This is a genomic window from Candidatus Flexicrinis affinis, from assembly GCA_016716525.1.
GTDB classification, from domain to species: domain Bacteria; phylum Chloroflexota; class Anaerolineae; order Aggregatilineales; family Phototrophicaceae; genus Flexicrinis; species Flexicrinis affinis.
Window position 1 is genome coordinate 519,043 of sequence record JADJWE010000002.1, and the last position, 115,343, is coordinate 634,385.

The 115,343-nt window shown below is 63.5% G+C and carries 102 protein-coding genes and 2 pseudogenes (2 of these 104 only partly in view); 45 read left to right on the forward strand and 59 right to left on the reverse strand.

Features of this window, described 5'->3' with window-relative positions; translation table 11 throughout:
• A protein-coding gene (locus tag IPM16_11400; GenBank protein ID MBK9123708.1) for an ABC transporter substrate-binding protein crosses the window boundary here: on the reverse strand, nucleotides 1–1,031 show its 5' portion. 58 nt of this gene lie to the left of the window's left edge; only the first 1,031 of its 1,089 coding nucleotides appear in the window; its start codon is at nucleotides 1,029–1,031; its stop codon lies off the left edge, out of view.
• Between the two features lie 215 nt (nucleotides 1,032–1,246).
• Between IPM16_11400 and pepF the strand changes: the two genes are divergently transcribed.
• Entirely contained in the window at nucleotides 1,247–3,058 is a 1,812-nt protein-coding gene (gene pepF / locus IPM16_11405) for an oligoendopeptidase F (GenBank protein ID MBK9123709.1), read from the forward strand.
• An 85-nt stretch (nucleotides 3,059–3,143) separates the two neighbouring features.
• Here the strand turns inward: pepF and IPM16_11410 are convergent, their stop codons facing one another.
• Entirely contained in the window at nucleotides 3,144–4,040 is an 897-nt protein-coding gene (locus IPM16_11410) for an EamA family transporter (GenBank protein MBK9123710.1), read from the reverse strand.
• Nucleotides 4,041–4,380: 340 nt separating this feature from the next.
• On the opposite strand from IPM16_11410, the gene IPM16_11415 reads away from it, so the two are divergent.
• From IPM16_11415 to IPM16_11430, 4 genes are read left to right on the forward strand one after another with little or no spacing between them, the layout of a single operon-like run.
• Entirely contained in the window at nucleotides 4,381–5,406 is a 1,026-nt protein-coding gene (locus IPM16_11415; protein MBK9123711.1) for a zinc ABC transporter substrate-binding protein, read from the forward strand.
• Nucleotides 5,387–6,199, forward strand: a complete 813-nt coding sequence (locus IPM16_11420; GenBank protein MBK9123712.1) for a metal ABC transporter ATP-binding protein — start codon at nucleotides 5,387–5,389, stop codon at nucleotides 6,197–6,199. The genes IPM16_11415 and IPM16_11420 overlap by 20 nt, the downstream gene beginning before the upstream one ends.
• A gap of 51 nt (nucleotides 6,200–6,250) precedes the next feature.
• Nucleotides 6,251–7,531 carry a metal ABC transporter permease gene (locus IPM16_11425; protein MBK9123713.1) on the forward strand — a complete coding sequence of 427 codons (1,281 nt, stop codon included), beginning with the start codon at nucleotides 6,251–6,253 and terminating at the stop codon, nucleotides 7,529–7,531.
• On the forward strand, nucleotides 7,531–9,036 hold the full coding sequence (locus tag IPM16_11430) for a metal ABC transporter permease (protein ID MBK9123714.1): 1,506 nt from the start codon (nucleotides 7,531–7,533) through the stop codon (nucleotides 9,034–9,036). The genes IPM16_11425 and IPM16_11430 overlap by 1 nt, the downstream gene beginning before the upstream one ends.
• A gap of 16 nt (nucleotides 9,037–9,052) precedes the next feature.
• Here the strand turns inward: IPM16_11430 and IPM16_11435 are convergent, their stop codons facing one another.
• A complete protein-coding gene (locus IPM16_11435; protein ID MBK9123715.1) occupies nucleotides 9,053–9,748 on the reverse strand; it encodes an anti-sigma factor in 696 nt (231 codons plus the stop codon).
• 50 nt (nucleotides 9,749–9,798) lie between these two features.
• Nucleotides 9,799–10,332 (reverse strand): sigma-70 family RNA polymerase sigma factor, encoded by a 534-nt coding sequence (locus IPM16_11440; protein ID MBK9123716.1) that lies wholly within the window; start codon nucleotides 10,330–10,332, stop codon nucleotides 9,799–9,801.
• A 99-nt stretch (nucleotides 10,333–10,431) separates the two neighbouring features.
• Between IPM16_11440 and IPM16_11445 the strand changes: the two genes are divergently transcribed.
• Nucleotides 10,432–11,184 carry a hypothetical protein gene (locus tag IPM16_11445; protein MBK9123717.1) on the forward strand — a complete coding sequence of 251 codons (753 nt, stop codon included), beginning with the start codon at nucleotides 10,432–10,434 and terminating at the stop codon, nucleotides 11,182–11,184.
• 75 nt (nucleotides 11,185–11,259) lie between these two features.
• On the opposite strand, the gene IPM16_11450 is transcribed toward IPM16_11445, so the two are convergent.
• Nucleotides 11,260–12,066 (reverse strand): DUF3891 family protein, encoded by an 807-nt coding sequence (locus IPM16_11450; protein MBK9123718.1) that lies wholly within the window; start codon nucleotides 12,064–12,066, stop codon nucleotides 11,260–11,262.
• Nucleotides 12,063–14,492: a winged helix-turn-helix transcriptional regulator gene (locus IPM16_11455; protein MBK9123719.1), complete on the reverse strand. Its 2,430-nt coding sequence runs from the start codon at nucleotides 14,490–14,492 to the stop codon at nucleotides 12,063–12,065. The genes IPM16_11450 and IPM16_11455 overlap by 4 nt, the downstream gene beginning before the upstream one ends.
• Nucleotides 14,493–14,628: 136 nt before the next feature.
• On the opposite strand from IPM16_11455, the gene IPM16_11460 reads away from it, so the two are divergent.
• Complete coding sequence (locus IPM16_11460) at nucleotides 14,629–16,509, forward strand: hypothetical protein (protein MBK9123720.1); 1,881 nt, start codon at nucleotides 14,629–14,631, stop codon at nucleotides 16,507–16,509.
• A 151-nt stretch (nucleotides 16,510–16,660) separates the two neighbouring features.
• Nucleotides 16,661–17,860, forward strand: a complete 1,200-nt coding sequence (locus IPM16_11465; GenBank protein MBK9123721.1) for a hypothetical protein — start codon at nucleotides 16,661–16,663, stop codon at nucleotides 17,858–17,860.
• Between the two features lie 71 nt (nucleotides 17,861–17,931).
• On the opposite strand, the gene IPM16_11470 is transcribed toward IPM16_11465, so the two are convergent.
• Nucleotides 17,932–19,689: a hypothetical protein gene (locus IPM16_11470; GenBank protein ID MBK9123722.1), complete on the reverse strand. Its 1,758-nt coding sequence runs from the start codon at nucleotides 19,687–19,689 to the stop codon at nucleotides 17,932–17,934.
• A gap of 221 nt (nucleotides 19,690–19,910) precedes the next feature.
• On the opposite strand from IPM16_11470, the gene IPM16_11475 reads away from it, so the two are divergent.
• The 6 genes from IPM16_11475 to IPM16_11500 all read left to right on the forward strand — a co-directional run bounded on the left by IPM16_11475 (nucleotide 19,911) and on the right by IPM16_11500 (nucleotide 23,357).
• On the forward strand, nucleotides 19,911–21,071 hold the full coding sequence (locus IPM16_11475) for a xylose isomerase (GenBank protein ID MBK9123723.1): 1,161 nt from the start codon (nucleotides 19,911–19,913) through the stop codon (nucleotides 21,069–21,071).
• A gap of 172 nt (nucleotides 21,072–21,243) precedes the next feature.
• Entirely contained in the window at nucleotides 21,244–21,618 is a 375-nt protein-coding gene (locus IPM16_11480; protein ID MBK9123724.1) for a DUF4260 domain-containing protein, read from the forward strand.
• A 2-nt stretch (nucleotides 21,619–21,620) separates the two neighbouring features.
• The gene (locus tag IPM16_11485) at nucleotides 21,621–22,196 is read left to right on the forward strand and encodes a TetR/AcrR family transcriptional regulator (protein MBK9123725.1); all 576 of its coding nucleotides are present in this window, start codon (nucleotides 21,621–21,623) and stop codon (nucleotides 22,194–22,196) included.
• 91 nt (nucleotides 22,197–22,287) lie between these two features.
• Nucleotides 22,288–22,509 (forward strand): DUF2892 domain-containing protein, encoded by a 222-nt coding sequence (locus tag IPM16_11490; protein MBK9123726.1) that lies wholly within the window; start codon nucleotides 22,288–22,290, stop codon nucleotides 22,507–22,509.
• Nucleotides 22,510–22,513: 4 nt separating this feature from the next.
• Nucleotides 22,514–23,083 (forward strand): RNA polymerase sigma factor, encoded by a 570-nt coding sequence (locus IPM16_11495; protein MBK9123727.1) that lies wholly within the window; start codon nucleotides 22,514–22,516, stop codon nucleotides 23,081–23,083.
• Between the two features lie 16 nt (nucleotides 23,084–23,099).
• A complete protein-coding gene (locus IPM16_11500) occupies nucleotides 23,100–23,357 on the forward strand; it encodes a zf-HC2 domain-containing protein (protein ID MBK9123728.1) in 258 nt (85 codons plus the stop codon).
• On the opposite strand, the pseudogene IPM16_11505 reads toward IPM16_11500, so the two are convergent.
• From IPM16_11505 to IPM16_11515, 3 genes and pseudogenes are all read right to left on the reverse strand, one after another.
• Nucleotides 23,354–23,611: pseudogene (locus IPM16_11505) on the reverse strand (cytochrome P450). The gene IPM16_11500 and the pseudogene IPM16_11505 sit on opposite strands and share 4 nt — an antisense overlap.
• A gap of 6 nt (nucleotides 23,612–23,617) precedes the next feature.
• Complete coding sequence (locus IPM16_11510; GenBank protein MBK9123729.1) at nucleotides 23,618–24,724, reverse strand: cytochrome P450; 1,107 nt, start codon at nucleotides 24,722–24,724, stop codon at nucleotides 23,618–23,620.
• A gap of 83 nt (nucleotides 24,725–24,807) precedes the next feature.
• The gene (locus IPM16_11515; protein ID MBK9123730.1) at nucleotides 24,808–25,641 is read right to left on the reverse strand and encodes an alkaline phosphatase family protein; all 834 of its coding nucleotides are present in this window, start codon (nucleotides 25,639–25,641) and stop codon (nucleotides 24,808–24,810) included.
• Nucleotides 25,642–25,775: 134 nt separating this feature from the next.
• Between IPM16_11515 and IPM16_11520 the strand changes: the two genes are divergently transcribed.
• The 3 genes from IPM16_11520 to IPM16_11530 all read left to right on the forward strand — a co-directional run bounded on the left by IPM16_11520 (nucleotide 25,776) and on the right by IPM16_11530 (nucleotide 28,240).
• Nucleotides 25,776–26,222 (forward strand): rhodanese-like domain-containing protein, encoded by a 447-nt coding sequence (locus tag IPM16_11520; protein ID MBK9123731.1) that lies wholly within the window; start codon nucleotides 25,776–25,778, stop codon nucleotides 26,220–26,222.
• 44 nt (nucleotides 26,223–26,266) lie between these two features.
• Nucleotides 26,267–26,608 (forward strand): rhodanese-like domain-containing protein, encoded by a 342-nt coding sequence (locus IPM16_11525; GenBank protein ID MBK9123732.1) that lies wholly within the window; start codon nucleotides 26,267–26,269, stop codon nucleotides 26,606–26,608.
• A gap of 84 nt (nucleotides 26,609–26,692) precedes the next feature.
• Nucleotides 26,693–28,240, forward strand: a complete 1,548-nt coding sequence (locus tag IPM16_11530; GenBank protein MBK9123733.1) for a hypothetical protein — start codon at nucleotides 26,693–26,695, stop codon at nucleotides 28,238–28,240.
• Here the strand turns inward: IPM16_11530 and IPM16_11535 are convergent.
• The gene (locus IPM16_11535; GenBank protein ID MBK9123734.1) at nucleotides 28,234–29,136 is read right to left on the reverse strand and encodes a DNA-3-methyladenine glycosylase 2 family protein; all 903 of its coding nucleotides are present in this window, start codon (nucleotides 29,134–29,136) and stop codon (nucleotides 28,234–28,236) included. The two genes, IPM16_11530 and IPM16_11535, sit on opposite strands and share 7 nt — an antisense overlap.
• 136 nt (nucleotides 29,137–29,272) lie before the next feature.
• Here IPM16_11535 and IPM16_11540 point away from each other — a divergent pair, with 136 nt between their 5' ends.
• From IPM16_11540 to IPM16_11560, 5 genes are all read left to right on the forward strand, one after another.
• Nucleotides 29,273–29,755, forward strand: a complete 483-nt coding sequence (locus tag IPM16_11540) for a peroxiredoxin (GenBank protein MBK9123735.1) — start codon at nucleotides 29,273–29,275, stop codon at nucleotides 29,753–29,755.
• A gap of 367 nt (nucleotides 29,756–30,122) precedes the next feature.
• The gene (locus IPM16_11545; GenBank protein ID MBK9123736.1) at nucleotides 30,123–31,193 is read left to right on the forward strand and encodes a HAMP domain-containing histidine kinase; all 1,071 of its coding nucleotides are present in this window, start codon (nucleotides 30,123–30,125) and stop codon (nucleotides 31,191–31,193) included.
• Nucleotides 31,190–31,867 carry a response regulator transcription factor gene (locus tag IPM16_11550; GenBank protein MBK9123737.1) on the forward strand — a complete coding sequence of 226 codons (678 nt, stop codon included), beginning with the start codon at nucleotides 31,190–31,192 and terminating at the stop codon, nucleotides 31,865–31,867. The genes IPM16_11545 and IPM16_11550 overlap by 4 nt, the downstream gene beginning before the upstream one ends.
• Nucleotides 31,864–32,799: a hypothetical protein gene (locus tag IPM16_11555; GenBank protein ID MBK9123738.1), complete on the forward strand. Its 936-nt coding sequence runs from the start codon at nucleotides 31,864–31,866 to the stop codon at nucleotides 32,797–32,799. The genes IPM16_11550 and IPM16_11555 overlap by 4 nt, the downstream gene beginning before the upstream one ends.
• Nucleotides 32,800–32,909: 110 nt before the next feature.
• Nucleotides 32,910–33,908, forward strand: coding sequence for an SH3 domain-containing protein (locus IPM16_11560; GenBank protein MBK9123739.1), 999 nt, complete (start codon nucleotides 32,910–32,912; stop codon nucleotides 33,906–33,908).
• A gap of 89 nt (nucleotides 33,909–33,997) precedes the next feature.
• Here the strand turns inward: IPM16_11560 and IPM16_11565 are convergent, their stop codons facing one another.
• Together IPM16_11565 and IPM16_11570 are read right to left on the reverse strand one after the other, a co-directional pair.
• Complete coding sequence (locus IPM16_11565; protein ID MBK9123740.1) at nucleotides 33,998–35,008, reverse strand: hypothetical protein; 1,011 nt, start codon at nucleotides 35,006–35,008, stop codon at nucleotides 33,998–34,000.
• Nucleotides 35,009–35,020: 12 nt separating this feature from the next.
• Nucleotides 35,021–38,890, reverse strand: a complete 3,870-nt coding sequence (locus IPM16_11570) for a hypothetical protein (protein MBK9123741.1) — start codon at nucleotides 38,888–38,890, stop codon at nucleotides 35,021–35,023.
• 170 nt (nucleotides 38,891–39,060) lie between these two features.
• Between IPM16_11570 and IPM16_11575 the strand changes: the two genes are divergently transcribed.
• The 3 genes from IPM16_11575 (at nucleotide 39,061) to IPM16_11585 (ending at nucleotide 44,434) form a co-directional block, all read left to right on the forward strand.
• Nucleotides 39,061–39,888 (forward strand): SH3 domain-containing protein, encoded by an 828-nt coding sequence (locus IPM16_11575; protein MBK9123742.1) that lies wholly within the window; start codon nucleotides 39,061–39,063, stop codon nucleotides 39,886–39,888.
• Nucleotides 39,889–39,930: 42 nt separating this feature from the next.
• Nucleotides 39,931–42,756: a S8 family serine peptidase gene (locus tag IPM16_11580; protein MBK9123743.1), complete on the forward strand. Its 2,826-nt coding sequence runs from the start codon at nucleotides 39,931–39,933 to the stop codon at nucleotides 42,754–42,756.
• Between the two features lie 76 nt (nucleotides 42,757–42,832).
• Nucleotides 42,833–44,434, forward strand: a complete 1,602-nt coding sequence (locus tag IPM16_11585; GenBank protein ID MBK9123744.1) for an aldehyde dehydrogenase family protein — start codon at nucleotides 42,833–42,835, stop codon at nucleotides 44,432–44,434.
• Between the two features lie 73 nt (nucleotides 44,435–44,507).
• On the opposite strand, the gene IPM16_11590 is transcribed toward IPM16_11585, so the two are convergent.
• Together IPM16_11590 and IPM16_11595 are read right to left on the reverse strand one after the other, a co-directional pair.
• Nucleotides 44,508–45,260 (reverse strand): sulfite exporter TauE/SafE family protein, encoded by a 753-nt coding sequence (locus IPM16_11590; protein ID MBK9123745.1) that lies wholly within the window; start codon nucleotides 45,258–45,260, stop codon nucleotides 44,508–44,510.
• Nucleotides 45,261–45,266: 6 nt separating this feature from the next.
• Nucleotides 45,267–46,688: an MBL fold metallo-hydrolase gene (locus tag IPM16_11595; protein ID MBK9123746.1), complete on the reverse strand. Its 1,422-nt coding sequence runs from the start codon at nucleotides 46,686–46,688 to the stop codon at nucleotides 45,267–45,269.
• 140 nt (nucleotides 46,689–46,828) lie between these two features.
• Between IPM16_11595 and IPM16_11600 the strand changes: the two genes are divergently transcribed.
• A complete protein-coding gene (locus IPM16_11600; protein ID MBK9123747.1) occupies nucleotides 46,829–47,740 on the forward strand; it encodes a LysR family transcriptional regulator in 912 nt (303 codons plus the stop codon).
• Nucleotides 47,741–47,849: 109 nt separating this feature from the next.
• Nucleotides 47,850–48,269, forward strand: a complete 420-nt coding sequence (mscL, locus tag IPM16_11605) for a large-conductance mechanosensitive channel protein MscL (GenBank protein MBK9123748.1) — start codon at nucleotides 47,850–47,852, stop codon at nucleotides 48,267–48,269.
• A gap of 42 nt (nucleotides 48,270–48,311) precedes the next feature.
• Here the strand turns inward: mscL and IPM16_11610 are convergent, their stop codons facing one another.
• From IPM16_11610 to IPM16_11715, 22 genes are all read right to left on the reverse strand, one after another.
• Complete coding sequence (locus tag IPM16_11610) at nucleotides 48,312–50,156, reverse strand: PAS domain-containing protein (GenBank protein ID MBK9123749.1); 1,845 nt, start codon at nucleotides 50,154–50,156, stop codon at nucleotides 48,312–48,314.
• 91 nt (nucleotides 50,157–50,247) lie between these two features.
• On the reverse strand, nucleotides 50,248–50,721 hold the full coding sequence (locus IPM16_11615; GenBank protein MBK9123750.1) for a GNAT family N-acetyltransferase: 474 nt from the start codon (nucleotides 50,719–50,721) through the stop codon (nucleotides 50,248–50,250).
• The gene (gene nagA, locus IPM16_11620; GenBank protein ID MBK9123751.1) at nucleotides 50,718–51,872 is read right to left on the reverse strand and encodes an N-acetylglucosamine-6-phosphate deacetylase; all 1,155 of its coding nucleotides are present in this window, start codon (nucleotides 51,870–51,872) and stop codon (nucleotides 50,718–50,720) included. The genes IPM16_11615 and nagA overlap by 4 nt, the downstream gene beginning before the upstream one ends.
• Entirely contained in the window at nucleotides 51,869–52,744 is an 876-nt protein-coding gene (murQ, locus tag IPM16_11625; protein ID MBK9123752.1) for an N-acetylmuramic acid 6-phosphate etherase, read from the reverse strand. The genes nagA and murQ overlap by 4 nt, the downstream gene beginning before the upstream one ends.
• A 51-nt stretch (nucleotides 52,745–52,795) precedes the next feature.
• Complete coding sequence (locus tag IPM16_11630) at nucleotides 52,796–53,692, reverse strand: hypothetical protein (protein MBK9123753.1); 897 nt, start codon at nucleotides 53,690–53,692, stop codon at nucleotides 52,796–52,798.
• 11 nt (nucleotides 53,693–53,703) lie between these two features.
• Nucleotides 53,704–54,939 carry a beta-lactamase family protein gene (locus IPM16_11635; protein MBK9123754.1) on the reverse strand — a complete coding sequence of 412 codons (1,236 nt, stop codon included), beginning with the start codon at nucleotides 54,937–54,939 and terminating at the stop codon, nucleotides 53,704–53,706.
• Nucleotides 54,932–56,098, reverse strand: a complete 1,167-nt coding sequence (locus tag IPM16_11640; GenBank protein ID MBK9123755.1) for a DUF1343 domain-containing protein — start codon at nucleotides 56,096–56,098, stop codon at nucleotides 54,932–54,934. Before IPM16_11640 ends, IPM16_11635 begins: the two co-directional genes overlap by 8 nt.
• A gap of 1 nt (nucleotide 56,099) precedes the next feature.
• Nucleotides 56,100–57,635, reverse strand: a complete 1,536-nt coding sequence (nagZ, locus tag IPM16_11645) for a beta-N-acetylhexosaminidase (GenBank protein ID MBK9123756.1) — start codon at nucleotides 57,633–57,635, stop codon at nucleotides 56,100–56,102.
• A gap of 55 nt (nucleotides 57,636–57,690) precedes the next feature.
• Nucleotides 57,691–57,885, reverse strand: coding sequence for a hypothetical protein (locus tag IPM16_11650; protein ID MBK9123757.1), 195 nt, complete (start codon nucleotides 57,883–57,885; stop codon nucleotides 57,691–57,693).
• Nucleotides 57,875–58,897 (reverse strand): ABC transporter ATP-binding protein, encoded by a 1,023-nt coding sequence (locus IPM16_11655; protein ID MBK9123758.1) that lies wholly within the window; start codon nucleotides 58,895–58,897, stop codon nucleotides 57,875–57,877. Before IPM16_11655 ends, IPM16_11650 begins: the two co-directional genes overlap by 11 nt.
• Nucleotides 58,894–59,916, reverse strand: a complete 1,023-nt coding sequence (locus IPM16_11660; protein MBK9123759.1) for an ABC transporter ATP-binding protein — start codon at nucleotides 59,914–59,916, stop codon at nucleotides 58,894–58,896. The genes IPM16_11655 and IPM16_11660 overlap by 4 nt, the downstream gene beginning before the upstream one ends.
• Before the next feature lie 48 nt (nucleotides 59,917–59,964).
• Entirely contained in the window at nucleotides 59,965–60,900 is a 936-nt protein-coding gene (locus IPM16_11665; GenBank protein MBK9123760.1) for an ABC transporter permease, read from the reverse strand.
• Nucleotides 60,897–61,997: an ABC transporter permease gene (locus tag IPM16_11670; protein ID MBK9123761.1), complete on the reverse strand. Its 1,101-nt coding sequence runs from the start codon at nucleotides 61,995–61,997 to the stop codon at nucleotides 60,897–60,899. Before IPM16_11670 ends, IPM16_11665 begins: the two co-directional genes overlap by 4 nt.
• A 69-nt stretch (nucleotides 61,998–62,066) precedes the next feature.
• A complete protein-coding gene (locus IPM16_11675; GenBank protein ID MBK9123762.1) occupies nucleotides 62,067–63,821 on the reverse strand; it encodes a hypothetical protein in 1,755 nt (584 codons plus the stop codon).
• 130 nt (nucleotides 63,822–63,951) lie between these two features.
• Entirely contained in the window at nucleotides 63,952–65,121 is a 1,170-nt protein-coding gene (locus IPM16_11680; GenBank protein ID MBK9123763.1) for a hypothetical protein, read from the reverse strand.
• Nucleotides 65,122–65,302: 181 nt separating this feature from the next.
• Nucleotides 65,303–66,967, reverse strand: a complete 1,665-nt coding sequence (locus tag IPM16_11685) for a SulP family inorganic anion transporter (protein MBK9123764.1) — start codon at nucleotides 66,965–66,967, stop codon at nucleotides 65,303–65,305.
• A 70-nt stretch (nucleotides 66,968–67,037) separates the two neighbouring features.
• Complete coding sequence (locus tag IPM16_11690; GenBank protein MBK9123765.1) at nucleotides 67,038–68,084, reverse strand: alpha/beta fold hydrolase; 1,047 nt, start codon at nucleotides 68,082–68,084, stop codon at nucleotides 67,038–67,040.
• A gap of 87 nt (nucleotides 68,085–68,171) precedes the next feature.
• A complete protein-coding gene (locus IPM16_11695) occupies nucleotides 68,172–68,918 on the reverse strand; it encodes an ABC transporter ATP-binding protein (protein MBK9123766.1) in 747 nt (248 codons plus the stop codon).
• 14 nt (nucleotides 68,919–68,932) lie between these two features.
• Nucleotides 68,933–69,718, reverse strand: coding sequence for an ABC transporter ATP-binding protein (locus IPM16_11700; protein ID MBK9123767.1), 786 nt, complete (start codon nucleotides 69,716–69,718; stop codon nucleotides 68,933–68,935).
• Nucleotides 69,702–70,835 (reverse strand): branched-chain amino acid ABC transporter permease, encoded by a 1,134-nt coding sequence (locus IPM16_11705; protein ID MBK9123768.1) that lies wholly within the window; start codon nucleotides 70,833–70,835, stop codon nucleotides 69,702–69,704. Before IPM16_11705 ends, IPM16_11700 begins: the two co-directional genes overlap by 17 nt.
• Nucleotides 70,836–70,838: 3 nt before the next feature.
• Nucleotides 70,839–71,771 carry a branched-chain amino acid ABC transporter permease gene (locus tag IPM16_11710; protein MBK9123769.1) on the reverse strand — a complete coding sequence of 311 codons (933 nt, stop codon included), beginning with the start codon at nucleotides 71,769–71,771 and terminating at the stop codon, nucleotides 70,839–70,841.
• An 83-nt stretch (nucleotides 71,772–71,854) separates the two neighbouring features.
• Nucleotides 71,855–73,111, reverse strand: coding sequence for a branched-chain amino acid ABC transporter substrate-binding protein (locus tag IPM16_11715; GenBank protein MBK9123770.1), 1,257 nt, complete (start codon nucleotides 73,109–73,111; stop codon nucleotides 71,855–71,857).
• 126 nt (nucleotides 73,112–73,237) lie between these two features.
• Between IPM16_11715 and IPM16_11720 the strand changes: the two genes are divergently transcribed.
• On the forward strand, nucleotides 73,238–74,113 hold the full coding sequence (locus IPM16_11720; GenBank protein MBK9123771.1) for a DMT family transporter: 876 nt from the start codon (nucleotides 73,238–73,240) through the stop codon (nucleotides 74,111–74,113).
• Here IPM16_11720 and IPM16_11725 read toward each other — a convergent pair.
• From IPM16_11725 to IPM16_11745, 5 genes are all read right to left on the reverse strand, one after another.
• Nucleotides 74,110–75,036, reverse strand: a complete 927-nt coding sequence (locus IPM16_11725) for an ABC transporter permease (protein ID MBK9123772.1) — start codon at nucleotides 75,034–75,036, stop codon at nucleotides 74,110–74,112. The two genes, IPM16_11720 and IPM16_11725, sit on opposite strands and share 4 nt — an antisense overlap.
• A gap of 13 nt (nucleotides 75,037–75,049) precedes the next feature.
• Entirely contained in the window at nucleotides 75,050–76,123 is a 1,074-nt protein-coding gene (locus tag IPM16_11730) for an ABC transporter permease subunit (protein MBK9123773.1), read from the reverse strand.
• 167 nt (nucleotides 76,124–76,290) lie between these two features.
• Nucleotides 76,291–78,027, reverse strand: coding sequence for a hypothetical protein (locus IPM16_11735; protein MBK9123774.1), 1,737 nt, complete (start codon nucleotides 78,025–78,027; stop codon nucleotides 76,291–76,293).
• A 165-nt stretch (nucleotides 78,028–78,192) separates the two neighbouring features.
• Nucleotides 78,193–79,296, reverse strand: coding sequence for an S-adenosylmethionine:tRNA ribosyltransferase-isomerase (locus IPM16_11740; protein MBK9123775.1), 1,104 nt, complete (start codon nucleotides 79,294–79,296; stop codon nucleotides 78,193–78,195).
• Nucleotides 79,297–79,301: 5 nt separating this feature from the next.
• Nucleotides 79,302–80,396, reverse strand: coding sequence for an SDR family NAD(P)-dependent oxidoreductase (locus IPM16_11745; protein MBK9123776.1), 1,095 nt, complete (start codon nucleotides 80,394–80,396; stop codon nucleotides 79,302–79,304).
• 129 nt (nucleotides 80,397–80,525) lie between these two features.
• Between IPM16_11745 and IPM16_11750 the strand changes: the two genes are divergently transcribed.
• Entirely contained in the window at nucleotides 80,526–81,206 is a 681-nt protein-coding gene (locus IPM16_11750) for a hypothetical protein (GenBank protein ID MBK9123777.1), read from the forward strand.
• Nucleotides 81,203–81,436: a hypothetical protein gene (locus IPM16_11755; protein ID MBK9123778.1), complete on the forward strand. Its 234-nt coding sequence runs from the start codon at nucleotides 81,203–81,205 to the stop codon at nucleotides 81,434–81,436. The genes IPM16_11750 and IPM16_11755 overlap by 4 nt, the downstream gene beginning before the upstream one ends.
• Before the next feature lie 3 nt (nucleotides 81,437–81,439).
• Here IPM16_11755 and IPM16_11760 read toward each other — a convergent pair whose 3' ends face one another.
• The 7 genes from IPM16_11760 to IPM16_11790 form a co-directional block, all read right to left on the reverse strand.
• A complete protein-coding gene (locus tag IPM16_11760; GenBank protein MBK9123779.1) occupies nucleotides 81,440–82,549 on the reverse strand; it encodes a glycosyl hydrolase in 1,110 nt (369 codons plus the stop codon).
• A gap of 2 nt (nucleotides 82,550–82,551) precedes the next feature.
• Nucleotides 82,552–82,827 (reverse strand): MoaD/ThiS family protein, encoded by a 276-nt coding sequence (locus IPM16_11765; protein MBK9123780.1) that lies wholly within the window; start codon nucleotides 82,825–82,827, stop codon nucleotides 82,552–82,554.
• 69 nt (nucleotides 82,828–82,896) lie between these two features.
• Entirely contained in the window at nucleotides 82,897–84,678 is a 1,782-nt protein-coding gene (locus IPM16_11770; GenBank protein ID MBK9123781.1) for a response regulator, read from the reverse strand.
• Nucleotides 84,679–84,706: 28 nt separating this feature from the next.
• A complete protein-coding gene (locus tag IPM16_11775; GenBank protein MBK9123782.1) occupies nucleotides 84,707–85,033 on the reverse strand; it encodes a lactate utilization protein in 327 nt (108 codons plus the stop codon).
• 94 nt (nucleotides 85,034–85,127) lie between these two features.
• Nucleotides 85,128–85,346, reverse strand: coding sequence for a hypothetical protein (locus tag IPM16_11780; protein MBK9123783.1), 219 nt, complete (start codon nucleotides 85,344–85,346; stop codon nucleotides 85,128–85,130).
• 158 nt (nucleotides 85,347–85,504) lie between these two features.
• A complete protein-coding gene (locus IPM16_11785; GenBank protein MBK9123784.1) occupies nucleotides 85,505–86,899 on the reverse strand; it encodes an iron-sulfur cluster-binding protein in 1,395 nt (464 codons plus the stop codon).
• Complete coding sequence (locus IPM16_11790; protein ID MBK9123785.1) at nucleotides 86,896–87,663, reverse strand: (Fe-S)-binding protein; 768 nt, start codon at nucleotides 87,661–87,663, stop codon at nucleotides 86,896–86,898. The genes IPM16_11785 and IPM16_11790 overlap by 4 nt, the downstream gene beginning before the upstream one ends.
• 242 nt (nucleotides 87,664–87,905) lie before the next feature.
• On the opposite strand from IPM16_11790, the gene IPM16_11795 reads away from it, so the two are divergent.
• From IPM16_11795 to IPM16_11805, 3 genes are read left to right on the forward strand one after another with little or no spacing between them, the layout of a single operon-like run.
• Entirely contained in the window at nucleotides 87,906–89,648 is a 1,743-nt protein-coding gene (locus IPM16_11795) for a GAF domain-containing protein (GenBank protein MBK9123786.1), read from the forward strand.
• A gap of 54 nt (nucleotides 89,649–89,702) precedes the next feature.
• Nucleotides 89,703–90,710, forward strand: a complete 1,008-nt coding sequence (locus IPM16_11800; protein ID MBK9123787.1) for a 2-hydroxyacid dehydrogenase — start codon at nucleotides 89,703–89,705, stop codon at nucleotides 90,708–90,710.
• A gap of 18 nt (nucleotides 90,711–90,728) precedes the next feature.
• Nucleotides 90,729–91,649: a TIGR03560 family F420-dependent LLM class oxidoreductase gene (locus IPM16_11805; protein ID MBK9123788.1), complete on the forward strand. Its 921-nt coding sequence runs from the start codon at nucleotides 90,729–90,731 to the stop codon at nucleotides 91,647–91,649.
• A 57-nt stretch (nucleotides 91,650–91,706) separates the two neighbouring features.
• On the opposite strand, the gene IPM16_11810 is transcribed toward IPM16_11805, so the two are convergent.
• The 3 genes from IPM16_11810 to IPM16_11820 form a co-directional block, all read right to left on the reverse strand.
• The gene (locus tag IPM16_11810; GenBank protein ID MBK9123789.1) at nucleotides 91,707–91,958 is read right to left on the reverse strand and encodes a GlsB/YeaQ/YmgE family stress response membrane protein; all 252 of its coding nucleotides are present in this window, start codon (nucleotides 91,956–91,958) and stop codon (nucleotides 91,707–91,709) included.
• A 184-nt stretch (nucleotides 91,959–92,142) separates the two neighbouring features.
• Entirely contained in the window at nucleotides 92,143–93,675 is a 1,533-nt protein-coding gene (locus IPM16_11815) for a hypothetical protein (GenBank protein MBK9123790.1), read from the reverse strand.
• A gap of 210 nt (nucleotides 93,676–93,885) precedes the next feature.
• Entirely contained in the window at nucleotides 93,886–94,395 is a 510-nt protein-coding gene (locus IPM16_11820) for a hypothetical protein (GenBank protein MBK9123791.1), read from the reverse strand.
• 175 nt (nucleotides 94,396–94,570) lie between these two features.
• Between IPM16_11820 and IPM16_11825 the strand changes: the two genes are divergently transcribed.
• The 4 genes from IPM16_11825 to IPM16_11840 all read left to right on the forward strand — a co-directional run bounded on the left by IPM16_11825 (nucleotide 94,571) and on the right by IPM16_11840 (nucleotide 99,772).
• Complete coding sequence (locus IPM16_11825; GenBank protein ID MBK9123792.1) at nucleotides 94,571–95,650, forward strand: phosphotransferase; 1,080 nt, start codon at nucleotides 94,571–94,573, stop codon at nucleotides 95,648–95,650.
• 61 nt (nucleotides 95,651–95,711) lie between these two features.
• The gene (locus IPM16_11830) at nucleotides 95,712–97,577 is read left to right on the forward strand and encodes a cellulase family glycosylhydrolase (protein ID MBK9123793.1); all 1,866 of its coding nucleotides are present in this window, start codon (nucleotides 95,712–95,714) and stop codon (nucleotides 97,575–97,577) included.
• Between the two features lie 2 nt (nucleotides 97,578–97,579).
• Nucleotides 97,580–98,848: a YcaQ family DNA glycosylase gene (locus IPM16_11835; GenBank protein MBK9123794.1), complete on the forward strand. Its 1,269-nt coding sequence runs from the start codon at nucleotides 97,580–97,582 to the stop codon at nucleotides 98,846–98,848.
• A gap of 75 nt (nucleotides 98,849–98,923) precedes the next feature.
• Complete coding sequence (locus tag IPM16_11840) at nucleotides 98,924–99,772, forward strand: hypothetical protein (protein MBK9123795.1); 849 nt, start codon at nucleotides 98,924–98,926, stop codon at nucleotides 99,770–99,772.
• A 572-nt stretch (nucleotides 99,773–100,344) separates the two neighbouring features.
• On the opposite strand, the gene IPM16_11845 is transcribed toward IPM16_11840, so the two are convergent.
• Together IPM16_11845 and IPM16_11850 are read right to left on the reverse strand one after the other, a co-directional pair.
• Nucleotides 100,345–101,604: an RNA polymerase sigma factor gene (locus IPM16_11845; GenBank protein ID MBK9123796.1), complete on the reverse strand. Its 1,260-nt coding sequence runs from the start codon at nucleotides 101,602–101,604 to the stop codon at nucleotides 100,345–100,347.
• 15 nt (nucleotides 101,605–101,619) lie between these two features.
• Nucleotides 101,620–101,961: a YciI family protein gene (locus IPM16_11850; protein MBK9123797.1), complete on the reverse strand. Its 342-nt coding sequence runs from the start codon at nucleotides 101,959–101,961 to the stop codon at nucleotides 101,620–101,622.
• Nucleotides 101,962–102,197: 236 nt separating this feature from the next.
• On the opposite strand from IPM16_11850, the gene IPM16_11855 reads away from it, so the two are divergent.
• Entirely contained in the window at nucleotides 102,198–102,875 is a 678-nt protein-coding gene (locus tag IPM16_11855) for a hypothetical protein (protein ID MBK9123798.1), read from the forward strand.
• 30 nt (nucleotides 102,876–102,905) lie between these two features.
• On the opposite strand, the gene IPM16_11860 is transcribed toward IPM16_11855, so the two are convergent.
• Both IPM16_11860 and IPM16_11865 read right to left on the reverse strand, forming a co-directional pair.
• Nucleotides 102,906–103,265 (reverse strand): hypothetical protein, encoded by a 360-nt coding sequence (locus IPM16_11860; protein MBK9123799.1) that lies wholly within the window; start codon nucleotides 103,263–103,265, stop codon nucleotides 102,906–102,908.
• Entirely contained in the window at nucleotides 103,262–105,442 is a 2,181-nt protein-coding gene (locus tag IPM16_11865; protein MBK9123800.1) for an alpha-galactosidase, read from the reverse strand. Before IPM16_11865 ends, IPM16_11860 begins: the two co-directional genes overlap by 4 nt.
• Before the next feature lie 142 nt (nucleotides 105,443–105,584).
• On the opposite strand from IPM16_11865, the gene IPM16_11870 reads away from it, so the two are divergent.
• From IPM16_11870 to IPM16_11885, 4 genes are all read left to right on the forward strand, one after another.
• Nucleotides 105,585–107,357: a PAS domain-containing protein gene (locus IPM16_11870; GenBank protein MBK9123801.1), complete on the forward strand. Its 1,773-nt coding sequence runs from the start codon at nucleotides 105,585–105,587 to the stop codon at nucleotides 107,355–107,357.
• Nucleotides 107,358–107,468: 111 nt separating this feature from the next.
• A complete protein-coding gene (locus IPM16_11875; GenBank protein ID MBK9123802.1) occupies nucleotides 107,469–109,241 on the forward strand; it encodes a PAS domain-containing protein in 1,773 nt (590 codons plus the stop codon).
• Between the two features lie 58 nt (nucleotides 109,242–109,299).
• Entirely contained in the window at nucleotides 109,300–110,724 is a 1,425-nt protein-coding gene (locus tag IPM16_11880) for a GGDEF domain-containing protein (GenBank protein MBK9123803.1), read from the forward strand.
• Nucleotides 110,666–110,893, forward strand: coding sequence for a diguanylate cyclase (locus IPM16_11885; protein MBK9123804.1), 228 nt, complete (start codon nucleotides 110,666–110,668; stop codon nucleotides 110,891–110,893). Before IPM16_11880 ends, IPM16_11885 begins: the two co-directional genes overlap by 59 nt.
• Nucleotides 110,894–110,935: 42 nt before the next feature.
• Here IPM16_11885 and IPM16_11890 read toward each other — a convergent pair.
• From IPM16_11890 to IPM16_11900, 3 genes and pseudogenes are all read right to left on the reverse strand, one after another.
• Nucleotides 110,936–111,037 (reverse strand): annotated as a pseudogene (locus IPM16_11890) (HAMP domain-containing histidine kinase).
• 104 nt (nucleotides 111,038–111,141) lie between these two features.
• Nucleotides 111,142–111,783 (reverse strand): hypothetical protein, encoded by a 642-nt coding sequence (locus IPM16_11895; GenBank protein ID MBK9123805.1) that lies wholly within the window; start codon nucleotides 111,781–111,783, stop codon nucleotides 111,142–111,144.
• Nucleotides 111,784–112,063: 280 nt separating this feature from the next.
• A complete protein-coding gene (locus IPM16_11900) occupies nucleotides 112,064–113,092 on the reverse strand; it encodes a hypothetical protein (GenBank protein ID MBK9123806.1) in 1,029 nt (342 codons plus the stop codon).
• 217 nt (nucleotides 113,093–113,309) lie between these two features.
• On the opposite strand from IPM16_11900, the gene hemH reads away from it, so the two are divergent.
• The 3 genes from hemH to IPM16_11915 all read left to right on the forward strand — a co-directional run.
• Nucleotides 113,310–114,383, forward strand: coding sequence for a ferrochelatase (hemH, locus tag IPM16_11905; GenBank protein MBK9123807.1), 1,074 nt, complete (start codon nucleotides 113,310–113,312; stop codon nucleotides 114,381–114,383).
• A complete protein-coding gene (locus IPM16_11910) occupies nucleotides 114,380–114,820 on the forward strand; it encodes a YbaN family protein (protein MBK9123808.1) in 441 nt (146 codons plus the stop codon). The genes hemH and IPM16_11910 overlap by 4 nt, the downstream gene beginning before the upstream one ends.
• 108 nt (nucleotides 114,821–114,928) lie before the next feature.
• Nucleotides 114,929–115,343 carry the beginning of a hypothetical protein gene (locus IPM16_11915; protein ID MBK9123809.1) on the forward strand. 1,055 nt of this gene lie beyond the right edge of the window, so the window shows 415 of its 1,470 coding nt (coding positions 1–415); the start codon lies at nucleotides 114,929–114,931; its stop codon lies beyond the right edge, outside the window.

Sequence of the window (115,343 nt, forward strand, 5' to 3'; positions counted from 1 at the left end):
TTCGCGCCTGCCGCTTGGAAGTTGTATTCCACAACGAGGATTTCCTCGAGCTTGACAGCCAGTTCGGACACGGCCGCGTCGGGGTTGGTCGGAAGCTGCAGGCTGTTGACCGTCGGGCCAATTTCCTGCGCGGCGGCCGTCAGCGCCCAATCGAACCACACCTTGGCCGCCTCAAGTTCCGGCGCGCCCTTGAGGATCCCCATGCCGCCGATCTCATAGCCGGTGCCTTCTTCGGGGAAGGTCGTCACCAGAATGCCTTCGAAGCCTTCTTCCTGCAGCTTCACGCAGTCGTGCGAGAAGATGATCGCAACGGCGATTTCGCCCTGACCCGCCAGCGAACCGGGGGCCGAGCCACTGCGTGTGTACTGCAGAATGTTCTGATGCAGTGCGGCGTAGTACTCGAAGGCGTTGTCGACTGCGGCTTCGGTCGGCGCGCCGTCTTCGTCGTAACCGGTGCCCTCTTCTTCGGCCTCAAGCTCGTCTGCCGCGAGGGTCACAATCGTCCAGAACGCGGTGAAGGCCGTGCCGGATGTCGCCGGATGCGCCATCGCCACAAAGCCCTTCAGTTCGGGCGCCAGCAGGTCTTCCCAGCTCGTCGGAGCGTCGATTCCCAGTTCTTCGAGGACATCCACGTTCGAGCAGAAGCCGAGCGCACCAACATATACGCCGACCCAATTGGCGTCGAGGTCCTTGTAGCTGTCGGGAATGGCCTCGGCAGCTTCGGAGTCGTAGTCTTCGAGCAGTCCTTCTTCGTTAGCGGCGATAAACGCGTCCGCCGGGCCGCCCCACCAGACCGAGAATTCCGGATTGTCGGCGCTCGCGCGGATACGTGCCAACGACTCGCCGGACGACAGGCGGACATACGAGGTTTGGATACCGGTGGCTTCCTGGAACGCCTGCGTCTGCGCGACGCACCAGTCTTCCTGCGGCGTGCACAACACGGTCAAGGTCTCTTGCGCGACGACCCCGTTGAGCAGCACGAATGCGAAACATACAAGCAGTGAGATACGCAGTAAAGAACGCACGGACATGGTGAAACTCCTGTGGACAATGTTAAAAGAACGGGCGTTACCGCACGCCGCATATTTGAACAACTCTTAACACTTCTCGCAACTCTTAACGTTTGTTCCGATGGGTGATCATCTGTCATGGCCGCGTCCGCAAGTCTGCCCCTTGCACAAATCGGTGACCCCGCGTTATGCTCACCTCTTGAATTTTTTCAAATGGATACAAGGAATCGCATATCATGTCTGCTCCAGCCACCGGACTTCCCCCACGCAGCGCCCTCGACAAGGCGCATACGTGGAACGACACGAGCGTTTTCGCCGATCGTGCAGCGTGGGACAAAGCCGCTCAAGACGTCGCGGCCGCCCTGCCCGGCGTTCAGGCATTCAAAGGCCGCCTTTCCGAAAGCGCGGCCGTGCTCGCGGATTTCATGGACGCCGCCGATCACATCACCCGCTTGGTCGAGAAGGTCTACGTGTACGGGGCCATGTTCGGCGCGGTCGACACCACCGATCAAGATGCGGCGGCGATGGTCGGCCGGGCGGCAGGCCTGTATGGGCAGGTCGCCGCGGCGACCGCGTTCTCAAGCCCGGAACTGCTCGCCATCGGTCGGGAAACCCTTGAGCGCTGGCTCGCAGACGAACCGCGGCTCGCGATCTACCGCCACTTCGTTGACGACCTGTTCCGCCTGCAGCAGCACGTCCGCTCGGCAGACGTTGAAGAGGTGCTGGGTTTGGTCGCCGCCTCGTTCCGCGGCGCGTCCAGCGCGCATGAGAAGCTGTCCGAAGCCGACATCAAGTTCGCGCCGGGCATCGGCTCAGACGGCGTGGAGCACGAAGTCGCGCAGGGTACCATCGGCACGATCCTCGACAACCCGGATCGCGACCTCAGGCGCAGTGGCTGGAACAGCTTCATGGACGGGTATCTGGCGTTCAAGAACACCTTCGCTGCGACCTACAGCACGGCGCTCAATCAGGACGTTTTCCGGGCACGTGTGCGCGGTTATCCAAGCAGCCTCGAAGCCGCGTTGTTCGCCAACAACATCCCCGTCAGCGTATTCCGCAGCCTGATCGACACGTTCAAGGCCAACCTGCCGACGTGGCACAAGTACTGGGCCGTCAAGCGGCGCGCGATGAAGCTCGAGACCATCCACACCTACGACATCTGGGCGCCGATCGCGTCTACCAGCCCGAAGGTCCCGTATGCGCAGGCCGTGGACTGGATCTGCGACGGCATGTCTCCCCTCGGCGAAGCGTACGTCAGCGCCATGCGCCGGGGATGTCTCGAGGACCGCTGGGTCGACCTCTACCCCAATCAGGGCAAGGCGCAGGGCGCGTTCTCGGACGGGTCGTATGACACGCATCCTTTCATCATGATGAGCTATGACGACAGTCTCGGCGCGATGAGCACGCTGGCGCACGAACTCGGCCACTCGATGCACAGCTACCTGACGCGCAAGAATCAGCCGGCCATTTACGGCGACTATTCGATGTTCGTGGCAGAGGTCGCGTCGAACTTCAATCAGGCGTTGACGCGTGCCCGCCTCATGAAGACCATCGACGATCGCCAGTTCCAGATCGCACTGATTCAAGAGGCGATGGACAACTTCCACCGCTACTTCTTCATCATGCCGACGCTGGCGCGCTTCGAACTAGAGATGCACGAGCGCGTCGAGAAGGGTCAGGGTGTCACCGCACAGGACATGAACGCGCTGATGGCAGACCTGTACGCCGAAGGCTACGGTTCCGAGATGACACTTGACCGCGAGCGCGACGGAATCACGTGGGCCACGTTCGGCCACCTGTACGCCAACTTCTACGTGTTCCAGTACGCAACGGGCATCAGCGCCGCGCACGCGTTGGCCGAGCGCATCCTCGACGGTGTGCCGGGTGCGCCCGAGCGCTACGTCGAATTCTTGAGCATGGGCAGCTCGGTCTATCCGCTCGACGCGCTGAAACATGCCGGCGTCGACATGACCGGGCCGCAGGCCGTCGAGACCACGTTCGGCGTGCTCGCGCGCTACGTCGACCGGCTCGATGAACTGACTCGGTAGCGACGTATCACACACACGCGGCGCGGGGCACGTGGAAATTGCGACCTCGCGCCGTGGTAATTCGGTGAATTCGTGGTTAGGGTTGTCACCCGGGTGCGGCGCTCAGGACGGCCACCCCGAACAGAATCAGGAAGATCCCTGCCCACTGAATGCGGGTCAGGTGTTCGCGCAGCATCAGGCGCGCGATTACGACGGTCACGGCGCTCGCCAGCGAGCCAATCACGCTCACCAGCGCGATATTGGCGGTCATCAAGCCGACGTTGTTGGCGATCTGCGCGACGTTGGCCGTAACGGTCGTGGCGAGCACGGCGCCCCACTCTCCGCGTGCTGGCAGTTGAAGCGAAATGCGCCCTTGCCGCTTCATCGCCAAGCCGATCCACAGCCCGAGCACGCCGAACATAACGAAGCTGCCGATCCATGCCGGCAGCGCGCTGCCCAGCACTGTCACGACGGCAACACCGGTAAGCCAGAAGCTTGCCCCCCACAGCAGCGCCGATCCGCAGGCCAGCGCCGTGCCGATCAGGGTAGCCTTGCTGGCCGGGGTCGTGTCGACGCTACCGCGTTTCACCGCCGTCAGCGCCACGCCGAATAGCGTGATTGCAACGGCGACCCATTGCAGCAGCGTAAGCACCGTACCGTTGAGCACGGACAGCACCACCACCACGACCGCGTAGGTCGAGGATAGCGGCGCGACGATCGACAGCTTGCCGTACTCAGTCGACTTGGCGTACAGCACTTCCGCCAGCGCGCTGAGGAGCGCAGCGGCGACGGCCATTGCGACAGCAAGCGCGAGATCGCCGGATACAGGGGTGGTCGGTAACGATGGAACGAGGATCAAGTAGAGCGTCAGCATAATTACACTGACGAACTCTGTGTACAGGAGGCTGCGGATCGCCCCCATTTGTCGGACCGACGTACGCGCGGTGACATACGACAGGCCCCAACCGATGGCGGATGCCCCGCCGAAAATAACGCTCTCCATGGTGTAACCCGGGCGCCGAACGACAGTCGGTTTAGCGGCGTGGCGTGCCGAGCACGCCCCCAAGGGTTTAGCATCTCCTTACTTGTCTCGACGAAGGCTGGCTGCACGCAGAGCGCGGCAGCGCAGTAATCCGACTATGTGAAGGATCGCACAATGTGTCGTGATTCGGCAAGGGTCGAACCTAGAAGGCCGTGTGAACAGCAGGTGATGAATCGAACGCGAACCAATTCGAGTCCATCGGTGCTTGACAAAATTTTTCGATTAGTCTAAAAATTGAAAGGTGTAACCAATTCGCGCCCGATCTACCGAGGACCGGGCGCCTTGAAAGGCTCTGAACGCAATGACATCCCTTCGACTCATGGCCGCGGCTGCCCTGCTGCTTATCAGCCTGACCGCAGCGGCTCAACCCGATCCCATTCGCGTCGTCGCGACCACGACGCAGGCAAGCGACATCACCCGTATCCTGACCGACGGTCTCGACACCTTCGACATCACCAGCTTGATGGGCGCCGGTGTCGACCCGCACCTCTACAAACCGACCGAGTCCGACATCCGCGCCATGAACGCCGCCCGCATGGTGGTTTACAGCGGTTTGCATCTCGAGGGCCAGTTCGACGCCGTCTTCGAAGCACTGTCCGAGCAGGGCGTGCTTATCTACGCGATGGGAAAGCCCGTCAAGGACGCCGGCTACATCGTGGGTTGGATGGATCCGGCACAGGCCACCGCCGGCACCGACGACCCGCACTTTTGGTTCGACCCGCGCAACTGGGAGATCACGGTGCTCGACCTCGCCGAGGCGCTCGGTGAACTCTCCCCCGAAAGCGCCGATGTCATCTCCGCCAACGCGGAAGCGTATGTCGAGAAGCTGCAGGTGTTGTTCACGTGGGCCGACGAAGCGATGCGCACCGTCCCCAAGGGGCAGCGCTACCTCGTGACATCGCACGACGCCTTCCAGTACTTCGGCGCGGCATTCGGCTGGCAGATGATGTCCGTGCAGGGCATCAGCACGGTCGACGAAGCGGGCGTGGGCGACATTCAGTCCACCGTGCAGTTCATCCTCGACAACGAGATCCCCGTGCTGTTCGTGGAGAGCAGCATCCCGCCCAATACCGTACAGGCCGTCCGCGAGGCCGTGCTGGCTGGCGGCGGATCGGTGCGAATCGGCGTACGCGAGCTGTACTCGGACGCGATGGGCGACCCGACCACCTTTGGCGGCACGTACGTCGGCATGATCGCGTCCAATGTGCTGACCATCGTTCAGTCGTATCAGTGCGCGGGCGTGGACGAAGCCGCCGCGCCCGAATGGCCCGAATCGCTCGACCTTGAACTGCCGGAGGAGCTGACCGATGTTGACTGCAGCGCCTGAGTTACGCACCAACTCACACAAGCCGGCAGCCCTAGCGACAAAAATCGCACTCGAGGTCGACGACCTCACCGTCGCCTACAACAGCAAGCCGGCGATCTGGGATGTCGACCTGCACGTGCCGGAAGGCGTGCTGATGGCAATCGTGGGGCCGAACGGCGCCGGCAAGTCGACGCTCATCAAAGCCGTGCTGGGCCTGATCCCGCGCGCTGCCGGCACCGCGACGTTCTACGGCAAGCCGTACGAGCAAGCGCGCCAGTGGGTCGGCTATGTCCCGCAGCGCGGCAGCGTGGACTGGGACTTTCCGACGTCGGTAATCGACGTGGTGAGCATGGGTCTGTACGGCAAGCTGGGGTGGTTTCGCCGCCCCGGACGCAGCGAACGCGAGCTGGCGCTGCACGCACTTGAACAGGTCGGCATGGCGGACTTCGCCGAGCGTCAGATCAGCCAGCTCAGCGGCGGCCAGCAGCAGCGGACATTCCTCGCCCGCGCGCTGGTTCAGGACGCGCGCATCTACTTCATGGACGAACCGTTCGCGGCGGTCGATGCCGTGACCGAACGCGCCATCGTCAACATCCTGCGTCAACTGCGCGAAAGCGGAAAGACGGTACTGGTCGTCCATCATGACCTGCAGACTGTGCCGGAGTACTTCGACTGGGTGACGTTGCTCAATGTCGAGGTGATCGCCAGCGGGCCAACCGCGGACACGTTCACGCCCGACCTGCTCCAGCGCACCTACGGCGGGCGCGTCAGCTACCTGCATGGCGACGCCGCACCGGTCGCGACGGGGGACTAAGCGATGGTCGCGCTTACCCCGCAAGATCGCCGGATCTGGATATTGATCGGCATGTTCGCGGCGGGCGTCGTGCTGTTCGTCCCGTTCAGCCAGCTCGCCCTCGGCGTCAATTACGATTACACACTGCGCACGGTCGCGTTGGGCGGCGCTCTGCTCGGCGTGGTCAGCGGCGTCTTGGGCAGTTTCGCAGTGCTGCGCCGCGAAAGCCTGATCGGCGACGCGCTGTCGCATGCCGCGCTGCCGGGTGTCGGTATCGCGTTCCTAATCGCCGGGCGTTCGTTGGGCGTGCTGCTCATCGGCGCAGCGATCGCCAGTTGGCTCGGCGTGCGCTTCATCAATGCCCTGACCCGCACAACGCGCATCAAGCAGGACACAGCGATGGGCATCGTGCTGGCGGCGTGGTTTGCGCTGGGCATCGCCCTATTGACGTACATCCAATCGCTGCCGAACGCCAGCCAAGCCGGGCTCGACAAGTTCATCTTCGGGCAGGCGGCGGCCATCGTCGAATCCGACGTGCAGTTGATCGCCGTGGTCGGTGCAATCTCGTTCGTCGTACTGGGGCTGTTTTGGAAGGAGTTCAAGCTCATCACGTTCGACTTCGAGTTCGCCGCGGCCAACGGCTTCCGGGTCGGGTTCCTCGGTGCGCTGTTGTCGACGCTGATCGTCGTCGCGATCGTGCTGGGCTTGCAGCTTGCCGGCGTCATTCTGATGGTCGGCATGCTGATCGCGCCCGGGATCGCCGCGCGCCAATGGACGCATAAGCTCGGCCAGATGGTGCTGCTTTCCGGCGTATTCGGCGCCTTCGCGGGCGGTGTCGGCGCGATCCTGAGCGCGCTCGACGTCGACCTACCGACCGGCCCGATGATTATCGTCGTGGCGTTTGCGGTAGTGCTGCTGTCGCTGGCTGTCGCGCCTGACCGCGGCCTGCTGTGGACGTCTCTGCAACGCCGGTCGGACGCGCGCCGGTTCGCGGCCATCAATACGCTTAACGACATTTACCGCTATGCCGAAGCGCACGGCGGAGTCAACCATACTGTCCCGTCCGATATCGTCATCGGCGTACGCGGCCGATCCGGCATCGCCGGGCTGCGCGCACTGACGCAGGACGGCATGATCGTACGGACTGAAGACGGCTGGCGGCTGACCGACGCCGGCGCCGACACGGCGGGCCGACAAGCAGAAAGTCTGCGCTTGTGGGACGTCTATCGCACATTTGGCGAAGCGCTTGACCTGCCCGCGGTGCCGGAAGACCGCCTGCGCGACATTCGCGACGTGCTGTCACCCGACGATATCGAGGCGCTCGTGTGGGCGTCCGCGGAGGACAAACGCTGATGGAAGGCATCGAACAGATCCTCATCTCAATCCTGCTCAACTTTGTCGGCCGCGAAGAGATGAACGCATTCCTGCGCGACCCGCGCAGCGCCGCGGTCATCGTCGGCGCCCTGATCGCGCTCTCCGGCGCGCTGCTGGGGACGTTTCTGCTGCTGCGCGGCATGGCCCTCACCAGCGACGCCATCAGCCATACCGTGCTGCTGGGTATCGTCGTCGCGTTCCTTGTGATGACCGGCCTGCTCGGGCTTGAGGCCGACCTGTCCTCGCCGTGGCTGATCATCGGCGCGGCCGGGGCCGGCGTAGCGACCGTCGTACTCACCGAGGCGATCTACCGATCCGGACTGGTCAAGCAGGACGCGGCGCTCGGCCTCGCGTTTCCGCTGTTGTTTGCGGTCGCCATCATCCTCGTTTCGCGTTTTGCCGACGACGTGCATCTGGACGCCGACTCGGTCATGGTCGGAGAGATCGGGGTGGCATGGGCCAACACGAACAGTCACTGCCTCGGTCCGTGCGAAACGGTCACGGTCACCGAGGACGACCCGCGCGCCGAGATCACGCGGCAATGCACCAACTGTCGCGAACTGGGAATCAGCCCGCGCGATGCGGCCGCCGAATTCGTGGAAGTGTGCAGCAATTGCGGCACCTACTCCGCCGCCCAAGCGTACCGCGAAGGCTTCACCGAAATCGAGCCGCAGCTCGTGTTCTGGCCCAAGTCGATCACCGTGACCGGCCTCATGGCGCTGCTCACGGTCGGGTTCGTCGCGCTCTTCTATAAGGAACTCAAGCTCTCGACATTCGACGCCGCGTTGGCCCGTTCGCTCGGGTTTCGGCCCGGCCTCATCAGCTACGCCCTGATGGTGCTGGTCAGCCTCGTCGCGGTCGGTGCGTTCGACGCCGTTGGCTCGATCCTCGTGATCGCGTTTTTCATCATCCCGCCAGCCGCTGCGTATCTGCTCTCAGACCGTCTTGGCGTGATGCTGCTGATCAGCCCGCTGATTGGTACGCTGGGCGCGGTGTTCGGCTACGATCTGGCCCGTGGGCACCTGTTCGGCGTGATCGAACTTTCGCCGGTGCTGGCGTGGCTCAACAGCACGTTCGACATGGCGCTGGTCGAGCAGTGGGATACGTCGATCTCGGCGTCGATGGTGCTGATGTTGTTTGGGATTTTCGTGCTGTGCTGGGTACTGTCGCCCAAGTACGGCCTGATCTCGACGTCTCTGCGGCGCGCGGCTCAGCGCAAGCAGTTCGACGATCAGGTTGTGCTCGGTCATGTGTACAACCACAGCGGCACCGAGCGTGCCGCCGAAGAACTGGCGGTGGACCACTTGCACGAGCACTTCCGGTGGACGCCGCGCAAGATGCAGCGGGTATTGTCACGTTTGCAGGCGTCGGCACTGGTCAAGGTGGATGGTCGCGTGGTGACGTTGACGGCGCTCGGCAGCGATGCGATACACACGTTCCGCGCGCAGTATCTGAGCAGCACGCCCGCGCCGATTGCCGGCTGATCGAGGCGCAGCGCCGTCAGCCTTCGCCCTCGGCCCTTGATCGGGACTGCCAGCGTACGACCGGCCCGGACGTCGGCCCGGGGCTGCCGCCCAACGGTTCGCGCGTCACGCCGAGGATGTCGAACGAGTCACCGAGCAGGGTCGCATCGAACGTCAGCGCGCCGCGGCCAGTGTCGTCGACACGAAAGACGCCGAGGCTGGTGAGTGTTTCTCCACGCCGGACCCACGCCTGATACGCCGCATCGGGCGTCAGCTCGGGGAAGTTCTGCGCGATCAGCACGGCCTCACCCTCGCCCGCCGTCCAGATTACGCGGCCGGTCGCGCCAGTCGCTTCGCCTTCGGCAGCGGTCGGCAGATTGACCTCGCGCAGTTCGGGCGCGGGCGGGCGGCTCATCCAAAACACGTTGGTGACGATCAGCAGCAGGACGGCGGCAGCTGCGGCGGCCCAGCCCAGCCCGCCCCGCGAGCGGCGGCGGGACGTGCGCGCAGCCTCCAGCACGGACCCCAACAGGTGCGGCGGCGGGGCGACCTGCGCGACGTGCGCCGCCAAATCACCGTCCAGCCCGCGCAGGCTCGCCCACGAGTCGGCCAAGCCCGGGCAGTCGCTCAAGCCCGCCTCGATCCGCTTGACCTCGTCGTCATCGGCCGCGCCGATGGCGTATGCGGCCAAAAGGTCGCGAAGTTCGTCACATGCTTTGCTGCGTTCGTTCATTCTGCCGTTACATCTCGTGCTTCATACTATCTATCGTTTACTGGCGTCCTTCAGGATTTGTCATTGAGCATCGCGCGCAGTTTATGCAAGCCGAGGCGCAAGCGCGTCTTGACCGTCCCCAGCGGCAGGTTGAGCCGTGCGGCCAGTTCGCTGTGCTTCAACCCGCGGAAGTACGCCAGCCGAATCACGTCGCGCTGCTCGACCGGCAGAGCGTTCAGCAGCGCAAGCAGTTCCCCAGCCTCCACAGTCGCTGCCGACTCGTCACGTTCTGCTTCGATCTCGTCATACAAGGCGACATCGCGTCCATTGGCGCGTATTTCCTTGCGCAACCGGTCGATGGCCGTATAGCGGGCCAGCGTCAGCAGCCAACTGTGAAACTGCCCCTTTGACGGGTCCCACGCCTGCGGGTTGTTCCACACCTTCATGAACGTATCCTGCGTGGCTTCCTGAGCGAGGGCTTCGTCCTGCAACACGCACACCACAAGGCTGTACACGCGGGTGCTGTACTGTGCAAACAGCACCGCGAGGGCAGAGTCGTCCCCGTGGGCCATTCGTTTCAGCAGTTCAGCAACCTCTAATCTCATTTGCGCGCCTGACAAATCCAAACCGCCTTCTACAACGATAGCTTACTGGAAGTGAACCTTCCAACCTGAGTTTCACTCACGAGTACCGAGGAGAGCACTATGTTTCGCCGTTTAGTGATCGTTGGATTCCTTGCCCTACTGCTGGCACTACTGCTCGCGCCGGTGAGCGCACAGGAGATGCTGCCGGCCACGCTCAACGTCTCCGGCGGCCCCGGGGGAGTCGGGTCGTATTTGGTCGCGGATAACGGCATGACCGTCTATTCGTTCAAGCGTGATGGCCTCGGCGCGTCGAACTGCGTCGACAACTGTGCGGCCGCTTGGCCCCCGTACACCGTCGAAAGCGCCGACGGCCTGACCCTCGGCGAGGGCATCCCGGGCGAGATCGGCACCATCACCCGCGCCGACGGCACGCTGCAGGTCACGTATAACGACATGCCGCTGTACTTCTGGCAAAACGACGCCGCACCGGGTGACGTCACCGGCCACAACTTCCGTACGGTGTGGCTGGTTGTCCCGCCTGCGCATGTCTATGCACAGAATACCGCCGATCACGGCATCGTGCTTGTCGGATCGAACGGTTTCACGCTGTACACCCTCGGGCCAGACACTCCCAACACCAGCGTGTGCTATGACCAGTGCGCCGTCGCGTGGCCGCCGGTAGTGGTCGATGACGCCAATGCGCTTGTCACCGCCAGCAACCTGCCCGGCGTGTTCTCGACCTTTGAGCGCACCGACGGCACGATTCAGGTCGCCTACAACGGCTGGCCGCTGTACTACTGGCAGAACGACTCCGTCCGTGGCGATACGACCGGGCACCTCGTGAATGACGTGTGGTTCGTCGCCAAGCCGTGATGTCGGTGGCGGATCGTAAGTAACCAGAGTTCGACAGACCGGGGGTGCGCACAGCACTCCCGGTTTCGTCTCACGCTAGGCGCGCATGACCGTCCACACCTGTTCGACATACGGCGCCTCGGCCAGCGCGGACAGGGGATCTGGCGTGTCAGGCGCGATCATGCGCCCGCGCGCGGTCGTGGTCAGCGGGGAGTCGTGGAACGGGTACGGGTCCAGCGTCACGCATCCCTCGCCTGCCGGAGTCAGCACGATTTCCTTTTCGTCGCCCAAACTACGCGGTACCTTCGGGAAGTTGTAGGGCTTCTGCAGCGTGGGATGTCGCAGGTTCAAGATAATCGCCAGCGCGTCGAAGAACTGGAGACGGCGGTAGTTCGCCATCAGCGCATCGGGCGTGCAGAATGCGGCAACGGCAGGATCGGCCATGCATACGTCGCGCAGGCGCGTTTGGCGCATGTCCTCCGCCGCGAGCATCGACTCGGCGGCCGGTTTCAGCGCAGGCGGGATGATATCGATCGACGCGTTCATCACGCCGTAACGCCCGTTGTAAAGGCCGGTCGTGTGCATCGACGCCAGCAGCCCGCAGTACGGGTGATAGGCTTCGGCTACTTCCGGCGAGATCGCGTGCGGGCGCATCAGCGTCGGCCACGGCGTATCGGCGAGATTGTACGGCAGGTTCGTGCTCGGGTCGATCAGAGGATCGGCGTCGATTTCAATCCATCCGTCGTCATGGTGTGCGGTCACCCACACCATCAGATCGTCAGGCATGAGCGGCCCGAACGCGCCGCCGCCAAACGCTTCGGCGAATTGACCGCTCAGGGCTGCGTGGTCGATATGCCGGATGACGAATCGAGGCATGCCCGCGGGAGCTGTCTGCACGATCATCGCGGATTCCCTAGCTTGAACACTTCGAGCACTGCGGGTTCAAGGTCGATCAAAGAGTCGGGGTCGGCATTCTCCGGCACCTGATAGCGTACCGAATCGACTGCCGAGCGAAGCGCTTGATCGCGCGAACTGCTGATGATGCGTCCGGCGACTTCGCGAAAGAGCGCCGCATCTCCCAACCGGAGCGCGAGGACGAGCGCGACGGCGTTCATCTCGCGCGATGCGTCGAGATTGCTTCGATACCCGAGGTACGTGGCGAAATGATGCGCCATGCGGATCGTCAATGGCAGGCTCTCGACCTGATCGGCGATGGCGTACAACCCGGTTGCCAAAACTTCGAGATCGAACCCGCCGCGTTCGATCCGCGACAGATAGTACACCGCCTGAATCTGCGGGAGCGGATCCTTGACCGACTCTGCGCCGAAGCGGCCGCGGACGAAATAATCCCGGGCGCGCGTGACGTTTCCGAGCAGCAGGTGGCACTCCCCGGTGACGACCATCAGCAGCGGCGCGATCCAACTTGCGCCATGGGGCAGACGATCGAGCAGTGCATCAAGCATCGCGATGGCGTTTTCGAGGTCGTCGGCGACGACCGCCGTCGACGCCGCGAGCGCTTCCAGCACCCACCGCGCATAGGCGGACGCCGGCGGCACGTTCGTCTCGACCAGCCTGCGCGCCTCGGCGATCGTATCCGCCACCTTATCGTGCTGCTCGAGGATGGGATAGACGATGGCAGCCCATGCGACGGCGATACCGGCTTCGACCTGATAAGGCGTGCCGGCGAGCAAGTCCGCGCTTCGCCACGCTATGTCCGGAATCGACGCCAGCGAACGGGTGTGGTAGCGCGCGATTACGCTGTAGGCCAGCAGGCGTCCTTCCGCTGCGGGATGCGCGCTGAAGTCTAGCGTGCTCAACGCACGGTCGAACCACACTTCTGCCTCGTGTGCCCACGGCACGTAGCTGCTCCAGCACCCGACCTGCGAGAGCTGCAGGACAAGGTCGAACCGCTGGTGGTCAACAGCGTACGCCCATGCGCGGTCGATGTGCCCGCGCTCGGACTGCACGTTCGCAAAGCGCCGAATCTCCATCGTATCGAACAGAGCCTTGGCTTCGTGGTCGACCTGCCCTGCAAAGTGTTCGGCGCTGCGCCTCTCGGCCGCCGCGTTCAGCTCCGGATCGCGCTTGCGCTGCTCGGTCGCATACTGCCGAACGAGGTCGTGCATAACGAAGCGGCTGACCCCGCTGCGCCGCAGCAGCGCCTTTTCGAGCAGCACCTTAAGCGACTTGATGGTCGCGCCCGACACCGCCAGCGCGGCCTCGACGCTGAAGCTCTCGACCAACACACTCAAGCTGCAGAGCGCGTTCCGTTCTACTTCGTCCAGCCGCGCCCACGACCAATCGATGACGGCGCGTACACTGCGCGTGCGTTGAAAGGTCGCGGTCGAATCGCTTTGCAGCAGGTCCAGATTGCGCGTGATCTCGCGCCGGATGTCGGCAAACGACAAAAGGCCCGACCACTCCGCCGCGATTTCGATGGCCAGTGGCATCCCCTCGACCGACCGGCAGATCGCCGCGACCTCCGCGAGGTCCGCCGCCGATGGGATCATACCGGGGTTATGGTTCGATGCGATGTGTAGGAACATCTTCACAGCATCGCTGGCCGCACCGTCGTTGGCGGTTTCGCCGGTCGGGAACTGCACGCCGTCGAGCGAGAGCACGGTCTCGCCCGGCACGTGCAGCGCCTCGCGCGAAGTCACCAGCGCTTTGAGGTTGGGAGCGCCGATCAACAGCCGTGCAACGAGCGCGCCGATATTCGGCACCGTCTCGGCGCTGTCAAGCAGCAGCAGTACCGAACGTTTGCGCAGCAGCGCGACGATGTCGGCCTGAAGGTCGGTGGTGCCGCCACGCCGCAGCCCCAGCTCCTCGGCGATGGCGCGCAGGGCGGTGTCGGTGTCGATCGCGGCTGACAGTGGCACGTAGACCACGCCGTCGCCAAACATGTGACGGTTCTGTTCGGCGACTTGCAGCGCGAGGCGAGTCTTGCCGATGCCCCCGATTCCATACAGGGTGATCAAGCGCGTCGTCGGGTCGGCCAAGAGCTGCGCGAGCTGCTCCAGCTCGGTCGCCCGGCCGACGAACGGAGTCAGCGCGTACGGCAGCGCGTATTCGCCGGTCGTGCGGACGTCGGTCTCGATCGCGGCGGGTTCAAGCAGGTTCCAGTCGCGCGCGCGCTGGACGGCCTGTGTGCGGTTCTTTACGTATAACTTGCCGAAGATTTCCTTGAGATACCACTTGACCGTGTTGAGCGAGAGGTACGTCGTCTCTGCGATTTCTTGGTTGGACAAGCCATCGGCAACCAGCCGCAAGATTTCAAGTTCACGCTCACCAATGTCCAGTGTTTCGCGTGGTGCGTCAACTTCGCGCATTTCCACCCTTTGTATCCACCCGATAGTGTGGTGACCCACAATGCCTACCATTCTAAACTAACTTTCATCGGGTTACGCCCAAAGCTTTCGGGCAGCCCTACATCAATCCAATCCAAATCGAAAGGAAAAGTCACCCATGAACCGAGTCACGTCCCTCATCACCCTGATCGTCGCGCTGATGTCTGGCGCTGCGGTACTGGCCGCGCCGCTGCCCAACGCGCCGTGGTATGCCGTCGTGTGGGAGCGCACATCCGATACGCTGCATTGGATCAACGCAGCCGGCGAACAGCTCTCCATCGCACGTCCCAAAGTACAGGTCGAGGTCACCGACGTACGCCGCATTCAGGTTCACATGAGTCCGAACGGCCGCACGCTGGTCGTCACGTCACCCATCCAGCAGGGCGGGTACGGCATCGCGTTCTACGACCTTGAATCGGGCCAGTTCACCAACCTGTTCACCACCACCGCGGACGAAGAACCCAGCCGTGTTGGCGGCGCGCAGTTCACCGAGTCGGGCTCGCATTATGCGACCGCCCTGCGCAGCGCCAACGGAGACTGGCGTATCGTCGTGCTAACTGCCAACGGCAGCGAGAGCGCACAGCTCACCCGCACCAGCCCCAACCTGCCCGACAACTTCATCACCGACCCGACGTGGTGGGCGCGCATCGGCGACTTCAACGTCGACGAGGGCCTCGGTCAGGTGGTCGTGCGCTTGCAGCTCGTGACCGAACCCAGCACGCAGTTCATCACGTTCCCGTCGTTCACGTGGTATCCGTTCATGAACACGCCGATCGCACCTGATGGCCTCGCCTTCAACCCGTACACTGGCTTCGACGTGCTGCCCACCACCGGCGAGGTCGTGTTCCCGTGGTTCGACAAGGGCGGTCAATCCCCGCAGATCGCCACCGACGCGAACCTGATCGCCACGCAGGCCAACGTGCAAAGCGGCGCCATGATGGTGTTCGATGCTGGTAACGGCCGCGTCAACTCGGCCAAGTGGCTGCGCAACGGCGACTGGATCGGTTACCGTCTCGAAGACGGTGTGTTCGCCGAGCACATCGTCGTCAGCGACCGCAACGGCGGCGGCGCCAACCCGCTTGGCCCCAACTTCAACCGCGTCTACACCACGCCCGACGGCTTCGTCGCTAAGGACCCGACCGCGCAGCAGTTGGTCCACGTCACCGACCTGAACTACGAAGCGCGCACCAGCACGCCCGGCAGCATGATCTTTCAGGCGAACGGCCCGTTCGAGGTGATCTACACGACGCCGGCAGGCGCGGTCTTCTCGCTGCCCAGCGTCGACACACCGGTCGTTGCCAATGATCTCGGTGTGCAGGCTCCGCAGGCGGAATGCCCCGGCGCGCCGGCCCCACGGCTGAGTGTCGGAGCAGGTGCCCGCGTCACCTTCACCGACGGCACGCCGCTCAACGTGCGCCAGCAGCCCGGCGGCGCGCTGGTCACCACCCTTCAGGAAGGCACGCTCGTCGCCGTGATCGATGGCCCGCAGTGCTTGAACGGCTACCGCTGGTGGAACCTGCGCATGAACGACGGTGTCACGGGCTGGTCGGCCGAAGGCGACAGCGAAGACTACTACCTCGAGCCGATCATGGTGACCGACCTCACGATCTCCGCTGCGACCCCTGTGCCGCCGCGCGCCATCGAAACGCCGCTGATCGTCAGCGTGATCCCGACTGCAACACCCGCACGAGTCATCACGTCGGTCATCTGCTCCAACAGCCCGGCGGCCCGTGTTAGCGTCGGCAGCAACGCGTGGGTCGCTAACATCAACGGCACGCTGGCGGTCTACCAGAACGTCGACTCCGCCACCCCGTTGGCCAACATCGCACCGGGCACCATCATGTCCGTCATCGGCGGGCCGGCCTGCCGCACCAGCAACAACCAGCGCATGTGGCAGGTGAACGTCACCATCAATGGCCAGCCCGCGACGGGCTGGGTCACCGAGGGCAGCGGCAGCAACTACGCCATCACGCCGAACCCGCCGCGCGCCAACAACTAGGACTCTCGAGCGGGTGTACACCCTCTCCACTCCCGTACCTGCGTCTGCGGCGCGAACACGCCGCAGACGCAGATCAAGCGATGCACTAAGCAGCGAACAGCACAGACCGATATCGATCAAATCAGCATCAATCTCAAGGAGCATAAACCCTATGAAGCACGTAACCCGCACCCTCACCTTAGTCGCCCTGCTGCTCTTGTTCAGCCTCGTGCTGAACGCGCAGGCGATCCCCGGACTGGTCGTGTTCGGCGTCGAGCCGGACGAGATCGACTACATGCCGCAGGTGCCGCAGGGCGAACTGCCGCCGGCCCCGCTGAAGATCGCCGCCAACACGCCGGCCACGCCGCTTACGCCGGAGCTGGACCTTGGCGCTGGTGACACTGCCTGCGACGGCGGCGCGCTGAGCTTCCTCGAAGTGGGCAGCCATGCGATCGTCGCCCCGATGGCGCAAGCGCACGATGTCGCCGAGGAGATCGTCACCGAGCGTTTGACGATGATTGTCGATGCCGTCCGCGTCAACGAATACGCCCAGCCCAGCATGCCCGATGTCTTCGTGATGCCGTGGGACATGCGCTTCGGAAGCATCTCTGACGCGTTCGGGGGACTCGACGAATGGCTCGAGGAACTCGGCGAGGAAGCCGACTTCCCGGCTGACGAACCGCTGCCCAACGGCTTCCTTACTTTCCCTGTGCCGGTCGGCACGATCGTGGAGGTCGTGGGCGGACCGTACTGCTCGGAACGCTTCAACGACGCCACCGAGCTTAAGGACTGGACCGAGACTTACACGTGGTGGCAGGTGTCCGCGACGGTCGACGGCGTGACATATCCGTTCGTGTGGCTTCCTGAGACCGTCTTCGAGCAGGACTCCGAGTCCGACACCAAGTTCCTGACCGTGCTGCTCCGCCCGTATCAGGTCGTCGAGGTCAACCCGTGCATCGGCGTACTGCCGAGCCAGCTTTATGCCAGCCTAGAGGTCGAACCCGGCCCCGGCCCGTTGAACATCCGCGCCGAGCCTAATGGCGAGATCGTCGGACGGCTTGGCATGGGCGACAAGGTCACGCTCGGCGGCCCGCCGGAATGCGCGGGCGGCACGACGTGGTGGCCGACCGACCGCGGCTGGATCGCCGAGCGCGACCCGGAAACGCAGGTTGCCCTGCTGCTCCCGGCCGTGCAGGCTGCGCGCGAGGCTGCCCGCCGCGATCCCCCGCCGCCCACCCAGAGCGCGCAGGAGGCTCCGCCGCAGGTCGCTCCTCCAATCGTGCAGGTGACGGCACAGCCGACCCGCCCGCCGCGCCCGACGCAGACGCCAAGCGATCCCATCGGCGCGCCGAGCCAGCCCCCCAAGCGTTAACGGCGCACAGACCGATCCCGAACCCCGCCCTCATCCGGCGGGGTTCTTGATTAGCACAGGGGACGATAACCCTACCCGGCAGCGAGTGCGTTCGCGGCGCACAGCAGCGACGACAGGTTATGCTGAACGTAGTCAATGCGTACGTCGTAACCGTACAGCTCGCCCGTGAATCCGCCTAACGCCCGTGCCGGATCGGCCAGATACGTCGTGTCATCCGGCATGATCTGCGTCTGAAGCTGGAAGGCGATGCCGGCCATCACCGCATCGCGCACGTCGGCGGCGATCAACGCGTCGTCCTCTTCCAGTATTGGCAGCACGGCACACAGGCCTTCGGTGCGGGTCGCGGTCGGCGTCGAGCGCGGCGGATTATAGTAGCCGCCGATCCACGACTCCGGCACGCGCTCGCGATGCTGCGTCTGCACGATAATCCACGTCAAGCGCCGCACATAGGCGTAATCAACCCTTTCCGGATCAACTTCATGCAAGGCAGCAAGCGCGTAAAGCAGCCAATGGTCGTGCGGTATGTTTTCGTCGCCGATGCCGGCGTTCGACGCAATGATCGCCTCGATCCCGCGGTGAGCGGTATCCAGCCAACGCGGGTCGGGATCAAGCTGGTACAACCGCAGCAGGCCAAATGCCGCCTCACCCGGGTAGTAATCCGACTCGAAGTCGCGGACCTCGCCAGTCCCCGTGTTGACGATGTGAACCCATGTCCCGTCCTCGAACTGGGCGCCAACGATCCACTCCGCCAGCGCGCGCATCGTCGGGATATACTGCCTGTCGCCCGTTACTTCCGTGTACTCCGCCAGCGCAAGCAGCAGCAAGCCCTGCCCACCCAGCTTGACCTCGTCGTCTTCGATCAGGCACGCGACATCGGACCCGTTGACGGGGGCAACGCACGGGCCAACATTTGCGAGCGCGAACTGCAGCGCCTGATCGGCGGCGGCGCGACGACGTGGATCGGGCAACTCGTCTTCCAACTCATACATTGAGAATGTCGTGCCGGCATGGCGCAGCATGTTGTATGACCGTGACACCCGGCCCGTCCCCGCGTCGTACTGGTAGTCGAACCGGCCGTCGCGTCGCACACTCCGCGCGAGATAGTCGCCGGCGAGCAGCGCGGACTCGCGCAGCAGGTCGGGCGAGAGTGACTCCACGGAGAGACGCTTTGCGGTAAGCAGTTCGGCTTCCTCGCCGGAGCGCTGCACCGCCGTAACGGTTTGGAACCGGTACACATCGAGCGGCGTAAACGTGAGCGCATCCGTCAGCGCGCCGGTGTCGAATCCGCGCTCCGACGCGTAGTCGACCCACCGCTCGCGATCCATGATCCCGTTAGAGTCGAACAACTGGCGTGCTTCGATCTCGGCGGGCAGCGCGATTCCAAGCGCGACCGGATCGAACGCCAGCCCCCACACAGCACCACTTCGGCTTGTGCGGAACTCCGGCGCAATCAGTCGCTCGCGCACCAGTCCGTACGCGACATCGACGCGAATCACGGCATGGTTGGGAACCTCCCCGATGGCCTGCGTCCGCGTCGCCATGACCTGCTCGACCTCGTCAGCTGCGACCCACACGACTTTGGACGGCGCATCGGGTGTCGAGACAGTGAGCGCCGCCCAGATGACGGCCGGCCCGAGATCGTGTGCGGGCAGCGGTGAATCGGCATGCCGCACCGCGCCGGCCAGTTCCAGCGCGAGCGCTTCGGCCGCGGGCTGGTCAGGGAGCGAGAATGGTGGCGCCACTTGTGGTTGGGCAAGTGCCGCCGGCCCTACCACGAGACTCAGGCACAAGACAAACAGCATCAGACGTAAAGGGCGTATGTCAGTCAAAGCGTTTCATAACCCCAGTGCGGACAAGATCGAACTACACTAGCACGCGAATCGAATTGACGCCGCATTGCAAACGCTTGCATAGATGTCGCACGGCGATACAATCTCTGAAAGTCTGGGAGCAAGTGCAGCGATGGTTCGCTGTTCTGTTCCCGTAGTTCTGTTTGTTCGCGCTAGGCCGGCTTTGCGCCGAATGATTGCCTCAACAAAGGATATCCGCCATGTATGAACCAAAACCGGAACATAGATTTACGTTTGGGATGTGGACGGTCGGAAGTGTGGGCCGCGATCCGTTCGGCCTGCCCACCCGCGAACCCATCGACTACCGGCAGATTTGCCAGATGCTCGGCGAAGTCGGCGCGTGGGGCATCAACTTTCACGACAACGACCTCGTCCCCATCGACGCGACCGCCGCGGAACGCGCCGCACTTGTCAAAGGCTTCAAGCAGGCGATGGCCGACAACGGGATCGTGTGCCCGATGGCGACTACCAACCTGTTCACCGATCCGGCGTTCAAGGACGGCGCGTTCACCAGCAACGACCCACGAGTACGCGCCTACGCACGTCAGAAGGTGCTGCGGACGATGGACGACGCCGTAGAACTCGGGGCGAAAGTGTTCGTGTTCTGGGGCGGGCGCGAAGGCACCGAGACCGACTCGTCGAAGGGCGCCGTCGACTCGATCAAGCACACCCGCGACGCGCTCAACTTCTTCTGCGAGTACGTGATCGACAACGGATACGACCTCAAACTGGCGCTTGAACCCAAGCCCAACGAGCCGCGCGGCGACATCTACTTTCCGACTGTCGGCAGCATGCTCGCACTGATCGCGACGCTCGACCATCCCGAAATGGTCGGCGTGAACCCCGAGGTCGCCCACGAGCACATGGCCGGGCTGAACTTCATGCACGCGGTCGCGCAGGCGTGGGACGCCGGCAAGCTGTTCCACATCGACCTCAACGACCAGCTTTTCGGCCGTTACGATCAGGATTTCCGGTTCGGCGCGGCGATGATTAAGCAAGCGTTCTACCTCGTCAAGTTCCTCGAAGACGTCGGTTACAGCGGCAGCAAGCATTTCGACGCGCACGCGTATCGCACGGCTGATCATGCAGACGTCAAGGAATTCGCGAAGGGCTGCATGCGCACCTATTTGATCCTCAAGGAGAAGGCCGCGCAGTTCAACGCCGACGCCGAGATTCAGGCGCTGCTGGCCGAAATCCATGCCGACAGCGGCGATCAGGCCAGCGTGTTGGGCAAGTACAGCCGCGAGGCCGCGGCCAAGCTCAAGGCAACCGAATACGACCGCGAGGCGCTCGGAAAGCGCAGCCTGCCCTACGAACGGCTCGATCAGCTCACGGTCGAGGTGCTGCTCGGCGTGAGGTAAGGCGGACGGATTGGCACGCGTTGTGCGCCTGTAGCCCCTATCCTTTCGACACACCCCGCCGGCGCGAGGATCTCGCGCCGGCTTTGATTCCGACCAAGTGCTTGACAACACTTCCCAAAGCTAATATCATTAGCCTTGAACACTAACGCCATTAGCTTTGAGGACCGTACCCATGACCACACTCGCGCTATCTCGCCCGTCTATCAGTCTCTGGCTGCGACTCGAACACGCCGCGCTGCTGGCCCTCGTCGTCGCCGCTTACGCGCGGTTCTCCGGCGATTGGCTCGCCTTTGCGCTGCTTCTCTTCGTGCCAGACATCTCGATGATCGGCTACCTGCGTGGGCCGCAGATTGGCAGCATCGTCTACAATGCCGGCCACCTGCTCGCCGCGGCAGTCGCCGTCGTCGCGCTGGGACTAGCCGCTGAGAGCCTCGCCCTTGTGCAAATCGGATTGATCTGGGTAACCCACATCACGCTCGACCGCACACTCGGTTATGGCCTCAAGTATCCGACGTTTTTCAAAGACACGCACTTGCAGCGGGTGTAGCCATGCCCTACCCGTCGCAAGTGACTGACACGACGATCGTAGACACGGCCTCGGCGCTTATCGAACGCGATGGCGCCGAAGCCCTGTCGCTGGCGCGGGTCGCGACCGAACTGGGCATCAAGGCTCCGTCCCTGTATCGCTATTTCGACAGCAAGTCCGCGCTGCTGCAAGCCGTCAATCTGCGCACCAACCAGGCGCTAATCGCGGCGCTGATCGACGCCGCGGATGCTGCAGCATCACTGACGCACGCCGATCGTATCATGGCGGTCGCCCATGCTTACAGAGGGTTTGCCCATGCGCATCCGCGCGCCTACGCCCTTGCCTACAGCACGACCGACCGGTCGGCACAGCCCGATCCTGCGACGCTGGCGGCACTTGCGCAGCAAGTGCAAGCCATCGTCGCGCCCGTGTCCGGCAGCTCGCACTCGCTTGCCGCACTGCGCGGACTCTGGGCGCTCGTTCACGGCTTCATCGTGCTGGAGCTAACCGGCCAGTTCCAACGCGGCGGCGATCTGGACGCGGCGTACGGCTACGCGGTGGCCGGGTACGTCCGGGGAATTTCCTATGGCGCTGGCTAACCTGAAACATCGGATGTAACCTTTTGACGACCTCCGCATCTAACGTCTTAAGTGCGCCACATGTTAGTGCGCACTTCTCAGGAGGTGAGACATGGCATTCGCGAAGTTCATGGCAAGCGGCACGGGCCGCATTTTGCGCATCGTCGCAGGAATTGCGTTGATCGTCATCGGCCTGTTCGTCGTCAAGGACACGGCCGGAATCATTCTGGCGATCGTCGGCGTCGCGCCTCTGCTTGCCGGACTGCTCGACTTCTGCATTTTCGCGCCATTGTTCGGCCAACCGTTCAGCGGGCCGGCGATTCGTTCCAAGTAGTCACGTGCCGCCATCCGACCACGACTTTCTTGAAAGGCTCCGCCACCGCGACGCTTCTGCGCTGGCGGAGCTCTACGAACGCTACGCCGACCGGCTGTATCGGCTGGGTCGCCGCATCCTTCACGACTCCAACACTGCGGACGACATCGTACAGACCACATTCATGGCGTTGATCGAGAGCATCGACAACTTCGAGGGGCGTGCGTCGATCGGGACGTGGCTGTACCGGGTTGCCTACAACGAGGCACTCGCGCTGCTCCGCGCGCGTCAGCCCGTCCCTTTGTTCGAAGAGACAGACGACATTTCGCCGCCACAAGCCCTCTGCGACTGGTCGGCGCTGCCGGAAGACGCGGCGGATCACGCAGAAGCAGCCGGGCAGATCGACGCGGCGATGGAAGCGCTCCCACCGGTGTTACGGGCCGTGTTTCAGCTTCGCGACGTCGACGACCTCTCGACCCGTGACACCGCCGAGGCGTTGGGCATGACCGAAACGGCCGTTAAGGTCGCGCTGCACCGGGCGCGGCTTCGCCTCCGCGAACACCTGTCCGCGTACTTCATCGAATACCGGGCCTAGCCGGGGAGGTTGGGACATGGACTGCAGCACACTGTTGGCGCATCTGAGCGCCTATATCGACGGCGAACTGGACGACGACCTCAGCGAAGAAGCGCGCGAACATCTGGCGACCTGCCACAACTGCCGAATCACACTCGACAGCACCCAGCGCACAATCCTCCTGTACAAGGATCGCGCCAACGCGCTGCGCATGTCGGCGGACAAGAACCGTCGCCTCTATGACCAGATCGAAGCGGCGTTCAAGAAACGTACCAACCCGGACAAAGCTCCTTAACGGCGGGTCAAACGCATGCGCAGGCCGTTGGCCGGCGCTGTGGTGATCTGGCGCATCGGCACAGGTTCGAACCCCGGCTCTTTAGCGAAGTCCCAGCGGCCGACCATCTGCGCCAGCAGGATGTGCGCTTCCAGCATCGCGAAGTGATTGCCGATGCAAATGCGCGGACCGCCGCCGAACGGCCAATACGCGAACTTGTGCATCTTCGCCTCGTTCTCCGGCGCAAATCGCTCCGGTTCGAAGCGCTCCGGGGCGTCCCATCAGCGCGGGTCGTGATGCACTTGATACGGCGAGGTCAAAATAATGCTCCCGGCCTTGAGCGTGTAACCGCCCAGCTCGACATCGTCGGTGATGTAGCGCGGGATCGTCGATACGGTCGGTTCGTACCGCATCGCCTCTTTGATGACCATCTCGGTGTACGGGAGGTTGGGTAGATCGGCCAACGTCGGCGCTCGCCCGGCCAGCACCCGATCGACTTCGGCGTGCAGCTTCGCCTTGACGTCGGGGTGCTGCTCAAGCAGATAAAGCGTCCATGTCAACGTGTTGGCGGTCGTCTCGTGGCCGGCGAAGTACAGCGTCAGGATGTTGTTGCGAATGAAGTCGTCCGATGCCGGATTTCCGTCCTCGTCGCGGGTCTGCATCAACAGCCACAGCAAGTCCTGCGACCCGTCGTGCCCCTTGCGTTTGCGTTCCGTCACGATTTCATCGACCAATGCGTCAAGCCCGTCGTTGACGTCCTGCGCCTTACGGTCGCGCCGGCGGCCAAACGGACCGGGCGGGTCCATGACGGTATCGGCCATGGCAATCGTCTGTGCCCGCCTGCTCAGGTCTTCGAGGTCGGCCCGGAAGCCGGCATCCATGCCGAACATCAATTTGGAGATGATCCACAGCGTGACCTGCATCATATCTTCGTGCAGGTTGCGCACCTCGCCCTCCGACCACGACGCCAACAAGCGCTCGCCGGCAGCAGCCATGTCGTCGGCATAGCTCTCGATGTGCTTGGCGTGCATCAACGGCTGAATCAACTTGCGCTGCGGACGCCACTCGACGTGGTCGGCGGTCAGGATGCCCATGCCGAGGAACCGACCGAGATTCCGCGGCTTGTCGGAAATCTTCGTCGGCTTATGAAACTCGCTGTAGCGCTTGACGTAGATCTCGTGCAGCAGGTCGGGATGAGATACGAGGTACAAGCGGCGGCCGAGCACCGAAAGCTGGACGATGTCGCCGTACTCGGCCGCGACCTGCGTCAAGTACTGGACCGGCGAGCCGCTGCTGGTGCGCATGTTCAACAGATTGCCGATGATCGGCAGTCCCGGCGCGCGCGGCGGCGCCTTCACAGCCATCGTTGTTACGGCTTGAGTCGTCATGGTTCCTCGTCACTCAAACGCTAATCTCGATTCACATAATACAGGCGTTGTCGCGTGCTCGAAGACGCGGTCGCTCACCGGCGTTACAGGGCCGACAGCGCCGGCGCGGTCATCGTGTCGGGCCTCGCGAGTCCGAGCAAGCTCAGCACGGTCGGCGCGACCGACAACTGCGAGACCGGCTCGTCCATGCGCCCGCGCCCTTTCATCTCGGGTGGCATGAAATACAGCGGCACACGCCGCGCCTGCGTGAGTGGGCCGCCATGCACGCCCCCTACGCCGACTACCGCACTGTCACTGATCCCGTGATCGCCGGTGACCAGCACCGTATAGCCCAGCGCGTGCGCCGCAGGCAGCATGTAACTGATGACACCATCATGGTAGATGACCTGCTTGCGATAGGCTTGGCTGTCCCCGCCTTCGCGCTCGCCGATCACGTCCAGTCCCGACGGATGAATAAGCAGGTAGTCCGGCGCAAACCGCGTCATCAACATCCCGCCCAACGTGAACAACTCAAGGTCTGGGAACTCGTCGCTGCGGTAGAAGCGCCCGTGCTGAATCGGCAGGGAGTCGTCGTCGGTCTCGATGTCGCGCACAATGTCGAACGGTGCGCGGTTGTACAGCTCGGAGAAGAAGTAGTACCCGGCGGCGGCGGTTGTTTTGCCGGCGTCGACGGCAATCTTGAACACGTTGGGCATGATCGACGTGCGCACGACCGAGTTGTTGAGGATGCCGTGCACGCTGGACGGCACGCCGGTGTGCAGCGTCTCGTACATGGGCCGCGACATGCTCGGCAGCTCGCCGATCACCGTCCAGCGGGTGGCTTTCTTAGCCTCGACGAGGTGTTCGAGATAGCCCATGTGCTGGGCTGCCACGTCGTCGCGCAGCGCATCGCAAACGATCAGGATGACTTTAGACATAGAGCCTTTGACCCTTTCACGCCCGACCCATTAGAAAACCCGATGGCACGCGTAAGCACTTCGGCGTCGCTGTCACCGCAAATCACCGGTAGAGTGTACGCATCAGATCGCAACGTTACGAGAAACACGTATCCATGGCCAAGAAATCGAAATCCCGGAAGGCGAACAACCGTCTGCCCCTGCTGTTGATCGGCGCGGTCGGCGCGGCCTTGATCGTCGCCGCTGTCGTGCTGTTCGCAGGCGGTGGCGCACCGGTGGCAGACACGGGCGTGCAGGCGCTCTCGCCGTCCGGCTATCAGGCACAGTTCACCAGCAACACGCCCCACGTCCTGCTGGACGTTCGCACGCCGGCCGAATTCGCCGAGGGTCACATTCCCGGCGCGCTCAACATCCCGGTCGATTCGCTGCAGAGCCGGCTCTCGGAAGTCCCGTCCTACGTGCCAGTCGTGGTCTACTGCCGCAGCGGCAACCGCAGCGCGACCGCGTCGCAAATCCTCGACCGCGCGGGCTACGACTCGGTGTATGACCTCGGTGGAATCATCGCATGGTCTGCACAGGGCCTGCCCGTCACGTTCGACTAGCTCACTTTTCCGAACCCACATCGCAATCAGGAGCACAACCATCCATGCAATTCATCAAGACGCTGTTTCAGACCGACTCCTCCAACATCAGCGCGGTGGAAGCCAACGAACGCATCGCCAACGGCGCGACTGTGGTCGATGTCCGACAGCAGCAGGAGTACGTCGACGGCCACATTAAGGGCGCCAAGCTGATCCCGCTGAACGAGCTGTCGAGCCGGATGAACGAACTGCCGAAGGACCGCGAACTGGTGATCGTGTGCCGGTCAGGCTCTCGCAGCAGCGTTGCCACCCGGCAGCTCAACGGCGCCGGCTATAACGCAGTGAACCTGAGCGGCGGCATGATCGCTTGGAGTGGCGCACGCCTGCCGATCAAGCGGGGGCGCTAGCCCGACAGGACACTCCGCCCTCATCCGGCGGCGCACGTTGTGGTACATTCGCGGCCTGTTCGATCTCGGATAGGCCGCTTTGATTTGTCCCGCAATCGACTCATCCTCGCCCTCCTGACCGTCTTCATCGCCGTCGTGCCGACGATCATGGCGTCGGTGCTGCTTTGGCAGTACAACGACGCCACGCTGTTCGACGTGATCCCTGCCCAAAGCGACGAGATCATGTTCTGGCACCAGTCGGCCACGTTCGCCGAAGCGGGATTCGGCGGGGGTTACTACACGGCCTACGAACTGACGCCGCGAATCGGCGGATTCTACGCATGGGGGCTGGCCGCGCCGGTACTCTACGGGTCGATCGGCGCGGTGTTTGGCTGGCCGTTGTGGGCTATCGCCGTGATCAACCTCGCGGCACTGGCCGCGGCCGTCGTCGCGTACGCGTGGCTGACCCGCTCCACAGTCGAACAGGTAGCATGGCTCGGCGTGTTCCTCGCGCTGTACCACCCGCTCAACAACTACGCGCCGACCGGTTACATCGAAGTCCTGAACATGGCGCTGGCGCTTGGGCTGGCCGGCGGATTCGTGCGGCTGATGCGCGCATGGCGTGAAGGCCAGCCCGTCCCGCGCGGGGCGGCAATCTTCACCGGCGCGGTCTTGCTCTACGCGGCTTTGCTGCGCGCGCCGTGGGCCGTGCTGTTCCTTCCGCTGCTGCTGTTGATCGACCGACCCGCGACACTGCCCCGCACGCTCTGGACGGCCGGCAAATCGGTCGCCTTGGCGCTCGTGCCGGTCGCGCTCTACGCGCTGACCTCTGCCCCTTACCCCGAGACCATCCTGAGCCGGATCGCGCGCAACCCGTCGATCGAGCGCCTGATGCGGATCACCGGACGGAACATCGAGCGCAACACGGCGCTGTTCATGGACGGCGACCACCTCGAACTGCACGTGCGCATCGCTGCCGTCGTGCTGGCGCTGGCGCTCACCATCGTCGTGGCGGTCGTTGGCTGGCGGTTGTTGCGCAAGCGAGGCATTTCCGAACGCTGGCGGCTTCCGACGGCTGAGGCGTCGCTGACGTGGTTCACGCTCGTTACGCTGCTCGCGTTCATCATCGTGGTGTACGACATCCACGGTCTGCGTGGCTATCGCATGTTGGCCGGCGCACTGCTGATGGCGTTCGGCATCACGCTGGCCTTCAAGCGGCGATGGCTGATCGTGCCAGCGGTGGCGCTGCTGGCGGTGGCGTTTCCGTACAGTACGCACTTCTACGACCTGAACACCAACTTCCAGACCGCGCCAGAAAAGCACGCCCGGTACGACGAGTTCAAGCCGCTGCTGGCCGACGTGCTGATCTACGACTCTACGCAGTCCGACCGCTGGTGCAACACGGCGCTGTTCGACCTGTTCTATCTGCTGGGCGAGACGTCGGTCATGGTGGCGGTGCCGCCCGGCTACGGTGCGTCGATCACCGAGGCTGTACCGGAGGGCGACATGCCCATTCCGCCCCGTTCGCGCTACCTCGGCCTGCGAGACACGACCTACGCGCAGTATGCCGACCAGCTCAATGTCGAGCAAGTGCTGCCGCTGCCGGAAGGCATGCTGTACCGCAACCTCGATGCAAACTGCCCGGCTCAATAGCGGTCGATCACGTACCGCGAGAGAATCAGCGCCGCCGCCGAACCGGCATACGCGCCGTACGGACCGAACGCCATCGCGACCGGATCGGACGCATCCGCATGTTCCGGCCAGTACATGCGCACCGCCGCTTGGAGCGCGACATCGTTGGACGGGGCGTGACTGGCCGGACCGAACGCTCGCATGTGGATCATCAGTGCGGTCCACGGCCCGATGCCCTTTATCGCCAGCAGCCACTTCAGCCGCGCCGATTCGTCCATGTCGTGCAGGGCAAGGAGGTCGAGCTTGCCGTCGACGACCTCCTGCGCGAGCCGAATCAGCAGGCCCGAGCGCCGGTCGGTGATCTTGAGCGGCTTGAGGTCCGTCGTCGTCAGCCCGGCTAACGCCTCAGGTTCGGGCGCGCACCAATAGGTTCTGCCGGCGTGTTCGATGGATGCGCCGGCGAGTTCGCAGATGATCCGCTGTGCGCGCTGTGCCCCGACCCACGAGATCTGCTGTTCGATGATCGTATAGACGAGCGCCTCGAACAGCGTGTCCGATCGCGGCAGTGGCAGCCCCCAGATCGGTTCGAGCGGCGCGCGCAGGGCGTCGGACACGCCTTCTGCCCAATGCCAGAACTCGTTCACGCGGGACTCCAGCGCCAATACCCACCGCGCGCGGGCCGCCAGTTCGGACCAGTCGGCGTCCGCCCCGACCACCGCCTGCACACGCAGCCGATCCTCCCCCACTTGACGCACGTCGAGCAGCACCGGCCCGCGCGGCGTCATGAATGCGCGCCGGTATGCGCCATGTATGGCATGATCGACGGTCGGGCTGCGCCAGCGCGATAGCAGCGTAAGCAGACGGTCAAACCGGTACGTCGGTGCGACGGGAGTTTCAAAGCTGTGGCGATTGGGCATGCGGCTCAGTGTACCGCGAACGTCGACAGCCTGAGTATCCGAATTCACGGGGCGTTATTTGTGCACTCAATCACAATTAAGCCGCCTACGATATAGTCTTGACCATAGCACCACACAGTGAGGAGTAACACGGTCCATGAACTTCTTTCAGTCCAGAGAAAAACAGGGGATCGGCGTCGGCGCCGTCGCGCCTGATTTCGAACTCAACGATCAAAACGGAAACCTCGTGCGCCTGAGCACGTTTCGCGGCAGCAAGAACGTCGTTGTGTTCTTCTACCCGCGCGCTAGTTCACCGGGTTGTACCGCCGAAGCGTGCTCGTTCCGCGACCAATTCGAGGACTTCGTGGACGCCGGCGCGGAAGTAATCGGAATCAGCACAGACCCAGTCGATGCTCAGGCGGCTTTTGCGAGCCATAACCGCCTGCCGTTTACCCTGCTTTCTGACACGAACGGCGACGTCACTAAAGCGTTCGGCGTTCCCAATTGGATGGGTATGTTGCCCGGGCGCACGACGTATGTCATCGACCGCGACGGCGTCGTTCAGCACGTCTTCAACAGCCAGATGAAGGTTCACAACCACGTCAAGGAAGCACTCGAGACACTCAAGCGGCTGTCCTAGCGCAAGTCCAGACCGCCTGACCGTCGCGGCCTGCCGACAAACCGATCGTGCACACCCGTATGGCGGTCAGCAGATATGACGTTTGGCATCACATGCCATGACGGACATCACAGCGGTAACCGATGCGAACGTGAGACAATTCGATTAACCCGTACGCACCACGTACCATCGCACTGAAAAGTGCGTGCGGAACCGCAACATTCGTTGGCGCCGTGAGACTAGATCTTGACGGGCTTCCCTTCGCCAACGTATCGCGCGGCCAGCGCCCGACGTCCTTACAACCCAATCCCCGGTGCGGTTGTACGGTGTCGGGCGCTTATGCTCCCCATCCCCGCGCGATACCGCTATACTTTCCGGCATGGAATACGTGCTGAAGCCCCTCAACATTACGCGTCAGGTCACAATTCTTGCGACCGGCGTGGGCGTGCTGGCAGGCGTCTGCGGCCTGATCGCCGATCGCATCGTGCGCGACACCGGCGGCAATCCGGTGTGGATCGCGGTGGTCATCATCGCGGTCGCCGGACTGAGCGCGCTAGGAGTCGGCTTCTTCTTTCGCCGACGCCTCGCCGACCTATGGCAGCTCGTGCTGGCCGCTCGCCGCATGGGCCAAGGCGACCTCACTACGCCGATCACCACGCACGGCACACTGTCCGAGGTGTATTCGCTGGCAAAAGTGCTGGAGCAGAATCGTAACCGCATCTCGACCATGCTCGGCGAATTGGAAGCGGCTAAGGAGTGGAGCGACTCGCAGCGCAGCGTGCAGGCGTACTTCCTTGCCAACATCTCGCACGAGTTTCGTACGCCATTGGCCGGCATGCAGGTGACGGTTGAACTGCTGCGCGAAAACGCGCGCCGGCTTCGCCCCGACGAATTGGACGAACTGCTCGGCGCGCTGCATCTCAGCATCACCAGCATGGGCCAATTGATCGACAACCTGCTCGAAAGCTCGAAGATCGAGGCCGACCAGCTCATGCTGCGCCAGCAGCAGGTCGAGGCCGAGCAGTTGGTATCGGAGGCCGCCCGGTTGGTGCTGCCGTTTTTGTCACGGCGTAGGCAGCAGCTCACGCTCGATATGCCCCTCGAGCCATCGGTGGTCTCGGCGGATCGCGGGCGTTTGGTACAGGTGTTGGTCAATTTGATCGCCAACGCCAGCAAGTACAGCCCACCCGGCAGCACCATCGACATCGGGTTGTCGCGCAGTGGGGACACGGTGCGACTGTCCGTCAGCGACCGCGGTCCGGGCATTCCGGACGACAAACGCGACGGCGTGTTCAAGCGATTCGTGCGGTTGGGCGCCACCGCGTCCGAAGACTACGGTGCCGGCCTCGGCCTGTCGGTCGTCAAGGCCATTGTCGACGCGCATGGCGGCACGGTCGGCGTCGATGCCCGGCCCGGCGGAGGCTCGCAGTTTTGGGTGGAACTATGTACGCAGGCATGAAAGCGCTCGTCGTCGACGACGATCTCGTACTGGCCGACGGCGTCGGCCGTCTGTTGAAGCTTTCCGGTTTCGATGTCTCGCTGGCGCATGACGGCACGGCCGCCCTGTCGGCATTCGCGTCACAGCGCCCGGACATCGTCATCCTTGACGTACAGATTCCCGAGCCGGACGGCTTTGCCGTGTGCCGTGCCATCCGCGAACAGGCCAACACGCCGATCATCATGCTCACTGTGCGCGACACCGATGCGGACATCGTCGCCGGGCTGGGTTTCGGCGCAGACGACTACATGACCAAACCGTTCAGCAGCGCACAGCTTCTGGCCCGTGTTCAGGCCGTACTGCGGCGCGCCGCGCCGGCCGCGTCGAGCCAGCTCGTGCTCAACAACTGCACGCTCGACACCGAGCGCAACACGCTCGCCCTACCCGACCGACCGCCAATTCAGCTCACGCCGCTCGAAGTGCGCATGCTCGAATCATTGATGACCAAGCCCGGTCAGGTCGTCAAGACTCAGGCGTTGATCGACCTCGTCTACGGCCCCGGCGGCGGCGACAAGGCGATGCTCAAGCAGCTCGTCTACCGGCTGCGGCGCAAGGTCGAAGGCGACGATGGTCAAGCGCCGTTGGTGATCGAGGCCGTGCCCGGCGTCGGATACGCCGTGGTCGCCCCCGCATGAGCGCGCCGCTGCTGAACCTCGCCGACGTCGATATCGACCCCGCGTTGGTGCGGCGGCTTCCCAGCCATCTCGCCTATTTCCACGTTGCGCTGCCCATCGCCGAGGACGAGGACACCATCACGGTCGCCTTTGCACAACCCGATAACCATGCCACGCGCGAACTGATCGAAAGTACGTTGGGGCATCCGGTCGTAGCGGTGCGCAGTCGTACCGACGAGATCCTCGGCATGCTCGATCGCGTGTGGCAGGATGTCGACCTGCCGGAGCGCGCCATCTACCTGTGGAGTTCCGACCCGCTGCGCCTTCAGACGCTGTCGTCGTACGTAGCGCGTGTTGTGACCCCAGCCTATCCGGAACTGCCGATGTACGCCGCACCGCTTGGCAGTGCCATCGGCCACACGCCGGACACGCGCGCCGTCCTGATCGTCGCCCATTCCGATACGGCGGACGGGCGGCGTGATCTTGTCGTGCGTGCGCCGGCGGCGGTGTGGCTGGTGCGCGACCTCGCGTCGCGCCCGCGCAAGGTGCTGGCAGTCCTGCGCGGAACGCCGCCCGACCGTCAGCTTCTGACGTGGCTGCCGGCGCTGTCGCAAAACCTGGCGATCGAGACGACCGTGCTGGCCGCCGCGACCCCGACGGCCGACGCTACGGGCAGTCCGCTCATCAGCCGGTTCGCGGCGATGCTCTCACCGGAAACGCCGCTGGGCGCGCACCTCGCCGCAATGCGCCAAGCCTTCGCGCGGGCGCGGATTCGCGGACGCGTGCTTCTACGCGAAGGCACGCTTGCCGAGGCCGTCTACGGGGCCACCCGCGACACCACGTATGACATCGTGATGCTGGCGGCCGAAACACAAGGTGACAAGGCCGCCGAAGTCGTAGAACACGTATGGGAGCGAATCGGGGCGGCGCTGGTCATCAAAGCGCAGGCGTAGATGGGTCGTAGCGTCCGAGACGGGCGCTCACGCGTGTTCAGTACGCACGGCAGCACTAAACTTCGGATATAGTGAGTGTAGAGTAGGTCTCCACAACTCTGTGCGAGGGTATGATGAGCAGACGATGGCTGATCTTGGCCCTATGCGTGCTGGTGTCGACCGCAGTGGCGCAGTCCACCGGACGCGCGTCGGTACGCGTCGACAGTGCGTTCATGCGGGCGCTTCCGAGCGACACGTCCGAGCCTGCCGGCTCGGCGTTCAACGGCGAAGTGTTGACTGTCATAGGCCGCAGCGCCGACGGCACGTGGCTGAACGTCCACAGGCCGACGTCGCCCGAAGTTACGGCATGGATCCGGCGCGACCTCGTGCAGTTCGGCGGTGACGTGACGGCGCTTCCCCTGACCGACGCGGTGACGGGTGTCACTGGCGACGTGCCGATCATGGATACGGGATTCGCGGTGTTGATGACCGGTGAGGCGCAGCTTCGGACTGCCCCTGACCGCGACGCGGCTTCGCTCGGCGTCGTGCCGATCGACGCAGTCCTCCCGGTCGTCAGCCGCACGCCCAACGCATTCTGGATCAAAGTGAACTATCTCGGCACCGAAGGCTGGATCGCCGAATTCACGACGTCCCGGTATGCGCGTTTGTACGAAATCCCGGAGGACGGCGCGCTCGCCGGCGATCCGACGTACGCCGCGCTCGAGATTGTCGACCCGGCGCGCCAGATCGCACAGATCGACCGGCTGCTCGAGTACCTCGTGCCGAACTATACGCTCACGTTGAACGTCGCTGGCTACTGGCGCACGATGCTGGCCGGCGAGACCAAAGAGTGCTTACCACCCGCAAATGTGCCGAGCTATCCCGTCTCACCCTCGGATCTCATCGAACTGCCCGAGCTGCGCCGCCAGACCCGTCTGTTGTCCGACGCGGTCGCCAGCATCAACGGATCGCTGGAGATCATGCGGCAGTGCGGCGTGTATTTGCCGACCGATGCGCGGCGCGGCTATCAGCGCGCGATTGCTGCCAGCGCCACATTCAACTTGTTGATACGGCGCATGCGCGTCCTGCGCAGCCAGCTCACCGGGGAACCGCTCGACGACGAGTTTTAGCCCGTGGTCAAGCGGCCCAATTTGGAATGCTTGCCGTGCCAGCATGGCGTGGGGAGCGCTGCAAGTGCTCAGCACTCCCCACGGGGTGGTTAGCCCCCGAGCAGCGGATCGCGGCGCTCGAACGGCGTGAGCAGCAGTCCCACCGTGTTGAGATACGTCTCGGCCTCGCGCACGTCCGCCAGCGCGGCGGCGACGGCCTCCGGCGTCACTGCAGCACGCGTCTCCAACGGCCCGCAGATAACGCGGAACTTCGCCAGCGCGCGGTTGAGCGCCGCTTCTGCGCCCGCCAACGCCTGCGATACCGGACCGAACAGCGGCTCCAGACTCAGGTCGAGCGAACGGAATCCAGTGCCACGCGAGGCGATGTCCTCAGGGATATTGTTGCAGGTGGTCGCCTGCCCTTGATTCAGGGCCAACCAGCGCGAACCGATGTCGCTGTACACCGAGCGCGCTTGACTGTAGTCGCGCCGAGTCTGATCGAGCAGTCGCCCGAACGGGTACAGGTACGTCCCGTCTGGAACCGCCATGACCCCACCCGGCACGCCGGTCGCCCACGTCCCCGTCCAGTAGAACTCGTTGTTGTACTTGAATTGAATCCAGAAGAATCCGCCGCGCGGGTTGCCGATGCGGCCCGTGACTTCGACGCGCACAGGCGATTCGATCAATCCGACGACCCGTGTCGACGGATCGACCACGTCGCGGTAGATGTACTCGTCCGGCGAGATGATCATGGTCACCGGCGCGGTGCGCGCCGTCGGCACGAACGCATCGCCGTCGATCGGCAGTGTCAGGATGTCGCCAGTCCACACCAGCAGCCAATATGCCACCCAGCCGTAGGTCACGCCGTCGCGGGTGAAGTCGGTGCGCGCGCCGTCTTCCAGCGGCCCGTCATACGCGACCTGTACCCAGTCGCCATCTAGCGAGCGTGCCGTCGCGCGCCACGTCGATCCATACGGCAGCACCGCGAGTCGATCCCAGTTGGTACCGGGGCCGGCCCGCAGTACGGTGTTGTCCTGAACGGTCACATGCACCGGGTCAGCTTGGGCGATCACCGGCAAGGCCAGCGCGACGAGAAGTGCGAACACGAGAATTCTGCGCATCGTCTGGCCTCCTTAGGGCGTGGCGGTCGGCAGCGGTGATGGCGACGGAGTCAGGGTGATGCGCACACCTTCACCGTAACCGCCGGAATCGCGCGCCCACATGAACGGGTCGAGGACGCCGGTCGTCAGGTCGACGACCTCGCCCGTATCGAGCTTGATCACCAGCAGGTGCTGTCCGACGCCCTCGATGTCCTCGTCCGCCGGCAGTGCCATGCGAATCGCCAGATACTCGCCGTCCGGCGACCACCAGTAGCCGCCGCTATAGCCGCGGTCTCCGTCTTCGGGTATGCAGTAGAAGTTGGCGGTCCCGGTCTCGAAGTCCCACGTCGCCACCGGATAATCGCCGTAGTCGGTGTACAGCGCGAGCAGACGCCCATCCGGCGACCAGTCGCCATACGGCGCGATGTCCGTGCCCAGCGAGACATGCCGCCCCGAGGCGATCGACAGCTCGAACCACTCGACATTGTTGTTGCTGAGCGGAATACCGTAGAACAATCGGTCTCCGAGCGGATGCCACGTAATATCCATCAACGACCCCTGCGCCTCTGCGAAAAGGCGCGTTTCGCCCGTTTCGGTGTCGATCAGGTAGTACTTGTAGCCGAGGCTAATTCCGGTGCTGTACGACGTATACGCCACTGCCCACGGCCCGCCCGGTTGGCGCGACACGTACGCGGTCGTCGGGATCTCGTTGATCAGACCGATTCCGTAGAACGGCGCCGGGTCGGGGAACACATTGAGCACGTCGCGCAGGGTGCCGTCGCGGAAGCGGATTTGCCCGCGCGAGTCTTCGTACGGCACGCGCCCGCTCCACTCCAGCGCGACCGGCCCGCTCCAGCGCAGGTCGCGCGGCACCGGCGTCGCCGGGCTGGGCGTCGCAAAGTCCCACAGTGTACGCCGGTCGCTGCCATCGGGCCGCACGACGTAAATTTCGGCCGACGTGCGCGCCAACACCCAGCTGTTGTCCGGCGAAAGCTGGCAGTTCACGCCAACGCCACACGCCGGCACATCCTCGACCTCGTAACGGCGACCATCCTCGACCTCGACGGCCCACAGAATGTCATCCTGAAGCGGCGCCAGAATCCGCCCGGTCGCGTCCCACCCCGCCGGCAGTGAACTCACATCGAACAGCGCGTTGGACGGGCAGTAGTCAACGGACTGGTACTCGTCGTACAGGCGCACATCCGGGCGCGGGATGAGGGTGAGCGACGGTGTCGGGGTCAAGGTTGGGCGTGCTGTACCGATGGTGTCGAACGTCGGCGACGGCGTAGCCTGCGCAAATACGCGGTTGGCGGAAATCAAGTTCGCTTGCGCGGTCGCCGTCACGCCGGCCACGATCTGCGGATACGGCGTCAACAGGCGGTACACAATCAGCTCGCCGGGCAGGTTCGACGCCGCGATAAACCGTTGATCGGCGCTCAAGACGGCCGTGCCGAGCCGCCGGTTCTCGGTGAGCTGGAACAGGTCGTAGATCGGGCCGAGCGGCTGGCTCTCGACAATGGGCCGGTCGTAACTGCCGCTGGAGCGCACACCCTCCGGGTCGATCAGCATGACGTACCGGCGCGGGCCGTACACGCCCAACCCGGAGGGCACGCTAAACTGCACGCCCTCGCACAGCAGGCGCGTGAATTCGGTACGCTGCGTGCTGTTCAACCCGGTGGTTAGTTCGTCCCACAGCGCCACGTAGTCTTCGACCGCTTCCGGATACGCAGCCTCAAGGCATGCCACCGGGTCGGTGAACGGCAGTGGCGTCCGCGTCGGAATCTGCGGCGTGTTCGACGGCGCGAGCGTCAGCACGAGGTCGTCCACCGACGAGGGCAGCGTGTCGCACAGAAGCTGCGTGAATTCGTTCAACTTGTCGACGCGCACCGTCACCAGCAGGCGCTCCCAGCGCCGCCAGATGCGCTCTTCCGCGCCGGCAAACCGGTCGACCACGCACTGAGGCAGCGCGTTCGCGGCATACTCGACGCCATAGATCCGCTGCGGTCCGGTTCCCGGCGGGAAGTCGCCGACGATCACCGCCACGTCATCGTCGACCCAACTGTACGAGCGCCCGCTCATGCTCGGCAGGTCGTCGCCCGCCATCAGCCACCTCTGACCCAGCTCGTAGTCGAACATGGCGACCTGATTGGCTGGATCGTAAGGGCCGTACGGATTGGTCGAATACACCACAAGGAAGCGCGTCCATGACGGGTTCGGCACGACCTGCTCGACCACATGGCCGGGGATGTTCGCGATAACGACGTCGTACTGCACGTCGGCGTCGTAGTCGACGACCTCCATCACGATCCGTCCCTGCCGGTCGACTGCCTCGAACAGGAAGCGTGTGCCGTCCGGCGAGTTCTGCACCAATGTGCCGACCGCGGGGACGACCTCGCGGCGGATCACCTCGCCGGTCGCGACGCTCCACTGCCGCCACTCGTTGCCAGCCAGCGTGACGACCGACTCGTTATCGGGCGCAAAGAAGAACTGGTCGAAACGGCGCGAGTAGCGCAGGTCTTCAGCCAAAATACGGGCCGTCTGCCCCTCAAGCCGCTGAAAGTCGCTGATGCGCGTGGCGCTGTCGAGCGTGTATGCAAGCACGCGGTTCTTCTGCGACCGCCGGTACGACCCGAGCCGCAGCGCCGGCACGAAGCTGAAGGTCCGCTCGCCGCTCCGCAAGTCGAACGCGATCACTTGATCGTTGTCATACGCGCGAATCATCAGCTCGGACTTGTCCGGGCTGAGGACCGCCTGCTGCGCCGAGGCGTTGTTCAGGCGATACCAGCTCGTACCGGCCTCGTGGTCTTCGACCCTGATGAGCAGCAGGTTGTTGTCGCCGGAGGTAATCGGCGCTTGCACGATATCGATCAGCGTGATCGTCAGCGGGCGCGAGGCATAGGCATTGGCGTCCCGGTAACTGGCCCCAAGGAGCTGCGCGTGGAGCGCGTTGACGGTCGTGCTTCGCGCCGGACCGATGGTCTGCGGACCGGCAGGGCTGACCGCGTCGAGGTCAATGGCTGGAGCCGGATTCTCGCTGTCGAATCGGCCACCGGTCGGAAACTGCGCCGAAATCCCCGTCTCGACGTCGACCTGCACGAGCGTGCTGCTGCCCATCTCGTAGAAGTACACCGTATCGTCAAACAGGCTCGTATAGACCCCGAAGCCTGACTGCTCGAAGCGCGCGGTCGGGATCTCCGACTTGACGGTCAAGGTCTTGGCATCCAGCACCTGCAAGCGCGACGGCAGCGCCGCGATGATCGTGTCCTTCGGCGCAAATGTGATGCCGTTGGCGAAGTCGAACAATTGGATCGCCTGCACGCCGCGCGGCAAGGTCGATTCGGACTCGCCGCGGGCGGCTCCAAGATGCCATACCCATGGGTACGTGATGCGCTGATTCTCGGTGACGCGGATGGCCCGCGGCGCGGGATAGCTGCCGAAGAACATCAGCAGTTGATCGTCCGCGGAGAACGACAACGGCGCCAACATCTCGCGCACGCCGCCGAGTTCGCTGATCGACGCCACGAGCGCGCGGCTTTCGGTGTCCCACAGTTCGACCGTCAGGTTGTAGAGCACCGCTAGGTAACGTCCATCGTGGCTGAACTGGATGTCGGCGTATTGGCCGCGCTCATGCAGCACGCTGATCGTCTGGTAGTCGAGCGCATTGACTAGCAGTAAGCGGTTGTAGGCGTCGACGATCGCCATGCGTTCGAAGTTCGGGTCGTAGACGAACTTGCGCGGGACGGCTCGCCCAATCTCCCCGACGATCTGGAACGCAGGTGCCAGGGTCGGGGTCGCGGTCAGGTCGGCTTGGGCGTACGTCGCCGGCTGTATCGACGCCAGTCCTCCGATCATCACCGCCGCCAAGAGCACCACGCTTGCGAAGATCAACACGCCACGTCGCATGAGCTGTTCGTTCCCCTGTCAGTCCCGCCCTATCTCTAAGTGTAATGCGAAAACGAAAACTGCACGCCTCAACGACATTGCGCCGCCGGTCCAACGCTTGCGCGACGGAATCTCAATTGTGCGTATACTGAGGGTATGGAAACGCGCAGCGCAGGTTGCGGAGGTGAGGCGTGAGGCGATTCGGGGCTGTGTTCGGGGTGGTGGTTGCGTTGGTAGCCGGCGTCGTGTCGCTCCTGTATGCCCAACCGCCGGGCGATCCGGACGCTGCCGCCGCAGGCGAGACCATCGTCGGGATCGTCGAGTTCGACGGCGCGACGGTTTACGTCGGCCCGGACTTCGCCTACGACCCGGTCGCGCAGCTTCCGATCAACGCCAGCGTCACGGTCTTGGGCCGGCGTGGCGACTTCATCTATGCGTGGGACGGCGATCAGTGGCTCGAAATCGAGTTTGAAGGCGAGACCGGTTGGGTCTATGCCCGTTTGATCCGCACCAGCATCCCGTTCAACAGCATCCCGCCGACGGGCCGCCGCCTACCCCGCAACCGTGACGGGCGCGTGCCTACAGCGTTTGATCTATCCGACAACATCTGCGATTCCTGGACGGGCGAGTTTACCCGCACCGGCGACTTCATGGCCGGCGACACCGTGATCACCGTGACGTATCCGGAACTGCCCGGTGCCAACGTCTACAGCGTGATTGTTATTTCGCCGTTCGGCGAGCGTACCGCGCACGACAGCACCACCGGAACGGCCGAGATCGAACTCAAGAACCTCAACCGCACGGGCGGCACGTTCACGTGGCGCGTCGCGCCGTACTGGACGAACGAACCGAACCGCCGTAGTTGGCAGCAGTTGTGTCTGCTGCAGACCGGCGGCACGTTCGATGTGCCGGGTCCGGTCTCGACACCGCGCCCGACGCGCGACCCGTACGCCTCTTACTACTACTTCAACTTCCCCGGCCGCGCACCAACCGCCACGCCACCACCGCTGGTACCATAGTCGGGCATTCCGCAATTCTGCAATCTCCATATACTTGCAGATATGCGCCGTGTGCTGCTCGTCCTGACTCTGGGTTTAGTCTCGGTGGTGTCTGCGTCGACACAGCCGCTGCCGCCGCCTGCTACCCCGCTGCCCGATACCAAGCCGCAGTTCGGCCCCGGATCGAGAAGTGCGCCCGGCCCGATCGGCCCCGAAGACGTGATCGTGACGCTGCGCGTGGCGGACGACATCCGGTCGTCCGGCTATCGCAGCAGCGTACGCGCCGCGCAAGACAGCGTGCGCACCGTCCTCAGCCCCGCTACCGCGATCAAGGCGCAGTTTGAGAACATCCCGGCATTGTCGCTGCGCGCGACCAACGCCGACCTCCAAGTGCTTGCGGGTCACCCGTTGGTAGCGTCGATCAACCCGGACACGCGCTTGCGCACCACTGACTACGAGGCGCTTTCGCTGATCGACGGCGAGATGGCGTGGGTATCCAGCGAGGGGTACGGGGTACGTGTCGCCGTCATCGACTCCGGCATCGACATGGCACACCCGTCCGCGTTTCTCGTCGACGACGTCGTCGGCCAGTTCTGCTTCCGCACCGAAGGCGACTGCCCGCCCACCGGCGCGCAGGACGAGACCGGTCACGGCACGCACGTCGCCGGGATCATCACCGGCAAGCGCGGGATCGCCAACCAAGCGGAGATCGTCGCCTACAAGGTCTTTACGACGTCGGACACGACCGACACCAACGTCCTCAATGCGCTCGACCACATTATCGCGAACGGGTCCGCGCTTGGGATCAAAGTCGTCAACATGAGCCTGAGCGGCAGTTTGTACAGCACGGCGGGTGCGTGTGACACCGCCAATCCGGCATACGTGAGCGCATTCGCCCAGCTCAACGCGCAGAAGATCGCGGTCTTCGCGTCGACGGGCAACGACTTCGCATCGTTCGCCGTCGGAGCGCCGGCCTGTGTAACCGGCGCCATTGGCGTCGGCAGCGTGAGTGACATCTATGGCGCGTGGTGCCCGTCCGATGTGCGCGGCCTACCGTCCTGTTTCAGCAATACGACCGCCGTGCAAGGGGATGGCGAGCTGGTCGATCTGCTGGCGCCCGGATGCGCGATCAAGTCGGAATATCTCGGCGGCGGTTATGCGGTCCTATGCGGCACGTCGATGGCCTCGCCGCTGGCGGCGGGCGTTGCTGCGGTGGTGTTGAGCGGCGGGCACGATGCGACGCCGGCCGAGCTTGAAGTCATGCTCGAAGCCTCCGGCATGCCGATGTACGACAACCGCACCGACCAGTTCTACCCCATGGTCAACTTCTGGTACGCGTTCGGCGGGAGCTCTCTTCCTGCGCCAGAGAACTTGCAGATCGACAGCGAGTCGGCGACGCACACAACCCTAAGCTGGACCGCGCCGGACTGGACCGGACGGTTGATGGAACGGTCCGTGGACAACGGCTACTTCGGGCAGATCCTTGGGTCGCTGCGCGACGGCACGTTCACCGATTCAAACATCCCATGTGGAACGCTCCGCTATCGCGTGCGCACTAGGGGCGGGATGTTGACCGGTTCGGCCTCGAACACCGTCACGCGCGCGGCGCCCGCGGTACCCTGCCCGACTCCTCCATCAGCCCTCGACTGGACGTACGCGGGTGGCGATCAGTTCAACCTGACGTGGACGGACACGGCGGCCGACGAGACCGGCTTCGTAGTCGAGCGTTCCTCCGATCAAGGCTTGAGCTTCGTGCAGGCCGTCGTCATCAACGGGTCGGATCAAACCACGGCGCTCGACACGACGCCGGATGGGTGCGGCGACTACGTCTATATCGTGCGATCGCTGCGTGCAGATGCGTACAACTCCGGGTCCGCGCCTTCGGGGGCCGTGTTCGCCGGATGCCCGCCGATGTCCGATCCGCTGGGTACCCCCGTCCCATTGAATGGCTGGTCGGGCAGCGTGACCGAGTCGCGTGTGCGCTACGCTAAGCGCGAGGTCGGTGACTTCGCCCATCCGTGCCGGTTCGGCGGCGCTGGCGCTGGCAACAATACGATGTACTACACGTTCACCGCCCCGGACGACGGTTACTTGACGGTCGATACGCAGGGATCCACGTACGACACGGTACTCAGCGTGCTGACCGGATCGCCGGGGTCGTTCGAGGCAATCGCATGCTCGGAAGACTTCGATCCGATCAACTACGACCTCACCTCGCGAGTCCGATACACGCCAGTGCAGCAGGGCGTGACGTATACGATTTACGTGTCGCACTGGAGCAGCACGGCGGTCGTCCAGCCCAATACGCTGCATCTTGCATACGACTTCCGCACCAGCCTGATCGGCAATGGCTCGTTGGAAGACACGATCGTAGACGGCGTACCTGCAGGGTGGCAGCTGATCCGGCCCGATCCATCGCTGGCCAAAGCCAAGTGCAAAGCCAAGTCGGGATTCGCCGCCGACGGCGACTGCACGGCAATCTTCAAGCCGGCGGGGCTGACGATCACGCTGAAACAAGTCGCCGGTCTGGAGCGTTGGCCGCTCAGTATCGTCAATCCTGCCGCGTCCGACCTTGTGACGCTGACGCTCTCGGTGAAGGGTGATGCCGGGACGTCCAAGGCGGTCGTGAAAGTGAAGTACGCAGACGCGACGCCGAAGACGAAATTCAAGCTGAATCTCACTTCATCTCTGGACTACACTCATCATACCGCCGACACGGCGCTCGCCAGCGGTGACGTCGCGCACGTTCAGGTCGCGCTCAAGGTCAAAGGGCTTGCCGGCAAACTACAGGTCGACGATTTCAGGTTGTGGATCGACGACGCGCCGACACGCTCGCCGTCGCTGCCGCCGCCAAGCGCGCCTGAGGACTTCCGCCGCGGCGGGTCGTAGTCATCGAACCCTCATGGAACGCGCCCGCGCCGCGTCGTATACTCGTTCGATCCGCACTTCAGCTTAGGTTGCCGCCGTGTCCTCGCTTGCTGCCGATCGCCCTTCGTCCGAGTCGACCACCGCGAAAAGTCATCCGTCCGCCATCGATCCCGGCCAACTTGCGCGCCTCGTGCGCACGGTCGCCCCGCGCGCGCAGATGACGGTCACATCGCCGCTGGATGGACAGCTCGTCGGGTCGGTGCCGATGTGTGTGGCCGAAGACGTCGCGCATGCGGTCGAGGTGGCACGCACAGCACAGCGCGCATGGGCGGCGCTTCCCGTCCGCGAGCGCGTCAAGCCGTTTCGGCGTTTCAACAACGTGCTGCTCGACCGGCGGTTCGACATCGCCGACTTGATCCAGCTCGAGAACGGCAAGGTGCGCGCTAACGCCCTCGAAGACGTGTTCGACGCCTGCATCAACACCCGCTTTTACAGCTACCACGGGCCGTCGCTGCTGCGGCCTCAGCGCCAAGCCGGCGCGGTACCGCTGCTCACGGCGTCGACGGTCATCCCCAGACCGTTCGGTGTGGTTGGGCTGATCGAGGCATGGAACTACCCGTTCAACTTGCCCATGCAGGATGCCGTTGCCGCGCTGATCGCGGGTAATGCGGTCGTGATGAAGGTGTCCGAATTGACGCCGTTCTCGGCGCTGTTCGGCCTGCAGCTTCTGCGCGCGTGCGGCCTGCCAGACGACGTGTTTCAGATCGTCACCGGCGACGGGAAGGTTGCTGGCGCGGCGCTGATCGATTACGTCGATACCGTCATGTTCACCGGCAGCACGGCGACCGGCCGCAAGATCGCGGCGCACTGTGCCGAACGGTTGATCCCATGCTCGCTCGAACTCGGCGGCAAGAATCCCGTGATTGTGCTGGAAGACGCCGACCTCGACACGACGCTTGACGTCTTGGTCGACAGTACGCTCGCGTCTGCCGGGCAAATGTGCGTGTCGTTCGAGCGCGTGTTCATCCACGAATCGCGCTATGACGCGGTGCGTGACGGGCTGGCGAAACGATACGAAGCCCTTCCGATGGGGGTCCGGCGCGGCGCATGGGATGACGAATTGAGCGTGCTCACGTCGGCCAATCAGCTTTCGCACGTGCAGCGGCACATCGAAGATGCTGTCGCCAAAGGTGCGCGGGTCGTCACGGGCGGCAAGGCGCGGCCCGATGTTGCGCCGTACGCGTTCGAGCCGACCCTGCTCGAAAACGTCACTCCGGACATGGCGGTCTTTGACGAGGAGACGTTCGGGCCGGTCGTCTCGCTGTACCGCTTCAGTGACGTGGACGATGCCGTTCGTCGCGCCAACGCGAGCCAGTACGGATTGAACGCGGCTGTGTTCGGGCGTGACGTGCGCCGCGCGCGCGACGTTGCCCACCAAATCCAGTGTGGAACGGTGACGGTCAATGAAGGGCATAAGGCCGCGTGGGCGTCGGTGCGTGCTCCGCAAGGCGGCTGGAAGCAGTCCGGCTACGGACGGCGACACGGCGCCGAAGGCATTCTCAAGTTCACCCAGTCGCAGTCGATCAGCGTGCAGCGGTTCATGGTGTACGCGCGGGGCGAGCGCATGTCCGTGCGGATGTTCGATCGCATCTACGCCACGCTAATGCGCGTGCTGCCGTGGCTTCCCGGCTTACGATAAGGAAGAGAAGTTGGAAGTGATGAGTGATGAGGCAGTATGCTCGCCTCACCCCGCTCATCACGTCTCAGCGTGGCTAGGCCATCAGCCGGCCGAGGTTGTCCGCAAGCAGCATCAGCGCCAGAATGATCACAAACAACGCGAAACCCTTGCGCAGCATCCCCGCGCCGATGCGCGCATTGAGCCGCGTGCCGAGGTACGTACCGACGAATCCGGCCAACGCGAACGTGGCGATCAGCGCCCAGTCGAGCGACGCGCCGCTGAGATGTCCCGCTAGCCCCGCCACGCTGTTCATCGCAATCACGATCAATGACGTGCCGACCGCCTGAGACATCGGCAAGCCGACCAGCATCACCAGCGCCGGCACGATCAGGAAGCCACCGCCGACCCCGAGCACGCCGGTCAGCGCGCCGACTGCCGCACCGACAACCACGACTTTGACGGGTTGACTGCGCGGGGCCTCGACGTGTTCGATGTGTGGCCGCGCGATCATCATGATGCCGACTACCAGCATCAGCAGCGCGAACATCAGCATCAACACGACCGACGGAATGCTGGACGCGAGGTTGGCCGTCAAGTACGCCGCCCCCATGCCGGACAGGCCGAACAGCAGCGCTACGGCGATGTTCAGGCTGCCCGATCCGCGGCGCATAGTCGCGCCAAACGCCGAGCTGCTGCCGACGATCACCAGCGAGGCTGTTACCGCGGCCTGCGCGGGCTGACCGAGCACATACACCAACGCGGGCACGGTGAGGATCGACCCGCCGCCACCAAGCAAGCCGAGCAGGAGGCCGATGGTAAGGCCCAGCGCCACTTCAACGATGATCATGAGATGTTACGCCGTCTGCAGTTCTACACCGGATTCGGTCGGCAGCGCTGCCGACCAGACCGTGTCGGAGTCGCCCATGAGTACCGCGTTGTCGAAGCCGTTGGCGCGAAGCCAGCTCACCGCCACCTGGGCCCGGTATCCGCTTGCGCAGTACACGCCGAACGGACGCGACGCCGGAAGCTCTGCCGACCGGCGGTACAGCTCCGCCAGCGGGATGTGCTTGGCCCCGACAACGTGCCTATCCTGCCACTCGCTGCGGTTCCGAATGTCGAGCGCGGTGGCTGACCCCGACGCCATCTCATCGGCCAAATCGCGTGCGGTCATCTGCGGCAGCGTGTCGAGATCGGCGCCGAGATCGTTCGCCCACAACACGCCGACGATCTGATCGACGCCCACACCACGCAACGCGATGACTGCTTCGTCCAGCGCCGCGCCGTCCGGAACGACCAACGCCACCGGCGCGCGGAAGTCGTACAGCGAGCCGATGTATGTCGAGACCTTAGACGAACTCGCGGGCGTGCTGATTGTGCCGGGGATGTGCCCATCGGCGAACGCGTCGCGGTCGCGGACATCGTTCACGAACGCGCCGGCGTCGATCAAGGTGTCGATCTGGGCGCGGGACATTTGTTTGATCGCCGGCAGGTCGGCCAACAGCGCCGGACCTTCGCGGTTCACCTTCTTCATCTGCGCGAAATAGCGCGGCGGCTCGGGCTGCCCGTCGAGCAGCCACGCGACGAACTCATTTTCGTCGTCAATTTGGAACGCCGGGCTGAACAACTTCTCGTAGCCGAGCGTGGTGGACGGGACCGCGCCAAGGGCCTTGCCGCACGCGCTGCCGGCGCCGTGACCCGGCCACAGCTGCAGATAGTCGGGGAGCGACTTGAAGCGCTGCACGGTCTTGAACTGCTGGTGCGCACCACTGTCGGCGCTGCCCACCACGCCCGCTGCGGCTTCGAGCAAGTCGGGCCGGCCGATGTCGCCAACGAATACCGCGTCGCCGGTGAAAATGCCCATCGGCTTATCGGCGCCGGCAGTGTCGGTGATCATGAACGCGATGTGTTCGGGCGTGTGCCCGGGCGTGTGCAGAATCTCGACTTTGACGTTGCCGACCATGAACGTGTCGCCATCCATCACCTGCACGACGCCGGATTCGGTGCCGAACGCGTACTGCCAATCGGGGCCGCCTTCACCGCTGACGTACAACAGCGCGCGGGTGGCGGCCGCAAGTTCACGGCTTCCGCTAACGTAGTCGGCGTGGATGTGCGTCTCTGCGACGTGGCTGATGCGTACGCCTTCACGCTCTGCGGCGTCAATGTACGTCTGAATCTCGCGCGAGGGATCGACGATCAGGGCCTCGCCCGTCTTGGCGCATCCGACCAAGTAAGAGGCTTGCGCGAGGCGCTCGTCATAGAAGTAGCGAAGGATCATGTGTGTTCTCCCGATCCAGCGAGGCCGAAGTGCGACCTTCTGTGTCCATGGCTCAAGACTACCTGATTTATCACCGTGGAGTTGTACCCAGCCCGTGATTGATGGTATAAGTCAGCACTTATAGTAAAGGAGTGGTGCGGATGCTCGATCTCCGCAAACTGCAAATCTTCGTCCATGTCGTGCAGGCTGGCAGTTTCAGCGGCGCGGCCGAACGCCTACTGATGACCCAGTCGGGAGTCAGCCAGCACATTCAGGACCTCGAACGCGGGTTCTCGACGGCATTGTTCGAACGGCGCGCACGCGGCGTGGCGCTCACCGACGCTGGTCAACTGCTGCTTGGATACGCCGAGCAGATCCTCCAAATTGCCCACGAGGCCGAGCTTGCCTTGACCACAGTAACACCCACAACCCACGCAGCGGTTCGCTTGGGCGCGACGCCGGGGGTTGGAATGTACGTGCTGCCGACCTGCCTCACCGAGTTTCAGGGGCGTTATCCACAGGTGCAGATCGACCTGATGACGCGCACCACCCCGCAGATCGCCGAGGCATTACTGGCTGGCGCATGCGACCTCGGCATCGTCGAGGGCGAGCCTGACATCAGCGATGCTGCCGTCCGTGTTCGGCACCTTGCATCGGTGCCGCAGTGGCTGGTCATCGGCCCGCAGCACGTGTGGTGGGATCGCGAGTCGGTTGAACTGTCGGAACTACCGCAGACCGCGCTCATCACACGCCAGCGAGGCAGTCACTCGCGACAGTGGCTCGAACGCGAACTGGCGTCGCTCGGCCTGACTGTTCGTATCACGGCGGAATTTGACAACGTGGAGTCGATCAAGCGAGCTGTCGCAGGGGGCAAAGCGGCAACTATCCTGCCGCGTTACGCTTTCGAGCAGGAAGTCACGTTCGGGCTGCTGCGCGCTGTGCCGATCATCGGAGTCGAGCTGCAGCGTCACCTCAGCGCGATCTGGGCGAGCGCATCGCCGCCGGGCCCGGTGGCCAGCGCCTTTCTTTCGAACGTCACCCGCATGCTTGAGCAAGTGCACTGGTCACGGTAGTGCGGGTCTCTTGCGACATATTGTAAGCAAGCGGCGAGTGGACTATATTCTCAGGCAACCCCGGGTGTCGTGGTACACGCGGGCGCATGGCTCGAATTAGGAGGATAGAATGCTCCAAGAATTTCGCAAGTTCATCATGCGTGGCAATGTTATTGATCTAGCCGTCGGTGTGATCATCGGCGCGGCCTTTGGCGCTGTCGTCACGAGCCTCGTCAATGACGTGATCATGCCGCCGATCGGCTTGATCGTCGGCGGGATCGACTTCTCCGACATCAAGATCGTGCTGCAAGCTGCTCAGGGCGAGTCGCCGGAAGTCGCCATCAATATCGGCGTGTTCCTGAACGCGGTCATCAACTTCTTGATTGTCGCGTTGGCCGTGTTCTTCATGATCCGCGTCGTCAACCGCTTGCAGGAAATGGCCGAGCGCAAGAAGGAAGAAGCGCCGGCTGCACCAGCCGCCCCGACGACCGAAGAACTCATGCTGGTCGAACTGAAGGCCATGCGCGAGGCGATGGAACAGCAGAAATAGGGCATCTCACCATACGCCTGCCTAGCCCCGCAAGGTGGGATGCTAGGCAGGCATTGGCTGTGCCTCCGGCACAATCACAGCCGGCAGCCTGATCTTGAACGTACTGCCGACCCCTAAGTCGCTTTCGAGGTCGATCGAGCCGCCGTGCCGGTCGACAATGGCCTTTGCGAGTGACAAGCCGATTCCGGCGCCGCCGCTTTCGGTGCTTCGCGCGCGGTCGACGCGGAAGAACCGGTCGAACACGCGCTGTTGATCAGCCGGGCTGATCCCGATTCCGGTGTCCGCAATCTCCACGACAACCGACTGTCCGTCGCGGTAGGTTCGGACGGTCACTTTGCCCCCTTCGCGGTTGAACTGCACCGCATTAAGCACGAGCGCATCAACCGCTCGATTCAGCCGTTGGCGATCCCCATTAACATATGGCAGCACATCGGCCAGATCGCAGTCGAGCGTGATCGTCCGGCGCTCGGCATCGTCCGACCGCGTCTTCACGATCGCCGAGACGATGTCGTTGACATCGAGATCCTCGCGTTCGAGCACGTTTGACGTGTCGAGTTCGGCCAGCTCGATCATCGCCGATAGGATCGACCACAACCGCTTGGAAGCGTCGTCCGACGCGACGGCACGGTCGCGCATTTTGCCTGAGAGGTCGATCGCCTCTTCGATCACGGATGTGTAGATCGACGGCAGCTTGGGGTGCAGCCCGGCCAGCGTCGCGACCTGTTTGTCAGCAAGCCGACGCGTGAGATAGGCCGACGATTGCAGCACGCTCATCGGCGTGCGCAGATCGTGCGAGGCGTCGCGAATGAAGCGCTGCAGCACGAGGATCCGCTCGCGTTCTGCGATGAGGTTGAACGCCTCGCGCTGGGCCGTGACATCGTTCACCAGCAGGATTCTTCCGGCGGGAAACCCGTGCATGTCCGCGAGTTGGGTCACTTCAACCTCGAACGTTATCTGACCGAGTCGTTCGGGATAGGTGACATCGAACTTCGCAGCACCAGATTCCAACTGCTCGAGAAACGCCGGCCAATCGCGGACGATTTCCGCAATCGATACCCCGATCATCCGCTCGCCCGACCACAGCGGGCCAAACACACGCCGTGCAGACTGATTGGAGTCGAGCACGCGGCCCGCAAAGTCAATTACGATGACGGCGTCGGCAATCGCGTCGAAGACGTGTTCCCGGGCAATCGGCAGCATGCCGAGCTGCTGGTAGCGATACAGGCCGTACATGAAGATGAGCGTCGCCGGAATAAACATCAGCACGCCGGAACCCAACGGCGCGATCGGGTTGGCAGCAAGCAGGTCCATCAGATTGCCGGTAATCACGATGAGCAACGCGACGACCAGCATTCCAACTTGTGCGCGATGACCGGGCAGCGCACGCCGCACGGATTCGATCAGCAGGACGAGTGCGGCGGTGTACACGCCGTAGAAATACGCTGCCGAAACCGCGACCCACGGCCCGCGTTGGATAACGACCAGCCGTAGGCCGAATGCCGAGTCGATGGCCGTATACTCACGAACCAGCGACGAACCGGTAAAACCCAGCACGAGTGTGACGACGGGAACGATTGCCAGGATGGCAGTCAACCGCCAACGTTCCCAGATCGTCTGCCGATATACCTCGTATCCGAGCGCAAGCGCGGCAAGGGGAAGCGCCACAACACCGGCTTGGCGCAGGTTGTACCACAGCAGCTTGTACGGGTCGGCCGCGAGCAGTTCGAACAGGTACGTCCCGCACCAGACAACCATGCAGCAGATAAGCACGAACAGAGGCGCGCCCCCGGGCAAATTACGGCGGCGCAGTGCCACGCCGACCAGGGCCATGCCGAGAATTGTCGACAGCCCGAGCAGGATCGTGTACGCTGCTCCAACCCACGCCATATGCTTTACTCGTGATATGCAACGATGTGACTAGTGTAAGGCCTATCACGCTCAGGCCGCATAAAGCCGTGGATTCGCGATCGCCTGCCGCCTACGAACGCAGCATTCCCGCGTAGACGCTTGGCGTGCTGTCGGGAATCTCGACCGCGCCACACACCTTTGTGTAGAACTCGGCCGGGCCGATCCCGCCGATGATGCCATACGCGTAGCCGTTGAACCGCATATCGTGAAGCGCCGCCAACAGCAGCGCCGCTCCCGTTTTGCGGCCGCGCGCCGCCTCGCTGACACCGGTCGGGCCGAAGAACCCGCGCGCCACGACATCCCAACACGCAAAGCCGATCAGCGTTTCGCCCTCATGCGCCAGCCACACCGATACTGGAAGCCGGCTGAACGCGACATCCGTCTCGCTCACCCAGTACGGGCTGAAATGCTGCCCGATCCACGCCAATACGTTGTGCTTCTCCGGCGGGATGGCACGCCTGATCGTGATGCCCTGCTCGGCTTGCCCGGCAATCGCCGGTTCGAGCGGCGGCAGTTCGTAGAGCTTTACCAGCATGTCAGTCATGCGCGATAGACCACCTCTCCGGCGACAATCGTCGCCTGCACGACACCGTCATCGTCCAACAGCACCAGGTCGGCGTCCCAGCCCATGCGGATCGCCCCTTTGCGTTTGCCTAATCCGATCGCGCGGGCAGCGGGCACGGCGGCGCTGCGTGCTGCGGCGTAGATCGACTGGCCGGTGGCTCGCGCGAAGTTCACCACCCCGCGATCCAGCGTGAGCGTGCTGCCGGCCAACGTCCCGTCCTCGAGCTGGGCCACCCCCTCACGAACGTAGATTGTCCGCTCGTCCACCGGGTATTCGCCATCCGGCATGCCGGCCGCGCGAATGGCGTCGCTGATCAGCACGACATTCTGCCCCTTGGCCTTCCACAGTGCGCGGATCGCTCCCGGGTGAATGTGAATGTTGTCGGCGATCAGCTCGCAGCGTACGCGCTCGTCGCCCATGACGGCCCCGACCACGCCGGGAGCTCGGTGCTGCAAGGGCGACATCGCGTTGAACGTATGCGTCGCATGGGTCACACCTGCGTCGATGCCGTGCATGGCCTGATCGTACGTGGCGTCGGTATGCCCCATGCTGACCGTGATCCCGCGCGACCTGCATTCGCGGATGAACCACGCGTTCTCCTCGAATTCCGGCGCCACGGTGACCAGCCGAATGACACCCAGCTCCAGCCATGGCATCGCTTCGTCCGGGTCGGCCCGGCGGATCAAGTCGAGGTTCTGCGCGCCACCGCGGGTGGCGTTCAGGTACGGTCCTTCGAGGTGTGCGCCCAACAGCGTACTGCCGCCGGGCATCCGGCCGACACACTGCGCGATCGTCCTGAGTGCGGCGTCGATGCGGACGCGTGTGTCAGTCCATGTGGTCGCCAAGAAGCTGGTCACGCCGTGGCTGGCGTAGAAGCGAGCCATCTCGACCAGCGCGTCCGGGTCGGCGTCCATGGTGTCGCAGCCCATCGCACCGTGCACATGCACGTCGATGTACCCCGGGGCGAGCAGCAGTCCGCCACCGTCCAACGACGCAGCCCCGCCTGCCGGCGGCGCCTCACCCGCCCCGCCGTCGACGATCACGCCGTCCTCGACACGCAGCCAACCCGCGAGCGGCCGATCGTCCGCGCCGTGCAGGTATCGCACGTTCGCAACCAGAAGGTCGTTCATCCGATGATCTCCCTCAGGTGCCCGCTGTGAGCAGCCAGAAGTTCGCGCGCTTCCTGCGCGTCCACGCGGCGCGCAATCATGACAATGGCCGTCTTGGCGTGGCCGTCCGCCCCTTTCAACGCCGCGTCCGCCGTCGCCTCATCTGCGCCGGAAATCTGCATGACGATCCGGCGTGCGCGTGCGGCAAGCTTCGCGTTGGTGATCTGCACGTCGACCATCAAGTTGCCGTACACCTTGCCCAGCCCTACCATCACCGCCGTGCTGAGCATGTTGAGCACCATCTTCTGCGCCGACCCAGCTTTGAGTCGGGTCGAGCCGGTCAGCACCTCGGGGCCGACGGCAACCTCGATCCCGATCTCAGACCGCAGGGTGACCGGGGCCTCCGTATTGCACGACACGCCAACCGTCAGCGCGCCGAGGGCGTTGGCGTATTCGAGCGCGCCGAGCACATACGGCGTGCTGCCGCTGGCCGCAATTCCCACGACGCAATCGAGCGCGTTGGCATTGTGTGCGGCCAAGTCACGCCGGCCGCCGTCGGCGTCGTCTTCGGCGCCTTCTACGGCACGCACAAACGCACGTTCGCCGCCGGCGATGATGCCCACGACAAGCTCAGGCGGTACGCCAAACGTCGGCACACATTCGACCGCGTCAAGCACGCCGAGCCGCCCGCTCGTGCCCGCGCCAATGTAGAACAGCCGCCCGCCACGTCGCATGCGCGCCGTTATGGCCTCGACGGCCGCGGCGATCTGCGGGAGGACTAGCGCCACCGCACGGGCAACGCTCGCATCCTCTTCGTTCATCGCTTGCACAATCTCCAGCGGGGTCATCTGGTCGAGGTTGACCGTGCGCGGATTCTGCTGTTCGGTAAGCATTACCCCTCAATTCCCATTGTCGAACGCGGCGCTCGGATGGGCGCCGTACGCTCATGTCGTCTGCGCGGCCAACATTGCAGCGCCGATTGCCGGCGGATACAGTGGGCGCGGGCGTTCCTTGATATGCAAGCGCCGCATCAAGACCTCGACCAACCGGTTGTCGGTCTCCAGCAAGCCGCCTGCGAACGCAATCGGCCCGTCCTTCAAGTCGAGGCGGGCTTGGATATTGCGCACGAGATTCGCCAGTTCAGAGGCCGCCCGCGCGACGTAGCCCTGCGCGACCGGATCGCCCTCCTCGCTGATCTGGATGAGCAGCGGGGCCAGCGCTGCGATCGCGCGAACCTGTACGCCCTGCCGGTACGTCCACGCGATGACATCTCCGGCCGTCGTCGCGCCGATCGCACTAAGCACACGCGGGGTAATCTCCGATTTGCCGGCGCGCCCGTCCAATTCGCGCAGCGTATGGGAGAGTACCTCGCGCCCCATCCAGTATCCGCTGCCCTCGTCGCCAAGCAAATAGCCGAAGCCGCCTTGCCTGAGCTTGCGCCCGTCGGCCGACACGCCGAAAGCCGCGCTGCCAGTACCGGCGATGACGATGATGCCTTTGCGCTCGCCCACCGCACCGACCAGCGCAACTTCGAAATCCGAGCTGGGCACGATTCGTGCGGCCGGCAGCTCGATCTGAAGCGTGTTACGCACCCAATCGGCGCTGTGGTCGTCCGACGCGCCCGCGATCCCCGCCGCCGCCGCCGTGATGTCTCCCGGCGCGAGGTGGGCGTCGCTAATCGCCTGCCGCACGGCAGCCCTCACACGCGCCGCCGACTCGTCGCGGCCGATGCTGCTCGGGTTGACGCTGTCGCCGGTGGTCTGCGCAAGCACGTTCATTTGTGTGTCCGCCACCACCACGCGGACGTGCGACCCGCCGCCGTCAATGCCAAGTATTGCCATGCCGTCCTCGCTTACGACAGCGCTTCCGCCAGAATCGTGTGCACCGCCCGCCGAAGTTCGTAGGTACCCGGCATGCTGCGGCCGTGATAGACGCTGTTGGTCAGCAGCGCGACGACCAGCTTGCGCCGGGGATCGATCCACAGCGACGTGCCGGTAAAGCCGGTATGACCGAACGTCTCCGGACTCATTAGGTCGCCGCAGTTGGCGCCGACGTGCGGCTTGATAACGAAACCCAGCCCCCGGCGCAGATCGTTCGATACGACCTGTTCGCGGACGGCTTCGGCCGCCAATTCGGGCGCGATGTTGAAGCCGCCGGCCCCTTCGAGCCAAAGCTGCCCAAAGCGCGCGACCGTTTCGGCCGAGGCGAACAGCCCGGCATGCCCTGCCACACCGCCCGCGGCGCACGCGTTCTCGTCATGGACTTCGCCGTGAATGCGACGGCGGCGCCAGATCGAGTCGTATTCAGTCGGCACGATACGATCAAGCCCGATACGCTGATCGACCGGGTTGAACGAGATCGGGTCCGGCAGTGTACTGATCGCGGAGATGACCCGCGCGCGGATGGCATTCTCAAGCGGCTGGCCGCTGATCCGGGCGACTGCTTCGCCCAGCAGCATCAAGCCAATGTCCGTATAGCGCACCTTGTCGCCGGGCAGTCCGGCAAAATCGACGGTGCACAGTGAGGCGAAGATACGCGCCCAGCGCAGCTCGCGCGGCATCGGGTCAAGCTGTCCCGGCGGCGTGGGCGACGGGCCGGCGACAGCGTAGAACTGGCGCCACGGCGGCAGCCCCGACGTGTGCGTGAGCAGATGGCGCATCGTCACCGAAGTCGGCGCGACGAGCTTACCGACGTGCGCCGGGTCCATCGGCACGATCTGCCGGTTGATCGGATCATAGCTGTCAACGATCGAGCGCGGCGAAATGGCGGCGAACTCCGGCACGACCGCGGCCAGCGGCATGTCGAGAGTCGCCTTGCCCGCGCTGACCTGCGCCAGAAATGCCGTCACGGTAAACAGCTTGGTCACCGACGCCAGATCGTACAGGCAATCCTGCCGGATCGGCGTCTTCGTTTCGGGGTCTTGCCAGCCCCATCCACCTTCATACACCAGCTCGCCGCGGTGCATGACCGCCAGCATCGCCGACGGTGTGACACCGTCGCGGATAGCGGTCGTCACGACGCTGTCGAGCTGTTCGACCGCCTGCGCAGGAATGCTGCGCTCTACGTCACTACGTGGAATCTCAGTCATAGATCAAATACGGCTGACGCCGCTCCTCGAATTCGGCGCACACTTTGCGCTCTTCGGCCAGAATGTCAGCCACGCGCGCATCGTTGTCGATCATCGAGCGCGCCCAACGATTGCCCATCAACAGGTCGAACATGTAGCGCCCGTCGTACGGATCAGCCCACCCGAACTCCTCGGGAAAGTACGCTCGAATGGTGACAATCACATTCAACCACGTGCGCAGCGGGTCGTACATGCGGGGTTCGACGATGTGCGCCTGCACGCCTCTGCAGTCGACCCCGGCGTGTTTGCCGGTTGTCGGGCGAAACGACGTCGGGCGGAACAGCACGCCGCGCTGATGCTGCATGTTCAGGCGAAGCGCCAGCTCGATCGGGTCAATTCCCGGCGAACCGACCACCTCGAACGGGAGTGCCGTGCCGCGCCCCTCGCTCAAGGTCGTGCCTTCGACATACACCGACCCCGGATAGTTGTCGACGGTGACGTTCTTCGGGATTGCAGGCGACGGCGGCACCCACGTTAGCCCTGTCTCGCGCCAAGTCATCGACCGGCGCCAGCCGCTAGCGGCCAGCACTTTCACGAGGTTGTCGGCGCCGGGGATGAGCGAGCTGTAGTACATCGCCAGCTCGCCAATGGTCATGCCATGCACAAGCGGCACGACACCATCGTAACGACCGACCATCGACGTGCAGTTCGGTTCGACCAGCAGCCCGCGCACGACGAGGCCGTTCAGGGGGTTCGGCCGATCGAGCACCAGCATTTCGAGACCGACCTCGGCGCACGTCTCGAGCATGAGCGACAGGGTCCACGCATACGTATAGCATCGGACCCCGATATCCTGCAGGTCGACGACAATCAAGTCGAGGCCGTCAAGCATCTCACGCGTTGGCTTGGTGCTCTCGCTGTACAGGCTGTACACCGGCAGGCCGGTGCGGGCATCGACCGAGTTCTCCACCAGTTCGCCCTCGCGCGCGCTGCCGAAGAATCCATGCTCCGGCGTGAACAACGCCCGGACGTCGACCTCTGGCGAGCCTGTCAGCAGCGAGTACGTTGGCACCAACATCTCGCCGACGGCCGACAGGTGTGTCAACAGCCCGATCTTGCGACCGCGAACTTGCTCGAATTCGGCACGGCGCAGCACGTCGACGCCGAAGTAAACCGTCATCTTATCCCCCAAGCGCGACCGGTGCGCTGCCTGTCGGCACAAAGTCCCCGAATAGCGCGCCGACCACGGCGTCCAGCTGCGGCTCCGCCCCGCCGAACGAGCACAGCGCCGCGTCGGCCTCCGGCAAAACGCCCACGTCATACGGGTTGCGCAGCGCGACCAGCACGGAAATGTGCGCGGCGCTGAGCACCGCTGCCGCAAGGCGGATGTGCTCGGGGCTCAAATGGATGCTGCGGGTCGCCAGAATCGTCACGCCGGCACGACGAGCGGCGCTGAGCGCCTCTTCCATGTCTTCATCGAGCAGGCTGGGCGATAGCGCAACGACGGTGGCATCTGGCCGGCGCGCCAACAACCGGGTCGCAAGACCGGTGTGCCCGGTCGCGTCGAACACATCGCTGTCGTGGATCGACGGAAACTCGACCAGCGCAACGCTGACATGTTCCGGAAGCGGCACGACACCCTGCGCGCGCACCAACTGGACACCGGCCTTTGACGCCGAAATCATCGTCTCGACATGGGGCTCGGTGCGGATCGATTCCGGCCGCGGCGGCTCCGTGATGGCATACGCGCCCTTCATCGCTTGAATGCGGCGCAGCGACTCGGTGCGGTTCTCCTCGGAGACTCGCCCGCTGCGGGCCGCCTCGACCAGCCCGCGGTACGCTTCTTCCTGCACCTCGCGCGTGTGGCTGAACAGAATCAAGTCGACACCTGCCGCTGCCGCCAGCGCCGCCGACTCGGCCGGCGAATGGTGCGCGGTGATCGCACCCATCTCGAGGCAGTCGGTCGTCACGACGCCATCGAAACCGAGGGTTTGCCGCAGCAGCGCCGGCACGATACTGGGCGACAGCGTGGCCGGCAGCGCCGGATCGAGTGCGGCGAAGATGGTGTGCGTGGTCATTATCGACGCGACTCCAGCCTCGATTACCGCGCGATACGGCATCAGGTCGGTGTCGATCAAGCCGTCGAGCGGCGTGTCGATCGACGGAAGCGCGACGTGCGTGTCGATGTCGGTGTCGCCCAATCCGGGAAAGTGCTTAGCGCACGCGGCCACACGTGCCGCTTGATAGCCGACGACCTGCGCGGCGGCAATCTCGCCGACGAGGCGCGGATACGCCCCCGGCGACCGCGTCCCAAGCGACGGATTCGCCGCATTGTGCGAGATGTCGAGCACCGGCGCGAAGTTCCAGTTGATCCCAAGCGCGCGCATCTCTTCTGCCAGCACGCCGGCGACGGCTTCGGCATACTGCCCCCCGCCTGCGGCCAGCGCCATCGCGGACGGCGCTTCGGTGAAACGGCCGCGCAAACGTGCGACTTCACCCCCCTCCTGATCGATTCCGATTAGCAGCGGCATGCGTGCCGCCGCGTGCAGCGACCGGGTCAGTGCCGCAAGCTGCTCGGGGGAGTCGACGTTGCGTTGAAACAGGATCACGCCGCCGACGCGCCCCGCGTCAAGCCATTCGAGTAGGTAATCGGGGGCGGTCAGGCCGTGAAACCCGACAACCAACCGCTGCCCCATCTGATGCTCGATAGAGTCCATTTGTTCCCCTCTAGATTCACTACAAGTTTAGCGCATCTCGCGCACAAGGTCGCGGTCAGCGGCTGAAGAACCGATGTACGAGCACCACGCCAACGATCATCAGAACGCCGATAATCCCGCTGCATACACTGAGCACGAACTCCGGGCTTTCTCTCGGCTGGAACAGGGCGAGCACCACGCCGCCCCCGCCGACGAACACGCCGATGCGCAGGAAGCCTTTGAGCGATTCGCTCAGTCCGTCATCCGGCATACGTCGTCAGCGGAAGCCCAAGCTCAAGCGGGGCACACGCCGCCTCCTGATTGAATCCGCGTGCGACCGCCAGTTTCGGCACGTCCGCGTCGCACAGGTCGGGCACGGAGAACGGACAGCGCGGGTGGAATGCGCACCCGCTCGGGATGCTCAACAGGCCGGGTATGTCCTCGCTGCGCAGCGGCAGTTCCTCTTTGGCGCGGGTCACGTCCGGGTCTGCCTCCGGCACGGCGGCGAGCAGCGCACGGGTGTATGGATGGGCAGGGTTGCCAATGACGTCTGGCGTACGGCCGATTTCCACGATCCGCCCGAGATACATCACCGCGATGCGCCCCTGCCACGCAAAGTACTTCGCCAGCGCAAGATCGTGTGTGATGAACACGATCGCGATGTCGAGCTCTTCCTTGAGCCGCAGCAGCATCTTGAGGATACCGATGCGGATCGACACATCGACCATGCTGACCGCTTCGTCGGCCACGATCAGCTTGGGCTGGACGGTCAGCGCACGCGCGATGCTGACGCGCTGACGCTGGCCCCCGCTCAACTGATGCGGATATTTGTTGAGGATATCCTGCGGCGGCGTCAAATCGACCAGTTCCATCAGTTCCAGCAGGCGCGCGGCCAGTTCGGTGCGGTTTTTCACCATCTTGTGCCGCAGCAGCGGAAAGCTGAGGATCTTGGCGATGGTGTGCGACGGATTGAGCGACGCGAACGGATCCTGATGCACGATCTGGAACGTCCGGCGCAGCTTGGCTTTCTCCCCCCGGTTCGAGTAGCTGGCAAGCGGGCGGCCCTGCACGTTGACCTCGCCGTCGGAGTGGCTAAGTAGGCCGGCGATGATCTTGCCCGTGGTGGTCTTGCCACAGCCTGACTCACCCACCAAGCACAGGATTTCGTTAGGATACACGTTCAGGTTGATATCTTGCAGCACCTTGAGCGTGGCGTTGCCTTTGCGGAAGTTGCGGTCAACGTGTCTCAGTTCGACCAACGGCGCGCGTTGAGACGTGCTCATGAGGCAAGTTCCTTTTGACGCACGCGCAGGACTTCGTCGCTGTGATAGCACGCGACGGTGTGGGTCGGGTCGGCGATCACCGACTCCAGCGGCGGCTTGGTGATCATGCATTCGTCTGTTGCGAAGCGGCAGCGCATGTGGAACTTGCACCCCTTCGGCGGATCGATCAGATCGGGCGGGCTGCCAGGGATCGACATCAGTTCCTCGGCCCCCGTACTTAGGCGCGGGGCCGCTTCCAGCAATCCGAGCGTATAGGCATGCCGCGGGCGGTAAAACACTTCCGTGACCGGCCCCTTTTCGATGATCTCGCCGGCGTACATGGTCGCGACGGTATCGGCAATTTCGGCCGCGACGGCCAGATCGTGGGAGATGAAGATCGTGCTGAAGTTCAACTCCTCGCGAAGCTGCTTGAGCACCTTGATAATCGAACGCTGCGTCAGGATGTCGACGGCAGTCGTCGGCTCGTCCATGATGACGACCTGTGGCCTCAGCAGCAGCGCGGTTGCCAGCAGCACGCGCTGGCGCATGCCGCCCGACAGCTCGTGCGGGTACGCGTTGAACACACGCAGCGGGTCGAGGCGCACCTTTTCAAACAGGGACAGCGCGCGCTTCTTGGCTTCGTCGGTGCGCATGCCGTGCGCTCGCGCCGTGTCGTAGATCATCGAGGAGATCTTCAGCACCGGGTTGAGCGAGTTGAGCGCGCCCTGAAACACCATCGAGCATTCGTTCCACAGAAACTGGCGCATCTGCTCTTTGTTGAGGCCCAGCACGTCGATCAAGCGACCATCACGCCGACGGTACGTCACCTTGCCGGTGGTGATCTTGCCGGTCTTGGGCAGCAGCCCGATCAGACCGAGCACGATCGTGGACTTGCCACAGCCCGACTCACCGATCAGGGCAAGCGTTTCGCCTTCGTGCAAGTTAAACGACACATTGCTGACCGCTTGCACGATACCGCGCTGAGTCGTATACGTAATTGAGACGTCCTCTACCGACAGGACGACATTTCCGTCAGTCATGCATCATCCTTCTAGCAACGCCTACTGCGTGTGATGCCTCGCGAGGCATCACACGCCCTGCCGCAAGCGGGGATTGAACACTTCTTCGAGGCTGCGCGTGAACAGCACCAGCGACAACTGGAACAGTGCGATCGCCAGAACTGGCGCCAGCAGCATCCACGCCGCCTCGGGGTTGGACAGACTGCCCTGCTGCTTGCCGATGAAGATCATCATGCCCCAGTCCGGCTCCGTGAGCGGCACAAGGCCGAGAAACATCAGGGCGATGATGAAGTACATCGCGCTTCTGATCGTGAAGATCATGTTGACCACGATGTACGAGATCATGTTGGGCAGCACCTCGCGCGTGGTGATGTGCCACAGGCCGAGGTCCAGCGCGAACGCCGCCTCGACGTAATCGCGCGACTTCAAGCTCATCACCTGCGCGCGCACGGCGCGCATGAGCGTCGGCCAGTTGAGCACAGCCAGCAGCAGCGCCATGCCTAATCGATTTTCGAACGTGACGATCGTCGCCAATACTAACAACAGCGGAAACTGAGGGATCGTTAGGATGAAGTTGCTGGCCGCGGAGATGATCTGGTCAACCACCCCGCCGAGCAGACCCGCCGCTGCTCCCAGTGCAACCGCGACGATGGTCGTAATGATACCGGCTTGAAGCGCCGTCACGATCAGAGGGCCGCCACCGTGTACGATATGGCTGAGTACGTCGCGGCCTTTCACGTCAAGGCCAAGCGGATGTTCCACCGACGGCGGCGCGAACAGCGACCGCGCTCCGGGGCGCAAACGATCCAAGCGTGGATCACCTTCGTACGGGATTACCAGTGGTCCCAGCGTCGTCATGAGGACGAAGAACGTCACCCCGAGGAAGCCAAGGAAGCCAGCTTTATTGCGCAGCAAAGCACGAATCGTGCCGCGCGTGCCTGAGCCTATGCGCTGTAACAGCGTCTTTTCGGCGAGTACCGCCTTGACGTCGGCGCTGGCGCTCATTCGGCCCCCTTGTCTCCGCCTAGACGTACGCGCGGATCGAGCCAGCCGTAAAGCAGATCGGCCAGTATGTTGCTCACCACCACGGATACGGCGATCACAAGAAAAATGCCCTGCATGGTGGTGTAGTCGCGCATGCCAATCGCCAACACAAGGTTTCGGCCAAGCCCGGGGTACAGAAACAGCGTCTCGATGATCGCGCTGCCGCCCACCACAAAACCGATGCTGATCGCCAAGCGGGTCATCAGCGGAAGCATGGCGTTACGGCCGACATACGCGGTGAGAAGTCGGCGCTCCGGCAGACCGCGCGCACGGGCCACGGTGATGTAGTCCTCACCGAACGTACTAATGGTGCTGCTTTTCATCGTCAGCATCCACCCGCCGATGGTCGCCATCACATATGTGAACACGGGCAGGAAGGCGTGTTTGAGCAGGTCGAGGATGTACTCGACGGTGAAACCGGGCGCAATACCCTGCGTGCTGCCGCCATACAACTCGCCCACCGGAATGAGCTTGAGCTGTACGCCGGCGACCATGATGAGCAGCAGCGCGATGATGTAGTCTGGAATGGCGTAGATGACCGACGCGAACACGGTCATCACGTTGTCCAGAATTCCCCCGCGCCAGTACGCCATGGCCAGACCAATAAGGACACCCAGCGAGAACGCAATGAGAAGTGATAGCCCGACGCTGAACAAGGTCCACGGCAGGAATTTGAGGATCTGCTGGGCGACGGGTGTCTCCGTTGAAGTCAACGAACGACCCAGGTCGAACCGGACCAAATCGCCCAGATAGTCCACATACTGCTCGAGTACAGGTTGGTTGGGATCGAAGCTGAAGAGTGTCGCGACTTGCTGCCGCGCCTGATCCTCCGACATTCCATAACGATCCATGTATTCGTCAATTTTGATTTGGGCGGGGTTGCCGGGCATCAGGCGAATCAAAAAGAAGGTAAAGGTCATTACCGCCCAAATGGTGATAAGTCCCTGCACGACCGTTCGAAACGTATAGCTGCGAACCAGTTTTCGCAGGGTGAAACGCGAGCGCGGCTGATCTGAGACTGATGGCACGCGCGCCGCAGGAGTTGTCTGTGCGCTCATTGGATAATTCTGTTCCATTAAAGCGGCTGGGGGAAGCCGCAGCTCCCCCCAGCCCGAACGTTCAGATCGTTACATCTCGGCCGGGCGAACCACACCCTCGAGCAGCAGCTTGAGCATCCACGCGTCGTCAAGCGGCGCGGCATACAGCGGGTCGCCATCTTCCGGAGCACCGGCGAGGATCGACTCGTTGAACGGCTGTGCCGCATCGATGATGTTGAGCGGGATAAACGGCATCAGGTCGTTGAGGATCAGCGCGACGCGGCCGGCGCGCTGCGCCTGCGCGTCACGATCGAAGCCCGACGACACATCGTTGATGAGCGCGTTGAGGTCGATCATCTCGCCGTTGTACTCGAACTCCATCGGGAAGTTCATGCCCTTCTGGCCTTCCGCCAGACCAACGTAGTTGAAGCGCTGGATCGGGCCGAAGAACTGGCGCGACGCAAGCGGGTTGCCACCGGCCCACGACCACACCGACAACTGGAAGTTGCCCTGACGGATGTCTTCAGCGGTCTGCTGCCACGGGATCGCGCGCAGCGTGATGTCGAAGCCGAACTCGTTGAGCTGTTCGACGGCGTTGGTGCTGGCGCCGAGGAAGTCGGCAAACTCGGCCGGGGCCTTGTATTCGACGCTTATGCGGTTGCCATCACCGTCGACCCACTTGCCTTCACTGTCGCGCGTGAAGCCAGCGGATTCCATCAGCCCGGCGGCGATGTCAACGTTGAATTCGTAGCGGTTGAGCTGTTCGATCGATTCGGCGTCAAGCAGCGTCGGCACCATCTTGTCAAGCACACCGGCCATGTATTCAGTGCCGGATGCGCCGAAGCCGTTGGTGAAGAAGGCGTTCTCGGCGCGGTCGATCGCGTAAGCCATCGCCTGCCGGACTTCCTTGATAGTGAACGGATAGGTATCGTGCTGCATCAACAGCGCGGCGCCGTAGCCGAGCGGCACGTTCACAAGGCGGATGCCGGCATCCACGAACGCCTGCTGCGTGGCGGGCGGATACACGTTGGTCGCCCACGCAATGTCACCGTTGAGCACGAGCGGCGTGGTGGATTCGGTTTCGCCCTGCCACAGGCGGATTTCGCCGAACTGCACGGAACCCGAGTAAATGCTGTTGGGCTGCCAGCGCAGCGTCATGTAACTGTCGCCAATGTCCTCGAGACCGTAGGTATACGGTCCGGAAGCCAGCAGCACGTCAGGCCGGAATTCGGCAATCTTGGTGGCGAGGTCGGTCCACTCCTGATCGTCGCTGGTCTTGCCATCGGCGATCAGCGCCGCAGCCTCATCGGCCAGCGCCTGATAGGTTGCGGCCGGCGCAATGCGGGTCTTCATAATGAGACGCTCTGCCGTGTAACCGGCGCCGGTCTCGTTGAAGATGAACTCGACAGTGCGGTCGTCCGCGGCGACGACATCGCTGAGGTAGGTCCAGTCCGCCCAGTTCAGGATGCGGCCGATGGTGTACGTGACAACGGCATCATTCGCGGTCAACGGGGTGCCGTCGCTCCACGTGCCTTCCTTGATGGTCACGACGTACTTGGTGTTGTCCTCGTTGAAGCCCCACGACTCGGCAAGCAGCCCTTCGTAGCTCGCGCTGTCCCACCGATAGAAGCCGAACGGCATTACGACCATTTGACGGTAGAAGTTACCGATGCCGGTGCTGTCATGCGGGCCGCCGGCAGAGAAGAGGTTCAGATGATGCGTCGGCGGCAGAGAGTATGGCCAAGTGCCCGGGAAAATACCGTCCGGGGCGTCCTGCGCCGCGGCCGGCGCAAAGCCGACGACGACGAGCGCAAACAGCGCCACAATCAGGAGAATGCGTTTCATGTCTATTTGCTCCTTAGTCCAACAAAGTCGGCGCGAGGCGCGCCACGGGAATGAGTCTACCCCTGCGCCTCACCCGGCGCAAATGCCGTAGGCTAAGAATCAGGCTCGAATAGATCCATTGCGAAGCGAATCACGCCGTCGGCAGCCAGATGTGCAGCAGGCCGGAGTCGGTGCCGACGGCCAGCGCGAGATGTCCGTCCGCGAGCGTAAGGGCTGCTAAATTGGTGCTGACCGTCCCGTCGACCGGCACGACCCATGCGATTTCGATGTCCTCGGGGCCGTCGCGGCGCAGGCCGGCCAGATTACGCCGTTCCTGATCGGGCAGCACCAATTCGACGCGCCCGTCTCCGTCGAAGTCTCCCGCCACCGCCATATCGAGGTTGTCGGAATACAGCACATGCGATGTGAACCCGCGCAGTTCGGCCACTACCGGAAACCCGTCGCCGTTGAGCCGGTTGAACTGGACCACCCCGCCGATGTGCGGCGTCAGCACCGACGCCAGTTCGATCACGCCGTCTTCGCTAAATGCTCCGGCCGCGAGCTGATGACGCCAGCGCCCGCCGCGACCAACCTGCGGGCCTTCCGCGATCTGTTCGCCGGTGTCACCGGCATAGACGCGGATACGCGCGCCAGCCTCCTCGTCGGCCACCGTGGCAATGAGTTCCTCGGAACCGTTGCCATCCATGTCCGTCCACAGCGGTGTCAGGCCTTCAAACACCAGCCCGTCTTCCAGCGAGATACGGTACACCTCGGTCAACGTCTCGATATTGAATACGACCAGCGCCGTCGCCTCGACGGCATCGCCCAGCACGCCGTGGGCATAACGCGACGTCTGGCCGGCGTAGACGGCGGCACGGTCGCCACGCACGACGATTCGCGCGTCCGGTAGGGCGTCGAGCGACTCTCGCACGACCGTACCGCGCGCGGTGCGAACGACGTCACCGTTGTTGGCGACATATAGCAGCCCCTCGGGCAGTACGACCGGTACCGACCGGACCGACGCATCGGCGGGCAGAGGTAGCAGTGCGAGGTCGCCGTCCGGGTCGATCATGCCGACCGGCGGCTGACCGGGCGCAAGCTGCCCGGCGGGATTGAGCCGGCCGTTGGCGTCGACGGCAAGCACGCGCCCGTCCTCAAGCGCCACCAGCCACGATGCGCGGCTGCGCGAGGGTGTCCCGACGACCCACTTGGGCACGCCGTCAAGTTGAACGCTGAGGTAGACGGCATCCGGCATAGAGCCGACACCGGGGACAAATCGGCTGCCGGTGGGCTGATGATGAGGGATTGCGGCAAGCGGCATAGGTCGTTCCTCATGGGCGGCAGGCGCAATGGACGTTGTAAGAAGCAGCACTAAAGCAATTGTCCATCGCGGCATCACTCACCGGCCCAGTCGTGTCGATGCGAGAGGCCGCCGGCACGGTTGCCGACGACCGACTCAGTGTACAGGACGAATCCAGTTCGGGTCAGTGGAGAATGAGCAGCTACGGCTGAGTGCCAGACAGCTTTGACGCGTAGTCGGTCGCGTTCTCGGTCGACTGGAAGATCACGGGCTGCGCATCGAACACGGCATCCGGGCCCAGCCGCATCAACGCGCCGGTTCGCGTGAGTTCGTCGCGCAGCTTTTTCCCGACACCGGCAAGGATCAGCTTGCCGCCCTGATCGCGCAGCATTGAGTCGTAGCGCAGGATGACGTTGATCCCGGTGCTGCCGAGCGACTCGGTATCGCGCAAGCGCAGAATCACGAGCGGCTTGACACTGCCTTCCGGATCGGGCAGCAGCGACTCCAGCTTGCGGAACGCCGCGAAGTACAGCGTGCCGTTGACCGAAAGCACCACGGGCGTATGGTCAGGCAGCTTAGCCGGGCTGGGCTGCTCGCTGAACCGTCCCCGCTCGTCCTGTACGAGTTGAACGACTTCGATCTGCGTGCTGGATGTCCAGATGTACAACCCGAGCGACAGCAACACGCCGCCGTAGATCGAGTACTCAAGCGGCAGCACCAGCGCGCCGGCGAAGGTTGCCAGCATCGACACGCGGCCAATCGTGGAGACGGCCCACACCAGGCGAATTGCGCGCAGGTCGATCAAGCTGAGTGCCGCGACGACGAGGTGACCGGCCAGCGCCGCCAGCGGAATCACCTCAATCACGCCAGAGAACAACAGCATCATCATAAAGATGGTGATGCCGGCGTAGACGTTCGCCATGCGGCTTTGCGCGCCGCTGCTGATGTTGACGGCCGTGCGCGAGAGCGACCCGCTGGACGGCAGCGCCTGAAACACGCTTCCGACCGCGTTTGAGACGCTGTGCGCGATGAAGTCCCGGTTGACATCCGCGCGGGGTTCCTTGCGGTCGCGCAGCTTCTCGACAAGCGCAGCGTGCTGCACACAGGCCAACAGCGCCGTGGCGAACGCCGCGCCGAGCAGCGGCTGAGCGTAACCGAGGTCAGGCAAAACGGGCAGCGGCAGTCCTGACGGAATCGGCGACTGATCGCTCACGAGCGCAACCGTCGACCAGTCGAAGATCAGCACCAGCGGCGTGACGATCGCGAAGGCGACCAGCGTCGCGATGTTCTTGAGGCGTCGCATGTGGTGGAACGTGTAGATCATCACTGTCGTGGCCGCGCCGACGACGAGCGTCGCCGGGTCAGTTTCGGCGATCCGCCCGAACAGCTCGATGACGCCGCCCAGCGCGTTGCTGCCCGAATGCACCTCGATGCCGAAGATGTGATCCAGTTGACCGAAGATGATGAGCACGCCTGCCCCGCTGATAAAGCCGACGATCACGGCATTGCTGACGAATCGTGTGAGCGCAGAGAAGCGGAACAGACCGAATACGAGTTGAAACGCGGCGACCAGCAGCGTGAACGTGAACAGCGGAACGGGCGGGTCGGGGTTGTTGAAGGTCGTTAGCGCGCCCGCCACCAACAGCATGAGCACGTTTGTCGGCGCGACGGTGACGAAACGCGAACTGCTCAACAGGCCGCCGATGATTGTCGGGAAGATGCTGGCATAGAGACCGTAGACCGGATTGACGCCGCCCAGCAGCGCGAATCCCATCGACTGCGGCGCGCCGGCGATTGCACCGGTCAGTCCCGCAGTGAAGTCCGCACCAAAACTCGCCCGTGCAAAGCGCAGACGTTCACGAAGCATGTGCAAATAGCCCAGTTGAAAGTGCCGAGACAGCAAACAGTGTACCGCACGCTCAGGCGGTTGGCGTTAGCTATGACGCATTCTTGACGTGTAGATCGAAGAACGCCGTCACGCGCTGCATGAATTCGACCCAACTGTCGCCCCAGAACGTGTGATCCTGTCCCTCATACCAGAAGAACTGCACCGCGATTCCCTCGGCGCGCATGGCGTCGTACAGCTTGGTCGACCATGCGGTCGGAACGACGGTGTCACGGCTACCAATATGGATTTGCACTGGCACGGTAATCAGGTCGAGGTCGTGGATCGGCGACACCCGCGTGACAAACTCAGTATCGCGGGCCGCGTCCAAGTACGTCTCGTACAACGTTTCATCCACATCGGCCGGGATGACTTCGCCACGGTTGCAGCGCCGCCCTGCCCGCCGTTCGGCCAGACATCCCGGCCCCCAAAGGCCGATCAGGTCGGAGTCGTCGGCGCTGTTGGTGGCGTACAACACAGCGGCGTCGATACGCGGGTCGATCGTCAGCGCTTTGGTGGCGATCCCGCCGCCCATGCTGTGCCCCCACATGCCGATCCGTGACGTATCGGCCTGCGGGACGGTCTCTAGCGCGCTGATCAGGTTGAGCACGTCGGCGGTGACACCGGCGTGAAACAGGCTGACGCCCCAGTCGCTGCCGCCCCAACTGCGGTAGTCTGACGAGACAGTCAGGTAGCCGCGCGCGTTGAGATAGCCCGCCGCTTCCCACGTCTCGTAGCCCGACCAGTACTCGGCCTGACGGATGTACCCGTGATTGAGCACGATCACCGGGAACGGCCCCGTTCCCGGCGGCACCTGCATGATGCCCGTGATCGTCAGGCCGTCGCTCGGGTAGGAGATCAGATAGCGCGTAAACGTGTCGGTCGCCATGATCGACCGCTCGATCGTGACCGTGCCGCCGGGGTACTCGCGTGCGCGCAGCGATTCGAGCGTATACAGTTCGAGAATCGTGTAGTCGAGCACCGCGGCGCCGTCGCCCTCGGGCGGGGTCGACGCGTCTTGAGCGGTTGTCGGGGACAGAGCGAAAACGATCAGGATCAGTAGTGCGAAACGCGAGGAAACCTGTAGGACGTGGGACATCGAAGCATGCTCACCAGTAAACACGCAAACGATAGCAGGCGTGCGGCGCGCTGTCAGCCCACGACCACCCGACGCTTGCGCGAACGGTCAGCCGACCTCGCCCAGATACACCTTGCGCACCATGTCGTTTTCGAGCAGCGCTGCGCCCGTGTCGGTTAGCACGATCGAGCCGGACTGCAGTACATACCCGCGCGCCGCGATTTCAAGCGCCATCAGCGCGTTCTGTTCAACGAGCAGAATGGTCGTGCCTTGCTCGGCGTTGATCCGCTTAATGATGTCGAAGATCTGGTCGACGAGTACCGGCGCCAAGCCCATCGAAGGCTCATCCAACAGCAGGAGTCGCGGACGCGCCATCATAGCGCGGCCCATCGCCAGCATCTGCTGCTCGCCGCCCGACAGCGTCCCGGCAAATTGGCGGTGGCGTTCCTTGAGACGGGGGAACAGGGTATAGACATTATCGATGTCACGCTGGATTTCGGCTTTGTCGTGGCGCAAGAATGCGCCCATCTGCAGGTTGTCGACGACCGACAGGCGCGGAAAGATGCGGCGGCCTTCGGGCGACTGTGCGATCCCGCGCCCGACCAGCGCATGTGCAGGCAAGTTGTGGATAGGCTGGCCGTCGAGGTATATAGCGCCCTGCCGCGGGTGCATGATGCCGCTGATCGTGCGGATCGTCGTGCTCTTGCCGGCGCCGTTCGACCCGATCAGCGTGACGATTTCGCCCTCGAATACGTCGAGGCTGATGCCGTGCAAGGCGTGGATATTGCCGTAATAGCTGTGGATTTCCTCCACGTGCAGCAGCGGCGCTTTTGCTTGGATCGGTGTGTCTGTCATTTCGAGACCGCCTGCTAGTTCTTGATCAATTTGAGTGCGCGGCTGCCGAGGTAGGCTTCGATCACCCGCGCATCCTGCTGCACCTCGGATGGCTTGCCCTCGCTGATCTTGCGTCCGTAGTCGAGCACCGTGACCTTGTCGCTGATCGTCATGACGACGTGCATGTCATGTTCGATCAGCAGGATCGTCAACTTGCGTTCATCGCGCAGGCGGCGGATGAACGCGGTCATGTCCTTGGTCTCGTTCGGGTTCATGCCGGCTGTCGGCTCGTCCAGCAGCAGCAGCTTCGGCCGCGTTGCCAGCGCGCGCGCGATCTCGAGGCGGCGCTGCAAGCCGTAAGGCAAATTGCGCGATTCGATGTCTTCAAAACCCTTCAGGCCGACATAGGCGAGCAATTCTTGGCCGTGCTGGATAGCCTCGTCTTCCTCTGTTCGGGTCGAACGCAGCTTGAGCAGATCGCCCCACCACGGCGAGCGCAGCCAGTGGTGCATGCCGATCAGCACGTTTTCGAGCGCGCTCAGGCGGCCGAACAGTCTGATGGTCTGGAACGTGCGGCCGATCCCATATCGCGTCAGCCGGTGCGGCGAAAGGCCGCCGATGTCATGCCCGTCAAAGCGCACCGTGCCGGTCGACGGCTTGTAGTAGCCGGTGACGATGTTGAAGAAGGTCGTCTTGCCGGCACCATTCGGCCCGATGATGCTGTTGATCGCACCGGATTCTACGGTGTAGTCGAGTGTGTCGACCGCCGTCAGACCGCCGAACTTCTTGCTGACCCCCTTCGCCTCAAGCAGCGTCGCCATGGATTGCCTCCTCAATGGTCAGCGGAGTATGCCGGCGCCGCCCGAGATGCCCGAAAAGCCCTTGCGGACGGAACAGCATCACGGCGATCAGGCCGACGCCGAAGAACACCCAGCGCAGGCTCTGTACGTCGCTGTTGGGAAAGATGGACGGCATGATCTGCGCCAGAAGCACGCCGTCGAACGTCGAGATCAGCAGGCCGCCGATCAACACGCCCCACACGCTTCCAGCCCCGCTGAGGATGACGATAATCAGCAGGAAGATCGACACTTGGAAGCGGAACAACTCTGGAAAGATCGCCCCAAGCATCGACGCGAACACTGCCCCCGCAAGGCCGCTGAACGACGCGCCGAACGCAAACGCCAGCAGCTTGACCCGCACGGTGTTGACGCCCATGAATCGTGCGGCCGTCTCGTCCTCGCGAATGGCACGCCATGCGCGGCCAATGCGCGAGTCCTCGAACCGGCGCGAAGCGGACAGCACGATCAGCACCAGAATGACGATGATGAAATACCAGAATGTCGGGTTTACCCCGGGATCGAGCTGCCCCGGTGGCAGTCCCGCGACGCTTTCTATTAACCCGAAATTCGGCCGTCCGAGCGGCTTCATGCCGAGCGGCCCGTTGGTCAGGTTAAAACTCTCGACCAACACCCAGTCGCCAAAGCGAATCGTGATATGGTCGAGGTTGCGCACCAGCGGCGGAATAATCTCGCCGAACGCCAGCGTCACAATCGCCAGATAGTCGCCGCGCAAGCGCAACGTCGGCGCTCCGATAAACATGCCGAACAGGGCCGCGACTAGAACGCATATCCAGATGGCGATGAAGAAGCTGTATTCCAATCGCAGCGACGGCCACGTCAGGATTCCGAACGTGTACGCCCCGATGGCGAAGAACGCGGCGTAGCCGAGGTCAAGCAAGCCCGCGAAGCCGACGACGATATTCAGGCCAAGCGCCAGACATACGTAGATCAGGGCGCGGTTGATCTGTGTCAGCAGGCCGAATCCGGTTTGGCGCTCGAGGATGTTGATCACCGGCGGCACGAAGACGACGATCGCGACGAGGATGGCGAGCTGCGCCCAGCGCGGAATGGACCGCCAGCGTGAAAGCAGAGTGCTCATCGGTTACACCTTCTCCACACTCTGAGTCGAACCGAGGATGCCCGACGGCCGGAATACCAGCATAAGGATCAGCAGCGAGAAGATGATCACGCGAGACCATTCGCCGCCGATGTAGAGGTCGCTCATGGCCTGCACCATGCCGATGATGAACGCGCCCAACACGGCGCCTCTGATATTGCCAATGCCACCCAGCACCGCGGCGGTAAACGCGAATAGGCCGAACTCGAAGCCCATGATGAACCGGCCGCTGCCGGTGTACAGACCGTAGACCATGCCAGCGATTCCCGCCAACCCGCCACCGATGAAGAATGTGATCGCGATGATCCGGTTGACGTTGATGCCCATCATCGCGGCGGCTTCGCGGTCTTGGGCGGCGGCGCGCATGGCCTTCCCCAGCCGCGTCCGGTCGATGAAGAGCGTCAGGCCAATCATCAACGGGATGGTGACGCCAAACAGCAGGAGGTCGCGCGGGGTAAAACGGATGATGCGGCTGAAGTCGCTCAGGAAGTTGGTCGTCGGGATGAAGCGCGGGTAGTTGATCTGATTCGCGCCCCAAATGTAGGCGTAGATCGCCTCCAGCATGAACGACACGCCGACGGCGGTGATCAGCGGCGCCAGCTTTGACGAACCGCGCAGCGGCCGGTATGCCACCCTCTCGATTACGACGTTGAGACCGCCTGTTAACACCACGACCACGACCGCGATCAACGGAAGCGCGAGTATCCATGCCCCTTGCAGCGGCATCGGGACATCGAACAGTCCCCAGATCGTCAATGAAATAAAGAAGCCAAACGTAAACAAATCGCCATGTGCGAAGTTGATCAGCTCGATGATGCCGTACACCATCGTGTAGCCGAGCGCGATGAGCGCCAAGTAACAGCCGATCGATAAGCCAACCAGTACCTGCCGTAAGAACGCCTCAAGCTGCGGATCCATGGTCCCTCTTCTGCAATCGCTTCGCCGCCCCCGGACTGTGTATCCCGGGGGCGGCGAAACTGCCTCACGGCGTCAGCGCGAAGTTATTCACAAGTCTCGTGCATCGTGGGCGTGATTGCAGTGGGGTTGGAGAAGTTGTCGCTCTCGAAGTCGTAACCGTAGAAGGCGGCTGCGGTGTTGTCACCGTTCTCGTCGAACCCGAAGGTGCCGATGATGCCTTCGAAGTCGGCCGTGCTGCGGACAGCTTCGAGGACCGACGCGCGATCGACGGTGCCGGTCTCAGACGCGCTACCGAGCGCGTTGAGGACGACCTGCATCGACGCGTAGGCGTACACGCTGTACGGATCCGGCTCTTCGCCAAACTGCTCGACGTAGTCGGTGTAGAACCGCACGCCCTGCTCGTTGCTGAGCAAGCTCGGCAGCAGGCCGGGGAACGTGAAGTAAGTGTTGTTCGCCAGAATCTCGGCACCGCCGACCTGTTCGATCAGCGCGGCAGAGAGGATTCCGTCCGGACCCATGAACTTGATGCCTTCATCGAACAGACCTTCGTCGTACATGGCCTGAACAACGCGCGGGCCGCCGCTGTCAAGCACGAAGCCGCCGTAGATCAGGTCGGCGCCGTCGCGCAGCGCAGCCGTCAGAGCCGAACGCGGGTCGGAATCGGCCGTCTCCAGCGACGAACGGCCGACAACGTTCAGGCCGATCTCTTCGGCGTGGTTGACGAATTCGTTGGCGATACCGGCGCCGTAGGCCTGCGTATCGTCAAGAACGTAGACGTTCTCAAAGCCGAGGCAGACTGCCCACGAGGCAGCCGCCGGGCCTTGTACGTCGTCGGTCGCCGCAACGCGGAAGTAGTTGACTTCGCCCGACGGACGATAGATGCCCGGCTCGTCTTCGGCGCAGGTCGGGCAGGAACGGGTCAGACCGGCGTAGCTGTTGGCGGGGCTGACCTGCACGACGCCAGCCGCGTTGGTGATCGGCATGGACACAGCGGCGGCACCGCTGTTGTACGTCCCCATGTAGACCAAGCATTCCGGATCGTTCACGCAGCGCTGGGCGTTCTCCGCCTCGATTTGGCCGTCCCAAGCACCGGAGGTGGGCGACGCGTCGTCCAACGGCACGACTTGGACCGTAAGGCCGGCCGGCCCCATGCCTTCATTGTCTGCCAGATAGTGCTCGAGCGCCAAGTTGACTGCGTTGAGCATGGATTGACCAATGGCCTGCGTGCCGCCAGTCAGAGGCCACGACGTGTAGATCTTGACGGTCTGTCCGTCCTGCGCACTGACACCCAGAACCAGCAGGGCCAGTAGGACGAAGACCACGACGCGTTTTGCCAGCATTTTTGCACTCTCCTCACACAGTATAATTTGCGAGCCGCGCAACACTGCCTTTTCGGGCGGTGTGCGCGCATTGTAGCGACTCGCCTAATGTACCGGCAAATTCTCATGACAAAGGACGGTTTCCCCGTGATTCGAGGCGCCATCTACGGGCTGACGGCTGCGGCCATTTGGGGCGGAATGTACGTCGTGTCGGACGTCGTGCTGCCGGTGATCCCGCCATTCGCACTGCTCACACTTCGGCTGCTGTTGGGCGGCGCGGTGCTGCTTGCGCTGTTGGCGTATCAGCGCAGGAACGGCAGCGGACCGGCCTTGCCCCGCCGATCGGACCTGCCGGTTCTGCTCGGCGTCGGGCTAATCGGGTTCGGTGTCAGCATCGGGGCGCAGTTCGTCGGCACCGACCTGTCGACCGCGATCAACGGCTCGGTCGTGACGAGCGCGTCGCCGGCGTTCATCGTGCTGTTTGCGGCGCTGATCCTGCGCGAGCGCCTCAACATGCGCCGTGTGCTGGCCGTCGGGTTGGCGAGCATCGGCGTGCTGTTGATCCTCGACCTCAGCCAAGCCAGTTTCTCGTCGGACACATTTCGCGGCGATGTGGCGCTGGCAGTCGCGGCGGTGACATGGGCGCTGTATTCGGTATTGGTCCGCCGCGTCAGCAAGAATCGCGATACGCTGGTCGTCACGCTGGCGGCGTTCGCGGGCGGACTGCTGCTCACAGTACCTGCCGCCGCAATTGAAGCGGGCACGCGGCCAGTCGGCGAGATCACACCGGCGATCGTGCTGGGCGTACTGTATCTCGGCGTGATCTCGACGGCCGTGGCGATGTGGATGTGGAACCGCGCTTTCGCGCTGGTCGATGCGTCGGTCGCGTCGCTGTTCTTCTTCGCACAGCCGGTCGTCGGCGCGGCGTTGAGCGTGATCCTGCTGGGTCAGCCGCTGACCGTGCCGCTGATCGCCGGCAGCATTCTGATCGCCGCCGGCGTGCTGCTGGCCCTGCGCGGTTAGTCGTTGATGCGCGGGTCGAACGCGTCGCGCAGGCCGTCGCCGATCACGAACAGACACAGCACCGTGACGAAGATCAGCAGCCCGCTGACGGTCGCCATGTGCGGCCCGCGCGTGAAGAACTGCTGCGCGTTCGAGAGCATGTTGCCCCACGTCGGCGTCGGCGGTTGAACGCCGAGCTTGAGAAAGCTCAGCGTCGCCTCGGTTAGCATCAGCCCGCCGATGCCGCCAGCCAGCGACAGGAACATCAGCGACAGCGTATTGGGAAAGATGTGGACGAGCATGATGCGCCAGCTCGACGCGCCCATCGCCTTGGCACTTATCACAAACTCCATGCCGCGAAGTTGGATCGTCTGCCCGCGAACGAGGCGTGTCCCGCCGGTCCAACCGACCATCGCGATGACGATCACCAACGTGACCGCCGAGCGTGTCAAGATCGTCGAGAGCAGCAGCAGCAAATAAATGCTCGGGATGCTGTCGAGAGTCGTGATCACCCAGTTCATCAGGTCATCGACGCGACCGCCGAAGTAACCCGCGATCAACCCGGTCAGGACACCGATCGTCAAGGTGATGACCGACCCGAAGAAGCCGATGGCCAGCGAGATTTGGCCGCCATACAACAGGCGCGCGGCGTAGTCGCGGCCGAGGTCGTCGGTGCCGAGAATGTGGCCGGGGCTTCCGGGCGGCAGCAGACGCATCTGCGGGTTGGTCGTCTCCGGATCGACCTGCAAGATGTGACGGCAGATCGGGTCGGCCAGCACGACCAACACGGTAATCAACGCCAGCGTGATCAGTGCGATCAGCGTCAGGCGGTCGTGGCGGATACGCCGCAGGGCGCGCCGGGTCAGCGATTCACTCTTGAGATGCGCGGCCGGATCGTCACCCAAGCGGGCGACGGCGTCGGCGGAACGTGTGTTGGTTGCCATGATGCGAACGTCCTCAGTCAAGCCGGATGCGCGGGTCGATCACCGCGTACAGGATGTCGGACAACAAGTAGCCGGCAATGGTGGCGACGGCAGCGTAGATCGTGAGCGCCATGACGACCGGAAAGTCGCGCTGGGTCACGGCTTCGACGCTGGTCTTGCCCAAGCCCGGGTAGTTGAAGATCGTCTCGACCACTACTGCGCCGGATATCAGCGAGGTGATGGCCGGGCCGAGCGCGGTCGCAATCGGGATCATCGCGTTGCGCGCGGCATGGCGATACCACACCACCGTCGCGGTCATGCCTTTGGCCTGTGCCGTGCGAATGTAGTCCTGCGAGACGATGTCCAGCATCGACGCGCGCATCAGGCGGCTGAAGCCCGCCACCCCGCCGATCGAGAGCACGAACACCGGCAGGATGATGTATTCGAGGCGTTCCCAGAGCGGCGGGCACGAGTCGTTGAGCGTCATTGCGCATCGGTCTCCAATCGGAAAGACGCGGAACTGAACGCTCAACAACAGCAGGATCATCAACGCGAACCAGAACAGGGGTATCGCCGTCAGCGCGACCGACAGCACGCGCGACGCCTGATCGAACCATCCGCCGCGCTTGACCGCCGCCACAATCCCGATGGAAATGCCGATGACCGTGCCGAGGAAGAACGAGCTAACGCTGAGTTCGAGGGTTGGCACTACGCGCTCCACGATGATGTCAAGCACGGGCCGCTTCTTGGTGAACGACACGCCGAAGTCGCCGCGCAGTACGCCGTGCCGTCGCCCGGGTGGCTCCGCCTCGCCGTCACCATCCGAATCCAACGGCAGCAGAACAGCATGATCGCTCACGCCGTCGCCGTCACTGTCCCAGCGCATCCAGTCGTCCCCCAACAACCAGCGCAGATACTGAATATGGATCGGATCGTCCACGCCGAGCTCTGCCGCGACCCGCGCCATCTCTTCGGGCCGGGTGCCGGGCCGGAACGCCAACTGCGCAACCGGATTACCCGACGCGGCCATCAGGACGTACGACAGCAGCGTGATACCAAAGAAGATCGGGATCGACTGCAGGAGTCTCCGGACGATGTATCGCCCCATGATGTGTGTCCCTTACCTATAAAGTAGGCAGTTGCAGAGGCTTGTCCCCGGTGGGGCGCTGCCCCAGACCGGGGTTGAAAGCTGCGCCGTCTGCGACTGCATCGAACGTCCGCTGCCGGTGTGCGTTGACACCGGCGGCGGACAGGATGTGTGGTTGGATCAGTCGGCTAGCGGATCGTCCACGCCGGCAGGTTCCACGTCGTGCTGTTGGTCTTGGGTTCGAAGCCTTCGACAGTGCTCTGCACGATCACCGGAACGATCGACGTATTGACGAGGAAGTACGGCACGTTGTCGTGGATGATCTCCTGCGCGCGGTCGTACAGCGCCTTGCGCTCGGCGACGTCACAGCCGGGCAGGCTGCGCGCTTCCTTCATGATCTCCTCGAACTCGGCGTTGTAGAACGATCCGGTGTTGAAGCCGGCGCCGGGCAGATCGCCATCCAGCCCGAGCTGGTCGTACATGTCCTGCGGCCGGGTCGCGGTCACGCCCCAGAACACCATCAGCAGGTCGTACTGTTGGGCGACGAGGCGGTCGATCATGGGCGAGAACTCCATGATGTCGAGATCAAGCTGGATACCCACCTGCTTGAGCTGATCCTGAATGAGCACGTTGGACGCATCGACCGACGGGTTACCGCCAAACGACGTCAGCGTGAGGACGAGCGGCGTGCCTGCCGGAACCGTGCCCACGGCATCGGTGGCCACGCGCGGCGTGTTGACGTCGTTGTCGTCGTCCACCCAGCCCGCTTCGTCAAGCAGCTGCTTGGACAATTCGGGATCGAACGCATACGGCTCGATGTCCTCGTTGTACGCCCAAGACTGTGGCAGCATCGGCCCGCCGACCGGACGTCCGGTGCCGCTAAACGCGCCGGCGTTCAGGTCGTCATGGTTGACCGCATGCACGAGGGCGCGGCGCACGTTCAGGCTGCTGAGGATTGGGTGCGGATCCTGCTCAACGAGGTTGCCTTCCTCATCGACGCCGGGGAGCGGGTTCTCGGGGTTGCCGAGGTTGATGAGCATGACCTGCCAGCCGCCGGCGGGCACGTCGACCAGCGTAAACTCGCCGTTAGCGGCGCGCTCGCGCGCCTCGGCTTCGCGGTCCTCCGGTGCATTCGAGTAGGTGATCTGTCCGTTCAGGAACTGCTCGAACTCAACCAGTTGGTCGGCCACGGTCTTGTACACGAAGCCTTCCGGCACGACGTAGCCGGCCGGGCTGTCCGGGTAGTTTTGGTCGGCCAGCAGCGTGACCTGTTCGCCCGGACGGAAATTGGCGAATCTAAACGGTCCGGCAGTGACTTCCGGGTTCAGGTTGGCCGGGTTTTCGGTGGTCATGTCCGCAAACGACGGATAGATCGACTCGAAGTAGTGCGCAGGTACGACCGGCAGAGAGGCCGCGACGAAGACCGCGGTGCAGTCCGACTCGGTGAAGTTGATGACGACCGTGTAGTCGTCCGGCGTCTCGAGCGAATCGATCGTGTTGATGAACGATGCGATCGGCGTATCGACGTCACCGCTGACGATGGCATCGTATGCGTACTTGACGTCGCGGCTCGTAATCGGCGTGCCGTCGCTCCACGTCCAGTCGTCGCGCAGGTTAACGGTCAGCGTACGGTTGTCGTCGCTGAGTGTCCAGTCGACCGCAATCGAACCCGCGGCGCCGGGTGTCGGCAGGCCTGTCTCGGGGTCACCGTCGATGAACGTCGGGTAGATTTGCTCGATGACGTCTTCGGACGAGCCATCAGACTGAAGGATGGGGTTGGTTGTGGCGATATCGCCGCCGAAATTGCCGAGGATGACGGGCTGACCTTCGCCGGGTCCAACCGGATCCTGCGCCGAGGCAGGGATCGCGATCAGCAGGGCGGCGAGCAGCACTGCCAACAGGGTACGTATCGTGGAACGGGTCATGCTAGACCTCCCCTTGGAAGATGGTACGACCTTCCGAAGGTAGCGAGGCCTTATTGCGATGTCTAAACATCTGACAACAACCCCGCAAGTCCAACACGAATTCAATCGCTTTGAATGGATTCTAACGATCTCAAATGTGGTAGAGACGCGGGGTTCAGAGGCCGCCTAGCCGCGAATCAGCAGATGCAGATCGCCGAATTCGTGCCAAAGATAGCCGGTGGCGATAGCTTCGTGATACACGCGCATCAGGTGGGCACGCGGCGCGAGCGCCTCCAACATCGCAAGGTGCGACGCGCGCGGCTCGTGAAAGCCGGTAATCAAGCCGTCGACCGCGCGCACCCCGCGCTCCGGCGAGATCACAACGTCCGTCCATCCCTCGCCGGGATGTGTGACGCCGTCGTCATCGGTGACCGCTTCGAGCGCGCGGACAACCGTTGTCCCCACGGCGATCACGCGACGCCCTGCCCCGCGTGCCGCGTTGACGAGCGCCGCGGTCGAGGCCGGAACGTGAAACTGCTCCTCATACGGCGGTTCGTTCTCTTCGAGGCTGGCGACGCCGGTATGCAGCACGAGTGGAGCGAACTGCACCCCGCGCGCCGTCAACGCGGTGATCAGGTCGGGCGTAAAGGCGCGGCCTGCGGACGGCATCTCGGCGCTGCCGGGGCTGTTGGCGTACACCGTCTGGTAGTAACCGATGTCCCACGCATCAGGCACGTAGCTGTAGCGGATCGGCCGGCCGACGCGATCGAGGTAGTCAAGCACAGGCAGCGGAAGATCGAGCACGGCCACCCACAGCCGAACATCGCTCCCGACCTGCCGCTGAACCGGTGCATACGGCGTGAGCAGCTGCGCGATGCCGCCTTCCGGCAAGACATATCGTTCTCCCGGCTTTGCCGACGACCAGCGCCGCGTCGTACCGCCATCCGGAACGCGCACCTCGACGGTCCACAGATCGCCGGGCATGCGGGTCGAAAAGTGGATGACAAACGGTGCGCCGTCGGTCTCGCGCATCGCCGTCACAGCGGCCTTGAGCGTCGCGCTCGTGTTGATCGCCAGCACGTCGCCTGCACGCAAGTGTTGGCCGATGTCCTCAAACTGCCCGTGGTCCATGCAGTCGCACCCGGTACATGACGTCAGCAGGCGGACCTGATCGCGGCGCAGGCCGCGCGCTTCCGGCGGCGCACTGGCCTCAAGCGCATTGGGCAGCGTAAAGTCGAACGTGTCGAGGGCACGGACCGATTTCGTGAGTTCAGTCGTAAATGTTGGCATTGGGGTTACTGCTCCTCGGGCGAGGGCTGAAACAATGTAAGCGCGATTCCGTCCGGGCCGGTCATGCGGCGGTTGGTGTGGCCCCACGGCGTCTTGACGATGCCGTTGACCGGCACGGCGCCTTTGCCGATCAGGCGCTCGGAATCGGCCGCGATATCCGGGACGCTGAGCGCAAGACGCACACGGTTTTCCTGCGGGCCACCCGTCTCGATTCGATCGACGTCGGCGGCCTGCGTGCGGTCGGCGATCTCCAGCGTTGCGCGGCCGATCTCAAGCATCGCGCCGTGACCAATCGCGTCCCACCGTTCGACGACTTCGTAACCGAGACCCTCCGTATAGAATGCGAGCGTCTTGTCGAAGTCGTCGGTCTTGAGCACGAGGTTGAGCCATCCGTGCGGCTTGGCCACCGGCTCTGCGCCGACTTCGCGCGCACGGTAACGCCCGCTCGGTGCATCGCCTTCGATCAGCCTGATCAACCCGGGAACGCTCTCCTCAGGCAGCGGCCGGTCGGTAATGTCCTCGCCGGGATACGCTTCCTGCTGCATCTTCGTCCGCATGTCGCCCGGATCGATCCACAGCACGCGCCAACCGGGCTGTTCAGCGGCCAACACGCGGGAGACTTGCTCAAGCGCGGCCTTGCTGCTGCCATAACCGCCCCACCCCGGGTATCCTACTACCGCGGCGTCGCTGCTGATGTTGATCACAGTCGCGCGCCCGTTCATTTCGGCGCGCACGGCTTGCAGGACTCCGAGCGGCGCGATCACGTTGGCGGCGTAGACATCGGCTAGAATATCGAGCGGATATTGGAGCAGTGGGGGCTGTGGCGACGGCCCGAGGATCCCGGCGTTGTTGACGACCAGATCCAGCCCGCCCAGCTCGCGGGCGGCGCGGGCAAGCGCGGCGCGATGCTCTGAGTCGCGGACATCGCCCGCGACGGCGCGGACGGTGGTGCAGGCGGCCAGTTCGTCAGCCGCGGAATTCAGCGCGTCTTGGCCGCGCGCGTCGAGGATCAGCGACCATCCGCGATCGGCCAGCCCGCGCGCAAGCGCCAGTCCCAACCCGCGCGAGGCACCGGTGATAAGTGCGGTACGTTGAGTCATGGTGAAACCTCCATACGATACGACTCAAGCGTATGGCAACTACGGCAATGGACACATCGCGCGACAGGACAGCCTAGCCCTGAACGTTGGTACAGTGTACGATCTTGAGGGCACCGGTACGGAGGTACTATGACACAGCGGGTAATCACGCTGGAAAACGCATCTTGGAAGGTCGGAATTCTGCCCGAGACCGGCGCATCGGTCGCGTTCGGACAGTTCTGGAACGGCAGCACATGGATCGACGTCATGCGCCCGACCGATCCGGCCGACTACGGCAACGCGTCCAAGTGTGCCAGCTTCATCATGCTGCCGTGGTGCAACCGCATCCGCGAAGGTGTCCTCAAGACTGCCGGACAGCGCTATCAACTGCGCACCGCGCCGGAGGACAACACCGCCCGTCATGGCGACGTGCGCAATCGACCGTTCAAGGTCGTCAAAGAGTCAAATCATGCCGTAACGTGCACGTTCGATAGCCGTGACTTCACCGACATCAACTGGCCGTTCGCGTTCACGGCGCAGGTGCGCTATTTGCTGGACGGTCCACGCTTCACGTGGGACCTACAGATTCGCAACGTGGACAAGCGGTCGTTCCCTGCCGGCTTCGGCCATCATCCGTATTTCGTCAAGACGAACACGCCGCCCACCCTGCAAATTCCGTGCACGCAGCAGTTCGACCTGCTGGACTCATTGGCGCACAGCGCGCCTCGCACGGTGGACCCCGCGCTCAACTTCGTCAAGCCCCGGCCGATGGGCGACCGCGTCTATGACGACGTGCTGACCGGTCGCATCCCGATGGTCGCGTACGCATGAGCTGGGACGAGCTGGACGTGATTCTTACGCTCGATGCCGAACCCGTGTTTGCGCATTGGCTGTTGTATGCGCCCGAGGGCCAGCCGTTCATCGCGCTTGAGCCGATGACCAACGTCAACGACGGTTTCAACCTCGTCGACGCCGGAATCGAAGGCTCGGGCGTGTTTATCCTGTCACCCGGCGAAATTCGCAGCGGCGCGTTCTCGATGACCGTGATGCTGGCCGACTAACACCTAAGCAGACGCAAATCGGACGGAATAGATTGGTGGCAGATTGCCGCCCAAGCACTGCCACGATTCACCGCGGTCGCTGGATAAGTACAGGTTGCCGGTGGTCGTACCGAAGGCCAGCGTGTCGCCGCTCAAGTCAAGCGCGTGGCGGAACACGACGTCAAACGCCGCGCCTTGCGGCAGGCCGTTTCGAAGGGCCGCCCACGTATTTCCACCGTCTTCGGTGCGGCACACGCACAACGCGCGATCAACCGCGATGCGGAACTCGGAGTCGATGGCCGGGACGACCCACGCCGTATTTGCATCATGCGGATCAACCGCAATCGGAAAGCCGAAATACGCAGGCGCTTCAGGCTGCGAGATGTTCTTCCATGTCTTCCCGCTGTCGATACTGCGGAACACGCCGCAGTGATTTTGTTGCCACAGCACGTCCGGGTTGGACGGCGACATCAACATGAAGTGCGGGTCGTGCCCGAACTCGGATGTCGGGTCGGGCAGAAAGTCGGCATACAGGCCGCTGTTGCGCGGATGCCACGTCGCGCCGTCGTCGTGCGTTTCATACACGCCGCCGCAGCTAATGCCGACGACGATGTGCGCGCTGTCGCGCGGATCGACGCAGATCGAGCACAGGCCCGGATGATCGCGCCCACCGCCGAACCACCATTCGCTGCGCTCCGACCGATCCCACAAGGACTGCACCAGTTCAAACGACTCGCCTCCGTCGTCACTGCGGAACAAGCCGCCGGGTTCGGTGCCGATGTACAGACGTTCGGGCTGATCAGCCCCGCCGGGCTGGATGATCCAGATATAGCTGAGCTTAGCCGGCGTCTCGCGCCGATCGCCCCCGGGAAAACCGACACTCTGTACGGCACCGTCGGGAAACACCGGCACGGGAACTTCTTGCCACATTGCACCCACGTCGTCTGACCGGTGCAGTTTCTGCCCCCAATGGCCATGGTCGAGGCCCGCCCACAGCGTGCCGGTACGCGGATCTCGCATTGCGTAGCTCACGGGCTGAGCACGGAAGCTCTCGCTCTTGTAGCGCCACGCGCCGTTGTGCCGTTCGTACTGCAGCAGTCCCTTGCGCGTGCCGAGTATCAACAGGTCGCCCATAACTATCCCCCCGAAAGTGCCTGCATGAAAAATACGACTTGATCCTCTTTGACGCGGTCGGCCAACGTCGTGCGATCCAGCACGAACTCGTCGCCGATGAAGACGTTGACGTGCTTGCGCAAGGCACCGCGTTCGTCGACAAAATATGACGCGATTCCCGGATAGCGCGCGTCGAGCGCCTGCACGACGTCCGCCACGGTATCGCCTTGAACGGTGATCCCTTGTTCGAGCGTTGGGAAGAACTTCTGCAGATGTGACGTGAATCGGGCGCGTGGCATTGACTGTTTCCCGTCAGTCATCTGGTTGCAGTGTAGAACAAAAGTGCGAATTCTGTCAACCAGCGGCGATCAGTCGAGGCGAACCAGTCCGCGCTGAACCGCGATACGCACCGCCTCGGTCCGGTTCCCGGCGCTGAGCTTGCCCAAGATGGCGCTGATGTGGAACTTGACGGTGCGTTCGGTGATGACCAGCGCGGCCGCGATTTCTTTGTTGAGATGCCCCTTGGCCAACAAGCGCAGCACGTCCATTTCGCGTTCGGTCAGGCTTTCGGCCGGCGGCGCGCTGAGCTGACGCAGCAGCTTGGACGCCACGACAGGTTGCAGCAGCGAGCCTCCGCCAGCGACGACCCGCACGGCCTCGAACAATTCGCCGCGCGGCACCCCCTTGAGGAGGTAGCCCTTCGCACCCGCTTCGACCGCCTTGACGATACGTTCGTCAGTGTCGAAGGCGGTGAACACGATCACGCGCACGTCCGGCGCGCGCTGGCGCAGTTGAGTCAGCGCGTGGAGCCCGTCCACGCCGGGCATCTCGAGGTCGAGCAGGATGACGTCAGGCCGCAGCGCGCAGGCTTGCTCGACCGCCTGCTGCCCGTCCGCCGCCTCGCCCACAACGGCGAAATCGGGCTGCGTGCCGAGCACCATCGTCAGGCCGTCGCGCACCACGGGATGATCGTCTACGACAAGAATGCGAATGGTCATACATCCCCCACCGGCACTTCGACCACGACACGCGTCCCCCGCCCGGGCGCAGACGTCAGCCGAAAACGCCCGCCAAGCAGACCGGCGCGCTCGCGCATACCGGTCAGCCCATAACGATCCGACGGCGCTAGTTCGGGATCGAACCCGACACCATCGTCGGCGATCGACAGCTTGACCTTGCCGCGGCTCAGCGCAAGCGACAGTGATGGTCGACGCCTGCGCGTGGCGGGCGATGTTGGACAGCGCCTCTTGCATGATGCGGATGAAGCCGTTCTCGACGTGCGGCGGCAGGTCGATCGCGGTGAGCTGCAGTTCGACATCAAAGTTAAAGCGCCCGCCGTAATCACGCGCCAGCGTCGAAATCACGTCGGAGAGCGTTCGCCCGTCAAGCAGCGAAGCGCGCAGGTCCATGACCGACCGGCGGGTCTCGTCCAGCCCGTGCCGCACGCGGCCTAACGCCTGCTGCACGATCGAACGGACGCGCTCGCCGCCGTCGACCGACTCAAGGACGGCATCAGCGGTCTCGAGCTGGAGCGCGATCGACGTCAAGTCCTGCGCCAGCGTGTCATGGAATTCACGGGCGATCCGCACGCGCTCCTCGGCGGCGCCGGTTTCGGCACTGCGGCGGAACAGCCTCGCCCGTTCGATCGCCACGCCGAGCATGTCGGCGATGGTCGCCAGCAGGCGCAGTTCGTCGGCATTGAGCGCGCGCTCGTCGGCGCTGGTGACGTTGATCAGGCCGAGCTTCTTGCCGTGCGCGTCGATCGGCACGGTTGCGTGATAGCGCAAGCCGTCGGTGCCGGTCATCGTGTCCTTCAGGCGCGAGCACTTGATCACGCTGATGTTCGACGCGCCGGACAGTTCGCCGGACTCGTAGTCGTCGATGCACGTACACCACGTGGTGCCCTTCATGCGGTGCGGATGGTCGGCCAGCGCCGGCGGCAGGTTCTGATGCACGGCGAGGCGCGCGTTTGCGCCGTCATCGTCGGTCAGCCACACCCACCCGGTCTGCAGGTCCATCAACCGCACGACAAGGCTGAGCGTGGTACGCAAGGCGCGCTGCACGTCCAGCTCGGCGTTGAGCGCCTGCGCGATTTGATTCAATACGGAGAGTTCGGCGTTGCGCCGGGCGAGGTCAGCGGGCGTATTCATGCCCTAAGTATACGCGATCTGAATCGCGCTACCCGATCAGCACGACATGTACCTCGACGGGGCCGTGCGCACCCAGTATGAGTTCCTGTGCAATGTCGGCCGTGCGGCTTCCGCCGGTGATAAACACGACGTTGGCGCTCTCGCGGAAGTGCGTCAATCCCGAGGCAGAGACCTGTTCGAACCACGCCTCGACATCCGGCAATATCTGATCGGCGCGAACCACCGCGATATGCACCGGCGGCAGCAGTGATGCAAAGCGTGGTTTTCCCGGCCCGCTCGATACGACGAGGCTTCCCGTTCCGGCAAGTGCTGCCTCGACACCAGTCAGCCCGACGCGGGCCGACGGATCGCGCACGTCGGCGGGCGTAATCCCGCGCGCGTTGAGCGCCTGGCCAACCCTCCAGCGAAATCTGATCCGGATCCCGCGATGACCTGTTTGTCATCCCCGATCACTCGAGCACCCGCCCAAGCGCCGCCTTGTCGTCAGCGCACGGCCACAGCGTCACGCCGACGCGTGCTGCCGCCGCCGAAAACGCGTCGCGGAGCGCATCCGGCGATGTGTCGGCCATCGGCACGACCCGCACCGGATCGGGGGTGGCAGGGATGTTCAGCGCCGGATTTGTTACCGCGCGCAGGCGTTTCAGGATGGATTCTCTGCTCGACATCATTGGATACCCTCACCCCTAGCCCCTCTCCCTCAGGGAGAGGGGGATTCGACCGATCGGTCTGTCGCCATTGTCGGCGGGCGACCCGGCGGGTCGCCCCTACAGACTTGCGCGCCGCCGGTTCCTGACAACTGACACCTGATTCCTGACGTCTTCCCTCATCACTTCCCTCTTTCCGCCCAAAGTTGGCGGAAGGTCTTGGGCGCGAACGTGGGAAGGTCACGATATTTGGCCCACGCCCCGATCGGCCCCGGATGCCAGCGACCCATGATCTTCTGGCCGACTCGCGCGGCCCATGCCGTAAGCCGGTAACTCCACGCTGTTCGCTGCGTGATCGACCACGCCCAGAGGCCGAATCCGTAGAGCTTGCTGCCGTGGCCGCGCACGGTCATGTCGTGGCGCAGGTCGAGCAGCATGCGCGGCAGGTCGATATCCACCGGACAGACCTGCTTGCACGCACCGCACAGGCTGGATGCATACGGCAGCGGTTCGGCGTTCTCAAGCCCGACGTACAGCGGCGTCAGCACCGCCCCGATCGGCCCACCATACACCCATCCGTAGGCGCCGCCGCCTGTGGAACGATAGACAGGGCATGCGTTCTGGCACGATCCACAGCGGACGCAGCTTAACACCTCGGCGTATTTGGTCGCGTACACCTTGCTGCGGCCATTGTCGACGAGGACGACGTACACTGCTTCCGGCCCGTCGGGCTCGTCGGTCCGGCGCGGGCCGTTGATCATCGAGGTGTAGACTGCCATGTGTTGACCGGTACCGGCACGCGGCAGAACCTGCGTAAGCAGCGCGTAGTCCTCGACGGTCTCGACCATCTTCTCGATACCGACCAGTGCGACATGCACCCGCGGCGCCGACGTACACAGGCGCCCGTTGCCCTCGTTGGTAACGAGCGTAACTGTGCCGGTTTCTGCAATGATGAAGTTACCGCCGCTGATGCCCATGTCGGCGTCGAGGTAGATCGGGCGCAGGCGTTGGCGGGCAAAAGCGACCATTTCGCCGGAGTTGTCGGTAAACGGCATGCCCAGCTTCTCGACCATCAGGTCGCGGATGCTCTCTTTGCTCTTGTGGATGATCGGCGCAACGATGTGGCTCGGGTGTTCGCCGCCGATCTGCACGATGTACTCGCCAAGATCGGTCTCGACCACGTCGAGGCCCGCGCCTTCCAACGCGCCGTTGAGCGCGATCTCCTCGCTCAGCATCGACTTGGACTTGACGATCCGCTTGACCTGATGCCGCGCCGCGATCTCCTGCACGTGGCGGCGGGCCTCAGCGGCATCCTCGGCCCAAAGCACGGTGATTCCGTTCTCTTTCATGCGCGCTTCGGCTTCTTCGAGCAGGTCCGGCAGCGACTTGAGCGCGCGGCGTTTAGCGGCTGCAGCTTGCATGCGCAGCTTCTGGCCGTGCTCGTACCCGAACTGTGTGAACGCCGCCTGCCGGTTGTTGTAGGCATTGCGCGTGCCGCGCCGGACGGCGGTCTGCTGGTCGGTGTTGCGGACGGCGATCGACGCCAGATCGACGAAGTTGTTGGACTCGATCTTCATTTCGGCGCCTCCTGACCTTCAAGCGACTCGGCCAGCAGGTCGGCCAGGTGGACGCATCGCACCGCCGATCCGCTGCGCGCCAGCCCGCCGTTGATCTGCGTCATACAGCTCGCGTCGCCGGTCACAACTACGTCCGCCTCGGAGCCGGTGATGCTCTTGACCTTGTCTTGCAGCATCGCACCGCTGACGTCGGCCATCTTAACCGCGAACAGCCCGCCGAACCCACAGCAGTTGTCGCAGTCCGGCACCTCCGAAAGCTCGGCATTCTCGACCTCACCGATCAGCGCGCGCGCCTGACCGCCCAATTTGAGCACACGCAGACCGTGACAACTATCGTGCAGACCGACTTTGCGCGGCGCGTTCAGCCGTCCGCCGAGGTCGGTGATCCCCAGCCCGTCGACCAAGTACTCGCTGAATTCCCACGTGATCGACGCGGCACGCTCGGCGCGCGGCCCCCACAATGTGTCTCCAGCGAACAGCGACGGAAACTCGTGCCGCACCATCGCCGCGCACGAGCCGGACGGCGTGACAATGACCTCGGCCCCGTCGAACGCGCGCAAGAACTGCTTGGCGACGCGCGCCGCTTCGCGCCGGTTGCCGCTGTTGAACGCCGGTTGGCCGCAGCACGTCTGCGCCATCGGGAACACGACGTTGACGCCGAGGCGCTCGAGAATCGTCACGACCGACATGCCCGTCTGGGGATACATCATGTCCACGATACAGGTCACGAACAGACTGACGGTCTTTCCCTTTGGGGGACTCACGGTTGGGTTCAGCCACCGCCCTCTCCTTCGATTGCATCCGTCGCCGGTCGCCCATTCGGGCGGGCGTCTGGTCCGATGATAGCCAGCCGTGACCGACGGCGCAATCACGCGGCACACCAATGGCGCCGAACGTGCCAAGACGTGTAGATTTTGGTAGACTCCGCCTGTTCACCGAGCGCGGCACGCCGCGGCCCAACCTTGCGCCTTGCGCTCGATCGCTCGCTTGACTGAAAGAACGGTGCATGCCCAACGCCGATCCGGAGCTGTTGGCCGACCCCGAACGCCTGAACGTGCTTCGCACGTTGTTTCCAGCGCGCGGTGCAACCGAGCCTGCGTTCGACCGTCTGGCGTCGCTGGCGGCAAGGCTCGTAAAGGCCCCGATCGGGATCGTGACGCTGGTCGACATCGATCGCATGACGTTCGCCGGAGCCCACGGCCTGACCGGCAAGTGGCCCGGCCGGGCGATCTGGGGTTTGACACATTCGTACTGTCCGCACGTAATCGCCACGCGCGAGCCGCTGGTGATCGACGACGCCCGCAAGAGCGCGCTCGTGCGCGACTACGACGCGGTCCGCGATCCGGGGTTCACCGCATATCTCGGCGTCCCGCTGACCACCGTCGACGGCTTTACGCTGGCGGTGCTCGCAGTCGCGGATCGCCGGCCGCGGCGCTGGTCGGAAGAGGACTTGCGAGTCGTGAGCGACATCGCCGAATGCGCCGTCACCGAAATCCACCTGCGGGCCGCCATCTACGCCGACTCAGGCGAGGAACCGGTGGTCGATACCGGCCCGCTGGTCGAACGAACGGCGGACATCCGCGCCCTCGACGCCGACGGCGCTACCAAAGCCCTGCTCTATCAGCGCCTTGCGCAGATCGGCGAGCCGTTGGTTGCCGCGCTTGCCTCGACCTCCGATGTGGTGTGGGTGGCCGACTCCAACGGCGATCTGCTGTACCTCAACCCTGCCGCCGGCGCATTCTTCGGCGTGGATCTGCTCTCGTATCGCGGCACGGCCAACTGCGTCGATTTCTTGGACGGCGAAGTGCTCGAGTTCTTCAAGTCCGTCGCCGTGCCGGACGCGTCGCGGGGTGGCGAATGGAGCGGCGACCTGTACCTCCGCCGCCACGACGGGGCCGAGATTCCAATGTCGGTGACGGTCAACGTACACATCCCCGTCGCAAGCACGAAAGAGAATTGGAGTGTGGTCGCGCGCGACATCACCGCCCTGCGCGATTCCGAGCAGTCGGTGCTGCGGTCGCTGGAACGCGAACAGGCCGTGACGGCCTTGCAGCAGCGATTCATCACGACCATGTCACACGAATTCCGTACACCGCTGTCGATCGTGCTGTCGTCGTTGGAGATGCTGCAGCGGCATGGCGCGCGGTCCGACCCGATCGAACACTATCAGCGCATGCGCGCGTCCGTCCGGCACATCTCCAGCGTGCTCGACCGCGGCGTGCAAATGCTTGAAGACCCGGACGCCGATCTGATCCCGTCGATCCAGAAGGTGTCGCTGCCGGAATTTGCGCATGAGATTTCGGCGCGCATGCACGAGGAGTTCGAGGGTCGTATCATTCACGTCGACGCGCCGCCGGACATGCCGGCCGTCCGCACCGACACTGTCGCGCTGGGCATGATCGTCGAAAATCTGCTCTCGAACGCGCTCAAGTTCAGCACGACCGGGACGGTGGTCACGTTCAAGCTGGCGCTGCGCGGATCGGGGACGAGCAGCGATCCGCGCCTGCTGGCGATCACCGTGCGCGATCATGGCATCGGAATCCCGGAGGACGCACAGCCGTACATCTTCGAGCGCTTCTTCCGAGCCTACAACCTGCCCAATGTACCGGGGATCGGCGCGGGGTTGTATACCGTCAAGCGGTTGGTCGAACGCCTACAGGGGCGGATCGAGTTCTACAGCCGGCCGGGCGAAGGCACGGAGTTCATCATCATCATCCCAGTTGGGCCAGACTCCGGGCGTGCCGGCTGAGGAGCGCACAAGTTAGTTCCACTATCGTAAGTCGTGTTTAGCGAGGGAAGCGCTATGCGAATTGCCGTATTCAGCACCAAACCGTACGACCGCCAGTTTCTCGAAGCCGCAAACGGGTTTCATGATTTCAAGCTGAAGTACTTCGAGACGCGCCTGACCAGCGAGACGGTTCAAGTCGCTGCCGGCTATGACGGCGTGTGCGTATTCGTCAACGACGTGCTCGACGCCGAAGTAATCGAGCGATTGTCCGCCGAGGGCGTCAAGCTGATCGCACTGCGGTGCGCCGGCTTCAACAACGTGAACCTGCACGCTGCCGAAGAACACGGGATGACAGTGGTGCGCGTTCCCGCCTACTCCCCCTACGCGGTGGCCGAGCACACGGTCGCCATGATGTTGTCGCTCAACCGCAAGATTTACCGTGCACACAACCGCGTGCGCGAAGGCAATTTCTCGCTCGACGGCTTGCTGGGGTTCGACCTGCATGGCCAGACCGTCGGCGTCATCGGAACCGGCCAAATCGGACAAGTGGTCATCCGTATCATGGCCGGGTTCGGCTGCAAGGTACTGGCTTACGACCCCTACCCGAACCCGGAGGTCGAACGCCTCGGTGGATCGTACGTCGCGCTGGACGACCTGCTCACGCACTGCGACATCATCACGCTGCACTGCCCGCTGACTCCGGAGACGCGCCATTTGATCGACGCCGAGACACTGGCCGTGTGTAAGGACGGCGTGATGATCGTCAACACAAGCCGCGGCGCGCTGATCGACGCCCTCGACGTCATCGAGGCGCTCAAGTCCGGCCGGATCGGGTATTTGGGATTGGACGTCTACGAGGAGGAGGCCGATGTCTTCTTTGAAGATCTATCGGGGCAAATCCTCAAAGACGACACGTTGGCGCGGCTGATGACGTTTCCGAACGTGTTGATTACCAGTCATCAAGCATTCTTCACGCGTAACGCGCTGCAGAATATCGCCGAAACGACGATGCGCAACATCGCGCTGTTTGCCGCCGGCAAGTCCGCGGAAAACGCGGTCGGCATCGAACGCGTCAAACGCTAATTCAAAAGGAGGACACGCATGGTACAGATCGGCATCATGATCGAGGGGCAGGACGGCCTGAATTGGGAACGCTGGACGCGCATCCTGCAAGCGGCGGAAGACCTCGGCTATGCGTTCGTATTCCGTTCCGACCACTTCGCATTCACCGACCCGCCGACTAAGGACTCACTCGAGCTGTGGGTGTCGCTGACGTACGCCGCGACTCTCACCAAGCGCATCGAGTTCGGGCCGATGGTGGCGCCGGTTACGTTCCGTCACCCGTCGATGACCGTACGTATGGGCGCGCAGGTCGACGATTTGAGCGGCGGGCGCTTGTCGTTGGGGCTGGGCGCGGGCTGGCACGAGGGCGAACACCGGATGTTCGGTGTGCCGTTCTACGACCGCGCCACGCGCTTCGAAATGTTCTCGGACGCGTTGGAGGTCACGCGACTGCTGTTGGACGGCGACGGACCGGCGACCTACCACGGCAAGCACTTCTCGCTCGAAAACGCCCTGCTGCTGCCCAAGCCCAAGCGCAAGACGCCGGTGCTGATCGGCGGCAATGGGCCGAACAAGACTCTGCCGCTGGTGGCGCGTTATGCCGACGAGTGGAACGGCGTGTTCATCAACCCGTCCACTTACCGCGAGCGGAACGCCCGCTTGAACGACCTGCTCGCCGAGCGCGGGCGGCCCGAAAGCGCGATCAAGCGGTCGATCATGACCCGCGTCGAGTATGCGCGCGATGCGTCCGAGCTGGCAGCGCGCGTGAATGCCGCAGGGCGGAGCCAAGCCGAGCTGGTCGAGCACGGCCTGATTGTCGGCACCGCGTCGCAAATCGTCGACCAGATCGGCGCGTTTGCCGATGCCGGCGTGCAGCGGTTCATGCTGCAGTGGCTCGATCAGGACGACATCGACCGGCTTGAGCACATGGCGACCCACGTACTACCTCAACTGCACTAACCAAAGTGCCCCCTCAGGTCGAGGGGGCACTCTCTATTACGGTACGGGTTCAGTGCGCTATGCGCGTCGCAGGAACCTGACTGCCGCGATCACGATAATCGCGCCGATAGTTGCCGTGACGATGTGTAAGACGCTCAGGCCGGTTGTCTCGAAATCGGTGCCGGTCAACAGGCCAATAACCCAGCCGCCGACGAAGCTGCCGACGATTCCGAGGATGATGTTCATAATGAGGCCCTGCGGGTTGCCCATGATCATGCCAGCAAGCCAACCAGCGATGGCGCCAACGACGATCCAAACGAGGATATTCACCAACATGCTGCCATCTCCTAAGTCTGCGCGACGGCGTCACCAACACCGTCAACGGTAGCGTATCTCAAATGTACCGCAGCGGTGACCGGCCAGTAATCAGCCAGTCGACCCATACTGCCTTACCCGAGATGGCCCAAAACTGCATAGGCCCGTTCGTTTCTGAACGGGCCTATCGTGCTCTGAACTATGCCTCCGGCGCCGGATCGTCAGGGCGCAGCGGCGCGGGCGACGGCGTGAGGTTCGCGCCGGTTCCCGCCGTACGGATAGCGTTGAACATACCGGCGATGCGCAGCGCAGTCTGCTCGATGTCGTCCCCGCTGAGCGCCTCGACTTTGGCGCGCAGCACCTCGGCCGCTTCCGGGATGCCCATCAGGAAGTCCATGAACGTGCTGCCGGACCCACCGTTCGAGCCATTCCCGAAGTTGACCATCCGGACATTGTTACCCAGTCCGGCCAGTGCCTTCGAGATGGCCTCGGCCTTGGCGATCTCTGCATGCGTCACCTGCTCGATCAAGAACTGGCGCAGGTTGATCTCGCCTTCCGCGCTGCTGGCAGCGGCCAGTTCGCGCCGGCCCTCGGCTTCGGCGAGCAGCTTGGCCTTGTCGCCTTCCGCCTCGGCCAGCTTATGGGCCTGAACGGCTTCTGCTTGCGCCTTCTGACCGGCAGCCTCGGCCTCTTTCATGGCACGAAGCGCGTCGGCTTCGGCACGGCTGCGATCCTGCGTGGCCTTCGCTTCGGCCTCAGCGCGGATGCGCGTAGCTTCCGCGGTTGCCTGTGCGCCGATGCGGGTCGCCTCGGCATTGGCTGTCGCCTCGATCGTCGCTTTCTGACGCGCAGCCTCGGCCTCGATCTCGGTCGCCTGCCGCTTGGCGCGCGCCGGGACCAGCACTTCGGCTTCCTGCTGCTGCTCGACCGCGAGCGCCTTCTGCTTCTGCACTTCCTGCTCGGACGCGGCGTTTGCCAAGCCGACGCGCTTCTGCACTTCGACCTCGCGGATGTTCAACGCCTCGCGCTGGGCGAGAATTTCGCGCAGCGAGTCCAGCTCCGCCTGCTCCGCCGTCCGGCGGGCGTCGGCGGATTTGACGCGGGCCTCGCGCTCGGCCTCCGCTTCCGCGATCTGCGCATCGCGCTTGATCGCCGCGATCTGCGGAGCGGCCATCGCCGTCAGATAGCCTTGATCGTCCGTGATCTCCTCGATGCCCATCGACAGCATCTTAATGCCCATCGCGGCCATGTCGTCACGGGCGAGGTCCTGCACCTTCTGCACGAACGAGTCGCGGTCGCGGTGAATCTCCTCGACGCTGAGCTGGCCGACGATCGCGCGGAAGTTGGCACTCAGCGTCTCGGCGATGATCTGCCGCACCTCCTCGCGCGTCTTATCGAGGAACGCCCGCGCAGCCGTGCGCAGCGCGGTCTCCTCGGGGTCGATCTGCACCTGCGCGACCCAGTCGAGCTTGATCGGCACGCCGCGCTCGGTGTAGACCTCGTCCTTTTCCTGCTTGATGGTAATGATCGTAATGTCCAGTTTCTTGTACGTCTCGAGCAGCGGGACGACGAACACGCCGCCGTTGGTAATCATGCGCGCGTTCTGGCGGCCGTAGACCACCATGACCTCGCTGGGTGGAACGCGGTGGTACTGACGCGTGATCAAGGTGATCAACGCGATGACGACCACCAGTACGACTGCACCGACAATCAACAGACCAGAACCTTCCATCGCACCCCTCCTACCGTCCCTGTGCCACACGGCACCGATTAACGAAATGTGGTTTGCAGCGAACCCGTACCCCTGCGTCTCCAGCGATGGGAACCTGCCGACCTATTCGACAGTATTGCGCGTCGTCTAGCCCGGGCGACCCGGCAGGTCACCCCTACACATCAGCGATAGGCGTGACTGACAACTGTCTACTGACTCCTGAACCTGCCCTTACCCATTCTTCTTCTTCACATACAGCAGCCCGCTTTCGACATTGACGACTTCGACGATGTCGCCGCGATGCAGCGCCACGCCGTTGACCTCTTTCACGGCCGAGCGCGTGACGAACGCACCGCTCTCGATCATCGCCTCGCCGGTCTTGCCGGGGGCGCTCTCGATGGTGACGCGCGCACTCATACCGATCAGCTCGCGCTGGACCGGGATACTGTCGGTCGTCTGCTGGCGCATCACCCACCGCAGCACGAAGATCGCGGCCTTGCCGATCGTGTAACCGAACACCGCTGCCACAAGGACAGTGACCAGCACCGACCACCCTGACGACGTGCCGAGCAAGCCCATTGCCCCGAAACCGGAGCAGAACGCCGCGATCAGCAGGAGCGTGAAATCGCCGTCCCCGCCGTCGCCCGAATCGGTGACGTCGCCGAAGAAGATGCTGAAGACGAAATAACCGGTGCCGACCAGCATGAAAGCACCGAACACCCACGGAAGGATGCCGCTCATGTTTCTCCTCCCTGCCTCACCAAACGTAATGCCTATATTGTATGGGGAAATGTGTTTCGCCGCGCGTCAACGCGTGCCGCATCCCCAACGCCTGGGGATGTGGCCCAAACCGCGCGATTTAGACTACACTGGAAACACGGCGAACCGGGATGATGTTCATGAATGGGAGGCAGACGTGCCTGACCGTGTCATTACTGATATTCGCCAGATTACCCCGGAGCGACTCACCGAAATACTGCGCCGAGACGGTGCGCTGCAGCAAGGCGAGGTCACCGCGCTCGACATGAACGTCAACGAGCGAGAACTCTCGACCGGCGTCAAGCTGGGTGTCACCTACTCCACCGATGCCCGCGGCACCCTACCCCGCAAGCTGTTCCTCAAGCTGGTCAACGCACAGGTTGACGAGGACGAGTATTTCGGCCCGTCCGAGGTCGACTACTACGTGCGCGACTACGTCGGCGTCGAAGGCGTTCCGATCCCGCACTGCTACGACGGCGCGTATTCGGCGGCGCTGCACCGCTATCACATCCTACTCGATGATCTGTCCGACACGCACATGCCTTCGTACGAACGCGCGCCGACGCTGGAACACGGCTTCGCGCTGGCGGATGCCATGGCCGCGCTGCACGCGCCGTATTGGGGCGCGGCGCGTCTTGAGGCCGCCGGAGCACTGATTCACGATGCCTCCCACGTTCGCCGCTATGCCGAGATCGCACTGGCCGGGTCGGAGTTCATCATCGAGGGCTGCGCCGATCAGCTTGCAGCCCACTGGCCGGCGCTGATCCGCGACACGTTCGCGCGCCATCCGCAGGCATTGGTCGAGCGTTCGGCCGATCTGAACGGGTTCACACTCATCCACGGCGACGCAAACCTGTCCAACATCTTGATCCCGCGCGACGGCGACCGGCCGCTGTATGTCGTCGATCGACAGCCATTCGATTGGGGCCTGACGACGTGGCTGGGCGTCTACGATCTGGCCTACACGATGGTGCTGAAGTGGGATACGCAACTGCGCCGCGAGTTCGAACAGCCAGTGCTGGCGCGCTACCACGCCCAGTTGATCGAGCGCGGCGTGGTCGATTACGGGTGGGATCAACTGTGGTCAGACTACCGGCTGTGCATCCCGATCTGCGTGTATGTGGCGACCGAGTGGTGCCGGACCGAACTGCGCCGGGACACGATGGAATGGTGGATGCCGATGCTGCAGCGGACGCTGACCGCAATGGACGACCACGATTGCGCGGCGCTGTACTAGCGGAACCAGCCCGACGCGCTAGACTCGACGTGTGTTGTCATCGCAGAAATCGGAGGGCGCCATGAAGATAGACGGTATTTGGTTCAAGGACGACGAGGGCCGCCGGCTCATCCTGCGCGGCGCGAACCTGAGCGGCGCGACGAAGGTACCCGTCACGCCAAACGGTGCGACCTATCGCAGTGAGGGGTTCTTCAACGGGCGAGACGTGTCGTTCGTGGGCCGCCCCTTCCCGCTCGACGAGGCCGACGAGCACTTCACGCGGCTAAAGGCGTGGGGCATGACGTTCCTGCGCCTCCTCATTACGTGGGAGGCCATCGAACACGCCGGACCCAGGCAGTACGACGAAGCCTATCTCGATTACCTGCGCGCGGTCGTCCAGAAGGCCGGCGAGCACGGAATCGACGTATTCATCGACCCGCATCAGGACGTGTGGAGCCGTTGGACGGGCGGTGACGGCGCGCCCTCATGGACGTTCGACGCCGTCGGTATCGACATCGCCAAGCTGCACACGACCGGCGCGGCGATCAATCACCAGACGCACGGCGACCCGTTCCCGCGCATGATCTGGCCGAGCAACTACTCACGCCTCGGCGCGGGCACGATGTTCACACTGTTCTTCGGCGGGAACGACTTTGCGCCCGCCACGCAGGTCGACGGCGTGCCCGTGCAGGAGTACTTGCAGGGTCACTATATCGACGCCGTCAAACAGGTCGCGGAACGCCTGAAGGACCTGCCAAACGTCGTCGGCTACGACAGCCTGAACGAACCGGGCCCGGGCTACCTCGGGATTCAGGATGTCGGCGCGCCGTACCCCGGCCTGCTGCAGATGGGGCCGATGCCGACACCGTTCCAGTCGATGCTGCTGGCATCCGGCTACCCGCAGGACGTCCCCGTCTTCGAAATGGGATTCGAGGGCGCCAAGCAGGTCGACACCGTGCGCATCAATCCGAACAGCGTGAGCCTGTGGAAGTCAGGATACACCTGCGTGTGGAAGCAGAACGGCGTGTGGGATGACGCGGGCGGGTCGCCGGTCGTTCTGCGTGCGGACCACTTCGCGCGCAAGCCCGACGGCAGCGCGGTCGACCCGATCCACGACTACATGAAGCCGTTCATGATCCGGTTCATCCACGAGATCCGTCAGGTCGACCCGCGCGCGTTCCTGTTCCTCGAAGGCGCGCCGGCCACGCCGCACCCCAAGTGGGGTCCGGACGACCCCGGCAACGCGGTCAACGCGGCCCACTGGTACGACTCGTTGACCCTGTTTCTCAAGACGTTCTCGGACGAGTTCACCGTCGATATCGAGACGCGCCAGCCGGTCTTCGGGCCGGAGAACGTGCAAGCGCTGTTCGTCCAACAGCTCGCGCACGTCAAAGACGCCAACATCCCGACCGTGGTCGGCGAGTTCGGTGTGCCGTTCGACCTCGACGACAAGTCGGCGTATCGCAGCGGTGACTTCTCGGTGCAGACCGCCGCGCTCGATATGTACTACAACGCAATGGACGCCAACCTGCTCAACTGCACGATCTGGAACTACACGCCGGACAACTCCAACGAGCGCGGCGACTTGTGGAACGACGAAGACCTGTCGATCTTCAGCCGCGATCAGCAGGACAAGCCGTGGCAAGACGATGTTCACGCCGGCGGGCGCGGCCTGAACGCGATCGTGCGCCCGTATGCGCGTAGGACGGCGGGCGATCCGGTGTCGATGCACTTCGACCTGCACACGCGCCGGTTCGAGTTCACGTACAGGCCTGACCCGGCGGTGACGGCTCCGACCGAGATCTTTGTGCCGTCGTTTCAATATCCAAACGGGGTAAAGGTCGACGCAGGCGGCGGGACGTTCGACTACGACGCCGATGCACAGGTGCTACGCGTCACGGCCCCCGCCGGGCCGGAGACGCACACCGTCGTGGTGACCTCCGCCTAACGATGCTGACCGTCGATCGGATCACGGCACGGCGGTTCATTCTCGGCAAGCAGGGCCTATGGCCCGGGCGGCGCTGGCGCGGGACTGACGGCACCGAGCAGGCCATGCGCGATATCGAATACCTTCAGCTTGACCCGCTGCAGGTCATCGCGCGCAGTCAGGACATTGCGCTGCACAGCCGCGTGTTCGATTACGCGCCGGAACAGTGGCAAGATGCGGCGTACGGCCAGCGCCAGTTCTTCGACTGGGGCGGTTGGTTGGCGACCCGGCCGATGAGCGACCTGCCGTATTGGCGGGTCGTCATGCAGCGCGAACGCGACGGCCATCCCGACTGCGACAATCGGGTTCGCAAGATGGGCGTGGAACACGCGGAGGCCATCGCCGAAGTGCGCGAGCTGTTGCGAGAGCGCGGCACATTGACCAACCGTGACTTCGACGCATCGGCGCGCAAGAAGACCCAGAGCTATCGCGGGCGCAAAGACAGCGCGTTGGCGTTGTATTACCTGTGGCGCGTCGGCGAAGTGATGACGCACCACCGCGAGGGATTCGAGCGCGTATATGCGCTGGCTGAGGCGGTCGCACCGGCCCACTATCTGCACGAACGCGACCCCGCCGAAGTCGACCGCTTTCTGATCAAGAAGGACATCAGCTTCGAGGGTATCTCACGGCTGAGCCGGACGGCAGACTCGTACTTCCGCGGGGTCCCGTTCAGCCAGAAGAAGCCGATCGTCGACGACCTGCTGACCACCGGAGACATCACGGAGGTCAAGGTCGAAGGCTTGAAGCCCACGTACTACGTGCTTGCCGAAGATGTCGAACTCATCGAAGCGGTAGCGGCAGGACGCATCCCGCAGTCGTGGGAACCGATCGAGACGACCACGCAGGAGGAAGTCTCGTTTCTGGCGCCGCTCGACCCGACAATTGCGCGTGGGCGCGCCAAGGAGTTGTTCGGTTTTGACTATGTGTGGGAGGTGTACAAGCCGGCCGACAAGCGCATCTACGGCTACTACACGCTGCCGATCCTGTGGGGTGACAACCTCGTCGCGCGGTTCGACAGCAGGTTCGATCGTGCCGCTGACACGTTTACCATCCTCGGTTTCTGGTTGGAGGACGACGGTCTCGCCAGCAACGACGCGTTCGTCGAAGCGTTAGCGCGCGGATTTTCGCGCTTTGTGGCGTTCCTCGGCGCGGCCAAGTTCGATAGCAGCGCGATTGTCGATCCGGTGCTGCGTCGCCGCCTCGGGAGTCAACGCCCACGCCAACGCTCGTAACAACACGTTAGTTGACAGAAAAAAAAAACGCGATATAGACTGTGGTCATCAGTCCATTAGTGCTGGTGGTGGATCATGACCCTACGCGTCCGGATCGCGGTTCTGTGCGTGCTGATCTGTGCCATCGCCTTACCGGCAGTAGCGCAAGACCCGCCCATACTGTCTCCCCAGTCTAAACTGACCCGCGAGCAGCGGGAACGAAAGCTAGAAATCATTCGAGAGGTCCGTCAGGCCTATTTCGCGCAGTTTCGGACCCGAACCGCAGCGGACTACAACCTCGTTTATATCGTTGGCCCGGCCCTGCTTGAGGACACAGCCTCATACGTTGCGGTCAACATACTGCAGGACAATATCCCCAATCTCGTCGTCGTAGCGTCAGGGAGCGACTTCGAGAGGTTGGCGGAGAACGATTGGACACGCTTCGACTCGATTGTCATACACCGCTCGGCGTTGGAGTGGCTGGACGCCGAATCTATTCAACGCGCCTACGCGCGGGGTATCGCTGTAACGACGTTGGGAATGCGTTTCGAGGAGCACGCTGCGCTGACTGGCGATCGGTGTTCGCTGCCTGCGACGCGAGGAGACCCGCTGCTTAACGATCCCCGAAATCCTCCCAAGCCGGGGGATCTCGGTGTCATTGTTTCGTGGCACAGACTTCGGGCCAATTCCTTATTGGCTGCACAACTCGCGTCACTGAATCGTGATGTTCTCTCGTCCTGCAAAGACGAACAGATAGAACTCGACGGCGTGCGTGTAGGCGTTTCATCAGCGTCTTGGCTGCACGAAGTGCGTTCTGCCGGCGATCTGGAAGCACTAGTTGTATTGGTGACAAACGGCGCGGTTACTCTCGAGGCATTTCAGGGCCGAGCTGAACTTGAAAGCGAGATCAACCTTCGACTGGCTCAAGAGGGATTACTCGAATGACAAACTGGATCTGGGCTCTCCGCTCTCTAGTGCGACTTGCTGTTCTGATTTGCCTAGCCGGGAGTGTATTCGCAGGAAGCTGGTTCACCGATCTCGACTTCTGTTTTGGGCCAAACAATTCTACGGTACTGTGCGTACCCAATGCAGGGTTTGTACCAATGCACACTCGAGCGGGCTACTATGCGCCGCCCATTGATTACGTTCCGATTTCCTCAACTTGGACTGATTATCTCAGCGTGCCTGAGATCAGGGCAAGAGCACGGACATGGGACCTGTATCACTGTCTTCCGGACTTCACGTTGAAAGGCGACGACGTGGATACGAGCTATGTTGACGTAGAAGAGGCCACATTGCTTCCGGGCGTTGACTTGATTCTGCAAGACCATGATTACTTCACTTCGAAGCACAGAATCGTGTTTAATCCGACGATCTACAAACTGAAGGCCTATAGTAGCGCGAACGGCATATATAGCTCCAAAGCGTGGTGGGATGGTTCCGCGCACAAGCCTGAGCCAACATGCTCCCTGACGTTTCCACCACCACCTGACGACGATTGAGAACTGGCCGATACGTCACTCAACTTCCGCGATCCGGCGTAGGAGGAACGCGCGTTCGGCGGCGTTGGTGCACAGGTCGAGCGCGCGCAGGTAGGCGGCGCGGGCTTCCGGCATCCACCCCAACCGGCGCAGCAGGTCGGCGCGGGCGGCGTGGAACAGGTGATAGCCGTCGAGCGCCCCGTCGTTTCCCAACGCGTCGATCCGGTCGAGACCGGCCTCCAACCCGTCGCTCATGGCGACGGCAACGGCGTGATTTAGCGCGACCACTGGCGTCGGGGCCAAGCGGTGGAGCGCGCCGTACAGCAGTGCGATCTGCGCCCAGTCCGTGCTGGCCGAGTCCGGCGACTGTGCGTGCAGCGCCGCGATGGCGGCCTGAATCTGGTACGGGCCGGCACGCTTGAGCGTAATCGCGTGGTCGAGGATGGCGACGCCGCGGCCGATCTGCGCGTGATCCCACTGCGACCGGTTCTGATCCTCGAGCAGCACGAGCTGTCCGTCGACCGATTGGCGCGCCCCGCGCCGCGCGTCGTGCAGCAGCATCAACGCCCATAGGCCGAGCGCCTCGGGGTCTTCGCGCAGGCCGCGCTCGTGCGCCAGCAGGTCGTTGAGTACGGCGGCCAGGCGGATCGCCTCGGTCGTCAGGTCGGGCCGCACGATCGACTCGCCCTCAGGCGCGCTGTACCCCGCGTTGAAGATCAGGTACAGCACCGACAGCACCGCATCGAGGCGGTCGGGGATGTCGGACGGCGACGGTACAGCGTATGGGATGCCCTCGTCCTTGATGCGCCGCTTGGCGCGCACCAATCGCTGCTGCAGAGTCGTCACCGGCACGAGGAACGCGGCGGCGATCTCCGACGCGCTCAAACCGCCGAGCGTGTGCAGCGTCAGCGCGACCTGCGCCTCTTTGCTCAACGCCGGGTGACAGCATGTGAACATCAGCTTGAGCCGCTCGTCCGGGATGTCCTCGGTGAGCATGTCCGGGTCCTCCGATGCGCCGCGCATCGCCTCCAGCGCGTGCAGGGTCGCCTTCTTGCGCTCGAAGTTCTGCTCGCGGCGTACGCGGTCGATGGCGCGATTGCGTGCCGTCGCCGTGATCCACGCGGCCGGATTGCGCGGAATGCCGCCCTCCGGCCAGTGTTCGAGCGCCGAGACGACCGCGTCCTGCAACACATCTTCAGCCAGCGCAAAGTCCCCTAGCGCGGCGATCAAGGCGGCGAGGACGCGCCCGTGCTCGTCGTGCAGCACCTTACGAATGGTGTCGTGAGTCGTCCGCATCGGAACCGGGTACGCCTAGAACTCGACGATCGGGCGAACCTCGACGCTGCCGTGTTTCGCACCGGGGATCATCGCCGCGACCTCGCACGCCTCTTCGATCGTGTTCGCCTCGATGACATAGTACCCGCCCAGCGCCTCCTTCGTCTCGGCGAACGGGCCGTCGGTGGTCAGCACCTTGCCGTCGCGGACACGCACGGTCTTGGCGGTCGCCACCGGGTACAGCGCCTCGCCGGTCATATTGACCCCGCGTGCGCGGGCTTTGGCGTTGAACGCATAGTACTCCTGCATCTCCGCTTGCTGCTCCGCCTCGGTCATGTTGGGCCGGTCTTCGCCGTAGATCAGCGCGATGTACTTCATGCCTATCTCCCTCGAGTCGCTAGTCGTACGTGCGCGCCTACTATAACGACGATCAGCGTATCGGAAAATCGACACTCATCATCTGTGCGGCTATGCAAGCAGACGTGTTGAGTTCCGGTTGGGTCAAACGCCTCAGCTATTGGATATCCAATTGGATTGAACCACCGCCGCCCGGATCGCGTATTCTTTGTGTAGCACACAGACGCGGCAGGCGAAACGGGGGGTACCGTCAAGCCATGGATGTCCAGACCCTCATCGAACGGCACGTCAATGCGCTCGGGGGAATACGCGCGGTACTCGATGTGCGCGCGCTGTCCATGCGCGGGCTCGTCACGGATGGACGACACCGGACACGCGCCGTGCGCAGTTGGCGCCTGCGGCCCAATTACCTGCGGATCGACGTCGAAGAGGCGTCGGGCATTGCCGTCGAGGCGTGGGACGGATCGCACGGGTGGGTCGTCCAACCCGAAGAGTCGCCCTATCCGGCGATCGTGTGGGGCCACACCGCGGAGGCCCTGAGGCGCGACAGCACGTTCGACAGCCCGCTCATCCTGCCCGAGCAGCACGGCGCGCGCGTCACCGGCTTGGGCGAGCGAGTCGTCAGCGGCCTGCCCGTTTACGGCGTGCGCGTCGTTGCACAGGACCAGTCTCAAACCGACTTTTACCTGCACCGCCAGTCGTACATGATCGCCATGACCGAGTCCCGCCCGCCGCTGACCGACGTGAACGCGTCACCATGCAAGTGCCTGTACACCGACTATCGCGTTGTCAGCGGAATGTTGATCCCGCATTACGTGGTGACCCTATGCACGGGAAACGGGCGTCATGAGACGTTCAGTTGGGAGGAGATCACGGCCAACCCGCCGCTTGATCCCGACTTTTTTCAGATGTCCGCCGCAGTAGCGGGCCGGTAGCAGCGGTCAGCGCGTGTAGCACTGACTACGTCATCTCGCTGAACTCTCGAGGCAGCTCGCCGGAATCCAGCCCAGCTCACCGGATTCCGCTTCGACCCAGCACCATCCGCTTTCCTCGTCCAGCACCGCGACTGCGTCCCCTGCCGCCACGGTGAGCTCCCACGCGCTGTAAGCGCGTAAACACGTCCCGCGCTCGCCGTCGTGCTCGAGGTACGTTTCCGGTACCCAGCCCTGCTTGCCGGTGTCGGCGATGCACCACAACCACACGTGCCGGTCGTCCCAGACGTCGCGCTTGGTGATCTGCACCCGGTCTCCGGCCCGCAATACCACCGGATCGTCGTACGACCGCGTGTGGGCCTTTATCACGGTGCGGCGCGCGCTTTGACTCACTCGGAATTTCCCTCCTCTACGGCCTTAAGCCGCAGCACTCGGCTGTCGAAGTTGCCGAGCAGCAGCGGAATGCCGCCGTACATCCAGCCCGCGCCGGTGCGCACGCCTTCTCGCAGGTCGAGTGCAGCGCGCAGGTCGGAATCGAATCCATGGCCGCCGGTGTCCGCATGCGGCAGCTCGAGCGTCTCCAGCGTGTACAGCCGATCGGGTTCCAGCCCGCGCGGATACACCGTCAGCGGTACCGCCGGATCGGGGATATGCGTGCGGAAGGCGAAGATCACGGCTTCCGAAGGGAGATGCTGCGTGTCGTAATCTACGAAGTTCAGTGCCGTATAGCCCTCGGGCGTTTGGAGCCTATAGACCCTGCCGTTGTGCACGATGTGTCTGATCTGCTTGTACTGCGCGATGGCCGTGCGCGCCATGTCCTTCTCGGCATCGCCCCACTTTGTGATGTCCGCGCCGATGCCGAAGACCCCGAACATGCTGACGTGCAGCCGGAAGCTCAGCGGCACGATCGGATCGCCCATGTCGGTCACCCACGCTTCCATGGTCGAGGCCGGGAACGCGTGCAGGTAATTGACCTGCATGGGCAGGCGGCGGGTCGGCATGGTGTTGTCGCTGATCCAGATCTGTTCGGCGTACTTGAGGATGCCGTAATCGGCGCGCCCGCCGCCTCCGGAGCACGACTGCCACACGATGTTCGGGTGGCGCCACCCCAACTGCTCCAACACGCGGTACAGCCCCTTGACATACTCGACCCAAATCTCGCGCGGATCGCCCGGGGCATCCGGCCAGCCCGGTTCGCTGACGTTGCGGTTCATGTCCCACTTGATAAACCGGATGTCCGCGCTCTTCAGCAGCGTGTCGAGTTCGGCAATCAGATAATCCTGCACGTCCAGACGCGCGAGGTTGAGGATGTACTGGTCGCGCATTTCGCTCGGTGTACGCGTCGGAAAATGGATGATCCAATCCGGGTGATTGCGATACAGGTCGCTGTCCGGGTTGACCATCTCCGGCTCGATCCACAGGCCGAACGTCATGCCCAGCGCCTTGACGCGCTCGGCCAGTGGCGACAAACCGTCGGGGAACTTGACCGGGTCGGGCGTCCAGTCGCCGAGGCCGGCCTTATCGATCGTCCGCCCCTTGAACCACCCATCGTCCATCACGAACAGCTCGACACCGAGGTCGGCGGCAATCTCGGCATAACGCGTCTGCGACTCAGTGTCGACGTCGAACGTCGAGACCTCCCAACTGTTGAACAACACGGGTTTGGGGTGATCCCAACGCCGATCGCGATCTGGCATGAGGTATTCGCCCGCATGATCATGCAGGCAGTGGCTAGCACCCGTATAGCCCTTGGACGTGTACCCGCCCCACGCGTGCGCCGTTTCAAACGAACGGCCCGAATCAAGCCGATACGCGAAGTCCCAGTCGTTGATTCCGGTCGCGACGCGCGTCGCGTAGAATCCGGTCACCTCGGCGCGGGTGGCCCAGTTGCCAGACCACAAGAGCGTGCCAAACCACACGTCGCCGTGCTCCTCGTCAGCGTCGACATCGAGCGACCACCACGGGTTGTGATGATGGCTGGTGGTGAGCCGGCGGCTTTCCAGCAGCTTGACACCTGGCGTGAGGCGTTCGGACTGCATCTGCCACTCGTCAAGCCACTTGCCGGTCAAGTGGCGCAGACGGTACTGCGGCCCGCGCGGGACGTTCCAGACCGCCGAATACGCCCGTTCGATCACCATCGGCTCGTCGCCCTCGTTGCGAACCTCGACCCATCGTTCGATCAGATCGAAGCCGAAATGTGCCCAGTAATTGATGCTCACCTTTAGCGGGTAGTGGACGTCCCTAAATACGACTTCAAGTAGGCCTTCCTCGCAGTCTGCTGACTCGAACTTCAGCACGGTATCGCGCACGCCATCCGGCTGGGTGATCTTGAGCGCAGGCTCGACGTAATTCGGGCCGGCGTAGGCCGGGTATTCGAGCTGATTCAGCGTACCGCGGTCGCTGAAGCTCGCCCACCGGCCGAGGTCTTGCGCAGGCGGGATGTCCTCGACCCGGTCGAGTCGGCGGCCCCAATAGCGCGTCACGAGCTGGCCGGCGGCGTTCAGGCCGACCGCGTAGGTTGTATTTTCCGTGTGCAGCACCCACGAGTCGGGCTGTTGATCGGTCGGCATCGCGCTATCCTTTACGGTCGTTCTCGCCGGCCGGATTCTAGCAACGGTGGCGATTGAGAGCTATTGCACAAATCAGCACACAACGGCCAGTTCTGAATTACAATCTGCATTACGTCTACTTGCGCAGTTCGAACGGGCAACCATGACCGATTTGTACGGCATCGTCTACATATTCACCCTTGCCGGGGCGATCTTCTCTGCTTTGGTCGCGTGGTTCGCGTGGCCCTATCGCCGGGACCTGACGACGATTCGCACCTATTCAGTTCTCATGGCGCTTGTGAGCGCCACTTGTATCCTGTATTGCATCCTGTGGACGACGCCTTCCGACGGCGTGGCATGGGCTGCAGCGCACCTGCGCTTTACCACCCAAGCCATAATGCCGGTCGTCTTCCTCATCTCGGTCATGCAATTCGACCGCGGAAAATGGATGCTCAGCCCGTGGCATGCTGCCGGAATCTTTGCGGTACCCCTGATTGTTATTGCATCGGTATGGAGCAACGAATATCACCAGTTGTTCGCTCAATCGTGGCGATTGCTCGGCATCGGAATGCTGCGCTACGATCAGGTCGTGCACGGCCCGGGCTGGCACCTTCACACGTTGTACAGCTATACAATGATCGGTGCTGCACTGCTGATCGGCCTGCGCGGCTCGCTTCGCCAAAATGAACCGCACGCCGTCGAATACCTCTTGATTGTCCTGACGGTTCTGACCATCGTGATCGTCAACCTGCCGGTGGGCATATTGCTCCTCAACACGTGGACCACCAACCTGCTGGCGATCAGTCTCGTGGCGGCAGGCACAGTCTACGGATATGCCCTGCACCGCTATCGCCGATCCGGTTTCGTGCCGATCGCGCTTGAATACGTGTATAACACCATGCGCGATCCGGTTCTCGTGCTCAATGCCGACCGGCGGGTCGTTTCGGCCAATCCGGCGGCTTTGCATTTGTTTGGCCCGGCGACGAGTGCGGTCAAGGGCTATCAGCTCGAAGCCGCGTGCGCTAGACTTGTCGAAAGTGCCGAGGCCGTACCGGGTCGCGATGTCGAAGTGACCTTCCAGATCAATGGTCAGCCGATGACCTTCGACATTCAGGTTCAGCCCATCACCGACGCCGGATCGCGACCCGCGGTGCTGGTGGTCATGCGTGACATCACCCAACGCATCGTCGCCGTGCGCCAATCGTTCGAGCTGAGCTTGGAAACCGAGAAGGTGCGGTTGTTGGAGCGTTTCATCTCCGACACCAGTCACGACCTGCGCACGCCCCTCACCATCATGCAGACTGCCGCCTACCTCGCGCAGCGGGCCGATGACCCTGCCAAGCGTGCCGCAAGGCTTGAGGAGATCGTGTCGCAGATCGGCCGCATTACCCGCATTATCGACACGCTGCATCTGATGACCCGCCTCGACACGCTTGGAGCCGCGGCTGTCTCCGCCGTTCCGCTGAAGCAAACCGTCGTTCCGCTGACGAGCGAACTAGAAGACCTGATACGTGCGCGCGGTCATACGCTCGTAACTGAATGTTCGGATGCCACCGTCCGCGGCGATCCCGAGCTGCTACGAATCGCTCTGCACCACCTGATCGGAAACGCGGCGCTGTATACACCGCCGGGCGGACGTATTGAGATTCGATGTCTGCCAACCGACGATCATGCCGTCATCACCGTGACCGACAACGGCGTCGGAATCGCTGCGGACAACCTGCGCCTCGTCTTCGAACGGCTCGCCAAGGGTGATGCCGCGCGATCATCTCTTGGCGCTGGCCTCGGTCTCAGTATCGTACGCAAGGTCGCCGAGCTGCACGGAGGTACGATCGACGTCTTCAGTACGCCGGGGGCAGGCAGCACGTTCACCCTTAAGCTGCCGTTGTACCACTCACCTGCCGGCGCCGTGTCAAGCGGGTCGAGACTCATGTAGAGCGCCATACCGCTGTAACCGGATACGCGACGCCGCGCAAACCTACACACACCATAGGTCAGCAGCGGCTTACAATACCGGTAACGAATTGTGCGCAGCCCGCAGCGGCTCATGACTGACCTGTACGGTATCGTTTACATCTTCACCCTTGCCGGGGTGCTCTTCAGCGCCGGGCTGGCGTATTTTGGTTGGCGCCAACGCCACGACGCGCCGGTGATGTACACCTATGCCGTGCTGTCGGCGGGTGCCGCGCTGGCCAGCCTGATGTACTGCATCGTCTGGACGACGCCATCGCCCGAGCTCGCATATATCGCCGCGCGGATCCGCTTCACGAGCCACGCGTTCATCGCCGTGCTGTTCCTCATGATCGTGCTGCAGATCGAGGGCGTGTCGGTCAGCAAACACCGCTGGTGGTTTGGCGTGCTTGTGGTCGTGCCGATCATCGCAATGACCGCCTTGTGGACGAACGACAGCCACCTTTTGTTTTTCCGGTCGTGGGAACGACTGCCGGTCGGCTCATTGATGATCGAAATCATTGAGCATGGCCCGGCTTGGCACCTGCACACCGGCTACAGCTACCTGATGATCCTGTTGGTGCTCATCCTCTGCGTACGCGGGCTGCTGCGCAAGGGTCAAACGCGTACCACCGAATACATGCTGATGCTGGTCACGATGCTGACTCTAGTCGTGTTCAACATCCCCGGCGGCGTGCTGCAGGGCGATCAGCGCGTCCCGATTCTGGTGCCGGTCAGCTTCGTCGTCGCCGATGGGATCGTCGGCTATGCGCTCTATCGGCACATTGTGTCCAGCCTCGTGCCGATGGCGCTGGACGCGGCGTTCAACAGCATGGAAGACCCGATGCTGGTGATCAACCAGGACGAACGGGTTACCGCCGCCAATCCGGCGGCACATCGCCTCGCGGGCGTGGAGCGCGGCAAGCTGATTGGCGCCAAGCTGTGCGAAGTCCCGGGTAATGTGTTCGCTCAACTTGTGCAGCGCAGCGAATCGACGTTCGAAGTCGAAATCCCACGGGCCGGGCATCCCGCGACCTATGACGTGCGCATCTCGCCCATCGAGGTTTCCGGCAGGCCACGCGGTACGCTGATGGTCCTACGCGATATCACCCAGCGCGCGGTCGCCAACAAGCGCAGCATGGAACTGCGACTGGAGCAGGAAAAGGTCCGAATGCTGGAGCGCTTCATCGGCGACACCAGCCACGATCTGCGCACGCCGCTAACGATCATGGACACCGCGCTCTATATCGCAGAACGTACCAGCGACCCGGTCAAGCGCAGCCAGAAGCTCGCCGAGGTCAGCGTGCAAATCCACCGCGTCAGCCGAATCATCGAGTCGCTGCAGTTCATGACGCGACTCGACTCGCTGCAGACGATGCGCATATCCAGCATCTCGCTGCAGAGCGCAGTCCAACCGCTCCCTGACGAGCTTGACGAATTGATTCAGGTGCGCGGACACACACTGATCGTGGACTGTGATGACGCGTACATCAAAGCCGATCTCGAGCTGCTGCGCAGCGCGGTCCACCGGCTGATCGAGAACGCCGCGCAGTACACGCCCAACGGCGGGACGATTCGGGTAGAAGCGGGAGTCGTCGGCGAATCGGCCGTCATTGCCGTATCCGACAATGGGACCGGCATCTCCGCAGACAAAATGCCGCACATCTTCGACCGGTTCACAAAGGCGTCGCCGGCACGTACGTCGACGGGCGCTGGTCTCGGCCTCGCCATCGTCCGTAAGATCGCCGAACTGCACTGCGGATTGGTCGACGTGTCGAGCGAAATTGGCAAAGGCAGCACGTTCCTGCTGTTGCTGCCTGCACGGCTGTCAACGACAACCTTGACCGGTAGCGCACTGCTCAATGCCTGAGAGTTCGCCCGCTCTACTCGCTCGACTGTGGCCAGCTCGCACGTCCCTGCGGTCGCGTTTGGCGGCGCTCGCCGGCATCGGCACCGTGCTTGTCGGCGCGCTAGTGGCCGTGATCACCGGGCAGGTCGCCCGTGCGCAGCTGACCGCCACCGTTGGCACCGCGCTGGTCTCGACCGCGCAGCAAATCGCCGACCTGCTCGACCGTGAAATGTACGAGCGCTGGCGCGATGTCGAATTCACGGCGGGGCTTCGGCGTATGAACGATCCGAAGTCGTCAGTAGAGGATCGTCGGGATCTGCTAAACGAGCTCAAGGGTACGTATCGCTACTACTCGTGGATCGGGTTCACAGACACGACTGGGACGATCATCGCCGGCTCGGATGGACTTCTGGAGGGCGAGTCGGTCGCGGCGCGTCCGTGGTTCATCGGCGGTCTGACAGGTATGTTCGTGGGCGACGTACGCGATGCAGTCCTGTTGGCGCGCGTTCTCGAAGTCGATCCGAACACGCCACTGCGGTTTGTCGACTTCGCCGTGCCGGTCAAAGCGCCGGATGGCACGCTGTTGGGCGTACTGGGCGCGCACTTGAGCTGGGAATGGGCGCGTGACCTGACGTCGTCGTTCCGGGTAGACAACGGCAGTGACAGCGTGCTGCGCGATCTCGATGTGATGATCGTCAATCGGGACGGCCGCTTGCTGATGAGTTTGGATGACGTGGGCGCGGGTGCCGTAGAGACCCTGCCGGTCGTGGATCCCGAACTATATGCGCCGCGACTCGCCAACGACAATCCGACCTATTGGCTGTCTGAGTGGCCGGATGGAGTCCGCTATGCGGTCGCCGCGGTCAGCGACACCGGATATGAGGCGTATCCTGGGCTTGGCTGGACGGTCGTAGTGCGACAGACCGAATCGATTGCGCTGGCGCCAGCCTCGCTCATTCAGGCGCCCATTTTGCTTGTCGGGCTCGCCGCGGGCGTCGTCGTCGCAGCGCTGGTGTGGGTCGCGACAGGCCGACTAATGCGGTCGCTCTTACAAGTCGTACAGGCTGCGGAGCTCGCCGCTTCCGGCGTAAACCTGACCGATCTGCCGGTACACTCGCGGCTCGCTGAAGTGAGCCAGCTCAGCAGCGCCCTGACGCACATGATGCATGAGCTTGAGGGTCGCAAGCATGCAAGCAGCCACGACTTCCTGACCGGTCTCGCCAATCGTGCCGCGTTCGAAAGTGCGCTTCAGGAAACGCTCACCCGCGGCGTTCAGGTACAGATCGCCGTGGCAATCGTTGACCTAGACTCCTTCAAACCTGTCAACGACAAGTTCGGCCATGCGGCCGGCGACGCCGTGCTGCGTGTCCTCGCGCGCCGCTTTGCCGACGCCGTCCGCGGGCACGGCCTGCTCGCCCGGCTAGGGTGGCGACGAGTTCGCCGTGATGCTCGCGCCAATCGAGTCACAAGAGGCTGCTCTCGGCACGATTCAAACCCTGATTGACGCCGCGGGCGACGAGATCGAGGAGCTTTCGGTCGTCGTAGGGGCAAGCGCTGGAGTGAGCTACAGCCCCGACCACGGAATCACTGTGGCAGAGCTGCTGGCAGCAGCGGATCGCGCGTTGTATGCCGCCAAACGTGCGGGGCGCGGGCGCGCGCGCGTGGCCGATTAACTCCAGCCGGTCTGCAAGTTCTGCCGGGGCGCGTCTGATACCGCGCTCGGGTTGAATCAAGAATACCAGTTCAAACGTACTGCCTTGCGGGGATGAACGGACGTCGACCGTCCCGCCGTGGGTCTCGACGATCTTCTTGACCATCGCGAGGCCCAAACCCGTACCGCCCCGCTGCGCGCTTTGTCGGCCTTATAAGCGATCGAAGATGTGCGGAATATCCTCGGGCGCGATTCCGGACCCAAAGTCGGTTACGCTGACAGAGACGTGCGAAGGCGCTGCGTGGGTGCGATCTCGATTGGTTTGTCGGCCGGAGAAAAGAGGTAGGCGTTCTGGATGACGTGACGGCAGGCTTGTGTCAGCAGGTGTTGATCACCCACGATTGGCGGCAGGGACGGGGCCAGGTCAAGCTGTGGAGGGACACGCAATCCGATCGCACCGACGACGGCTAACGCATCACGAACCACGCCGTTGAGGTCGACCTCGGTCAGCGCGTGCATCGGCCCGGCGTCCAACGACGCGAGAGTCTGCAGATCGTCGACGAGCTTCGTCAAGTGCACAATCTGCTGTTCGATCTCGGACAGCCGCCCCTTACGGATGGCCGGATCATCCGCCCGGGACATGACATAGGCCGCACTGCTGATCACGGTCAGCGGCGTGCGCAGTTCGTGACTGCTGTTGGCGATGAATTCGGCGTTGACGCGCATGCGTTCGCGTTCAAGACGCAGTTCGAACGCCCGCTTTTCGGCCTCGCGCCAGTCTGTAATGTCGTGAAGCACGCCGACATGTGTAGCAACCCGTCCCGATGCATCACGGCTGAACACCCGATCGGCCGAGCGAATCGTCCTCCACTTCCCGTCCGCAGCACGCATCCGGAACTCGAGCTCGAGCACCTCGTCGTCGCCTCAGACGCGACAAGCCGCGCGAAGTGAGCCTGCTTGCGTTCGAGATCCGCCGGATGGACAAGATGGTCGAAAGGATCGGGATCGTAAGCGTCCCACCGATTCTTTGGGTAGCCGAGCAGTTCACGCACATCGACGTTCTGATAGATCGTCCGGCGCGTGCCGGTGTCGAGCAGATAAATCATCTCCGGCGCCGCATATGTCACCTGCTCGAGGAGCCTTGTCTGCTGCTCGCGCTCGGCATACGCTTTTTTGAGTTCGGTGTGTTCCGTCACCGTACCGACGATCTGCGCGAGCGTGCCGCCTTCCATACGAAACGGGACGATCTCGGTCTGATACCAGCGCAGATTTCCTTGTGCGTCGCGCGAACGCGCTTCGAACGACGCGTGTTCGTCACCTGGACAAGCCGCGCCAGTGCGTCGAAGACTTTCCAGCGATCGTCTTCCATCACGAAGTCAAACGTTTGGGAAGAATTGACCTCGTTCCACGTCTGTTCGTCAAAGCCGAAGAACGACCACATCGACTGGCTCGAAAAAGCGAGCTCATCTTTGAGTACGTCGTAAACGAATACGAAGCCGGGCGTCGTGCGCAGTACGGACTCGAACATGGATTTCTGTTCGCGCAGCGCCGCTTCCGAGCGCGAAACTTGCTCAACTTGAGCGGCCAACGACTCGGTCTGCCCCTCCACGCGATCCAGCAGCGGATAGTGAACGAACACCGCGTAGCCGCCGATGGCGACCACAATAACGACAATACGCGCGATGTTGATGACCTGCTGCAGGCCCGATACTTGCGAGAATTCGGCGCGCTGACTCCGAGCATAGGCGATGAGATCGGCAGTGAGTCCCGGCGTCTGCGCCTGAAGCAGGAGGACGTCGGGATTTTCGGCATCGACCTCGCCAATCGGCAACGCGCTCAACCGTTCAATGGCCGCAACGACGGCCTCGATGCGCGGACGCGCCTGCAAGTCTTCGAGCTGGAACATCTCGCGGAAGTCGCTCGTATCGGGGAGGATGTCGACCAGCGAGGTGACTTCGCCGATCTGATCTGCCTCGCGCTGCATCACCGCAAGCAAGCTGGCAGTCTCCCTCTCCCCGGCATCAATCAAGCGGTCCGCCATAAAGGCGATATCGTCAAGCGGGGTAATGATCTCGTTGAGGTGGCCGAACAGCTCCGCAGAGTCGGTCTCGGTGGAGCGAATCCAATTGAACATCAGTTCGCTGCTGATCACCAGAATGGCGATCAGTACGACAAAGACGAGGGTGGCGCGGCGCGTTGGAAGCGTTAGCGTACGATTCATCAGGTCCCGAGCACCCGTCGTCGCGGATGCTACTCAACAGCATACACATTGTAGCGCAACGTTACTTGCACAAGTTTTGTGAATTGCGTCCGGACCCATGCGCGCTGCGACAACATGACAGAAGTCATCGGGATCGCACGATTTTCTATAGATTCATGTAGATCTTTGGACATTTACCGATATAATGTTCGAGTCGTCACCCATCGAGTTAACGCGTATGACGGTCTCACGGTCGAAAGTCGGCGTCGTAGTCGGGCAGCTTGGCACCCCGACCGCACCGACTCCGCATGCCTTGCGCCCGTACCTGCGGCAGTTTCTATCCGACATGCGGGTCATCGATTATCACCCGTTGGCGTGGCAGCCCGTACTGCACGGGATCATCCTGCGCACCCGCCCACGCCGGTCGGCGAAGCTGTACGCGCGTATCTGGACCGATGAAGGGTCGCCGCTGCTGGTCTATTCACGCCAGCAGGTCGAACTGCTGCAAGCGCGGCTGGGCGACGCGTTCGAGGTCGTCCTAGGCATGCGTTACGGCCAACCCGGCCTGATCGATGCGATCCGTGGGCTGGAGGCGCGCGGGATCGACCGCATCGTCGTGCTGCCGATGTACCCGCAGTACAGCTCGACCACCACAGCGTCGATCTACGACGGCGCATATCAAGGCGCGGCCGGCCGCCGGTGCCCGCTGTTCAACGAGCGCAAGCGTTTCGTGCCAACCTTGCGCTTTGTCGAGCCTTACTTCGACCACCCCGGCTACATCGAGTCGATGTGCCGCCATCTCACCGCACAAATCGATTCCATGGACGCGCCGCCGGACGTCACCATTCTCACGTTCCACGGGATCCCGAACCGTTACATTCAGACCGGAGACCCGTACCGAGCGCAGTGCGATTCGACCGCCCGCCTGCTTGCCGAGGCCATGGGCTGGGACGAGTCCCAGTGGCGCGTGAGTTTCCAGTCGCGGTTCGGGCCGGAGAAGTGGCTTGAGCCGTACACCGACGGCACGATTGAACAGCTCGCCCACGAAAAGGCTGGGCGGGTGCTGGTGTTCTCGCCGGGGTTCACCACCGACTGCCTCGAAACGCTGGACGAACTCGGCAACGAGGGGCGCGAGGCATTTGTCGAGGCCGGCGGCAGCGAGCACGACTTCACGCTCGCTCCATGCTTGAACGCCAACCCCGACTGGATCGACGTCCTCGCCGGCCTCGTCCGGCAAAATGCGGCGGGTTGGACAGACGCCGCCAGCACGCACGAATTTCACCACGCAGTTGAAGGAGCGACCCTACCGTGAACGACACAACCCCGCACTCGACCTTGTTCAAGCCGCTTTCCGCCCCGGTTCGATACGCGTTAATCGCGTTCGGCTTCGTGTTCGTGGCCGTCGGGCTGATTGGCACGGTCGTGCCCGGCCTGCCGTCCACGATCTTCTTCATCCTCGCGGCGCTGTGTTTCGGGCGGGCGTCGGAGCGGTGGTACCAGTGGCTCGTGACGCGCCCGTTCGTCGGCAAGCACTTCCACACGTTCATGCAAGGCAAAGGCCTCACCGCACGCGCCAAGACCATCGCCATCGCGGCGTGCTGGATCATGCTGCTCGCGCTGGCGCTCACGGTCGTGATCAGCGCCGGGGGACGGGCTGCGCTGGCGGTGACGGCGCTCATTCAGGCGTTCGTCGTGCTGCGCGTGCCGACCTATGTCGAGCCTGAGCCCTCGCTCGCCTCAGGCGATTAGACCGGATTACTGTTAGGACCGGCGCGGAAGCCTGTCAGGTTCCGGTTAGCGACTGGCTGTCGTTCTATACTCGTGCGGATGTGTCCGGCCCTACCGGGAGGCCCGCCGATGTTCCGCGCCCTGACCCTGATTGTCTGTATCGCACTGCTGGCAGCGACCGGCGCTGCTGCACAGGATAGCCCGTACCTGACCGGCACCTTGACGACCGTGGACGTCGGCGGCGTCGAGCGTCAGTACGTGCTGTTCGCGCCGGATGACCTGCCCGCCGATGCGCCCCTTGTCGTCGTATTGCACGGCCGATTCCAGTCGGCTCGGTCGATCGAGGCGTTCACGCACCTAAATGCCGCCGCGCAAGAAAACGGCTGGATCGTCGCGTACCCGAACGCCGTCAACGGCAGTTGGGAGGACGGCGGGCGCGAGTCCGGCCTGCCGCGCACTGGCGATCCGGTCGATGACGTCGGGTTCTTCGACGCGGTCGTCGCCGACGTGACCGCTACCCACAGCACCGGTTCGATCAACGCGG

Excerpts from the sequence above, each read along its gene's own strand:
- pepF (MBK9123709.1), top strand. The coding sequence starts at position 1,247 with ATGTCTGCTCCAGCCACCGGACTTCCCCCACGCAGCGCCCTCGACAAG.
- IPM16_11410 (MBK9123710.1), bottom strand. The coding sequence starts at position 4,040 with ATGGAGAGCGTTATTTTCGGCGGGGCATCCGCCATCGGTTGGGGCCTG.
- IPM16_11415 (MBK9123711.1), top strand. The coding sequence starts at position 4,381 with ATGACATCCCTTCGACTCATGGCCGCGGCTGCCCTGCTGCTTATCAGC.
- IPM16_11420 (MBK9123712.1), top strand. The coding sequence starts at position 5,387 with ATGTTGACTGCAGCGCCTGAGTTACGCACCAACTCACACAAGCCGGCA.
- IPM16_11425 (MBK9123713.1), top strand. The coding sequence starts at position 6,251 with ATGTTCGCGGCGGGCGTCGTGCTGTTCGTCCCGTTCAGCCAGCTCGCC.
- IPM16_11430 (MBK9123714.1), top strand. The coding sequence starts at position 7,531 with ATGGAAGGCATCGAACAGATCCTCATCTCAATCCTGCTCAACTTTGTC.
- IPM16_11435 (MBK9123715.1), bottom strand. The coding sequence starts at position 9,748 with ATGAACGAACGCAGCAAAGCATGTGACGAACTTCGCGACCTTTTGGCC.
- IPM16_11440 (MBK9123716.1), bottom strand. The coding sequence starts at position 10,332 with ATGAGATTAGAGGTTGCTGAACTGCTGAAACGAATGGCCCACGGGGAC.
- IPM16_11445 (MBK9123717.1), top strand. The coding sequence starts at position 10,432 with ATGTTTCGCCGTTTAGTGATCGTTGGATTCCTTGCCCTACTGCTGGCA.
- IPM16_11450 (MBK9123718.1), bottom strand. The coding sequence starts at position 12,066 with ATGATCGTGCAGACAGCTCCCGCGGGCATGCCTCGATTCGTCATCCGG.
- IPM16_11455 (MBK9123719.1), bottom strand. The coding sequence starts at position 14,492 with ATGCGCGAAGTTGACGCACCACGCGAAACACTGGACATTGGTGAGCGT.
- IPM16_11460 (MBK9123720.1), top strand. The coding sequence starts at position 14,629 with ATGAACCGAGTCACGTCCCTCATCACCCTGATCGTCGCGCTGATGTCT.
- IPM16_11465 (MBK9123721.1), top strand. The coding sequence starts at position 16,661 with ATGAAGCACGTAACCCGCACCCTCACCTTAGTCGCCCTGCTGCTCTTG.
- IPM16_11475 (MBK9123723.1), top strand. The coding sequence starts at position 19,911 with ATGTATGAACCAAAACCGGAACATAGATTTACGTTTGGGATGTGGACG.
- IPM16_11480 (MBK9123724.1), top strand. The coding sequence starts at position 21,244 with ATGACCACACTCGCGCTATCTCGCCCGTCTATCAGTCTCTGGCTGCGA.
- IPM16_11485 (MBK9123725.1), top strand. The coding sequence starts at position 21,621 with ATGCCCTACCCGTCGCAAGTGACTGACACGACGATCGTAGACACGGCC.
- IPM16_11490 (MBK9123726.1), top strand. The coding sequence starts at position 22,288 with ATGGCATTCGCGAAGTTCATGGCAAGCGGCACGGGCCGCATTTTGCGC.
- IPM16_11500 (MBK9123728.1), top strand. The coding sequence starts at position 23,100 with ATGGACTGCAGCACACTGTTGGCGCATCTGAGCGCCTATATCGACGGC.
- IPM16_11510 (MBK9123729.1), bottom strand. The coding sequence starts at position 24,724 with ATGACGACTCAAGCCGTAACAACGATGGCTGTGAAGGCGCCGCCGCGC.
- IPM16_11515 (MBK9123730.1), bottom strand. The coding sequence starts at position 25,641 with ATGTCTAAAGTCATCCTGATCGTTTGCGATGCGCTGCGCGACGACGTG.
- IPM16_11520 (MBK9123731.1), top strand. The coding sequence starts at position 25,776 with ATGGCCAAGAAATCGAAATCCCGGAAGGCGAACAACCGTCTGCCCCTG.
- IPM16_11525 (MBK9123732.1), top strand. The coding sequence starts at position 26,267 with ATGCAATTCATCAAGACGCTGTTTCAGACCGACTCCTCCAACATCAGC.
- IPM16_11535 (MBK9123734.1), bottom strand. The coding sequence starts at position 29,136 with ATGCCCAATCGCCACAGCTTTGAAACTCCCGTCGCACCGACGTACCGG.
- IPM16_11540 (MBK9123735.1), top strand. The coding sequence starts at position 29,273 with ATGAACTTCTTTCAGTCCAGAGAAAAACAGGGGATCGGCGTCGGCGCC.
- IPM16_11550 (MBK9123737.1), top strand. The coding sequence starts at position 31,190 with ATGAAAGCGCTCGTCGTCGACGACGATCTCGTACTGGCCGACGGCGTC.
- IPM16_11555 (MBK9123738.1), top strand. The coding sequence starts at position 31,864 with ATGAGCGCGCCGCTGCTGAACCTCGCCGACGTCGATATCGACCCCGCG.
- IPM16_11560 (MBK9123739.1), top strand. The coding sequence starts at position 32,910 with ATGATGAGCAGACGATGGCTGATCTTGGCCCTATGCGTGCTGGTGTCG.
- IPM16_11565 (MBK9123740.1), bottom strand. The coding sequence starts at position 35,008 with ATGCGCAGAATTCTCGTGTTCGCACTTCTCGTCGCGCTGGCCTTGCCG.
- IPM16_11570 (MBK9123741.1), bottom strand. The coding sequence starts at position 38,890 with ATGCGACGTGGCGTGTTGATCTTCGCAAGCGTGGTGCTCTTGGCGGCG.
- IPM16_11580 (MBK9123743.1), top strand. The coding sequence starts at position 39,931 with ATGCGCCGTGTGCTGCTCGTCCTGACTCTGGGTTTAGTCTCGGTGGTG.
- IPM16_11590 (MBK9123745.1), bottom strand. The coding sequence starts at position 45,260 with ATGATCATCGTTGAAGTGGCGCTGGGCCTTACCATCGGCCTCCTGCTC.
- IPM16_11595 (MBK9123746.1), bottom strand. The coding sequence starts at position 46,688 with ATGATCCTTCGCTACTTCTATGACGAGCGCCTCGCGCAAGCCTCTTAC.
- IPM16_11600 (MBK9123747.1), top strand. The coding sequence starts at position 46,829 with ATGCTCGATCTCCGCAAACTGCAAATCTTCGTCCATGTCGTGCAGGCT.
- mscL (MBK9123748.1), top strand. The coding sequence starts at position 47,850 with ATGCTCCAAGAATTTCGCAAGTTCATCATGCGTGGCAATGTTATTGAT.
- IPM16_11610 (MBK9123749.1), bottom strand. The coding sequence starts at position 50,156 with ATGGCGTGGGTTGGAGCAGCGTACACGATCCTGCTCGGGCTGTCGACA.
- IPM16_11615 (MBK9123750.1), bottom strand. The coding sequence starts at position 50,721 with ATGACTGACATGCTGGTAAAGCTCTACGAACTGCCGCCGCTCGAACCG.
- nagA (MBK9123751.1), bottom strand. The coding sequence starts at position 51,872 with ATGAACGACCTTCTGGTTGCGAACGTGCGATACCTGCACGGCGCGGAC.
- murQ (MBK9123752.1), bottom strand. The coding sequence starts at position 52,744 with ATGCTTACCGAACAGCAGAATCCGCGCACGGTCAACCTCGACCAGATG.
- IPM16_11630 (MBK9123753.1), bottom strand. The coding sequence starts at position 53,692 with ATGGCAATACTTGGCATTGACGGCGGCGGGTCGCACGTCCGCGTGGTG.
- IPM16_11635 (MBK9123754.1), bottom strand. The coding sequence starts at position 54,939 with ATGACTGAGATTCCACGTAGTGACGTAGAGCGCAGCATTCCTGCGCAG.
- IPM16_11640 (MBK9123755.1), bottom strand. The coding sequence starts at position 56,098 with ATGACGGTTTACTTCGGCGTCGACGTGCTGCGCCGTGCCGAATTCGAG.
- nagZ (MBK9123756.1), bottom strand. The coding sequence starts at position 57,635 with ATGGACTCTATCGAGCATCAGATGGGGCAGCGGTTGGTTGTCGGGTTT.
- IPM16_11650 (MBK9123757.1), bottom strand. The coding sequence starts at position 57,885 with ATGCCGGATGACGGACTGAGCGAATCGCTCAAAGGCTTCCTGCGCATC.
- IPM16_11655 (MBK9123758.1), bottom strand. The coding sequence starts at position 58,897 with ATGAGCACGTCTCAACGCGCGCCGTTGGTCGAACTGAGACACGTTGAC.
- IPM16_11660 (MBK9123759.1), bottom strand. The coding sequence starts at position 59,916 with ATGACTGACGGAAATGTCGTCCTGTCGGTAGAGGACGTCTCAATTACG.
- IPM16_11665 (MBK9123760.1), bottom strand. The coding sequence starts at position 60,900 with ATGAGCGCCAGCGCCGACGTCAAGGCGGTACTCGCCGAAAAGACGCTG.
- IPM16_11670 (MBK9123761.1), bottom strand. The coding sequence starts at position 61,997 with ATGAGCGCACAGACAACTCCTGCGGCGCGCGTGCCATCAGTCTCAGAT.
- IPM16_11675 (MBK9123762.1), bottom strand. The coding sequence starts at position 63,821 with ATGAAACGCATTCTCCTGATTGTGGCGCTGTTTGCGCTCGTCGTCGTC.
- IPM16_11680 (MBK9123763.1), bottom strand. The coding sequence starts at position 65,121 with ATGCCGCTTGCCGCAATCCCTCATCATCAGCCCACCGGCAGCCGATTT.
- IPM16_11685 (MBK9123764.1), bottom strand. The coding sequence starts at position 66,967 with ATGCTTCGTGAACGTCTGCGCTTTGCACGGGCGAGTTTTGGTGCGGAC.
- IPM16_11690 (MBK9123765.1), bottom strand. The coding sequence starts at position 68,084 with ATGTCCCACGTCCTACAGGTTTCCTCGCGTTTCGCACTACTGATCCTG.
- IPM16_11695 (MBK9123766.1), bottom strand. The coding sequence starts at position 68,918 with ATGACAGACACACCGATCCAAGCAAAAGCGCCGCTGCTGCACGTGGAG.
- IPM16_11700 (MBK9123767.1), bottom strand. The coding sequence starts at position 69,718 with ATGGCGACGCTGCTTGAGGCGAAGGGGGTCAGCAAGAAGTTCGGCGGT.
- IPM16_11705 (MBK9123768.1), bottom strand. The coding sequence starts at position 70,835 with ATGAGCACTCTGCTTTCACGCTGGCGGTCCATTCCGCGCTGGGCGCAG.
- IPM16_11710 (MBK9123769.1), bottom strand. The coding sequence starts at position 71,771 with ATGGATCCGCAGCTTGAGGCGTTCTTACGGCAGGTACTGGTTGGCTTA.
- IPM16_11715 (MBK9123770.1), bottom strand. The coding sequence starts at position 73,111 with ATGCTGGCAAAACGCGTCGTGGTCTTCGTCCTACTGGCCCTGCTGGTT.
- IPM16_11725 (MBK9123772.1), bottom strand. The coding sequence starts at position 75,036 with ATGGCAACCAACACACGTTCCGCCGACGCCGTCGCCCGCTTGGGTGAC.
- IPM16_11730 (MBK9123773.1), bottom strand. The coding sequence starts at position 76,123 with ATGGGGCGATACATCGTCCGGAGACTCCTGCAGTCGATCCCGATCTTC.
- IPM16_11735 (MBK9123774.1), bottom strand. The coding sequence starts at position 78,027 with ATGACCCGTTCCACGATACGTACCCTGTTGGCAGTGCTGCTCGCCGCC.
- IPM16_11740 (MBK9123775.1), bottom strand. The coding sequence starts at position 79,296 with ATGCCAACATTTACGACTGAACTCACGAAATCGGTCCGTGCCCTCGAC.
- IPM16_11745 (MBK9123776.1), bottom strand. The coding sequence starts at position 80,396 with ATGACTCAACGTACCGCACTTATCACCGGTGCCTCGCGCGGGTTGGGA.
- IPM16_11750 (MBK9123777.1), top strand. The coding sequence starts at position 80,526 with ATGACACAGCGGGTAATCACGCTGGAAAACGCATCTTGGAAGGTCGGA.
- IPM16_11755 (MBK9123778.1), top strand. The coding sequence starts at position 81,203 with ATGAGCTGGGACGAGCTGGACGTGATTCTTACGCTCGATGCCGAACCC.
- IPM16_11760 (MBK9123779.1), bottom strand. The coding sequence starts at position 82,549 with ATGGGCGACCTGTTGATACTCGGCACGCGCAAGGGACTGCTGCAGTAC.
- IPM16_11765 (MBK9123780.1), bottom strand. The coding sequence starts at position 82,827 with ATGCCACGCGCCCGATTCACGTCACATCTGCAGAAGTTCTTCCCAACG.
- IPM16_11770 (MBK9123781.1), bottom strand. The coding sequence starts at position 84,678 with ATGAATACGCCCGCTGACCTCGCCCGGCGCAACGCCGAACTCTCCGTA.
- IPM16_11780 (MBK9123783.1), bottom strand. The coding sequence starts at position 85,346 with ATGATGTCGAGCAGAGAATCCATCCTGAAACGCCTGCGCGCGGTAACA.
- IPM16_11785 (MBK9123784.1), bottom strand. The coding sequence starts at position 86,899 with ATGAAGATCGAGTCCAACAACTTCGTCGATCTGGCGTCGATCGCCGTC.
- IPM16_11795 (MBK9123786.1), top strand. The coding sequence starts at position 87,906 with ATGCCCAACGCCGATCCGGAGCTGTTGGCCGACCCCGAACGCCTGAAC.
- IPM16_11800 (MBK9123787.1), top strand. The coding sequence starts at position 89,703 with ATGCGAATTGCCGTATTCAGCACCAAACCGTACGACCGCCAGTTTCTC.
- IPM16_11805 (MBK9123788.1), top strand. The coding sequence starts at position 90,729 with ATGGTACAGATCGGCATCATGATCGAGGGGCAGGACGGCCTGAATTGG.
- IPM16_11815 (MBK9123790.1), bottom strand. The coding sequence starts at position 93,675 with ATGGAAGGTTCTGGTCTGTTGATTGTCGGTGCAGTCGTACTGGTGGTC.
- IPM16_11820 (MBK9123791.1), bottom strand. The coding sequence starts at position 94,395 with ATGAGCGGCATCCTTCCGTGGGTGTTCGGTGCTTTCATGCTGGTCGGC.
- IPM16_11830 (MBK9123793.1), top strand. The coding sequence starts at position 95,712 with ATGAAGATAGACGGTATTTGGTTCAAGGACGACGAGGGCCGCCGGCTC.
- IPM16_11835 (MBK9123794.1), top strand. The coding sequence starts at position 97,580 with ATGCTGACCGTCGATCGGATCACGGCACGGCGGTTCATTCTCGGCAAG.
- IPM16_11840 (MBK9123795.1), top strand. The coding sequence starts at position 98,924 with ATGACCCTACGCGTCCGGATCGCGGTTCTGTGCGTGCTGATCTGTGCC.
- IPM16_11845 (MBK9123796.1), bottom strand. The coding sequence starts at position 101,604 with ATGCGGACGACTCACGACACCATTCGTAAGGTGCTGCACGACGAGCAC.
- IPM16_11850 (MBK9123797.1), bottom strand. The coding sequence starts at position 101,961 with ATGAAGTACATCGCGCTGATCTACGGCGAAGACCGGCCCAACATGACC.
- IPM16_11855 (MBK9123798.1), top strand. The coding sequence starts at position 102,198 with ATGGATGTCCAGACCCTCATCGAACGGCACGTCAATGCGCTCGGGGGA.
- IPM16_11865 (MBK9123800.1), bottom strand. The coding sequence starts at position 105,442 with ATGCCGACCGATCAACAGCCCGACTCGTGGGTGCTGCACACGGAAAAT.
- IPM16_11870 (MBK9123801.1), top strand. The coding sequence starts at position 105,585 with ATGACCGATTTGTACGGCATCGTCTACATATTCACCCTTGCCGGGGCG.
- IPM16_11875 (MBK9123802.1), top strand. The coding sequence starts at position 107,469 with ATGACTGACCTGTACGGTATCGTTTACATCTTCACCCTTGCCGGGGTG.
- IPM16_11885 (MBK9123804.1), top strand. The coding sequence starts at position 110,666 with ATGCTCGCGCCAATCGAGTCACAAGAGGCTGCTCTCGGCACGATTCAA.
- IPM16_11900 (MBK9123806.1), bottom strand. The coding sequence starts at position 113,092 with ATGAATCGTACGCTAACGCTTCCAACGCGCCGCGCCACCCTCGTCTTT.
- hemH (MBK9123807.1), top strand. The coding sequence starts at position 113,310 with ATGACGGTCTCACGGTCGAAAGTCGGCGTCGTAGTCGGGCAGCTTGGC.